Genomic DNA, 113455 nt, shown 5'->3' with positions numbered 1-113455 from the left:
GCCGTCGCACTGCGAGGCGCCGCAGACGGCCGGCTACGTGGCCTACAAGGCCGGCATCGACCGCTCGACGCTGTGGTGCTTCACGCCCTGAGCCGCGCGTGAGGGCCCGCGACGCGGCGGCGATCGAGCGGACGATCGCCGTCGCGTCGTCCTCGTCCCGCGGGCATCATGCGGCGCAGGAGACGACATGGCCAGACCGAAGGCTCCCGAGGGCGACCTGAACACGTACGGCTGCGAGGCGTTCGCCCACGCCGGGGTGACGCACCCGGTGTATCGCAAGGGCGCGGGCCCGGCGGTCCTCGTGATCACCGAGATGCCGGGCATCTCGCCGCAGGTGCTCGGGTTCGCCGACCGGCTGGTGGGGCTCGGCCTGTCGGTGGCGCTGCCGCAGCTGTTCGGGACGCCGGGCTTCGACGCCGCGAGGGCGCGGCCGCTGGCCCGGCTGCGCGGCGCGGTCAAGGTGCTGGCCGAGGTGTGCGTCAGCCGCGAGTTCACGATGCTGGCGACCGGCCGCAGCTCGCCGGTGGTCGACTGGCTGCGCGCGCTCGCGGTCCACGAGCACGCGCGCTGCGGCGGGCCGGGCGTCGGCGCGGTCGGGATGTGCTTCACGGGCGGCTTCGCGCTGGCCATGGCGACCGAGCCGCGCGTGCTGGTGCCGGTGCTGTCGCAGCCGTCGCTGCCGCTCGGGCTGACCGCGCGCCAGCGGCGGAGCATCGACTGCGGGCCCGAGGAGCTGGCCGCGGTCGCCGGCCGGTGCGCGCGCGAGGGCCTGCAGGTGCTCGGCCTGCGCTTCCACGGCGACCCGCTGGTGCCGCCGGAGCGGTTCGGATTCCTGCGCGAGCGCCTCGGCGACGGCTTCGTCGCGGTCGAGCTCGCGCAGCGCGACGGCCACCCGGAGGAGCTCCTGCAAAAGCACCACTCGGTGCTGACGGGCGGCCTCGTCGACGCGCCCGGCGAGCCGACGCACGCGGCGCTGCAGCAGGTGCTCGACCTGCTGCGGCGCAAGCTGCTGCCGGCGGCGTGACGGGCTGTTCGAGGGGCATGTCCCGAAGGGCATGCGTCGGAGAACATGTTTTTAGGACATGCTCTGGAGGGCATGTCCCGGGCGCCAGCCGCGGCGGACGGCCGCCCGTGAGGCGATGGCGGCCGCCTGACCGGGCTCAGTGGAGGTCGGCGACCTCGAGCGGCCAGCCGCGACCTACGGCCACCAGCGAGTGGGTGGCGGCCAGGGCGGCCGGGTGGGCGAGCGGGGCCGGATCGCCCTTGGCGCCGAGGGCGAAGGCGCCCAGCGGGGTGACGGCGAGGACCACGAGCTTGCCCCCGAGGGCGAGGAGGCGCGTGACCGGCGGCGTGACCCGCTCCTTGCCCGGGAGGGCGACCTCGGCGAGCGGCTGGCCGTCGGCGTCGAACCAGTGGAGCCGGCCCTGGCTCTTCAAGACCAGGCGGCCGGCGCCGTCGAACTCGCCGAGCCAGGCGTCCTTCAGCGGGATGCGGGCGAGCTCGCGGCCGTCGTGCGTGTCGTGGACGAGCCAGGCGTCGCCCGACTGCCAGGCGGCGCGCCGACCGTCGGGCGAGATGCAGGGCCAGTCGTGGCCGGTCCAGGGGGCCGGGGAGGCGCGGAAGGTCGCGCCCTCGCGCAGCCAGCAGCGCGGGACGTGCTCGCCGCGGGTGGAGTCGTAGACCGAGGCCTTGAACAGCGAGCCGTCCTCGCTGACGAACAGGCCGCTGGTGCTGCCGACGTCGTCGGCGGCGATCGTGGCGATCTCGGCGACCTCGCGGCCCGCGGCGTCGAGCTCGATCAGGCGCCCGGTGTCGTCCTCGGTGCGGACCAGGACGAAGGCGCCGCCGGTGCGCTCGATCGGCGCGGCGTCGAGGACCTTCAGCGGCAGCGGCTCGCTGCCGGCGGCGGTGAAGCGGAACGCGTCGCCGCGGAACCACACCAGCGCGGCGTCCTGCCCGAGGGCGAGGGCGCCGGCGAAGTAGCCGGAAAAGTTGTCGGCGCGCGCCAGCACGGCGCCGGTGGTCGAGCGCAGCTCGGCGGCCCGCTGATCGGAGAGGCCGAGGATCAGCGCGCTGCCGTCGCGGGTGACCCGCGGCTCGTACGACGGCGGGGACATGTGCGCGGCCCGGACGGCGCCCTTCGGCAGCTCCTGGGTGAAGCGCACCGCGGCGTCCTGGCCGAGGTACATCAGCTGGTTGTCGTTGACGCGCGCGACCAGGCCGTCCGTGGCGGGGGCCGAGCTGAAGTCGTCGACCTCGGCGGCCGGACCGGCGAAGCGCAGGCCGGTCGGCTCGAGCGTGGTGACGAACAGCTGCTTGCCGCGACGCGCGAGGGAGAGGAGGTTGCCGCGGCCGTCGCGGTGCAGCAGGCCGAGGTGCGAGTCCTGCTGGACCTGCAGCTGTTGCTTGCGCGTGACCTCGCCGCTCGCGTCGGCCCAGACGACGGCGCCGGCGGCGGTGCCCCACACGAACGCGCCGGCGGAAGTGCCCCGGGCGAGGGCGGTGATCGGGCCATCGGTCGACGGGAGGGTCCTGGCGATCACGCCGCCGCGCAGCACCGCGGCAGCGCCCGCGGTGGCCGCCGCGACGGTGTCCCTGGCGATCGCGGCGAGGCCGACGATCGGGCCGTCGAGGCCGCCGAGGCGGACCAGGGCGCCGCCCGGTTGCCAGGCGGCGACGCTGCCGTCGGCGAAGCCGATCAGGGCGCGCGTGCCGTCGGCCGCGAGCGCGGTCACCCTCGCATCTGTCTCGAGAGACACCTCGCCGACCGGCTCGCCGTCGCGATGGGCGCGCAGCTCGGTGCGTCCGGCCGTGACGAGCACGTCCTCGGCGAGCAGGGTGAAGCTCAGGAGACCGAGGTGCTGGGCGGCCCACACGGGCTTGCCCAGGGCGGTCCGGCCGCGCTTCTGCGTCACCTCGTGGGCCTCGACCGCGCCGCTGTCCCAGCCGACCACGACCCGGGCGCCGTCGGCGGTGAAGGCCGCGCCGAGCCGCCGCGCGGGGGCGGCGTAGGCGGCGGTGTCGGTGCTGTCGCCCTTCTTGATGCCCTTCAGCCAGGCGGCGTCGCGCACCGCGAGGGTGAAGGTGACGCTGGCCTTGGGCACGCTGCTGCGCGCCGACTCGAGGCACTCGGCGACGAATTCGTGGAGCTCGCCGGGGCTGGCGTGGGCGTCGACGAAGTCGGCGCGATCGAGGGGGCGCCGGCGCCGAGAGCGGACAGCAGGCGCAGGGCGAGGATCGGGCAGAACGAGACGGTGACGCCCTTCGCGAGCGAGCGCACGGTCAGCTTGATCTCGGCGCCCTTGAGCGCGGCGACCTTGACGGAATGAATGGCGGTGGACATGGGGGGACGCCGACCATCTTATTGTTGCAGTCGCTTGGCCATCGGGCGATCACCTCAGGTGACGGGCCCGGGCGCGGGGTGCAGGGCGAGTCGGTCGGTCGCATCGACCCGCGCCCGGTTCGGCCGCATCCTCGAGCCGCTGCCGCAGGCGGACCGGGCCCGAGGGGCCGCTGCGGGCGGCGGGCAGCACGGCTTGCCTGCAGTTCGTGTGCGCGGCCGGGTCCTTCGCGCTATCCTCGCGTGTATGAAGTATTTGGCTTGTTCGATCCTCTTCGTGGCGCTCCCGGGGTGTACCGACAAGGGCAGCGACCCGGGCACCGAGAGCGAGACCGCGGACACCTCGAGCACCACCGCGCCGGACAGCGCGACCACCGGTGACGACTCGACGACGACGACGACGACGAGCGCGACGGAGCCCACCTCCACCGGCGAGCCGGACGAGACGACCGGGACCGCGAGCGGCAGCACGACGGCGCCGCTCGACGAGGCCTGCGCGTTCGTGATCGGCAAGGAGTTCGTGTCGAAGAAGCAGTACCCGTGCGGGCCGCAGCCCGACGACGTGCCGGTCGAGACCTGCCCCGACCGCGTCCGGTTCCAGAGCGCGGACGAGTTCGCGTACCAGAGCGGCGACTACGGGATCGGCGGGGCCTACACCTGCGAGGCCGGGGCGATCGTCGCCGAGGCCGAGGGCGAGTCGTTCCACGGCACCGTCGACGCGGTCAAGGCCGAGCTGGTGTGGAACGACGAGCTCTTCGAGGTCGAGTGAGGGCCGGCTGTCCCTCGGGACATGGACGGGGGGCGGCAATCGTTCTACGATCGCGGGCCGTCATGCGCCGCCTCGCCGCCCTCGCCGTCCTCGCGCTCGCAGTCACATGTCTCTGGGGACAGCCCGACCTCGCCGCGGCCGCGCCGCCGCCGGCGCCGGCGCCCGCCAAGGCGTACCTGCTGCGCCCGGCGCGGGTGTTCGAGGGCGCGAGCGAGCAGCCGCGCGAGGGCTGGGTGGTGCTGGTCCGCGGCGAGCGCATCGCCGCGGTCGGGCCGGCGGCGCAGGTCGGCGCGCCGGCCGACGCCGAGGTGGTCGAGCTGCCGAACACGACGCTGCTGCCGGGGCTCATCGAGGGGCACTCGCACCTGCTGCTGCACCCCTACGACGAGACGACGTGGAACGACCAGGTGCTGCGCGAGCCGCTGACGGTGCGCGTGGCGAGGGCGACGAACCACGCCCGCGAGACGCTGCTGGCCGGCTTCACGACGGTGCGCGACCTCGGCACGGAGGGCGCGGCCGAGGCCGACGTCGGCCTCAAGCAGGCGATCCAGCAGGGCATCATCCCGGGGCCGCGGGTGCTGACGACGACGCGGGCGATCGTCGCCACCGGGACGTACGCGCCGAAGGGCTTCGCGCCGGAGTGGCACGTGCCGCAGGGCGCGGAGGAGGCCGACGGCGAGGATCTGATCCGGGTGGTGCGCGGCCAGATCGCCCGCGGGGCCGACTGGATCAAGGTGTACGGCGATTACTCGTGGGGCCCGAGAGGCCAGGCGCTGCCGACGTTCTCGCAGGCGGAGATGGAGCGGATCGTGGCGACCGCGCGCGACGGTCGACGGCCGGTGGTGGTCCACGCGAGCACGCCCGAGGGGATGCGCCGCGCGGTGCTGGCCGGGGCCGAGACGATCGAGCACGGCGACGGCGGGACGCCCGAAATTCTCAAACTGATGGCCAAGCGCGGGGTGTACTACTGCCCGACGCTGGCGGCGACCGACGCGATCCAGCAGTACGCCGGGTGGAAGAAGGGCGCGGCCCCGGAGCCGCAGGCGATCCGCGACAAGCGAGCCACCTTCCGCGCGGCCCTCAAGGCGGGGGTGCCGATCTGCAACGGCAGCGACGTCGGGGTGTTCAGCCACGGCGACAACGTCCGCGAGCTCGAGCTGATGGTCGACTACGGGATGAAGCCGGTCCAGGCGCTGCGCGCGGCCACGGCGGTGAACGCGAAGATGCTGCACCTGGCCGACAGCATCGGCCAGGTCAAGGTCGGGCTGCTCGCCGACCTGGTCGCCGTCGAGGGCGACCCGACGCGCTCGATCGGGGCGCTGCGGCAGGTCCGCTTCGTGATGAAGGGCGGGGCGATCCACCGTCGGTGACGGCGGGCCACGGGCTGGCCCTCGGAGCATGTCCTTGAGGACATGCTCGTGCGGACATGGCGACGAGGCTCGAGGACGGCGGCCGCAGGGGGCCGCATGGCCTTTGGGACATGCTCGCTCCTTGGTTCAGGGCGCCCCGGCGCCGGCGATGGCTGAACGGGCATGTCCCATGAGGCATGTTCTCGAGGTTACGGGTCGAGGACGACGACGAAGCCGTCGCGGCCGCCCTGGCTGGTCTGGGCGCCCTCGCCGAGGTCGATGGCATTGTAGAATTGCCGACGGCGGCCACGGAGCCGGCGGCGGACGCGGTGACGTGGGCCCCGTACTGCTCCTGCGGGCCGCCGAGGCGCTTGCTCCACCCGGGCTGGCCGCCGGGGCTGAACTTGGCGACGAACACGTCGCGGTACTCGACGGCGGTGAGGGGGCCGCTGCCGAGGTCGCAGGTGTTGCGGAAGGTGCCGATGGTGACGAGGTTGTCGAGGCCGTCGACGGCGACGTTCTCGGCGATCGATCCGCCCTCGCACAGCTCGCGGCTCCACAGGTGGTCGCCGTTGCCGTCGAGCTGGGCGAGGTAGCTGACGACGATGTTGCCCTGGAGCGGGCCGCCGCCGAAGTCGAGGACGCCGCTGGTGCCGCCGGCGAGGGCGACGCGGCCCTTGCTGTCGACCGCGAGGCTGCCGACGTTCTGGCTGCCGGCGTCGCCCCAGCGCTTGCCCCACAGGGTGGCGCCGGCCGGGTCGAACTTGATGAGGAAGATGTCCTCGGAGCCGGCGCTGGTGAGCGGGCCCGTGCCGGGGTCGAAGCTGCCGCGCAGGCCGCCGCTGACGAAGATGTTGCCCGCGGGGTCGGGGGCGATGCCCATGCCGACCTGCCACTCGGGGTCGCCGAAGCCGCGGCTCCACAGGTGGGCGCCGGCGCCGGTGAACTTGGCGACGAAGAGGTCGTTGCCGCCGGCGCTGACGAGCGGCGCGCCGCCGAGCGGGAGCGTGCCGTAGAAGGCGCCGGTGAGCAGGATGTTGCCGCCGGCGTCGAGCGCCAGATCGAGGGGGGTCACGTCCTCGCCGGCGATGAAGGACTTGCTCCACACGTGCTGGCCGTCGCCGTCGAGGCGCGCGAGGAAGAGGCCGGTCTTGAGCGTGGGGTTTTGCAGCGGGCCGCCGCCGAAGTCGATGTCGCCGTTGAAGATGCCGCTGAGCACGATGTCGCCGTCGTCGGCGATGGCGAGGCCGTATTCCGGGCCGCCCTGGTAGTCGCCGTCGCCGAAGCGCTGGCTCCACAGGATGGCGCCGTCGGGCGCGAACTTGGCGAGGAAGACGTCGTAGCCGGCGTGGACGAGCGGGCCGTCGCCGAAGTCGATGTCGCCGTTGCCCCACGCGGCGACGACGACGTTGCCGGCGCCGTCGAAGACGACCCGCGCGCCCTCGTCGTCGCCGGCCTCGCCGAAGGTGAGCCCCCAGGCGAACTCGCCGTCGCCCTGGCACGGGTCGAGGCCGTCGCAGCTCTCGTCGCCCGGCTCGTCGCAGGTGTCGGGCGCGGGCACGACCTCGCCGAGGCAGGGGCCCCAGGTCTCGTCGCGGCCGCACTCCTGCTGCCCGGCGACGCACTCGCCGACGTCGAGGGTGCCGTCGGGCCCGCCGTAACAGCTCTGGATGTCCCCGGGGACACATTCGCCGACGACGCCGGTGTCGGTGCCATCGGTGGTGTCGGTGGTGGACGTGGTGGACGTGGTGGACGTGGTGGACGTGGTTTCGGTGGTGGTGTCGAGCGTGGTGGTGTCGAGGGTCGTGGGATCGATGGTGGGATCGCCGGTGGTGGGATCGACCGCGGTGGTGTTTTCGCCCGTCGTCGTGGTGGTGGGATCGGGGCCGGTCTCGGTGGCCGGGCCGGTGGTCGTGGGCGGGGGCGACGGATCGGTGGCGACAGTCGTGGTCGTCGGACCGCTGGTGTCGGCCGGATCGGTGTCGGTCGACGCCACCGACCCGCCTGGACAGGCAGCGAGCACGACAGGGGAGAGGAGCAGCAGAGGAGTCCAGTTCATGACGAGGCGTATAACCCGCCGCGATCGACGATGTTGCTAGGTCAAATATGCGACCGATCCGTCGATCGTCCGCGCGCATTTTGGAGCGCCGGTCTCGGCCCATTCGCGGGTAGCGACGATCGAGGGCACCGCATGCAATGCGGTGGTGCGGTGATTCGTGGTCTTGCCGCGGTCAGGCGGGCGAGAGGCGCCCGACGATCCGCCGCGCCGGCTCGAGATCGAACTCGTGCCGGGCGGGGTCGACGTCGGACCAGCGCGAGCAGGACACCGTCATCAGCATGACGGGCAGGGTATCACGCTCGGGCCCTGGCGCGGCTCCACGGACGAGACGGCACCGTGACGAGGACGCGAGCTGGTGCGTCGCGGCCGAGTGGCGTGCGCACCACCAGGCCGCGGCGGCGCAGTGCTAGACTGGACGCCCATGGCTCGTCCGCGCGCCCGCAAGCTCGTGATCGCCATCGTCGTCGGGCTCGTGGCGGGGGCGTACTTCGTCTACCCGTACGCGGTGGTGGCTCTGCTGGCGCGCTCGATCGCGGCGGCCAGCACGGCGACGGAAGAGACGGAGGCGCTGTGCCGGGCGAATCACTGGTTCCATTCCGGCTGGGCGCCGACGTACTCGGTGGAGACGCGCGACCGCGACGGAGCCGATCTGCGGCCGTGGCAGGACGGGTCGTACGAGCGCGTGGCCGCGGTCACGCTGACGTGGATGACCGGTCAATCGGTGTCGCGCGAGCTGCTGTCGCGCGACGGGCTGTCGTGCGTGTTCGGGGAGTGAGCAACCGGGGTCCGCGTGGTCGCGGACTGTCGTCAATGGCTTTGGGGACAGGTTCACCCCGCCGAGGACTCGCCCGGCAGGGCTCGGCGGGCTCGTGGCGAGGGCCCGCGCGGGAGTCGGGCGAGCGCGGTCAAGCGCTCGCGGTCATGCGGCGCCGCGCTCTTCCTCCCCTTCGACTTCTTCGACTTCTTCGGCCTCTTCGAACTCGCCGATCATGGCTTGCATGGCCTCGTCGCGGGCTTGCTCGTACTCCGCGGCGATCTGGGCGGCCTCGCGGGCGGAGAGCACTGCGCGAGCCATCGGGAACAGCTCGCCCTCCTCCTCGTCGACGTGGTGGCCGACCATGTCGGCGAGCACGTGGACCTTCGCCGACCACTCCTCGTCGCGCGGGGACATGTCGGCCAGCTCCTCGAGCAGGACGTCGACCTGCCGGTGCTCCTCGATGCTGACGCGGATCTTCTCCGAGGCGCTCTTCTCGTTCAGCAGCCGCGAATAGACGGTCGACTCCTCGCCGCGCGAGTGCGGCACGAGCTTGAGCTGGACCTCGGCGAACAGCTCTGGGCGGCGTTGCCCTTGGCCTCCTTGAGCTGGTGCAGCAGCTCGCTCACTTCCTCGTGTTCGCGCTTCAGGATGGCGTAGATCTCGGGCTGGGTCTCGGGCTGGGTCCCGGATTTGGTCTTGGGCATGGTCGTGTTCCTCGGGGCTGGGGTCATTGGATCGGCAGTCGTCCGGTCCCGGTCGCGGATGCGAGGGGCTCGGAGGGGCCGCCGGTCAGGTTGCTGAGATCGCCGTGCAAGCGGGCGCGCTCGGCCGCGAAGCAGGCGCCGAGGCCGGTGGCCTCGCGATCGCTGAGCGCGACCCTCGCCGTCGAGAAGAGGCTGCGCTCCTCGTCGTGCAGGTGCCGGGCCAGCTCCTCGCACAGCGAGGCGATCGTGGGGCGCCAATGGTCGTCGTCGGCGAGGGCGCGCTCGGCGTCGAGGAGGCGCACTTCGAGGCGCTTGTGCTCTTCGAGGCCCTGGAGGGCCCGCTGCTGGGTGGTCTTGACGTGGATCAGGTAGCTGTAGAGGACGCCGGCGGCGGCGCGCGTAGGCGACGTACTGGCGGCGCAGCTGGTTGAAGGGCTGCAGTCGGTCCGCCCCGGGCTCGACGCCGCGGAGGCGGACGATCGAGCGCCGGAGCCGCTCGTGCTCCTCGCGCAGGTGCTGGAAGATCGAGGCCATGATGACGCTCCTCCGGCCGCCCCGAGCTCGGCGATGCCGACCCGGCGGCCTGGAACGAGGGTGCGCGGATTTGTTGCATGGGCAAGAGACGGCGACCGAACGACGACGCGGTCGCGCGCAGCGGCGGTCGATCGCTCGATGGGACCAAGCCGCGGCGAAGCGAGCCGGAAGAGCCCGCCGCTGCGAGCGCGACGACGAAGGTCACTGCGAGCACGGTCGAGCTTCGCGCGCAGGACGCGACCTCGGACAATCCATTGGCTTTTAAGATAGAGACGACGGAGACGAATGGCCGCTGCCGCGTCGGCTCCTCGCGGTGGTCCACTGCAGCGATCGCCGGAGGTGCGCCGAAGGTCGCGCGCGGCCAAGGAGGGGCGCGAGGCGAGGGGGCAAAGCGTCGGGCTGCAGCCTCCGGGCGGTGATTCGGCTGCCGGTGATATGAATGCGCGTCCCGCCAAACTCGAAGCGGAGACCGGCGATTCGTCCGATCGCGGGGGTGGCGTGGGGACGGTGACGAGAATACGCGTCTCACCCGAAGTGCGGGGTGGAGACCGGCGATTCGTCCGATCGCGGGGGTGGCGTGGGGACGGTGACGAGAATGCGCGTCTCACCCGAAGTGCGGGGTGGAGACCGGCGATTCGTCCGATCGCGGGGGTGGCGTGGGGACGGTGACGAGAATGCGCGTCCCACCCGAAGTGCGGGGTGGAGACCGGCGATTCGTCCGATCGCGGGGGCGGCGTGGGGGCGGTGACGAGAATGCGCGTCCCACCGAAGTGCGGGGCGGAGACCGGTGATACGTCCGAGCCCGGCATCAGGGGCGGCGATGAGAATGCGGGGGCCGCCGGGCCGTGATTCGTCGCAGACGGCGAGGCCGCGCGGCGTGCCGACGAGGGTGCTCGCGCTGCGGCGCTCGCGTGTCGCGACTCGGCCGGCCGACGCGCTCAGGCGTGGGCCGGCCGCGTGGGCCCGCGAACGGCGGGCTGCTAATGGGGCTGGCTCGGGGTCGGGGCGGGCTCGCCGGCGGGCTTGTCGGGCGAGGCGGCGCCCGGGCCCCGCCGGGCGGCTCGTGGCCGGGATCGGGGGTGTGGACGTTGCTCGGGTTGGCGGCGCCGGCGGAGGGCCCGGGGGTGCCGCTGTTCGCGGGCTGGGCCGTGGGATGAGGGTTGGTGCGGGTGTCGGTCGGCGCCGGGCCCCCGGCGGTTGATTGCGGCTGGCCGGCGGAGGCTCTTTGGTGCGGTCGCCGCAGGCCGCGAGCGCGATCAGGCTGGCGAGGCCGAGCCGGAGGGGGAGGTTCGAAGGGAGCGCATGGTCGGTTCCTTTCTCGTGCGCGTCCCGATGGCACGACCGGTGGCGGCGTCATGGGGGCGCGGGGTCGATGTCTCTGTCGCGGGCGTAGCGATGGTGCGAGTCGAGCGCCCGGGCAAGGCGGACCTGCTCCAGCGGTTCGCCCGTCAATGCCATCAGTTCCTCCTCGGTCGGGGGCCGTCCGTGGAGGGTGGTGAATTGCGCGCAGGTGCTGCGGAGTTCGGCTCGCGGGCGAGGGCCGGGCGCCGGCGGCGGCGCGAGGTGGCGGCGGATCATGTGCCGGATCCACCACTCGGCGAAGCGGTCGAAGCGGACGCCGCGGCGGGGATCGTAGCGCCCCACGGCCCACTGCAGCCCCTGGCTAGCGGCGACGACCAGCTCGGCGCAGCCGCGCCCGGGCGGCCGCAGGGCGCGGACGAGGCGGCCGATCTGCTCGTCGCGGGCGCGCAGGAGGTTCAGGGCGGCGTCCAGGGCCGCCTGGCGCCGCTCCAGGATGTCGCACCAGCGGCCGAGGGTGGGCTCGGCGACAGGGACCGAGCGACGGGCGAGGATGTCGCCGACGAGGCGGCGGACCACACAGCGGTCGGGATCGGCGGGCCCCAGCGCCTCGGAGGCGGCCCGACGCGCGGCTTCGTAGGCCAGGCGCGCGCCGAGGTCGTCGTTGCGGCCGAGGTCCCGGGCGGCGGCTTCGAGGCGCCGCAGGGGGCCGTCGGGGCGCAGTTCGGGGTGCAGGGCCCGGTGCGCGAGCTCGGCGATCGAGGCGAGCGCTGCGGGCTGACCGAGCAGCGCGCGCCACAGGTCGGCGCGCAGCTCGAAGCAGCGGACGGCCGGGCTGGTGGACGGGAGGCGCGAGACGGGCAGCGCGTCGAGGGGACGGTCCCGTCCCGCCGGTGCCAGCGCGCGCGGAGAAACAGCCGGGGAGCGGGCGGGGGTCATGACGGCGCTGAAGACCAGCGTGTCCGGGAGCGCGGGAGGTCGCAAGTCGCGGGTCGGACGAATCATTGTTCGTCTGCGGCGAGATTGCGGCGAGACGCATGTGCGAGCGCCGGCGGAATGGCTCTTCGGGTCGCGGCCGTCGGTGATGCGCGAGGCGCGATCGAGGAGCGCCTGTACTTTGGGACAGTTTGATAATGGGTCCGATGGGCGGTGGGGGGAGCCGGGGACTGGGGGTTTTCCGGGCTCGGCTCGGCGCTTCGCGGCGGCGAGGAGGAGCGCAGGGGTGCTCGGATCTCGGCGGACGGCGATCGAAGTTCCGCGTTTTTCATGGCGGCGCGTCGGGAGCGGTGGGCTCTCACCTGGTCTTTCGAGCAGGTCGAGGTCGGCCGGCCGCGGCGACTCGTCGCTCGCAATCGTCGGTCGTCGGCCGCTCGCTCGCAGCGGGTCCGTGCACGATCGCGTGAGGCGTGAGAATCGTGCTGCCGCGTCGGGGGACGGCTCCTTGCCGGCAGTCGTCGGCCTGCGGCGGCTCGCTCTGCAGCGGTGCGCGTGGTTCCGTCGCAGCGGGGGCTCGCGGGCCTTCGCCGGCTCGCTCCGCAGGAAATATGGGCATCGCCTCGCGGCCGAGGTCTGCGGTGGACTCGCGGGCCGGCCTTCGCCGGCTCGCTCCGCAGGGGATGTGGGCATCGCCTCGCGGCCGAGGTCTGCGGTGGACTCGCGGGCGGGCCGTCGCCGGCTCGCTCCGCAGGGGATGTGGGCCCCGGGTAGCCGTCGCTATTCCGGTGTGACTTCCATGAAGCGACTGCATCGTCTCGCGGCCGAGGTCTGCGGTGGGCTCGCGGCGGTTCGTCGCTCGCAGTCGTCGGCCTGTGCCTGCCTGCTCCGCAGCGGGTATGCATAGTCCCGAGAGCTCGCGAGGCCGACGACTGCGGCGGAATCTTGGGAGAGGGCGCGCGGGATGCAAGGCGGCGTGATTTCATCGACGCGGGCCGGCGAGGCACTCGGGGCAATGGGTCCGCGGCGCGCTCGAGCGGCGGGCGTCGGTGCGCTCGCCTCGCCAGCCGCGAATCGCGCCCCGTCTGGGAAGAACCCCGGAAAACGAGGGCTGTGATGAATTGCTCAAGGTCGGCCTCCGCCGGGGAAGGCGCCGCCCATTCCCCTTTCGCACGGCACCGAGCGGTTGCCGCCCCGACCGATCCGACCAAGGTAGGCCGGACGACGATGCGCGAATTCGCTACTGCCCTACAGGCCCCGAGTCCGCAGGAAGCGAGCACGAGCCGGGAAAATCGGCGCAAGGCCCGCGGGGGGCTCGCGGCGCGAATGTCCATTCGGCCCGCGCGCCGCAGCGCTCCCTGTCGAGTCCGCACGGCAGGGTCCCCCTGGAAAATCCCTCGGGGGCGCGGTCGTCGCGGCGGGCGATCGCGAGTCCCGCGATTCGGGCGCCTCCTCCATGGATGGGCCGAGATCGTCGAGCGCGAGCGTGGGCGGCGACATCACCTTTGTGCTCACTCCAGGCGGCGCTTGCGGCGGGGCGCGCATTTGCGGCGTCGACGAGTTCGGGGGCGGCTCGAAGTCGGACGAGGCGGGTGAGTTCGTCGACGTCGAGCACACCGGGGACCGGGTCGGCGTCGCGAGCGTCGCGACGTTCGGCGGCTATCATCGCCCCGGTGCATGCGGACTCCTCGAACGATCGAGGGTCGTCCGCGCCGAGTCCGACGGCGAGGACGCGTCGGATCCTGCCAGGAACTGCAGTGCGTCCCTCGTCTGCCGGGCGGGCGATCCGCGCGACGAGCGGCGCCACTGAGCCAGTCCACGAAGCGAGCTCGATGTCAGGGGTTTTTCCGTGCTGAACGAGATCGAGGTGTTTGTTAACGTCCGGGCCAGCGACGCCTTCGGAGCTGGGGTGAACGAGGACGCATCCAGTCAGGCGGAGGTCGGCGCGGACATATCGCCCTCACGGGCGCGTCCGCGGGTGTTGTTGGCCGACGACCACACCCTGGTCCGCGAGGGCCTGATGCGCTTGCTGGCGGCCGAGCTCGAGATCGTGGGGGCGGTGGCCGACGGCCGCGCGCTCGTCACCGCGGCCGAACAATGTCAACCCGACGTGGTGCTCGTCGACGTGACGATGCCGCTGCTCAACGGCTTCGACGCGGCGCGTCAGCTGCAGCGAGTGTGTCCGCGGGGGCGGATCATCTTCGTCACCGTCCACGCCGAGCCGGATTACGTGCAGGAGGCGTTTCGCGCCGGGGCCCACGGCTACGTGGTGAAGACGGCCGCGTCGTCGGAGCTGGTGCTGGCAGTGCGTCGGGTGCTGGCCGGCGGCACGTTCGTGTCGCCGGGGCTGGTCTACGACCCGCGGCCCGGCGCGCTCGAAGAGGGGCTGGCGGGGGGCGAGTTGTCGACGCGCCAGCGCGAGGTGCTGCAGCTGGTCGCGGAGGGCCGACCGGCTCGCGAGATCGGCGACATCCTCGGCATCTCGCGCAAGACGGTCGAGTTTCACAAGGCGCGACTCATGCGAGTGCTGGGCCTGCGCACCGTCGCCGAGCTGACGCGCTACGCGGTCGAACACGGGTTGCTTCCGGGTCGCTGAGGCCCCATGTCTCACGAGGAGCGGGCACGTGCTTGAACTTCATGATCGATCGGGTACGGTGTTCAAGGATGGTTGCATGCGACCGCGAGTGATTCTCGTCGACGACCAGGCGATGGTGCTCGAGTGCCTGAGCGTCCTGCTCGGCGGCGAGTTCGAGGTGGTCGGGGCGTTCACCGACGGCGCCACGGCGCTGGCGGCCGCGCGCGAGCTGCAGCCCGACGTGGTGGCGCTCGAGCTCGAGCTGCCGACGCTGGGGGGCTCGAGCTGCTGCGCGCGCTGCAGACGAGCTCGGCGAGCCGCGCGCTGGTCGTCACTCGCCACGCCGACCCGCAGTGGGCCCACTCGGCCCTGGCGGCGGGGGCCCGCGGGTACGTGCTCAAGGACGCGTCGCCCGAGGAGCTGGTCGCCGGGGTGCGCACGGTCGCCGCGGGCGGCAGCCACGTCAGCCCGGCGATCGAGGCGCTGCTGAAGGGGACGAGCGAGACGGCGCCGCGCCGCCGCGGGGGGCAACCTGCTCACCACGCGTCAGCGCGAGATCCTGGTCCGCGTCGCCTCCGGCATGGCGGGCAAGGAGATCGCCGGCGACCTGGGCATCGCGCTCAAGACGGTCGAATTCCACAAGGCGCGGATCTCCCAGCAGCTCGGCCTGCGCTCGCGGGCGGCGATGACCCGCTACGCGCTCGAGCACGGGCTCGCGCCGCTGCGCAAGCGCGACTGACGAGCCGACGGCGGCGAGCGGGATGGGCAGCTCGCCGCCGTCGTGACGAGCGGCGGTCGGCGAACAGGACGCGCAGCGCGAGGCGGCCTTGACGATCAGCTGTCGGCGAGCGGGACGTGCAGCTCGACGCGGGTGCCCTGGCCGGGGGCGCTGTCGATGTGTACGTGGCCGCCGAGGCCCATGATTCGCTCGCGCACGCTGAGGAGGCCGAAGCTGCGGCTCTCCGGGCGGTCGGCGGCGAGGCGCGGCGGGTCGAAGCCCTTGCCGTCGTCGCTGACGCGGATCACGAGGGTGTCGTCCTCGTCGCCGCCGACCTCGACGCGGGCCGCGGTGGCCTCGGCGTGCTTGACGACGTTGAGCAGCAGCTCGCGGACGCAGCGGAACAGCAGGTACTCGGGATCGCCGGCGAGGCGCGGCAGGGTGTCCTCGGCGATCACGGCGATCGGCAGCTTGAACTGCGCCGAGGTCTCGCGGGCCAGCCAGCGCAGGCCGGCGACCAGGCCGAGGTCCTGCAAGATCGGCGGGCGCAGCTGGAAGGTGACCGAGCGGACCGCCTGGTGGGCGTCGTCGAGGAGGGCGACGACCTCGCGCACGGTGTCGGCGTCGCCTGCGGTCGGCCTCAGCGCGCCGAGCTGCAGGCGGGCGGCGACGAGCTGCTGGCCGAGGACGTCGTGCAGCAGGGTGGCGAGCTCGCGCCGCTCGTTCTCCTCGACGCGGAACAGCGCCGCGGAGAGGTCGCGCAGCAGCGCGGTCTGGTGGGCGGCGGCCTCGATGCGCTGCTTCTCGGCGGAGATGTCCATCAGCACGCCGACGACGTGGTGCGCCTGGCCGTCGGGGCTGCGCTCGGCGGCGCGGCTCAGCTCGCGCAGCCACACGGGGGGCCGGTCGTGGCGCAGGAGGCGGAATTCGGCGGCGTAGGCGGTCGATTCGCCGGCGACGAAGCGGGCGTGGGCGTCGTCGCGGGCGGCCCGATCTTCGGGGACGATCCGGGCCTGGAACCACTGCCACAGCGCGGCGCCCTGGGGCGGCTCGCCGGGCGGGCGACCCACGAGCTGCCACCAGCGCTCGCTCGGGGTCAGCTCGGCCGCCGGCCACGAGTAGTCGTAGAGGCCGGCGCCGCAGGCGACCAGCGCCAGGCCGAGGCGCTCGTGCTCGAGGCGCAGGGCCGAGTCGGCGCGTCGGCGCTCGGTCAGGTCGAACACGGCGGTGCGGAAGTAGGTGCCGGCCTCGCCGGCGACGGCCGAGCGGCGGCTGATCAGCTGGACCGGGACGACGCGGCGCCGGGCCTCGATCTCGAGCTCGGTGACGACGGGCTCGGTCTCCCGGCGGCAGCGCAGCATGTGATCGAGGAACTTCCGGCGGTCGCGCAGGACGACGTGCAGGCGCAGCGGGCGGCCGATCAGGCGCAGGCGTTCGATGCCGAGCAGCGTGGCGCCGGTGAGGTTGACCTCGCGCACCACGCCGTTGCCGTCGAGGGCGAGGTAGGCGATCGGGGCGTGCTCGTAGAGGTCGGCGTACCAGTCGAGCAGGGACTCGAGGGCCTGGACATGGCCCTCGAGCGTCTCGCTGCGGACGATGAGGGCGTCGCGCAGGCGGTGGTGGTGCTCGTCGGTGTCGGCGAGCAGCGCGGTGAGCCGCACGACCTCGGCGCGGAGGAGGGCGCCGTCGTCGAGGGGAGCGCGGTCGGTCACGCCGGGGCGGTGGCGAGGGGCGCCGGGCTCGCGTCGAGCCGGGTGAGGTCGTGGATGGCGAGCACGACGAGGGTGGTGCCGGGGTCGCCGCCGTCGATGCGGGAGGCGTCGACGCCGAGCTGCATCGGCTGGCCGCGCACGAATTCGTGCTCGACGCGGAAGCCGGCGCAGCGGCCCTGGCGGGGCAGGACGTCGTCGAGCAGGCGGTGCAGCGGCGGGGCGTCCCAGGCGCCGCCGGCGAGGTCGTAGACGTGGCGGTGGAGGACCTCGTCGGCGGACAGGCCGAACAGCTCGGTGAAGGCGCGGTTGATGGCCTGGACGCGCAGGTGGCCGTCGAGGACGACGAGCGGCTGGCGCACGACCTCGACGATGGCGCGGGTGCCGTCGCGGGCCTGGCGGAGCTCGAGCTCGTGGCGGCGGCTGGCGATGTCGAACAGCGCCAGGACGGCGCCGTCGATCCGGTTCTCGACGTTCTTGTAGGGGCGGATCCGCAGCGAGTACCAGTTGCCCTCGCTGTCGCGGACGTTCATCTCCTGGATCGTGACGGTGTCGATGACGCGGACGATCATCTTCTCGAGGCCGGGGCACTCGATGTTGGGCTTGATCTGGCTGATCGGGCGGCCGATGTCGCTCGGGATCAGGTTGAGCACCTTCTCGGCCATCGGCGTGAAGCGGCGGATGCTGAGGTCGGAGCCGACGATGACGATGGCGATCTCGACGCAGCCGAGCAGGTTGACGAGGTCGCTGTTGACGCGCGACAGCTCCTCGTTGCGGCCGTGGAGCTCCTCGTTGACGGTGTTGAGCTCCTCGTTGGTGCTCTGCAGCTCCTCCTTGGCGGTGTCGAGCTCCTCGTTGGTGCTCTGCAGCTCCTCGTTGCTCGACAGGATCTCCTCGTTGGCCGACTGCAGCTCCTCGTTGGCGGCCTCGAGGTCCTGGATGATCGACTGCAGGTACTCGCGGCTGGCCGCGAGCTCCTCTTGCAATTGCTTGACGCGCTCGTCGTCCGACGACGGCGGGGGCGCGGCGGCCTCGGTCGCGGTTTCGCCGTTGGCCCCGGGCTCCTCGAACAGGACGAGGAAGTGGCGCTCTTCGCCGGGCACCGCCAGCGGGATGACGTGGAGGTCGAGCTCGTGGTGGGTGCCGTTGTGGGTGACCCGCAGGCCCTGCTTGTGGACCGGCTTGTCGGACTTGCGGGCGCCGTAGAGCGCGGTCTGCAGGCCGTGCAGGAGGCCCTCGCGGGCCATCTTCAGCAGGTTCAGGCTCTGGGCGGCGTCGCCCGGGGCGGGTTCGAGGTAGAAGCCGGTCTTGCCGCGGAACTGGATGATCTGGAAGTTCTCGTCGACGATCACGCCCGGCGGTCCGTAGCGATCGAGGACCAGGCGGTTGGCCTCGTTCTGGAAAGAAGGGGGCGTGTGCATCTCGGTGGGCAAGCGCGCGCCGCGGTGGGGCGAGCGGCTGGGGGTGTATTCGACGGGGATCTGAAAGTGGGAGGGGGTCTCGATCGGCCGCTTGACGAAGATCCGGTGCTTCTTGTCGATGACGGCGAACAGGTCGGCCTGGGCGCCGACGGTCTCGGCGCCGCCGAGCATGAGGAAGCCGGACGGCTTGAGCGCGTAGTGGAAGACCGTCATCAGCTTGCGCTGCAGCACCGCGCCCATGTAGATGAGCACGTTGCGGCAGAGGATCAGGTCGAGCTTGGAGAACGGCGGGTCGCGGGTGACGTCCTGGCGGGCGAACACGCACAGGTCGCGCACGACCTTGGCGATGCGGTACTTGCCGTCGGTCTTGGTGAAGAACCGGCGCAGCCGCTCGGGCGAGAGGTCGGCGGCGATGCTGTCGGCGTAGAGGCCGTTGCGCGCGTGCTCGATCGCGGTCTCGCTGACGTCGGTGGCGAAGATCTGCACCGGCACCGCGCTCGAGTCCTCGCCGAGGAACTCGAGCAGGGCGATGGCCACCGAGTAGGCCTCCTCGCCGGTCGAGCAGCCCGGCAGCCACAGGCGGATCGGCGACAGGCCGCGCCGCTGCTGCACGATCTGCGGGAACACCTCAGCAGCAAGGGCCCGGAACGAGTCCGGGTCGCGGAAGAACCGGGTCACGTGGATCAGGAGGTCCTGGTAGAGCTTGGCGACCTCCTCCGGGTTCTCGCGCATGTGCTTGATGTACTGCTCCACGCTGTCGAGCTTGTGCAGGACCATGCGCCGCTGCAGCCGGCGCCGGATCGTCGGCGGCTTGTAGTGGGTGAAGTCGACGCCGCTGGCGTTGCGCAGCATCGTGAAGATGCGGTGCAGCTGCTCCTGGTGGACGACGAGCTCGTCGCCGGGGCGCCGCGCGACCGACGAGCGCACGTAGGGGTGCCGGCCGATCCGCTGCAGCTCCTCGGCGATCCGCGCCGGCGTCAGCACGAGGTCGACGCTGCCGGTGGCGATCGCGGCCCGCGGCATGCTGTCGTAGCGGGCGGTCTCCGGGTCCTGGGCGATGGTGATGCCGCCGACGCCCTTGATCTCGCGCAGGCCCGCCGAGCCGTCGACGCCCGAGCCCGACAGGACCACCCCGACGGCGCTGGTCTCGAGCTCCCTGGCGAGCGAGGCCATGAACACGTCGATCGGGGTGTACTGCGTGCGGTCCTCCGGGCGCGGGGCCGGCACCAGGCGCAGCCCGGCGACGGTCAGCTGGACGCCCGGCGGCGCGAGGTAGAGACGGTTGGGCGCGAGCGGGACCTCGTCCCGGACGAGGACGACCGGCATGGTCGTGTGCTCGTGCAAGATGTCGCCCAGGGCGCTGTCGCGGCCGCTGGCCTGGTGGGCCACGTACACGAAGGCGACGCCGAGGTCGGGCGGGAGGGCGTCGAGGATGTCGGTGAAGGCCTCCAGCCCGCCCGCGGACGCGCCGATGGCGACGACCGGCAAGAGCCCGGCGGCGCGGCGGCTGGTGTCCGCCTGCGCCTCGTCCTCGCTGTCGTCGCCGGCCTCGACGGGCTCGACGGTCGCGTTCTCGGGCTGGGGCGGCGAGGTGGGAGCGGAGGGCATGGTGGCGGGGCGCAGCGTAAGCGAGCGGCCGAGTCGGAGACCATCGGGCCGATCAGTCCTCATTTCCTTCCGGTGATTCGGGCGGAGGCGCGGTCGGAGCGGGCGGGGTCAACTGCACGGAGGTCCGGTGCAGCAGCGGCCGCAGGGTGGCGGCGTACTCCTCGATCTCGGCGGCGCTCTCGCCGTACTGCCGCGACAGGGCCAAAAAGCCGGCCGAGCCGGTGCGGGCGGCTTGCTGGCGGTACAGGGCGGCGTTCTCCTCGAGGGCCCGCAGGGCGCCCCACAGCGCGCCCTCGAGCTTGGAGCCTTGCTCGGCCAGCAACACCTCGGCGGTGAAGGCGTGGCCGACGTGACAGCGGAACTTCAGCAGCTTCTCGCCGTCGGCGAGCTCCCACAGGGCGCCGCCGCACTCGGGGCAGGTGTACGGCGAGCGGGCGCCGACCGGCTGGCTCTGCTGCAGGGCGCGCCCGGTCTCGGCGCTGTCCTCGACCTCGGGAGCGCCGAGCGCGTTGGGGTCGGCCACGGACTGCAGGACGAGCTGGCTCAGCAGCCCCGGGATCGCGGCGGCCTGCAGCACGCTGTGGACCTCGACGTTCTGGATGGCGCTGAGCGGCATGCTGGGGATGGTGGCCTCGGCCGGGTCCTGGGCGATCGCCAGGCCGCCCGCCTCGGTGATCCGCAGCAGGCCCTCGGTGCCGTCGTTGAGGCCGCCCGAGAGCACGACGCCGATGACGCGCGCGCCGTAGGCCAGCGCGGCGCTGCGGAACAACGGGTCGACCGCGGGGCGGAAGCCGTTCTCCTTGGGGCCGCGAGTGACCCGCACGTAGGCCCGCTTGACGAGCAGGTGGTGATCGGGGCGGGCGATGTAGATCCGGCCGCGCTCGATCGCCTGACGGTCTTCAGCCAGCGCGGTCGGCAACGCGGCGACGCGCCCCAGCAGATCCGACAGCACGCCCGGATTGTCGGGCGACATGTGCATCGCCACGAACACCGCGGCCGGGAAATCGCGCGGCAGCCCCCGCACGATGTCGAACAACGCGGTGAGGCCGCCGGCGGACGCCCCCATCACGACGATGTCGCGCGAGGCCGTGGGGTCTGCTCTCGTCAAGGTGACGCTTATAGTTCATCCTCGCGGGCCCTGGGCAAGGCAAATCGTGAACCATGAGAATGAGGTGCCGGATTAGTGATCCGGTTTACACATTCGTCAGTCATTGTCGTGTCTGCCATCCGCCGCGAGCGCATCATGCGCTCGAGGAGGAATGGGTGCATGCGGTCCAGTCCGCTGGGGACGAATCCTAGCGGGGGTTCCGCTGGCCGCGTCGCTCGCTCGACTCGCCCTGCATCGACTCGCGGGGGTTCTCGCCCTGGGTCATGCCGCTGCCGCCGGACATGCCGCCCTGGCCGCTCGTCTGGCCCATGCGGCCCTGGCCGCCCTCGCCCTGGTTCATGCCGCCCATGCGGCCCTGACTGGCGGCCTGGCTGGTGCCTGCGCCGCTCCGCTCGCCCTGGCTCATGCCTGCGCGACCGCTCTGGCCGCTCGTCTGGCCCATGCGGCCGGCCTCGCCCTGGCTGGTCTGGCTCTCGCCCTGGGTGCGGCCCATCCGGCCGCTGCGCAGGACCTCGGTGAGGTGGCGGGTGGCCTGCTCGATGTGCCGGGCGTCCTGTTCGTAGATCTGCTGCATGAGCTCGACGCACTCGGGTGAGTTCGCCTGCTGAGCGTCCTGAATGTACTGCTCGTAGGCGCGGAGGGCCTCCGATTTGTGCTGGATGATGGTGACCCAATCGTAGGCGAGGTCGCTCAGGGGCTCTTGATTGCGCTTGTTCTCGTTCATGATGAATCCTCCGGTCGCGCAGGTCTTTGAACGAATCGCCCGCGGGGGCCACCATTCGTGCGACTCGATCGGCGCCGCGGCGCGCGAGCCACAAGCCGCGTGCATGGCCTCGCTGGCGGCGAATGCCTCGGCGTAGGCGGCGCACGAACGCGATGCGAGCAGGCGGAACTGCGATGCGGGCAGGCGGAACTGCGATGCGGGCAGGCGGAACTGCGATGCGAGCAGGCGGAACTGCAATGCGGGCAGGCAGGACTGCGATGCGAGCAGACGGATCTGCGATGCGGGCAGGCGGAACTGCGATGCGAGCAGGCGAACTGCAATGCGGGCAGGCAGGACTGCGATGCGAGCAGACGGAACGGCAATGCGGGCAGGCGGACTGCGATTCGAGCAGGCGGGCCCGGAATGCGAGCAGGAGGGCGTGCCACGCATCGCGGAGGGGCGCTGGCGCAATGCGGGCAGGCGGCCCGGGAATGCGAGCAGGCGGCTGCGCGCTGCGCGGCGTGACGGGCGGCGGTGCGGCGCGAACGAGCGACCGCGCGGGGTTCGGCTCGCCGCGCGGCGATACTGGAGCCGGCGTGGCCGGGGGCGCGCGCAGGCGACGCAGCTCAGGGCGTGGCGACGGGCGGGGCGACGAGGCGCGTCAGCACGGCCTCCATGACGCCCCAGGTGTCGTCCCACGAGCTGCCGCGCAGGCTGGTGTCGACGCGCTGCAGCCAGCGGCGCCGGTCGGCGCGGTGGAGCTCGCACTGGACGGCGATCACGAAGTCCTCGGCGCCCTCGGCGATCGAGACCATGCCCTGGATGGCGTACGGGTTGATGACGTCGCGCAGCGGGGTGGCCACCACCGGCTTGCCGGCGGCCAGGTACTCGAGGGTCTGGGACGGTTTGGCGCGGCGGAGGGCGGCCTCGTGGTTGAAGGGCAGGAGGGCGATGTCCCAGCCGGCGAGGTAGGCCGGCAGCTCGGCGTAGGGCTTGGGCCCGAGCTCGTGGATGTTGGGCCGGGCGGGCAGGCGCGGCCGATCGGGGCCGCCGTCGTGATCGATGAGGACGATGTGGAAGTCGGTCCGCAGGTCGGCGACGGCGACCAGGAGGTCGAGGTCGACGTCGCGGTCGAGGGCGCCGTAGAAGCCGAGGCGGGGGTGGGGGATGTCGCGCTGATCGGCCGGGTCGGGGCCGCCGGCGCGGGCGCGGGCGAAGTGCGCCAGGTCGACCCCGCTCGGCAGGAGGTGAGTGGCCGGGCCGAACTCGGGGCCGAGCGGGTCGTGGCCGGCGTCGACGAACACGGCGTCCGCCCGGCGCAGGGCCTCCTCCCGCAGGGCCTCGTCGCCCTCGAGCGGCGACCGCGGCCCGCCGGGGCAATCGTAGTAGATGGTGGCGACCGGCTTGAGGCGGCAGGCGGCCATGGCCCGCGGCGAATCGTGGCAGAGGACGAAGCCCCCGAGGCCGAGGTCGCGGACGACGCCGTCGAGCAGGCCGCGCAGGAGGCCGGTCGCCTCGTCGCCGGTCAAGCCGCGGGGCACGAAGGGAGTGGCGACCACCAGTCCTTCGCGGTGATCGAAGTCCATCCGCGGCGGGCCGGCGGTCGGCACCACGGCCTCGACGAAGACGACGCGCCGTTGCCGCGCGCCGCGACACAGGAGGTGCCGCAGGCGCCGGGGGATGGCGTCCCAGGCGAGCTGCGAGACCCACAGGATCGGATGGCCGGCGGCGCTGGTCTGCGCCGGCAGAGGCCGATCCATGTCGTTCAACATACCTTCGAGACCGGCTCTCATGTCCCAGGTATGGTCGGGTCCGCACGCTCGGCAACCCTGGGAGTTTCCCTCGGTCATCCGCCCCCGCCGGGGCCGGCGCCTGCGGTCCACCGCCCTCGGCCTCCGCAAATCGGGCGAACTGGGGAGTACTGTCATTCGCCGCGTCCGGCAAATCGTCATAGTCGAGCTTGTCCCGGCGCGGTAGCGCGCCATACTCCGCGCAATGCGGTCGCGCCAGGTCTCCGATGTCCGAGTCCGGCGCGCCGCGCCAGGAAATACGAGGACGTCATGCCTACCAGGGACGACAACCGCAACGAGAACAAGGGCGAGACCAAGGGCCAGCGCGGGGGTGGGCGCGGCTTCGCCGGGATGGACGAGGACAAACAACGCGAGATCGCAAGCAAGGGCGGTCACGCCGCCCACGAGAAGGGCACCGCGCACGAGTTCACGTCCGAGGAGGCGCGCGAGGCCGGCCGCAAGGGCGGCGAGGCGGTCAGCCAGGACCGCGAGCACATGGCCGAGATCGGCGCCAAGGGCGGCCACGCGTCGCACGGCGGCCGCCGCACCGGCGAGGGCCGCGGCGAGGAGAGCCGCAGCTCGGACGAGGAGCGTGAGCGCCGCTCGTCGCAAGCGTCGCAACAGCGCGAGCGCGGCGGGCAGGGCGGCGGGCATCGCCAGCGCTGAGTGCGTCGGCGGACCTCCATCGCGCGAGCACCGGCTTCTCCTCGCGCGGTGCCGGGGCCGCCTGCTTGCACGGCAGCACGGGGCCGGCCGCGCGGGCGGCCGGCCGCGAGGCGATGCATCGCGGCGTCGTCGGGAGCGGCGAATCGGCGGCAGGCGAGCGGAGACGCCGCAATGGGCGCGAGCAATCGTCGCCTGGACGAGCGGCGAATCGGCGTGGATGCACGCGGAACGCCGCATCTTCAGGTGCGCGGGCTCGTCGCCGCGAGGTGGCGCAGGCAAATAGCAGCGAGGCGCATCCGACGCGTGGACTTGGGTGTCGAATCGACGTAAGCGTGCGGCGAACCGCGTCGTGACGGGCTCGGCCTCGAGGCGCTACCAAGCGCCTCGGAGGTTCGAAGATGGACGACGACGAGGATCTGATGCGTGAACCGGTTGCACGCATTGTGCGCTGGTTGCGCGGCGACGGGCCTGCGGAGAATAGGTGAACCATGAGTGACCAGGCCGCCGGAAAGCAACCGCATCGCTTTGGTGCTGACGCGACGGCCAACTCGGGGCGGCGGGAGCAGGGCGTCGAGCGCGACGAGCAAATTGAGGTCGAGGCCGAGGTCGCCGAGCTGGTGCGGAGGCTGTCGTGGTCGGCGCGCAGGGTCGCGGACCTGCTGCGCAAGCACGCGCAGGCGCTCAAACCCCGGCATCGAACACCTAGGCTCGGACCGGATTTGGCTGTGCATATCTACTCCGTCGCGGGGACGGCGATCCATCGCAGGTCGCTGACACCTTTCTTGGCCCATGATTCCGGCTCAGCCCAGACGCTCGGCTCATTTTTGGGGCCACAACTGATAAATGTTGGCGATCCGTTGAAAGTCGCCAAGGAGATTATATTGAACCATTTCGTTTCCTCGACCGGCACAAGCCCAAAGTTGGCGCGATCCTCGAACGCGGCATTCAAGCCAGAGTGCCCCTTTATTCTATAAAATGGAAAAGCGATATCCTCGGTAGTCGTATCATCCTGGAACGCGAACACAGCGTTGAACCTGCTTACAACTGTCACAGGTTTAAGCCCCGGATAATTAGGGCCCGATGCAGGCCTTGCGCATCGTTGAAGCGCCATTGGAGGCGCTGATCGTCTCTCGCCCATTCACCCGGTTCGGCTCGTATGTTGCAGTAGCCATCACTATAGTCGGCCGGCACTCTCATCGGCCATCCGATAGAACCGCCGTAAAAATTAATCAGATAATAGTTTTGAAATCTTTGCAGTTCATTGACGTGGACTGCCGCCTCGATCATTTGATCAATATTCATCTTATCCTGCTTTCTTCAATGTCTGTTTCGGGGCCGGAACCGGCATGCCCTGTTTATGGGTCACTTGAAGGTGAACCGGTTTGTCTTGTCTTGTGCTTAAGAAGTTTCATGCCGTAATTCCCGCACCGGGTCAAGTGCCTGAGTCGTAGAGGGTCCGCGTGAGAACCTGGAGCGCTCCACCATGAAGTACACCGTCTCGATCGAGATCGCCCTGCCGCGGGAGAGGGCGGCCCAGCTGCTCGCCATCGTCGCCGCCAGACAGTCCCATGGACTCGGTAGTCCCTCGCGCACGTGCGCCCCGACGATCGCCTCGAATTGCCGGCGCTCCTTCTCCACCTCGCCTCGCCCTCCGCGCTTCGTGACCACGCGCGCAACTCGACCACTGCCACGCCGATCTCGAGCGCGGCCTGCTCCAGCGACACCCCGCTCGCCGCCAACAGCCGCCAGCGCGCCTCGACGAGGTCGGCGAGCTGCTCGTGCCAGCCGCAGATCGTCGAGCGCGCGAGCTGGAGGCCGTCGCGGGCGTAGAGCGCCTCGAGGCGGTTCGCGGGCAGGTGGTCTTGCCAGCGATGGACGATCGTGTCGGCGAGGAGGCCGGGGCCGGCGAGGCCGCGCTCGATCGGCAGCTCCAGGCGGCTCGACGGGCCGGTGTGTGACGCACCATCGCTCGTGCTGCACCGCGCGAGCGGCCAGTGGATCGTCAGCTCCGAAGACTGGGAGTCTGGGCCGGGACCAGGAGATTTCGTACACGCGTGGGATACGGCCGAACAGGCCGTCGCAGATATCCTCGATTTCTTCTTCGGGGATCCCGCGCGGATGGCCCGTAAGCAGGGTCGGTGACCACAACGCGAGCCCCAGCCAGCACGGGGCCAGCGGGGTGAAGGCAGATTCGGTGCTCACACATGAGATATAAATCAAGATGCGCCAGCATCACGACGCGGTAGAGCGAACGCTTACGAATCGACGTATCGCGACGCTCGGTGAGGGCGAGCATTCGGCGACGCCGAGCGAGGGGCGCTCCGGGTGGCGTGGAATCACCGCAGCGCGTCGCCGCGAAGAGCGAGAGCGGCGGGCAATCGGCGGTCGCCATGGCTGCGATTCTCGTAGCGCCACGAGCGGCGGCGAGGCGCCGCATCGCTCGGCGAACGTGAGCTCGAGACCGGCCCGCAGCGCCGGCTCGAGCGCCGTCTGCCACAGAGAGTCGAACCTCGCCTCGATCTGCGAGCGCGGCTGCAGCGCCCGATCGATGCCGGCCAGCTCGAGGTCGCCGCGGAGCACCAGGAAGCGCCGGGTTTGATACGTCAAGTTGCAGACGATAGTCTCGTCCCGGAGCGCTGCCGGGTTTGCTCGTTGCGGGGGGACATCACACTGGGCTAATTGGCCCGGGGACAGCGGTCAACCTGGCAAATGCCCGCGCAGGTGGGGGATTTCCGGTCGTGCTCGCAGGACCCGGTAGGATGTAATTGGGGGGCTCCGGCGGCGCGCGGACCGGCGAACCAGCGGGCTCTGCGGAGGTGAATGTGCCGGGAGGCGGCAGCGGCGAATGGGGGGCGAATGCCGGCAAGAGACGCCGGTGACGGGCCCCCGTGCCCGCGCGGCGTGAGATCGCGGAGATTGATGCTGGTGCATGGCCGGGGCGTCGAGGCTGCGACCGATCGTCGCTACTTGCGAGAGGGTCGGCCATTCGCGGACGCAGGGCGATCGGCGGGCGCGCTATGATCATAGTCGCCTTGCGGCGCGGCGCTCGCTCCGCCGGGCGGAGCGGCCGCCGCTGCGATTCACGGCTGGCGGCGGCGGACGGCCGTCTGTTATAGTCAGCCGCCTCTGCTGCTGCGAGCGATCGTCGGAGGACGTCCTCGCTCGCAATCCCTGGACTCCATGCATTTTGATGCCTCCGCACCGACGTTCATTCCTCATGATCACGCCGACGCGCCGTCCCTGCCCGAGAACCTCCTCCATCCGCGCACGAGCGTTCGTTGCGAACCTCGTGGAGCTGCGGGGCTGAGCGCCCCTTCGACCCGGTCCTCCGGCGCCGATTGGTGATCATGCACGCACTCGCTCGTTTCCTCTCGCCGTGGTCGTGGGCCGGGGTCGGGGCCCGCGAAGCCGCCGGGCCGGCGCGGCCGCTGCCACCCGCGCGCGGGCTGGCGCCGCTGCTGCGGGCCGCGTGGGCGGCCGTGGCCCCCAGCCGGTCGCGCTTCTGGGCGTTCGTCGCCCTGTTCATCGCCGCCAACACGGCCGAGCTGCTGGTCCCGTGGGCCATCGGCTACACGGTCGGCGTGTTCGTCGAGCACGGCTTCTCGCAGGTCGCCTACGAGGGCGCGCTGCTCGGGATCGGCGCGTACCTCGGGCTGCGCTTCGCCAACATCCTGCTGCACCACCTGGGGCGCTACCTGCAGAGCGGGGTGGCCTATCAGGCGCGCATGACGACGATGACGGGGGTGTTCCAGGCGCTGCTCGGCTACGGGCTGCACTGGCACGTGGAGCGCCACACGGGCGAGAACCTGGCCAAGCTCAACCGCTCGGCGCTCGCGGTCGGCAACGTGGTCGGCCAGTATTCGTGGCAGGTGCTCGAGGGCAGCGTCAAGGTGGTGCTCGCCAGCGCGGCGCTGTGGGCCCTCGACGTGCGCGTGGCCGCCAACGTGGTGGTCATGGGCGGGGTCACCATCGCGGCGATGCTGTACTTCAACCGCCGCATGGTCGACAACATCCGCCTGGTCAATCAATTCGACAACACGGTCGGCCGGGTGTGCGTCGATTACCTGACGAACGTGGTCACGGTGAAGACGCTGAACCTCGAGGCGCTGGCCTGCGCCGACCTCGGGCGCCAGCGAGCCCAGGGCGGCGAGCTGGTCCGCCGGGTGTCGCGCTTCAGCGAGCTCAAGTGGGGGGCGGTGAGCTGCGGCTACGCGCTGGTGATGGCGACGTCGCTGCTGTGGTACTTCCACGGCGCCGGCCTGCAGGGCACCGCGCTCGACGTGGCGCAGGTCTACGTGCTCATCGCCTACCTCGACAAGATCTTCGGGGCGATCAGCTCCTTCTCGGCCTACTACGGCAACATCGTCGAGGCCTGCACCGCCTACGAAGACGCCAGCGAGCTGCTGCGCGGGTCGCCGGCGGCCATGCCGGCGTCGGTGGCCGGGCCGCGCTGGCGCGAGCTGCGGCTCGACGCGCTGGGGTTCAGCTACGCAGACGATGCGCGGGCGCTCCGCTGCGGGTCGCTGACGATCCGCCGCGGCGAGAAGATCGCGGTGGTCGGCACGAGCGGCGGCGGCAAGTCGACGCTGCTCAAGCTGCTGGCCGGGATGCTGCGCCCGGAGGCGGGCGAGGTGGCGCTCGACGGCCGCCGCAGCTCGTTCGAGGCGCTGGCCCAGCGCACGCTGCTGATCCCGCAGGAGCCGCAGATCTTCTCGGAGACGCTGCGCTACAACGTGACGCTCGGCGAGGCCGTGCCGGAGGAGCTGCTGGCGCAGGTGATCCGCCTGGCGCGCCTGGGACCGGTGATCGCCAAGCTGCCCGCGGGCTGGGACACGCACCTGGCCCAGAGCGGCCTCAACCTGTCCGGCGGCGAGCGCCAGCGGATCGCGCTGGCCCGCGGGCTGCTGCGGGCGCACTCGCGGGACCTGCTGCTGCTCGACGAGCCGACGGCGGCCCTGGACCCGCCGACCGAGCGCGAGGTGCTGGCTGCCATCTTCCAGTCGTCGCCCGAGGCGACGGTGCTGGCGGCGTGCCACCGCTGGAGCTTGCTGTCGCTGTTCGACCGGGTGCTGTTCGTGGAGGACGGCGCCGTGCACGAGCTGTCGCCGTCGCAGCTGCCGCGCGAGCGGCCGCTGTTCGCCATGCCCGACGAGCGCCCGCACATGGCCTGCGAGCTGGCCTGAGCCGGCGAGCTGCGGGCGCGAGAGGGGCGCGTCGCCTGCCGGCGATGCGTCCCTCGCTTCGTCGCCGCTCACAGGGCCGGGAGGAGCTTGTCGGTCAGCAGCTTGGCGGTGAGGCGATGCGGCTGCGGGCGATCGAAGTTGGTGGTGGTGATGACGACGACGACTCTCTCGGTCGGGAACACCTGCACGGTATTGCCGCCGCTGCCGTTCATCGCCCACGACTGCCAGATCCGGTCGCCGACGGGGAACTGCATCAACCACCACAAATAGCCGTACTCGACGCCCTCGTCGACGCGGGCGTGCGGCTGGACGGAGCGCGCGACCCACTCGGCGGGCACGAGCTGCCGGCCGGCGTGGCGGCCGCCGTCGAGGTAGAGCTGGCCGAGCGCCAGGAGGTCGCGGCTGCGCAGGCCGAGGCCGCCGCCGGCCTGCGGCAGACCCAGCGGCGAGTATTGCCATTGGGGGTCGGCGATGCCGAGCGGCGTGAGCAACTTGCGCTGGGCGTAGAGGTCGAGGCGCTCGCCGACCGCGGCCTGCAGCACGGCGCCGAGCGCGGTCACGCCGGCGGTGCAGTAGCGGAAGCTGCGGCCGTGCGGCGAATCGGCCGGCTTCGGCATCCAGGCCGGGAAGCCCTGGATCGGCAGGTCGAGGTAGAACTTGACCCAATCCTCGACGAGGTACATGCGCTCCTCGTGGCCGCGCGAGAACTGGTTCTCGTCGTGGCATTCGAGCAGCGACGACATGGTCAGCAGGTCCTCGACGGTGATCGCGGCCTTGCGCGGATCGGGGTGCTCGGGCGGGCCGTAGGCGGCGAGGTAGTCGAGGATCGGGGCCTGCACGCCGGGCAGCTTGCCGTCGGCGATGGCCTGGCCGACGAGGATGCCGGCGAGGGTCTTGGTGGCGGACCGGGTGTTGCGCGCGGCCTCGGGTCCGCCGTCGTCGAAGTAATGTTCGTAGAGCCGCTGGCCGTCGCGGGCGACGAGGATGCTGGTGATCCGGCCGAACTCGCCGGCCTCGACGGCGCTCGTGAGGTCCTCGAGGCGGGGCGGCGCGGGCGGGGCGAGCGGGGCCGGAGCGTCGGCGGGACAGGACGGCGCGGTGGCGTCGAGGAGCAGCAGGAGGGCGAGGGGGCAGGCGGCGAACAGCTTGAAGGCGGGCATCGGGCCAGGTCGGGAGAGCGCGAGGCTAGCCGCGCGGCGGGGCCCGGTCTTGTACGCGGTGAACGTGTCAGGCGGGCCGCACGAGCCGGCGGAAGGCGGCGGGCGTGAGTCGGTAGGCGCGGCGGAAGGCGCGGCTGAAGTGGCTCTGGTCGACGTAGCCGCACTGGTCGGCGATGTCGGCGAGGGGCGTGCGGAGGTCCCGCAGCAAGGCGCTGGCGCGCTCGAGGCGACAGTGACGCAGGTACTCGCCGGGAGAGCGGCCGTAGCGGGCCCGGAAGGCGCGCGCGAAGTGGACGGGGTGGACGTCGGCGGCGGCGGCGAGCTCGGACAGGCGCGGGGTGACGGCGCAGGTGTCGTGCAAGTGATCGCGGGCGCGCGCCAGCCAGGGCGGTCCGGACGAGCGCCGCTCGCGGGCGTCGAGCGCGGCCTCGGCGAGGAGCAGATGGTACTCGGACTCGACGACGAGCGCGGAGGCGTCGTCCCAGCGGGGCAATTCGTGGCACAGGCGATAGGCCGCGAGCAGGGCTGCCGTGCCCAGCCGCACGGGGTGGTCGGGGAGCGGGCAGGTGGTGGTGACGGCTCGCCAGTTATCGGTGGGGACGGACAGGGTGAAGAAGCGGCCGTCGAGGCCGCGGAAGCGATCGTCGTGGGTGGTGCCCGGCGGGTTGAGGACGAGCGCAGGGTGGTCGCAGACGGCCGGCATGCCGCGCGCGCTGCTGAGATAGCGACCGGCGAGCAAGAGCAGGAAGTGGGCGTCGTCGTGGGTGTGCCGGTGAACCTCGTGCTCGGGCACGGTCGGCCGCAGATCGGCGAGCGCGAGGCCGTGGGCGGTTCGCCGCCGCTCGCAGACGCCGAGGAATTGTCCGGGACCGAACCGCATGGCAACGCCATGATGCCGCAGGACGGGGCGGGTCGGCGAAGCCGCATCTGTCGCGGGCGGGCGCGGCGGTGTCGAAGTGAGAATCTCGACCGGGCGTCCCGCGGCGAGCTGCATCAGGCAGGCGCCGGGGCGCCGCTCGGAGCAGTGGCGCGGGCTTCAGCCCGGGTGGCAATCGCTCCTCTGGGCGAGGGCCATGATTGATATCAGGGGGTCTGCGCGGTGCCCGGCGGTGAGCAAGTCTGGGTGATGTAAGGAGACTATGTAGAGCGGGTGGTCCCGGATGTCGGCCCGGACGGCAGGATCGGCCTACTGATCTTCGGGCAACTCCTCGATGTCGTCCGGGGACAACTCCTCCTCGTCCTCGCCCTCGTACAGGGCTTCGAGGCTGGCCTCGGCCGCGATGAGAAAGTCGTCCTCGTCGAGGTTGCTCCACGGCTCCACGGCGGTGCCGTGGCTCTGCTCCGATCGGGTTTCGACTCGTTCGAGATGCATGGCGAGTGTTCCTCCCGGGTGAGATTTTGTTGGCAGTTGCCTGCGAGGCGGTTCGCACTAATCGCCAGAGGCGCGGCGTAGAGGGGTGTGCGGGCCGCTCTGCTGGGGGTCCCGTTTGCGCTCGATGCCGGGTCTCAGGCAATCGCGCACGGTGCGCGGCGGTCGGATCGATCTGTGCGCCGAGGGATGTGGGACGGTCTCAGCCGCAGCTTCGGGCCTCGATACATCAGGCTGCTGCGGCAGACTCAGGATTTGCGAATGATGTGTGTCCGGGTGCTCGCAGGCGGGGGTCCGTGGCGCGGCCGGGCCCAGGGAAGGCGCGAAATCGGTCGGGGCGGAGGCGCGAGGCCGTAAGAGACCGGCGCCCAGGGCGTGTGGAGCGCTCGTGCGACGTCCTCGGCGCCTGGGCCGAGGCCTGCGAGCTCCTCGCGCGCTCCGAGGTTTGCTGCTGCGCTCCGACCGTGAAAGCTCCGCCGTGTCGTGGCGGTGAAGCGCGATGTCTTCCGCGGGGCGAGCGATTTCGTGGCGCTTCTGTGGTCGGCACCACGATTCGGCCGACCGGGGGTCCGTCTCGAGGCATCGTTTCCTGGAATCGGAGGAGACCATGACGAAAGACGCCTCGAATGGCGCGCCTCACGCCGATCGGCGCGGCGGGTGCCAACATTCCAGAGTCGGCGGGCACGTCGCCGCGGGCTGGGAGTTCTTCATCCCCAATGACTCCGCGGGGGCCCCCGCGCTCCCCGGCCAGAAGGACTGGCGGTTCTGCCGCAAGTGCTTCGGGATGTTTTATGCGCAAAATGGGGAGACCGTGGGCGCTGTGTGCCCGACCGGGGGGGAACACGCTCTCCAGGGGCTGAACTTCTATCTCCCGAACGATCAGATGGGCGCGACCGACAGCACGGGCCAACGAGACTGGCGGTTCTGCGGCAAATGCCACGGCCTATTCTGGGCACCAGGCAATCAGAGCCTCGGATCGGTATGTCCTGCGGGCGGGGAGCACTCCCCGTCGGTTGGGTGTTCTACCTGCCGAATGACCATCAAGGCGGCAACAGCTCGATCGGCCAGGGGCAATGGCGCTACTGTGGCCGTTGCCGCGGGCTGTTCTACGACGGGTACAACGACAAGGGCGTGTGCCCCGCGCCGTAGCGGCGCCGCGCTCGTTGCGAGCTCGGTCGGACGCGCGGCAGGTCGGTCAGCAGCCTGCCGCCGCGGCGGCGCTGCTGCGCTCTCACGTCACGCGCACGAGCGCTCGCCGCTCCGGGCTTCACGCGCACGGCGGTCTCGGCGAGCAGCGAGAGGCCGGCGGCGAGGACCTCGGCGGGGGCCAGGGCGAGGCACTCGTGGCCGGTCGGGCAGGCGAAGCGATAGCAGGGGGTGCAGGCGGTGGGGCGGCGCAGGAGGCGGTGGGGCGAGGTGCGGGGCATCCACTGGCTGTCGCGGTCGGTACCGGCGTAGGTGACGAGCTGGGGCACCGCGAGGGCGTCGGCGAGGTGGAGGGCGGCGGTGTTGTTGGTGAGGACGAGGCGGGCGCCGGCGAGGAGGGCGGCGAACTCGGGCAGATCTGTCTCTCCGACCAGGTCGAGGCCGCGCGGGCCGAGCAGCGGCAGGAGCTCGCGGGCGCGCTCGCGGTCGCGGGCGGCGCCGCAGACGAGCAGGCGCAGGTCGGCGTACTCGGCCAGAGCGCGGGCGGCGAGGGCGTGGCGCAAGGGGTCGTAGGTGCGCGCGGCGCAGCTGGCGAAGGGGTTCCACACGAGGTAGTCGCCGGCGACGCCGTGGGCGGCCAGGCGGGCCTGGGCGGCGGTCCAGGCGGGCCGCGGGAGGCGGATTTCGAGCCGGCGATCGACGACCGGCACGCCGAGGCGCTCGACGAGTTGAAGGTTGCGCTCGCTCTGATGGAGGCCGTCGTCGGCGTGCGGGAGGGCGACGGTGAGGGCCCGCCCGCGCTCGCGCGACTCGCCGATCCGCACAGGGATGCCGGCCATGGCGCAGACGACGGCGGCCGGGTGCGGGCTCTGGCGGAAGCTGGTGAGGATGAAGGCGAGGTCGTACTCGCCGCGCCGCAGGGTGGCGATGAGCTCGCGCTCGCGCGCGGGATCGAAGGCGAGGCGGCCCAGGTCCTGCCACAGGGCGCGGCAGGGCTCGACGGCGTCGACCCACGGCAGCAGGGCGGCCGCGGCGGCGCCGCCGGGGCTGGCGAGCAGGGTGAGGTGGACGTGCGGGAGATGGGCCTTGAGCGCGCGCAGGGCCGGGCCGGTGAGGATGATGTCGCCGAGGTTGTCGAGCCGGACGACGAGGATCCGCCGCACGCGCGACCCGTCGAGGAGGCGCGCCCGCTCGAGCAGCGCGGCCGGGCCCGGGCCGGTCAGCCGCGAGTAGTCGCGGCCGAGCCGCGGCCGGGGATCGAGGGCGAGCGGGGCGACGTCGGGGAGCAGGTCGTTGCGTGGAGACATGGGACTCATGACATCGAGGAGGCGAGTGATTCGAAGTGGGGTTGCGGTCGAGGCGACGCGTCACGTGAGGGCGAGGGGGACCGGGGCGGCGGTGGGGGCTTCGCGGGGGTCGGGGCGCAGCAGCTCGAGGGCGGCGGCGACGACCGCGGCCGGGGGGACGCCGCGCAGGCACAGGTGATGGCCTTCGGGACAGGTCGAGCGGTAGCAGGGGGCGCACGGGACCGGGTGGTTCAGGACCCGCGCGGGGACGGCCCAGGGGGTGTGCTGCGGGTTGGTGAGGGCGTAGAGGTCGACGACGGGGGTGCCCACGGCGGCGGCGACGTGGGCGGGGCCGGTGTTGTTGCTGATGAGCAGGCCGGCGCGGGCGATCACGGCCGCGAGGGCGCCGAGCGAGAGGCGGCCGGCGAGGGAGTGGGTGGGGACGCCGGCGGCGCCGCGGATCTGCTCGACCAGAGGGACCTCGTCGCCGGCGCCGGTGAACACGAGGCCGACGCCGTGGTCGCGGACGAGGGCGCGGGCGACCACGGCGAAGGCGGCGGGCGGGTAGCGGCGCGAGCTGGCGGTGGCGCCGGGGTGGACGACGGCCCAGCGCCGGCCGAGGCGCAGGGGGCGGAGCTCGGCCTCGGCCGCGAGGTGGTCTTCGGGACATGGCCGGAGGGACAGTCGATGATGCGAGGGGCGCAGGCCGACGGCGGCGACGAGGTCGAGCTGGCGGGTGACCTCGTGCCGCACGCCGCGCTCGGGCTCGGTCTCGGGGATCCAGTCGGTGAGGAGCTGGTAGGGGTTCTCGCGGCAGTGAGCCAGGCGCAGCGGGATGTCGGCGAGCCAGGCGAGGAGGGCGGCGGGCAGCGGGTTCTGGCTGTAGACGGTGAAGACGACGGCGGCGTCGAAGCGGCCGGCGCGGAGGCGGTCGATCACGCCGCGGTCGAGGCTGGCGTCGCGGCGCGCGGGGCCGGCCTTGAGCCAGGCGGCGTCGTAGGTCCAGACGTCGTCGACCTCGGGCACGAGGCGGCCGACGAGGGCGCCGGGGCTCGAGGTGAGGAGGGTGAGGTGGCGCTGCGGGTGACCCTCCTTGAGCGCGCGCAGGGCCGGGGTGGTCATGAGCACGTCGCCGACGGTGTCGAGGCGGACGCACAGGACGCGGCGGGCGGACGACCAGGTCATCCCGGGCCTCGTTCGCCGATCCGCGCGAGGATCCCGGTGGTGCTGACATCGTCGAGGTAGGGCATGAAGCAGACCTCGCCGCCGAGGCGCGACACGAGCGGGGCCTCGGGCAGCTTGTCGAGGCTGTAGTCGCCGCCCTTGACGTAGACGTCGGGCCGCGCGAGCTCGATGAGGCGGGTCGGGGTGTCGTCGGCGAACTCGACGATGTGGTCGACGCACGAGAGGGCGGCCAGCACCTGGGCCCGATCGGCGGCGCAGTTGATCGGGCGAGCGGCGCCCTTGAGCCGGCGGACGCTGGCGTCGGCGTTGAGGCCGACGATCAGGACGTCGCCCAGCGCCTTGGCGCGGCTGAGGCAGGTGATGTGGCCGCGGTGGAGGATGTCGAAGCAGCCGTTGGTGAACACGAGCCGCTTGCCGGCGCGGTGCAGGCAGTCGGCGAGCAGGGCGAGGTCGTCGTGGCCGAGCAGCTTGTCCTGCGAGGCGAGGTGGACGCGCAGCTCGGCGGCGCTGCAGGCGGTGGTGCCGTCGCGCGCGACCACGAGGCTGGCGGCGCTCGAGGCCAGGTCGGCGCAGGCGTGGGTCGGGGCGCCGGCGGCGAGGGCGAGGGCGAGGGCGCCGACGAAGGTGTCGCCGGCGCCGGTGGCGTTGGCGTCGGAGGAGGGCCGGGCGTAGGTGCGGTAGGCGGGCTGACCTGTCTCGAAGACCAGGGCGCCGGCGCAGTCGAGGGTGACGGCGGCGATCCGCGCGCCGGTGATCTGCAGGAACTCGGCCTCGTGGGCGGCGATCTGCTCGACGCGGCCGTCGCCGTGGCCATTGGCGAGGCCGAGCAGGCGCGCGGCCTCGCAGTAGTTGGGCTTGACGGCGGTGGGCCGGGCGCGCGCTAGCCGGCGCAGGTCCTTGGCGTCGGCGACGAGGACGCGCGGGTGGGCGGCCTGCAGTGCGGCGAGCTCGTCGATCACGCCGCCCGTGAGGAGGCCGTAGCCGTAGTCGGAGACGATGACGGCGTCGACGTCGCTCCAGGCGGCCCGCAGGCGCTCGCACAGGCGGGCCTCGGTGACGGGGTCGAGGTCGTCGCGGCTGCCGGCGTCGAGGCGCAGGAGGATCTGGCCGCCGGCGAGGACGCGCTGCTTGACGAGGGTGCGGCGCCCGCCGGCGCGCACGAGGCCGTGGGCGGGGACGCCGAGGGCGGCCAGCGAGCGCGCCAGGCGGTCGGCCTCGTCGTCGCCGCCGACGACGGAGAGGAAGGTGACCCGGGCCTCGAGCGCGGCCGCGTTGACGGCCGTGTTGGCGCCGCCGCCGGGGACGTCGCGGCGCGCGTCGACGTCGACGACGGGCACCGGGGCCTCGCGGCACAGCCGCTCGCTGTGGCCGTCGAGGTAGGCGTCGAGCATGGCCTCGCCGATCACGAGGGTCCGCAGGTCGGCGAAGGCGTCGAGCACGGGGAGCAGGACGTGGGTCATCGCGGGCGCTCCGGGTGATGGTGTGTTCTAAACCATGCCTTTGAGAACATGTCCGTTCGGACATTCGTTTTTGGACATGTCATGGAGGACATGTCTTTAAGGACCGGCGAGCGTGAGCTGCGAGAGAGCATCGCGGGCGCTCAGGCGGGGGCGCGGGGTGCTCGTCGTGGTCGCTGCGGGCGGCGTCGCCGACGATCCGGCGGGCGGCCTCGGCGAGGTCGGCGGCGACGAGGGTGGGCGCGGGGCGCAGGGCCGGGGGCGGCGAGGCGGCGAGCAGGGCGGTGCGGCAGCCGGCGCGGCGGCCGGCCTCGATGTCGCTGGCGATGTCGCCGATCATCCACGAGCGCGCGAGGTCGAGGCCGAGCTCGGCGGCGGCGCGGGTGAGCAGGCCGGGGGCGGGCTTGCGGCAGGCGCAGACGATCGCGTACTCGGCGACGACGCCGGCGGGCAGGTGCGGGCACCAGTAGAAGCCGTCGAGCTCGAGGCCGAGGAGGTCCTCGACGCGGGCCTGGACGCCGAGCAGGTCGTGGGCGCCGAACAGGCCGCGGGCGACGCCGGACTGGTTGGTGACGACGACGAGGGCGTAGCCGGCGGCCCGCAGCGACCAGGCGCCGTCGCGGGCGCCGCGGGTGAGGCGGACGTGGGCGGGGTCGACGTTGTAGGGGACGTCGTCGATGAGGGTGCCGTCCTTGTCGAGGAAGGCGGCGGGGCGGAGGCGGGTCATGGCCAGCTCGTCTCGCGCATCGGCACGACCATCAGCTCGGGGATGACCGACTCGCCGGGCATGGCGAGGAGGAAGCGGATGGTCTCGGCGACGTTGCGCGGGTCCTGAAGGTTGGTGATCGGGGTGTCGGGGAAGCGGTCGAGGATGAAGGGGGTGCGCATGCCGCCGGCCAGCAGGGCGGTGACCTTGATGCCGAATGGGCGGCCCTCGACGTGCAGGGCGTGCGAGAGGCCCAAAAGGCCCCACTTGCTGGCGTGGTAGGCGCTGGCGTTCTGCCAGGCCCGCTTGGCGGCGGTCGAGACGATGTTGACGATGTAGCCGCCCCCCTGGGCGCGCAGGCGCGGGAAGGCGGCGCGGCTGAGGACGAACGGGCCGCGCAGGTTGACGGCGAGGACGCGGTCGATGTCGTCGACGCTGAGCTCGTCGACCGCCAAGGTCTTGTCGGTGCCGGCGTTGTTGACGAGGACGTCGAGCCGGCCGTGGCGGGCGACGATGCCGTCGACCAAGGCCTGGCCGGCGTCGGCGTCGCGGACGTCGAGCTCCGCCGCCTCGATGCGGCCGCCGAGGTCGCGCACCTCGGCGACGAGGCGGGCGAGCGGGCCGGTCTGAATGTCGGCGGCGATCACGTGGGCGCCGGCGGCCGCGAGGGTGCGACCGATCTCGGCGCCGAGGCCCGAGCCGCCGCCGGTGACGAGGACGATCTTGTCCGCGAGGGGTGATTCGATCACGAGGGTCATCGGTCCTCCGATGGCGATGATTCGATGCAGGGGCCGGAGCCGCCGCGGGTGACGAGAGATGCGATCACGCGGGTCATCGGTCCTCCGATGGCGATGATTCGATGCAGGGGCCGGAGCCGCCGCGGGTGACGAGAGATGCGATCACGCGGGTCATCGGTCCTCCGATGGCGATGATTCGATGCAGAGGTCCGAGCGGTCGGTCGTGGCGAGGGATGATGCGAACACGCGGGTCATCGGTCCTCCGGGGGCCATGATTCAGGACGACGGGGCCACCCGCGCCTCGACCAATTCGCAGATCAGGTGGAGGGCCAATGTGTGGACCTCCTGAATGCGCTGCGTGTCGGGGGAGGGGACGATGAGGGCGCAGTCGGCGAGATCGCCGGCCTCGCCGCCGGTGCCGCCGAGCAAGGCGAAGGTGCGCAGGCCGCAGTCGCGCGCGGTCTTGAGGGCGGCGACGACGTTGGCCGAGCGCCCGCTGGTCGAGATGCCGAACACCACGTCGCCGGGGCGGCCGTAGGCGCGGACCTGGCGGGCGAACACGTCGGCGTAGCCGACGTCGTTGGCCCACGCGGTCAGGACCGCGGTGTCGGCGTTGAGGGCGATGACCGGCAAGGCGGCGCGGTCGGGGGCGAGGAAGCGGCCGACGAGCTCGGCGGCGAAGTGCTGGGCGTCGGTGGCGCTGCCGCCGTTGCCGCACACGAGCACCTTGGCGCCGCGGGCAAAGGCGCCGCTGACGAGGTCGGCGGCGCGGACGATGTCGTCGCGCAGGCAGGTCTTGGCGCGCGAGAGCACCGCGAGGAGGTCGTCGAAGCCGCGATCGACCGCGGCGAAGGCGGCGGTGGGGGCCTGGGCGGGGCGCCGGCCCGCGGCCGCGGCGAAGGCGTCGGCCAGGCGGGCGGCGACCTTCTCCCAGGTGAACAACGCGTGGACGCGCTGCAGGCCGAGCTGGGCCAGGCGCCGGGCCAGGCGCGGCTGCGACAGCACGAGGGCGAGCTTGTCGGCCAGGGCGTCGGGGTCGCTCGGCGGGACGAGGTAGCCGGTCTCGCCGTGGGCGACGGTGTGGGCGATGCCGCCGACGTTGGCGCCGACGACCGGGACGCCGCAGGCCATGGCCTCGAGCGGGGTGATGCCGAACGGCTCGTACCAGGGGGTGCTGACGAATACGTCGGCGGCGACGTAGTAGTCGCGCAGCTCGCCGCGGCCGCGGCTGCCGACGAAGGTGACGCGATCGGCGACGCCCTCGTCGCGGGCGACCGCCATCAATCGGCCGATCTCGGGGGTGAGGGCCGGGTCGGGCCGGCGCGACTCGCCGCCGACGACGACGAGCCGCGCGCGCAGCTCGCCCGGCAGCCGCGCGAGCGCGCGGATGACGTTGTCGACGCCCTTGCGCGGGACCATGCGCCCGAGCTGCAAGACGACGCGGTCGCCGTCGGCGAGGCCGAGCGCGGCGCGGGCCTCGGCGCGACCGCCGGGCCAGAACTCCTCGGGGTCGAAGCCGCACGGGATCATGACCAGCTTCTCGGGGTCGGCCGCGTAGAGGGTCATGAGGTCGACCTCGTCCTGCGGACACTCGGCGACGATCAGGTCGGCCTCGCCGACGACCCGCGCCTCGATGGCGAAGCGCTCGTCGGGGAAGCCGTCGGCCTGGCCCTGGTGCTGCCGCCGGACCTTGCCGAGCGCGTGGAAGGTGACCGCGAACGGGACGCCGAGCTCGCGCTTGAGCTCGGCGGCGACGAGGCCGCTCATGAAGAAGTTGGCGTGCGCGAGGTCGTAGCGCTCGCGCCGGGCGTGGGCCGCGACCTCGCGGGTGAAGGCAGGCATGAGCGGCAGCAGCGACTCCTTGGCCAGCGGCGCGGGCGGGCCGGCGTCGACCGGGATCACGCGCACGCCGTCGGCCAGCTCGACGACCGCCGGCAAGGTCGGGCTGTCGCGGCGGGTGAACACGTCGACGCGGTGGCCGAGGCGGCCGAGGTGGCGCGCGACCTGGGCGACGTAGACGTTCTGGCCGCCGCTGTCGCGCCCGCCGAGCGGGGCGAGCGGCGAGGCGTGCTCGCTGATCATGGCGATCCGCAGCGGGCTCTGCGAATGGCCGACGCCGGCGCCGGTCTCGAACGGCAGCGGCTTCACGCGGTCCTCCGGGGGGCTCCGGGGCCTGTCCCGCGGGACAGGCGGTGATCCCGGCCAGGGGGCCGACCTGGTCTCCGGGACATGCCGGGGAGCCGGGTGGGGCGATAGCCTGTCCATCGGGACATCCGGGGAGGTCGGTCGGGGCTCCGACCTGGCTCTCGGGACATTCCGTGGCGCCGGTGGTGGCTAGTCCATCGGGACATCCGGGGATATCGGCCGGGGCTCCGACCTGGCTTTCGGGGCATCCCGTGGCGTGGGCGATGGCAGGTCCATCGGCACATCCTTGGAGAGCGGCCGGGGCTCCGACCTGGCTCTCGGGACATCCCGTGGCGTGGGCGGTGGCATGTCCATCCGGACACCCGGTGACCTCGGCCGGGGCTCCGACCTGGCTCTCGGGACATCCGCGAGCGTGGGTTATTAGATGTCCTTCGGGACAGCCTGTGACCTCGCCCAGGATCCGCGACCAGTCGGCGGCGAAGCGGGCGATGCCGAACCGCTGGCGGGCGATCCGCCGCGCGCCGGCGGCCAGCTCGGCGGCCTCGGCCGGATCGGCGAGCAGGCGCCGCATGTGCGCGAGCAGGCGGTCGAGGTCGGTCTCGACGTAGCCGTTGACGCCGCGCTGCACGGCGGTGCTCATCTCGGTGGTGGCGAGGCCGAGGATCGGCAGGCCGATCATCATCGCCTCGCACACGGCCAGGCCGAGGCTGGTGTAGCGGATCGGGTTGAAGAAGAAGCGGTAGCGGCCGAGCCGGGCGTGGAGCTCGCCCAGCGGCAGGTCGCCGAGGCCGCCGAGCGCGGCCGAGTCCATGCCGGCGAGGTCGAGCGGGACGTGGGCGCGCACGCGGTCGAACACGTCGCGGCCGAGCCGTCGCCCGCGCCGCGCGAGGTCGTTGACGACGACGACGCCGCGCGCGAGCTCGCCGCTGTAGACGGCGTCGTCGGGGACGACGACGCCGTGCTCGACGACCCGCACGGGGGTGCGCCCGGCGTCCCACATCAGGGCGTTGAACGGGGTGACGTGGACGAGCAAGACGTCGGGGTCGTCGACGGGGTGGCGGGTGTCGGTCGGCGACTCGCGCGGCGGATCGTGCTCGAGGTAGACGCGCGGCAGGCGGCGCTGGGCGGCGCCGAGGACCTCGAATTGATCGCACTCGTAGTTGCGGCGCGACTGGAACAGGACGACGTCGAATGGCTGCTGGGCGACGGCTTCGACCGGGACCTCGTGGACGTTGGCGCCCCAGGGGAAGCTGCCGCTGCGCCCGCCGTAGCCCTCGGGACGACCTGGCTTTACGGGCAGGTAGAACTCGTGCGGGGCCTGGGTGAGGTAGTAGAGGTAGCTGCCGTGAACGTGCCAGGTCAGGACGCGGAGTCGTCGCACGAGGGCCTCGCTTTCGCGCTCGCGGGGGCGAGAGCCGCGCTCAGGTCGAGCGCGTCGAGCAGGGAGAGGTGACGCCCCGGACCGATGACGCGGGCCGACGGGGGCGGGACGGCCGGCGCCAGCACGCCGCCGCCGAACTCGCCGGCGAAGCCGGCGCGCACCGGGATGCCGGCGAGATAGGCGAGGTAGGCGACCTCGAAGGCGGTCTCGCCGGCGGCCGTGAACACCAGGGCGGCGTCGAGGCGCGCTGCGGCCAGCCGCTCGACCAGGGTCGAGAGGTGCGGGGCGTCGAACCGCGTCAGGGCGCCGGCCGGCACGACCTGGTCGACGAAGGCGGCGACGCGCCCGGCCGCGCGCGCGTCGGCCAGCAGGACCACCTTCGCCTGCGGCACCGCGACGCGCAGGCGCACGAGCGCCGGCCCGAGCTCGTCGCAGCCGGCCGCGGGCGGGACGACGAGCAGCCGGCGAGCGCGGCGGAGGGCGACCCGCGGGTCAAGCACGATCCACCCCCGCGAGGAACAGGGCGGCGTCGGCCTCGGCGAGGATCGCCGCGGCCGTCGGCGCGACCACGCGGGCGTCGACGACGCGGTGACGCACGCGATCGAGGGGCGCCCAGCGGCCCGGGGCGGTGCTGCGGAAGACGACGACGCTCGGGGTACACAGCGCGCTGGCGAGGTGCGAGACGCCGGTGTCGCCGGCGACGACGAGGCGAGCGCGCGCGACCAGGGCGCCGAGCGAGCCGAGGCCGGTGCGGCCGACCCGATCGACGAGGTCGCGCTGGGCGTGGCGGCGGACCGCGGCGGCGAGGTCGGCCTCGTCGGCGGCGCCGGTGAGGACGACCGCGAGGCCGCGGGTCACGAGGCCGTCGGCGACCTGCGCGAGGACGCCGGGGTCGACGCGGCGGTGCGGCTCGGCGGCGCCGGGGTGGACGATCGCGAACGCGGCGTCGGGCGCGAGGCCGGCGGCCTGCAGCAATGCGTCGCACTGGTGCGCGTCGTCCGGCGCGAGCGGGAACTCGAGCCGCTCGCCGCGCGCCTCGATGCCGAGCGCGGCGAGCAAGGCGAGGAGGATCCGCGGCTCCGCGAAGTCGCCGGGGTAGAGCACGAAGGTCGCGGGATCGGGGCACGGCTGCGGCGGGGCGTAGAAGCCGGCGCTCGCGCGCGCCCAGCAGCTGGACGAAGATGTTGCTGACGAGGCCGTCGCCGTGCATCTGCAGGGCGAGGTCGAAGCGGCCCTGGACCGCGCGCAGGAAGTCGGGCAGGGCGCGCACGTCGGCGGGGGTCTCGGGCAGGCCGGGGAAGCCGGGGAACTCGAGCAGGTCGTCGACGAGGTGCGGGTAGCGGGCGACGAGCTCGCGGGCCCCGGCGAGGCCCAGGAGGGTGATCCTGGCCCGCGGCAGCGCGGCTCGCAGGGCCCGCAGCGCCGGGGTGGCGCACAGGAAGTCGCCGAGGCCCGGCAAGGCGCGCATGACCACGACCTCGCGCGGCGAGCGGACCTGGCCGCCGATCCGCGCACGCAGGTCCGGCTCCCGCGAGGCGAGCACGAACTCCGGTGATACGACTCCGCTCATCGGCGACCTCTGCCCGGCGAACCGCGAATCATCACAGTCGGACGATCACGCGGCGGCCTCGGGCTCGACCCGTGATTCGAGCGCCTCGAAGGTCTCGGCGAGGGTGCGCGCCTGATCGTCGTCGAGGATGGCCTCGACCGCGGCGAAGATCGTGCTCTCCTCGAACGCGACGTGATCGGTGACGCTGCGGGTGAGCGCCTCGACCTTCGTCGCCCATTTGGCGTCGTCGGCCCGCATCGCCTCGAGCTCGGCGAGCTGCTGCCGGACCTGCGCGTGGTCCCGCTCGGCGTCCTTGACCAGCGCCTTGCCCTGCGCGTCCTGCTGGGCGAGGATGTCGTCGAACACGGCCTCCTCGGCCCGCGCGTGGCGCTCGAGCGCGTCGCGGACCTGGCCGAACAGCTGCTGCCCCCGCGCGACGTCCCGCTCGCGCGACAGCTCGGCGAGCAGCTCCGCGACGGCGCGGTGCTGCTCGCGGATCACCTGGTAGATGGTGGGGTCTTGAGCGGTTTCGATCATCGGGCCGTTCATGACACGGTCGATCGGAGGGGGCCAGTCGAATCCCGCCCGGTCGATGCATATCGCGGGGTCCTGTGATTGTCGCCGACTGCGCCGATTGCGGTCAGCGGGGCGCGGGCTGGCGGAAACCCTGGTCCGTCGATTCCATGACGTCGGCTCGCTCGTCGCCGCTTGCGAGCCGCGCGAGCAGGCCGGCGTGATCGGAGGCCCGTCGCTCGCCCGGACCGTCGAGGACGAGCGAGACGTCGCAGAGCCGCGCGGCGAGCTGACGATCGAGCAGCAGATAATCGATGCGTTTGCGCAGGGCGCCGCGCTCGTAAAAGGTGTGACCCGGGAGGTCGGGGCACCGCGCAGCCCAGGCGTCGACGAGGCCGGCTTCCAGCAGGCGGGCGAGCGCGTCGCTGGTGGGCGTCTGGTTGAAGTCGCCGAGGAGGAGCCTGGGGCCGGGGACCGCGGCGAGGTACCCGAGGACCTCGCCGACGTTGTCGCGGGCCTGCGCCTCGGTCCACGACAGGTGGGCGCACAGGACGTGCAGCGGGCCGCGCGGCCACGGGAAGACGCCGTGCAGCAGGACGCGGTCGAAGGGATCGTCGGCGTCGCGGCGGCGCGTCAGCGGGCGGACGTGCACGGCCAGCGCGGGCGCCCGCGACAGCAAGGCGAGGCCGAGCTCACGGCCGTCGGTGTCCGCCGCGGCGGGGCGCCAGACGACCTCGTAGCCGCCGACGTCGCGCGCGAGCTGGCTCGCCTGGTCGCTGCCGCCTTCGATCGCCGGGTCGCGCGCGACCGCCTGCAAGGCGACGAGGTCGGGCCGCTGCTCGGCGAGCATGGCGGCGACGAGCGGCCGGCGAGCGCTCCACGGGCCGTGCCGATCGCCGTAGCCGCCGAGGTTGAGGGACAGGATCCGGGTCATGCCCGACAGGGTGATCGATCACGCGAACACCCGCGCGAGCACGCTGCGCGCGCAGCCGTGGCCGCACATCCCGTGGACGCCGCCGCCGGGTGGCGTCGACGACGAGCAGAGGAAGATGTCGGGTGCGGGGGTGGTGTACGGATCGGCGCGGACGAGCGGGCGAAAGAACAGCTGGCGCAGGTCCGCGAGGCCGCCGTTGATGTCGCCGCCGACGTAGTTGGGGTTGTAGCGGGCGATGTCGACGGCGGTGCGGGCCGAGCGGGCGAGGACGACGTCGCGGAAGCCGGGGGCGAAGCGCTCGATGTGGGCCTCGATCCGCGCGCCGACGTCGATGGCCGAGCCGTGCGGCACGTGACAGTAAGCCCAGGCGGTGTGCATGCCCGGCGGTGCGCGGCCGGCGTCGAACAGGCTCGGCTGCGCGAGCAACACGAACGGCTCGGCCGCGACGGCGCCGCGATGGACCTGGACGAGGGTGTCGGCGACGGCCGCGAGGGAGCCCGAGAGGTGGAGGGTGCCGGCGCGCGCACAGGCCGGATCGCGCCAGGGGATCGGCGCCCGCAAGGCCCAGTCGAGCTTGTAGACGCCGGGGCCGTAGCGGAAGCGGCCGAGCCGGCGCAGGTAGGCCGAGGGCAGGCGGCCGGCGGTGATGGTGGCCAGGCGCCGCGGCGAGACGTCGAACAAATAAGCGCGGGCCGGCGGCAGCTCGGAGATGTGGGCGACCTCGTGGTTCAGCTCGAGCTCGCCGCCGAGCTCGCGCAGGTGCGCGACGAGGGCGTCGACGATCGCCTGCGAGCCGCCGCGGGCGAGCGGCCAGCCCACCGCGTGCGCGGCCACCGTCAGCACCAGGGCGAAGGCGGCGGTGGCAGGGGCGTCCAGCGGGACCATCGCGTGGGCGGCGATGCCGGCCAGCAAGGCGCGCGCGGGCTCGCCGGTGAACCGCCGCGCGAGGCCCTGCATCGACCGCAGGCCGTACGCGCCGAAGCGGGCCAGGAGCAGCGGTTCGGCGGGCCAGCGCAGCGGGCCGAGGAGCATCGGCAGCAGGGCGTCGAAGCGCTCGGCGAACGGAGCGACGAGGTCGCACCAGGCCTGAGCGTCGGCGCCGAACTGCTGCGCGGTGGCGGTGATCGATCGCTCGAGGCGCACGGCCCGGCCGTCGGCCAGCAGGTGCACGAGCGGGGTCGGCGGCTCGATCCACGAGAGGCCGTGACGCGCCAGCGGCAGGGTGCGGAAGTACGGCGAGGCCAGGCCGAGCGGGTGGATCGCGGCGCACGGATCGTGGACGAAGCCGGGCAGGGTGAGCTCGGCCGAGCGACAGCCGCCGCCCGGGGTCGCGCCGGCCTCGACCACCCGCGTCGAGCGGCCCGCGCTGGCCAGGGTGACGGCGGCGGCCAGGCCGTTGGGCCCGGCGCCCACGATCACCGCGTCGTACGCGTCACGTGCCATTTGTGAAGGCGGTGGCGGGCGGCGTCGAGTTCGATGCGCAGCAGCTCGCGCGCGGTCCAGGCGAGGAACGCCGGGGTGCCGAGCCGCGGCGGGCGATGACCGCGGACCGCCGCGTGCTCGCCGGTGGGGCGGAACAGGTTGCCCTCGACGGGGGGCTCGGGCGCGCCGAGGTGAAACTTGCCGAGCGCGCGGTAGAGCAGCCGCTCCATGGTGCGCGGGAAGACGCGGTGGATCACGAGGCCGAGCTCGGCGATCCGCGGGACGAAGCGCTGGCGTCGGGGGTGCTCGACGAGGTCGACCACCACGCCCGCGACCTGCGCGGGCGACTGCACCGGCGGCATGGCGTTGACGTGGCGACCGAGGTCGTTGGCCGCGACCTGGAAGTGCGGCGTGTCGATCGCGTAGGGGAAGACGGTGCACACGTGGATGTCGGGGCACTCGGCCAGCTCGACGCGCAGGGCCTCGGACAGGCCGTGCAGCGCGAACTTGCTGATCACGTAGGACGGCACGAAGGCGTGGCCGATCTTGCTGAGCACCGAGCCGATGTTGATGAGGGTGCCGCGGCCCTGGCGGCGAAACACCGGGACAACCGCGCGCGCGCCGTGCAGGGCGCCGTGCAGGTTGGTCTCGATCACCTGCCGGTGATCCGCGAGCGAGCCGCCCTCGAGCGGGGCGAACAGGGTGACGCCGGCGTTGTTGATCCACGCGTCGATGCGGCCCCAGGTCGACAGGGCCGCCTCCGCCAGGTGCATCACCGCGTCCTCGTGGGTGACGTCGGTCGGCACCACCAGCGCCTGGCCGCCGCGCTCGCGGCAGCCCGCGGCGGTGCGCTCGAGCTCGGCCTCGCGGCGCGCCGCCAGTGCGACCTGCCAGCCGCGCTCGGCCAGGCCGTAGGCGGTCGCCCGCCCGAGCCCGCTCGACGCGCCGGTGACGACCGCGACCCTCGATTCGCCTGCGCGCCCCATTCCGCGCAGTATGCGGGCGATTCGCCGGGGCGCCAGCGAGGGCCGGCGGGCTCGGCCGTTCATAGTATGGCCGATCGGACATGTCCTTCAGGCAATCACAGCAGGGCGCCGCGGCGGCCGGGCGGCACGGGGGCTTCGAGCGGGCCTCGGAGCCTTCGCGCGCCGCGGAGGCGGCTCGCGGGGGTTTTCCCGACTTCGGGGCAAGCGACCGACGGTGCGTTTCCTGCGCCCGGGCGCGCCGCATCCGGCGACGATGCGGCGGGCGAAGTTGCTCCCTGCGCCGCCGCCCGCCGGAGAGCGCGGGCTCGCCCATCGCCGGAGTCGGGTCCATAGGGTCCGGGCCTGCACGTCCGTGTGCCCATGGTCGATCTGCCCGAAACCCCAGCCGGCGAGCGCACGCCCGACTCCCCACTGTTCGTGGCGCTGACGCGGCTGCTGGCGACGCCGGTCACGTCGGTCCGCGAGACCCTCGATGCGGCCTGCGAGGTCGTGGCCTCGGTGGTCGAGACCGACAAGGTGGACGCGTTCCTGCACGACGCCGCCCGCGATTCGCTGGTGGCGATCGGGACCAGTGATTCGCCGATGTCCCGCCTCCAGCGCGCGCTCGGCCTCGATCGCCTGCCGCTGAGCAACGGGGGCCGCGCGGTCGAGGTGTTCCAGACCGGCAAGCGCTACCTGTGCGACGACGTGCAAGCCGACGCCGGCGAACTGCAGGGGATCCGTGAGGGGCTCAAGGTGCAGTCGACGATGGCGGTGCCGATCGAGGTGCAAGGCAAGCGCCGCGGGGTGCTGATGGTGACGGCCGCGAGCAGGAACAAGTACCGCTGGAGCGACCTCGAGTTCCTGACCGCCGTGGCCCAGTGGATCGGAGTCGTCACCCACCGCGCCGAGCTGGTCGAGGAGGCCACCCGCGTGGCGGCCGAGCGCGCGCGCCAGCGGACGGCCGAGGAGCTGATTTCGGTCGTGGCGCACGACCTGCGCAACCTGATCGCGCCGCTGGCCGCGCGGCTGGACGTGCTGACGGTGCGGGCGGAGGCGGAGCGCGCGCGGCGGACCTCGACGAGCTGAGCAAGGCGAGCAGCGGGGTCGAGCGGCTGGGGCGGGTGCTGTCCAACCTGCTCAGCGTGGAGCGGATCGAGCGCGGCCTGTTCGACCTCCGGCTGCAGGTGGTCGACCTGGTCGAGCTGACCCGCAGCACCGCCGCGCTGTTCGCCACCAGCGGGCAGGCGCTCGAGATCGAGGCGCCGCCGCAGGTGCTGGCGTGGGCCGACCCCGAGGCGCTGCGGCAGGCGCTGGAGAACCTGATCCACAACGCGAGCACCCACTCCCCGGAGGGGACGGCGTTGTCGCTGACGATCCGCCGCGAACGGTTCGACGGCGCCAACTGGAGCCTCGTCCGCGTCCGCGACTTCGGCCCCGGCATCCCCGCCGAGCTCTTGCCGACGCTGTTCGACCGCTTCGCCCTCGGGCCGACGTCGTCCGGCCTCGGCCTCGGCCTCTACCTGGCGCGCAGCATCGTCCAGGCGCACGGCGGCTCGCTCGTGGTCGAGGACGCGGACGGGCCCGGCGCCTGCTTCCGCCTGGCGCTGCCGATGTACGAGCCGCCCGCCGGCGCGGCGAGGTGCAGCGGGAGCGAGGGCGACGGCGGGCCCGGGTCGCGTCCCTGAGGGGCATGTCGATGAGGACATGCCCTGAAAGACATGGTAGAAGAGACATGCCCCAAGGGGCACGCGAGACTCACGGCCGCAGCACGACCTTGATGCAGCCTTCCTTCTTGTGCTGGAAGATGTCGTAGCCCTTCGGCGCCTCCTCGAGGTGGAGGCGGTGGGTGATGATGAAGGACGGATCGATCTCGCCGGCGGCGATCCGCTGCAGCAGGGCCGGGGCGTAGCGGTGGGTGTGGGTCTGGCCCATCTTGAGCGTCAGCCCCTTGTTGAAGGCGGCGCCGAACGGGAAGTGGTCGATGGGGCCGCCGTAGACCCCGGGGACCGAGACGGTGCCGCCCTTGCGGCAGGCCATGACCGCCTGGCGCAGCGCGGTCGGGCGGTCCGCCTGCAGGCCGACGGCCTGCTTGACCCGGTCGTACCAGAACTCGAGGCCGTGGCCGTGCGCCTCCATGCCGACGGCGTCGATGCAGATGTCCGGCCCGCGCCCGCTGGTCAGCTCCTTGAGGACCTCGATGACGTCGGACTTCTCGTAGTCGATCGGGGTGGCGTCGCACTTCGTCCGCGCCAGCTCGAGGCGCTCGGGGAAGCGGTCGATGGCGATCACCCGCTTGGCGCCCAGCATGTGGGCGCTCTTCAGCGCGAACAGGCCGACCGGCCCGCAGCCCCACACGGCCACGACGTCGCCCTCCTGGACGTCGCACACGTCGACCGCCATGAAGCCGGTGGCGAAGATGTCGCCGATGAACAGCACCTGCTCGTCGCTGAGGTCGGTCTCGACCTTGAAGTGGTTGATGTCGGCGAACGGCACCCGCACGTACTCGGCCTGGCCGCCCGGATAGCCGCCGAACATGTGCGAATAGCCGAACAGGCCGGCCGGCGCGGCGCCGAACTGCTTGGTCGCCAGGGCGGCGTTGGGGTTGCTGCGATCGCACAGCGACCACAGCTGGCGCTTGCAGAAGAAGCAGTCGCCGCAGCCGATGTTGAACGGCACGACCACGCGGTCGCCCTTCTGCACGTCGCGCACCTCGCGGCCGACCTCGAGCACCTCGCCCATGAACTCGTGGCCGAGGACGTCGCCCTTCTGCAGCGTGGGGATCAGGCCGTCATAGAGATGGAGGTCCGAGCCGCAGATGGCGCAAGCCGTGACCTTGACGATCATGTCCCTGGCGTCGGCGAGCTGCGGATCGGGGACGGTCTCGACCCGCACGTCGCGGGCCCCGTGGTAGCGCAGTGCTTTCATGGGCCGAAGGCATGACTCGAGCGCGGCCTGGACGGTAGGACGTCCGGGATTATCCCCGTGCGGACTCGGCAGTGAACGCGCACCTGTAGGGCAACAAGGATGAGTCCGGCGATTCGACGGCGTGCGCGCGGGTGCTATGAGGCGAGCATGTCGCGCGACAAATCGCAAGGATCCCGGCGTTCGTCGAAGGCGACGTCCACGCCGTGATCGAGTCGCCGGCCGGCAGTCGCAGCAAATTCAAGTGGGACCCGGCGCTGGAGAGCTTCACCCTGCACAAGGTGCTGCCGGCCGGGATGGCGTTCCCGCTCGAGTTCGGGTTCATCCCCGGCACCAGGGGCGGCGACGGCGACCCGCTCGACGCGCTCGTGCTCACCGACGAGCCGACGTTCGCCGGCTGCCTGCTGCGGGCGCGATTGCTCGGGGTGATGACGGCCGAGCAATCGACCGCGGGCGAGGAGCCGGTCCGCAACGACCGCTTCCTCGCGGTCAGCGTCGTGTCGCGTACGTACGAGCAGCTGCAGCGCGTGCAGGACATCAGCCCGCGCGCGCTGGCCGACCTCGAGCAATTCTTCGTCCACTACAACGAGCTCGAGGAGGCGCTTCCGCGTGCTCGGGATGCTCGGGCCCGAGGCGGCCCGCTCGCTGATCGAGGCGGGCCAGAGTAGCGCTCACGGCGAGCGGACGAGCCGCGCGGCGGTGTCGAGCAGGCGGCCGAGCTTGACCGGCTTGGGGATCAGGATCGTGCCGGCGGGGGCGCGGGCCGGATCGGAGGTCGACACGATGACGGGGATCCGCGCCAGCTCGGGGACGGCCTGCATGGCCTGATAGACCTGCCCGCCCTCGAGCAGCGGCATCACGAGGTCGAGGATCACGAGGTCGGGCTTGACCCGCGCGTGCAGCAATTGGTCGAGGGCGTCGCGCCCGTTGGTCGCGGTCATGGTCGCGTAACCCTCGCCGGCGAAGGCCTCGCGCAGGCTCTCGCGGGTCGCCTCGTCGTCGTCGGCGATCAGCACGGTGTGGCCGCGCGCCGGGCGATCGGCGCGCGTGGGCTCGGGCGAGACGCGCGGCAGGCGGAGCGTGAACACGGTGTCGGTCTCGTCGCTCGAGAGCACCGAGACGGTGCCGCCGTGGGCCTGGGCGATCTGCTGGGCGATGTAGAGGCCGAGGCCGAGGCCGCGGGCGTTGGTGCGCGAGGGCGAGTGGTCGCGGCCGCGGAACGGGTCGAACAGCACCGGCACGAGCTCGGGCGGGATGACGCCGCGGTTGCGGATCTCGACCGCGATCTGGTGGCCGTCGTCGAACACGCGGATGCCGATCGGGCCGTCCGCGTGGCCGTGCTGGATCGCGTTGCCGATCAGGTTCGACAGCGCCTGGACCAGGCGGTCGGGATCGCCGGCGGTGACGGTGTCGCCGAGGGTCTCGACCCGGACCTCGCGCTGCGAATGCGTGGTGCGCAGCTCGTCGACGGCGCGCTGCACCAGCTCGAAGAGGTCGACCCGTTGGCGCGCGCGCGAAGCCGAGGCCGCCGGCCAGCCGCGCGCGTGAGGTCGAGCAGCTGCTCGATCATCTCGTTCATGCGGTGGCTCGAGACGAACATGCGCCGCAAGATGCCGCGCTGGTCGTCGCCTTCCACCAGCTGCTCGAGGATCTCGGTGCCGGTCTGGATCGCCGACAGCGGGGTGCGCAGGTCGTGGCCGAGGATGCCGACGAACATCTCGTTGAGGCGCAGGGCGTGGGTGCAGTCGCGCCGCTGCCGCGACAGCTCGAAGAACACGTCGGCCTTGCTCCGCAGCACCCGCGGGTCGATCGGCTTGTGCAGGAAATCGACCGCGCCGGACTCGTAGCCCTGGAACACCCGCTCGCTGTCGCGCGCGCCGGCGGTGATGAAGATGATCGGCACGTTCTTGGTGCGCTCGGTGCCTCGCATCAGTTCGGCCAGCTCGAAGCCGTCCATCCCCGGCATCTGCACGTCGAGGAAGGCGAGGGCGACGTCGTGGACGAGCAGCAGCTCGAGCGCCTCGAAGCCGCTGCGCGCGGTGAGGATGTTGAGGCCGTCGCGCCGCAGGAGCGCCTCGAGGGCGATGAGGTTCTGCTCGGTGTCGTCGACGAGGAGGAAGTTGATCGGTTCGAGGTTCATGTCGCCTCCCCGGAGCGCGTGGGCGCGGCGAGCCGCGCGAGCAAGGTGCCGATGACGGCCGCCGGCACGGCGTGGTCGACGGCGACGCGCCGCAGCGCGGCCGCCGGCATGGTCGGGACCGCGGCGGTGGTCGGCGACTCGACGATGGTGAGGCCGCCGGCCGCGGCGATGTGGCCGAGGCCGCGGGCGCCGTCCTCGTTGGCGCCGCTGAGCAGGACGCCGGCGACGTGCGGCCCGAAGGCGTCGGCGGCCGACTCGAACAGCACGTCGATCGAGGGCCGCGAGAACAGCTCGGGGCGGTCGACCGAGAGGGCGAAGCTGCGCCCGCGCTCGACGAGCAGGTGGTAGTTCGGCGGGGCGACGTAGAGCGTGCCGGGCACGATGGGCTCCTTGTCGTCGGGCTCCCGCGTCGGCAGCGAGGTCCTCGTGCGCAGGACCTCGACGAGGTGGCTGGGCTGGGTCGGCGGCAGGTGCAGGACCACGGCCAGCGCCAGCGGATAGCCCGCGGGCAGCGCGGGCAGCAGGGCGGCGAGGCGTCGAGCGCCCCCGACGAGCCGCCGATCACGATCAGGTGAATGTCGCGCGTCGCCATGGTCTACCGCCGTTGATAGATCCGGTCCTCGGGGACGAGCTCGGTGAACGCCTCGGCGTGCGCCGAGAACCGCAGGGTCTCCTTGGCGCCCAGGCCGAGGAAGCCCTTGCGCCGCACCGAGTCGCGCAGGACGCCGATCGCCCGGTCCTGCAGCGGGCGGTCGAAGTAGATCAGGACGTTGCGACACGACACCAGCTCGACCTCGGCGAAGGCGACGTCGGTGGCGAGGCTGTGGTCGGAGAACAGGATCGCCTGCTTGAGCCGCCGGTCGAGGATCGCCGAGGCGTACTGCGCGGTGTAGAAGTCGGACAGGGAGCCGCGGCCGCCGGCCTGGCGGTAGCTGTCGGAGAAGCGGGCGAAGCGCTCGAGGTCGTAGACGCCGGCCTCGGCGGCCCGCAGGCTCTCGGGGTGGATGTCGGTGGCGTAGATGAGGGTGCGGTCGAGCAGGCCCTCCTCGGCGAACACGATGGCGAGCGAGTAGGCCTCCTCGCCGGTGGCGCAGCCGGCGACCCACACCTTGAGCGAGGGATAAGTGCGCAGGTACGGCACGATGCGCTCGCGGAGCGATCGATAATACGAGGGGTCGCGGAACAGGTCGCTGACCTGGACGGTGAGGAAGCGGAGCAGCTCGCTGAAGCCGCGCGGCTCGGCGAGCACGCGCTCGCGCAAATCGTTCACGGTGGGGCAGCGGAGGTGGGTCAGGGCGGCGCCGATCCGGCGGCGCAGCGAGGCCTCGGCGTAGCCGCGGAAGTCGTAGTGATAGCGGTGGTACACCGCGTCGAGCAGCGCGGTCAGCTCGGGGTCGGGCGACGTCGTCATTTGGGCATCCACACCCGCGCCAGCGACAGCAGCTTGTCGACGTCGAGCGGCTTGGCGATGTAGTCGTTGGCGCCGGCGGCGAGGCAGCTGGCGCGATCGTCGGCCATGGCCTTGGCGGTGAGGGCGATGATCGGGATCTTGGCGGTCGCCGGGTCGGCGCGGATCGCCCGCGTGGCGGTGAGGCCGTCCATCTCCGGCATCATCAGGTCCATCAGGATCAGGTCGACGCCCGGCTTGAGCTTCAGGTGCTGCAGCGCCTCCTTGCCGTTGCGCGCGATCTCCACCTTGGCCCCGCGCGGCTCGAGCACGCTGGTCAAGGCGAATACGTTGCGGACGTCGTCCTCGACGACGAGCACGCGCCGGCCCTCGAACACGGCGTCGCGGTGGCGAGCGTCCCGCAGCATGCGCTGTCGCTCGGGCGGAAGGTTGGTCTCGACCTGGTGGAGGAACAGGGTGACCTCGTCGAGCAGCCGCTCCGGCGAGCGCGCGCCCTTGATGATGATGGACTGCGAGAAGCGCCCGAGCTCCTGCTCCTCGGCGCGGCTGATCGCGCGGCCGGTGTAGACGATGACGGGCGGGAACCCGTACTGCTCGCCCTGGGCCATCTCCCGCAACAATTCGGAACCTGACCTGTCGGGCAGGCTGAGGTCGAGGACCATGCAGTCGAAGGTGGTGGTGCGCAACGCGCGGAGCGCGTCGGCGGCGGTGCCCACCGGGACGGTCTCGACGTCGTCGGCCGCGAGCAGCTTGCAGGTGCTCTCGCGGTGGACGACGTCGTCCTCGACGACGAGGACGCGCCGCAGCGACTGGGTGGCCTTCGACTCGAGCCGCCGCAAGGCCGTGACCAGCTGATCGCGGACGACGGGCTTGATGGCGTAGGCGACCGCGCCCATCTCGAGCGCGGTGCGGGTGTGGTCGCTGGCGGAGATGACGTGGACCGGGATGTGCCGGGTCGCAGGGTCATGCTTGAGCGCGTCGAGGACGCTGAGGCCGGAGCGGTCGGGCAGAGAGACGTCGAGGACGATGGCGCTCGGCCGCTGCTGCCGCGCGAGCGCAAGGCCCTCCTCGGCGGTGTCGGCGTGGAGGGGTGGAAGTCGAGCTCGCGCGCGAGGCCGGCGAGGACGCCGGCGAACGCGGGGTCGTCCTCGACGAGGAGGATCGAGCGCGCGGCGGTCGGCGTCTGGGGCAGAGGCGGGGGCGCGGGGAGGCGACGCAGGGGAGGAAGCGGCGGCGGAGGCGGCAAGGGCGCGAGGCTCGGCGCCGCGGCCGAGCCATGGACGACGAGCTGCGCGGGGATGGTGAGGGTGAAGGTGCTGCCGCGGCCGACGACGCTGGCGACGGTGAGCTCGCCGCCGAGCAGGCGCGCGAGGTCGCGTGAGATCGACAGACCAAGGCCGGTGCCGCCGTACTTGCGGTTGGTCGTGCCGTCGGCCTGGCGGAACGCTTCGAAGATCAGCTCCTGCTGATCGGGCGGGATGCCGATGCCGGTGTCGGTGACGTCGAAGGCGACCCTGCCGGCCCCGGCGGCGCGCACCGTGAGCTTGACGCCGCCCTGCTCGGTGAACTTGAGCGCGTTCGACAGCAGGTTGCGCAGGATCTGCGACAGCCGCGTCGGATCGGTGACGAGCGCGCCCGGGACGTCGCGCTGGACGTCGAGGTCGAGGGCGAGCCGCCGGTCGCGGGCGACCGGGCGGAAGGTCGTCATCATCTGATCGGTGAGCCGCGCCAGCGAGATGGTCTCGGGCCGGACGTCGAGCATGCCGGCCTCGATCTTCGACAGGTCGAGGATGTCGTTGATGAGGGTGAGGAGGTCGTTGCCGGCGGAGTAGATGGTCTCGGCGAACTTGACCTGCTCGGCGTCGAGGTTGCCCTGGCGGTTGTCGGCCAGCAGGCGGGCCAAGATCAGCGAGCTGTTGAGCGGGGTGCGCAGCTCGTGCGACATGTTGGCGAGGAACTCGGACTTGAAGGCCGAGGTCCGCTTGAGCTGGATCTGCGCCTGCGTGAGGGTGTCGCGCTCGGCCTGCAGCGCCTGCGTCTGCTCCTCGAGGTGGGCGTTGATCTGCTCGAGCTCGGCCTGCTGATTGCCGAGGCGCGCCCGCGACTCCTCGAGCGCGCGGGTCTGCTGCTCGAGCTCCTCGTTCTGCACCCGCAGCTCTTCTTGCTGGGTCTGCAGCTCCTCGGCCTGGCGCTGGGTCTCCTCGAGCAGGGCGGCGAGCCGCTCCTTCTGCTCGGAGCTGCGGACCGCGAGCGCGACGGTCTCGCCGATCCGCTCGAGCAGCGGCGCACGCGCGGCTCGGCCGGGCGCAAAAAGCCGAGCTCGAGCACGGCGACGGTGACGCCGTCGACCCGCGCGGGCAGGACGAGCACGTGGGCGGGGAAGCGCTCGCTGGTGCCGGTGCGCAGGGGCAGCTCGGCGGCGTCGCGCAGCTCGACGACCTGGCCGCCGGCGGCGGCGCGGCCGATGACGCCCTCACCGGCGGCGAAGGTCTCGGGCCCGGCGACCCGCGAGTCGAGCGCGAGGCCGATCCGCCGCACCCAGTCGCCGCCGTCGCGCACGAAGAAGGCGCCGACGTCGGCGCCGGCGTGAGCGGCGAGCGCGGCCAGGCAGTCGTGGCCGACCTGCACGGTGCTCTTCTCGCCCTGCACGACCTCGGCGACGCGCGTGTGACCCTCGCGGATCCACGCCTCGGCCTCGAGCGCGGCGCGGGCCTGCTGCTCGGCGTCGAGGGCGGTGCCGAAGGTGCTGGCGATCGCGGCGAGCTGACGGCGCGAGAGGAAGGCGAGCAGGAGGGCGACGCCGGCGAGCAGCGCGACGAAGGCGGTCCGCGCGACCGCGGTCGAGCGCTCCGAGGCGACGGCGCGCGCGCAGCAGGTCCTTCTCGATGTCGGTGGCCACGGCCATGGCTTCGCGGATGTCGTCCATCCGGGCCTTGCGCGCGAGCATGGCGGCGGGGCTGCGCGCCTGGTCGAGGTCGTGACCGTTCAGGGCGGCCTCGCAGGTGGCGTACCACTCGCGGTAGTGCTGGTGGGCCTGATCGAACTGAGCCTGCTGCGAGGGGCTGTCGGCGACGATCTCGTGCAGGCGCTCGAACTTGCCGTCAGGGTGCGCCCGCTCGAACGGGCCCAGATACTGGCGATCGCCGGTCAACAGGAAGCCGCGCAGGGCGGTCTCCTGATCGACGATCTCGAGCATCGTCGCGTTGGCCTGCGAGAGGACTTCATTGCTGTGGTTGACCCAGGCGGCGTCGTCCGCCATCAGGAGGATCTGCCGGCCGAGGACGACGCCGAGCAGCAACAGGAGGGCGATCGGCGTGGCGATCGCTACGGTGAGCCGCTTGGTGAGCGACGTGCGCTGCTCGTCCCTGGTGAGGTTCACCCGATGCTCCTTGTGTCCGCGGTGTCCGAGGCGCCCCGCCGGCCGCTGGCCGCGGCGCGGTGAACTCCGACGAGCGGGTGGCCGCGCCCGGCCGCCGCAGCCCGTGAGGGCCCATGATTCGCACGAATGGTGATTCGTGGCGGGGCGCGCAGGGGGCCGAGCGCGGCCGGGCAGGTGATCTTTCGCATGACGCCTATGCAAGAGTCGCTGCGAGGATCGGGTCTCGGGTGCGGGCCAGGTGATACCCCCGTCTCCACGCCCGCGTCCCCGCAGAAAGGCGCCGAGGTCGAGGGGGAGGCGGGTTCATACGGCCGAGCCCGCTGCGGCGTGATTCGTACGATCGGGCGGCGTCATGCGCGCGAACGGTGGGAATGGCGAACGGGCCGCCGAAATCGACGGTCCGACAAGGGCCGTCGGCGAGCGCCTGGCGCCGTTTCGTGGCGCTAGTCGGGCAGGCGCGCCGTGCAACCACGATCAAACTGGTGGGCGGAGAAACCGACCATGAACCGCGATCAAATCCAGGGGAAGTGGGAGCAGCTCAAGGGCAAGGCGAAGCAGTTCTGGGGGAACCTGACCGACGACGATTTCCTCAAGGCCGAAGGCAACGCCGACAAGCTGTGCGGGATCATTCAGGAGCGCTCGGGTGAGCGCCGCGAAGAGATCGAGCGCAAGCTGGGCTACAAGGCCGAGAACAACAGCAACCTGTGACGAATGTCGGCGCTCCGCGCCGCTCTGCGATGCGATTCGGCGCGCCTGCAGGTCCTGCAGGCGCGCCGAATCCTTTTGCGCCGCGAACGATCCCCCGGCGCTGCGGTCGCCCCGCCAGCCGCACGCGTGACCCGCTGCGGGTGACGCGAATGCGCGGGCGCTTCGGGGCGCCGCCCATTCATGATACCGCGCGGAGGTCCTGGCGGTGGTCGAGGTATTTGGGTGTGGCGCGTCACCGGGTGACGGCGCTCGCTCGACCGCGAGCCGAGTACGATGCGCATGTTCGATGGGATATGTCGCGAAGGACAGGCGCCGCAGCGGGCGCGTCATCAGGTGCCCGGCATGCACATCATCGCCGGGTCAAGGTGCTCGGGGCTGTACTCGCCCTGGCAGAACTCGCCGTAGTTCTCCCATTGCATGTTCGCGTCGTCGACGTAGACGGTGTTGACAGGGTCGAACGACCAGGGGCACAGATCGACGACGTCGCCGACGCCGTCGAAGTCCTGGTCCGACTGCGGCATGAGGCAGAAGCTGGCCCACAAGGTGGCGAGGTCGACGGTGCCGTTCAGCGGCTGGCCCTCCTGGGCGCAGCCGGGCGGAGCTGGCCGACGCCTGGTTGGGCGAGGACCTTGGCGGGCAGCGGCACGGTGGCGCCGTCGGGATCGAGGGTGGTGCCGGCGGGGTGGAGGCGGACGCAGCAATAGCCGTTGGCGCTGAGGTCGTAGAAGCCGATCCGGCGCGGGTCGGGGACGAGGTCGGCGTCCGACGTGGACTCGCAGTTGAAGCCGACGAAGTCGCCGTCCTGGTCGCTCTCCTCCGCCATGCCCGGCTGGACCTGCTGCGGGTTGCCGACGAAGGGGCAGGGGGTCGCAGATGTCGCCGACGTCGTCGCCGTCGAGGTCGGCGTGGCCGCACTGGCCCTGGACGCACTTGCTGGCCGTCGGGCAGTCGACGTCGTCGTCGCACGCCTGCAGGGGCACGGGCTGGCGCGGGCAGCCGTCGTCCCCGTTGCGCAGGCCGTCCTGGTCGAAGTCGTCGTCGAGGCCGAAGCCGACCGGGCCGGCGGCGCCCGGGAGCATGGTGCCGGCGCAGGCGTCGCCGACGAGATCGTTGTCGGCGTCGATCTGGCAGTCGGGGCCGTCGAAGGCGATCGGATCGCCGAGCTCGTACGGGTCGAGGCCCTCGCCGTAGCCCTCGCAATTGGGGGTGCGCACGCAGTTGTCGCAGGCGTCGCCGATGCCGTCGCGATCGCTGTCGGCGGTGCTCGGGATGTTGCGCACCTTCAGGCGCTCGGGGATCGGGGCGTCGGGGTCGTTGTAGTGCGCGGCCGCCTTGACGCACAGGTCGCAGGCGTTGCCGATGCCGTCCTTGTCGCTGTCGGCCTTGGGCTCGCCGACTGGGAGAGTGGGGCAGAGGTCGGCGACGTCGCCGAAGCCGTCGCCGTCGACGTCCGACTGGTCAGGGTTGAAGTGATCGGGAGCGTTGTCGCAGTGCCCCATCACGCCGTCGCGGTCCAGGTCCAGCTTGCAGTCGGTGACCGGACCGTCGCAGCTCGGCAGCGGCTCGTCGCCGCCGGTGGTGCCGGTGGTGGTCAGGTCGGCGGTCGTGCTCGCGCCGGAGGTCGATTCGGCGGGGCCGGTGGCGCCGCTCGTGCTGCCGGGGTCGACGGTGGCGCCGGGTTCGGTGGCGCCGTCGGTTTCGAAGGGGTCGAGCACGGCGGGGTTGCAAGCGCCGAGGGCGAGGAGCACGGCGCCGAGCAGCCGGCGCGGTTGGCGGTGGTGAGGGCGAATCATGACGCTGCAGTCGCGCGAGCAGATCGCAGTAGCTCATCGATTTTGCGGCCGTGCGCGCGGACGATCGGACGGACTTCGGACCCGGCAGGGCGAGCGGCGGCGGGGGTCCGGGCGGGCGAGGAGCTCCCGCGGCGCGGCGCGAGGAGGTGCATGGGAAGCGGCGCTCGCGGGTGCGGCCGCTCGCAAACTCACGATCGCTGAACGGCTGAGATGGGGCTTCGAGGACCCGATCGAGTCGCGCCCGCGGCCCGCGGCGTCGCTGCGCGGGGTCCACGATCGGATTGATAGGACATGCCTGAACGGACATGTTCGAAATCGCGGGCGCGAAGACCTCGCGCGGCGTGACTCGGCGCGGAGCTTCGTTGTAGGCTCCGCGGCCTCGCGGCGGGAGACGACCCCGCCCGGGCCGCGGCCTCCCAGGCAGACACGTCCATGCAACCCTCGCATCTCTTCGCCACTCTCCTCTCTCTCCCGTGCTCGTCGCCTGCGACAAGCCGAAGCAGCCGAGCCGGCCAAGGCGGCCGAGCCGGCCAAGCCGAGCGAGCCGGCCAAGCCGAGCGAGCCGGCCAAGCCGAGCGAGCCGGCTGGAGCGGTCAGCAAGAACGATCGCAGCAAGGATCCCGCGTTCGCGCTCAAGACCGAGGGCCACAACTACGTCGGCCTGGTGGTCGATCGTTGCCCCGAGGGCTTCCGGATCGCCAGCTCTCTGCACGAGGCCGAGCCCAAGATCGAGGGCGACAAGCTGCTCCTCAAGCTGCACTACGGCGGGTGCCCGCTGTGGACCGGCTTCGCAGTGGTCCCCGGACAGGGCTCGCCGCTGCCGTTCTACCTGTGCGAGGACATCGAGCACGATCGGTGCGAGCTGGCCGGTCACAAGACGTGGGAGTTCGCGATCGGCGAGGCGCTCAAGCAGAGCGGCGCGACCGCGGTGACCTACGCGACGCCGCCGGCCCACTGAGCGAGTGATGGCGGTCGATTCGGCGTGATGGAGGTGCTCGCGCGGCGCTGGAGTCGGTGAGCGCCCGGCCGTCGCGTCAGGCCTGCGGGTCGAAGTCGGTGCTGCGGGCCAGCGCTTCGGCGTGATCGACGTCGGCGGCGATCCTGGCCAGCTTGGCGCGGATCTGGTCGACCGCGTCGCCGCCGAGCGGGAGGCGCAGCGGGCCGGCGGAGCGGCCGACGACGTCGACGATCGCGCGCGCGGCCTTGGCCGGATCGCCGCCCTGTTCACCGTGGGTCTGCGTCACCCACGAGCGCATGGCCCCGACGGTGGCGGCGTAGGCGTCCATGGCCGGCATGTGGCGGAAGGCCGGGCCGAACAGGGCGGTGCGGAAGGCGCCCGGCTCGACCACGAGGACGCGCACGCCGTGTGGCTCGACCTCGGCGGCGAGGCTCTCGGACGCGGCCTCGAGCGCGTGCTTGGCCGCGCAGTAGGCCCCGAATCCGGGCGCGGTGGTGATGCCGCCGACGCTGGTGATCTGGACGATCGTGCCGCTCCGGCGCGCGCATGTGCGGCAGGACCTCGCGGGTGGTGGCGATCGCGGCGAAGAACATCAGCTCCATGGTCGCCCGCAGGGCGTCGTCGTCGGTCTCCTCGAGCGCGCCGAGGATGCTAAAGCCGGCGTTGTTGACGAGGACGTCGATGCGGCCGAAGCGGGCCAGGGCGGCGGCGACGACGGCGCGCACCTGCTCGGGGCGGGTGACGTCGAGCTCGGCGAGCTGGAAGCGATCGGGGGCGCGGGCGGCCAGGTCGGCGAGGACGTCGGGCCGGCGCGCGGTGGCGACGACGCTGTCGCCGCGGGCGAGGACCTCCTCGACGAGGGCGCGGCCGAAGCCGGAGGACGAGCCGGTGATGAACCAGACCTTGGCGGTCTCGGAAGCGGGGGCGGGGCGGGTGCTCATGGCGGTCTCCTGGCGGGAGAAGCTAGGCGTCCGCGCCCCGGCGGAGAAGCGCGCAATTGCCGCTCGCTTTTCAGTTCTGCTAAAAAATGGCAGCGATGCACGATCTCTCGGGTCTGACGGCGCTGCTGGTGGTGGCGGAGAAGCGCAGCTTCACGGCCGCGGCGGCGGAGCTGCGCGTGACCCCGTCGGCGGTGAGCCAGAGCGTCCGCGCGCTCGAGGAGCGCGTGGGGGTGCGGCTGCTGCAGCGCACGACCCGGAGCGTGGGGCTGACCGAGGCGGGGGAGCGCTTCGTCGGCCAGCTCCGGCCGGCGATGGCCGGGGTCGAGGCCGCGTTCGAAGCGCTCGATCAGGTGCGCGGGCGGCCGACCGGGACGCTGCGCCTGAACGTGCCGCGAGTGGCCAGCCGCTGGGTGCTGGAGCCGATCCTGGCCCCGTTCCTGGCGGCGCACCCGGAGATTCGCCTCGAGATCACGACCGACGACGGGTTCGCCGACATCGTCGCGCAGGGCTTCGACGCGGGCGTCCGGATCGGCGAGATGCTCGACAAGGACGTGGTCGCGGTCCGCCTGACGGGCGACATGCGCTCGGCGGTGGTCGGCTCGCCGGCGTACTTCGCCGCGCACCCGAAGCCGAAGCACCCGCGCGAGCTGCTCGAGCACGAATGCATCAACTACCGCCGGGTCTCCAGCGGAGCGGTGTACCGCTGGGAGTTCACCGAGAAGGGTCGTGACATCAGCCTGGCGGTCGAAGGTCGGCTGGTCACCAACGAGTACGACGTGATGGTGCGCGCGGCCCTCGACGGGGTCGGGCTGGCGTACCTGCTCGAGAACTCGGTGACGGAGGCGCTGGCCGAGAAGCGCCTGGTCCGGGTGCTGACTTCGTACTGCCCGCCGTTCCCTGGCCTGTTTCTGTACTACCCGAGCCGCACGCAGGTGGCGCCGAAGCTGCGCGCGCTGGTCGATTTCCTGCGGGCGCGGCGGCGGGGCCCGGGGCGATGAGGGCATTCGCGGCGAGGTGTGCCGCGCATGAAAACAGCTCCGAGAGCGGGGCGGTCGAGGAAGCGGCCGCTCTCTTTCGAAGAGAAGAGCAGGAGAGGGCGGCTGTCGTGATCAGCGGATGTCCGCGACGGTCACGCCGAACCGCTCCGCGTAGCGCTCGAGCGTCCGCTGCCAGGCGGGGCGCGCCTGCGTCCGCTCGAAATACGCCCGCAGCCGCGGGTAGTCGGCGAGGAGGTCGGTGCGACGGATCTCGCGCAGGACGCTCGTGAGGAGGATGTCGGCGACCGTGAATTCGTCCGCGGCGATCCAGGTCCGCCCGTCGAGCCGGCGCTCGATCCCGTCGAGGACGCGGTGAGACCAGCGGACCAGCGCGGCCCTCTGTTCGCCGTTGCTCGGCAGCCCGCCGGCGTCGGACAGCTGGATCATGGCGACCGGCGGCTCGACCGTGGTGAGCGCGGCGAAGCACCACTGGACGACCGCGGCTCGACCGGGGGCGTCGGTCGGCAGCGTGCCGGCCTTCTCCGCCAGGTAGAGCAGGATGGCGCCCGTCTCGGCGATGACGACGCCGTCGTCGTCGATCACCGGCGCCTGGTGGAACGGGCTTATCGCCGCGAACGCCGGGCTGTCGAACTCGCCGCCGGTGTGGTCGAGCGGATGGACGCGGTACGGCAGCCCGAGCTCCTCGAGCGCCCACTGCACCCGCAGGTCGCGCGTCTCGCCGATGACCTTTGGATGGACTCGGCCGAAGCCGTAGAGCGTGATCATGCGATCCTCCCTGTGACGGCAGTCTGAGCGAGATCGCCCGCCCCGTCAATGCAGCGAAGTTCGCCTGTCAGGGCGCTCCCCGCCTCGAACGGCTCGAGCGAGCAATGGTCCCCGACTGCGCACGAGTCTGACATCCTCGGCGCATGACGCCCGTCGAGTCGGCGATTCACGTGGACCTGCTCGCGCGCGAGCTCGCCGTGTCTCTCGAGCCCGATCGGAGGACGCTCCGTCAGGACGAGCCGCTCTATCTGACCTTCGAGGTGCGGCTCGTCGCGGGCGAGCCGCTCATCCTGATCGAGGGCGGCGACTACCGCAACCGCCTGGGCCGGCCCGAGAGCTACGCGCTGGCGGCGATCGACGTGGAGCGCGGGCGCAGCCTCCCGATCCGCGACGCAGGGCCCCGCTGGGCGGCGTCGTCGGCGGGCGGCGTCTCTCCCCCGACAAGCCGTTCCGGAGGCGGTTGTTGCTCGCGCACTGGGTCCGCTTCGAGGCCGCCGGCGCGCACCGGATCGTGGTCGGCAAGCAGCTGCGATGCGCGGAAGAGCCGTGGTCCGCGGACAGCATGCGACGACCGGCAGCGGAGATCGGCGTCCAGGTCGCGACGACGCTCGAGGTTCAGCCGCCCGACGGCGCGGCGCTGGGCGCGGTCATCGACGCGCTGGGGCGCCGGACGCTGGCCGACGACGACACCGTCTGGCGGGAAGCGGAGCAGGCGCTGGCCACCATCGAAGACAGCCGCGTGGTCTCGCACTACGTGCGGCTGCTGCAACGCCCCGGGGAGCGGCCGTTCGTGGCGCTGAAGCGATTGTGCCGCCACGCGACGGACGAAGCGCTCCATGCTCTCGGCCAGGCGCTCGCCGAACCGGCGTATCGCACGTACGAGGTCGTGCTCGGGCTCGGCGCCGACCCGCACCCGGGCGCCCTGGCGCTCCTCTGGTCGTTTCGCCGCGACGAAGCGGCCAACATCCGCCTCGCGGTGCTTCAGGGCGTGTTCCAGCGGCGCCCTGCCGATTGCATCGAGAGGGCGCGGATGTTCCTCGCCGATCCGGAGCCCAGCGTGCGCGAGGAGGCGAAGCGGATCGTGGAAGAGCTGCAGCGAATGGTGTGACCGCGCGACTGCGGGGATTGTAGGGACCCCGCGGCGAGCGGTGATGATTTTCATAGCGATCGGAGGCGCACACATGATTCGCCCGGGCTCGGTGATTGCGGGGTCGTACTGCGCCGAAAGCTCGCGGCGTCGCTCCGGCCCGGCGAGCGGCGGAGGGTCTGCTGCCATGTCGAGCGCTCGTCCAGCCGCGCCGTGAATCGATGTTGCGGGGTCGGCGTGCCGAGGTCCCCAATGAGCCTCGGGCCGTCCTTCGGTCCGCAAGGCCATCGCGGTCGCCGCGGGCGCGGCGCTACCTGCCGGGAGGTGGCGGGCGATGCCTCGCGGCCGCTGCGAGCGCCAGGGGGCGCGGTGCGGCGCGGCGAGCGACGACCTCGGCGCGTAGAGGTGCCTGTGCTGCCCGTGGCAGCGCGGGCCGAAGATGACAGTCGGGTAATCCAATCCAGCGAGTGTGTCGGGACGGGGCGCGAGGGGCGCTCCGTTCATGGGAGTCGCAAGTCGCTTGCATGCTGAGCCGTGGTGCGGTATCTGCGTAGTACGCGGGTGCGTATCCGCGTAGGGTGTGGCGGGAGGTCCGTCACAGGTTCTGGAGTGGTCGGGCCGCCATTCCGCAGATCGCAGGCGCGATCGCGGAAGACGATCCCGATGCAACTTGACCTGCTGGATTCCCAGTCCGCCACGACCCTCATGCACACTGCGCTGGCGGGAGGTGCGATCGGCCCCTTCATGAAGCAGGCAGTCGTGATCCCGGTCTTCGTCGCCTTCCTGGCGCTGCTCTGGTTCGCGTTGCGAGCGCGGCACCGGGTCCGCCCGCGCTGGCTCGACCAGTTGGCGGTGGCGACGCTGCTCATGTTGGCCCTGCTCACGAAGCCGGACCGGTCGCAGCATTTGACCGCGCTCCGCGCGACCACCTCATTGAGCGATCCGGTGCTCATCCACGGGGATTACCTCCTCGTTTCGGCCACCACCGGCGACACGACCGTCGCCGTCGGCGTCTTCGGCCGGGTGTTCGTGTTTCAACGCGGCCGCAGCCTCCGCGGCGAATCCGTCGAGCGCGGCACGCCACGCCCCCGGCGGAGAGGCGCGAAGGCCGGCGACGACGACGCGCTGCCGGCCGCCTAGGCGGCGCTCGTGGGGCACGGAAGTCCGCGGCGACATCTCAATCGTGACACCAGCGAAGGGGGCGCTCTTCGAGATTGCGTCGGCTTCGAGCGGCCCCGATTTCGCCTGCCACGATTCGATAGTCACGGGCGACGCCACGTCACGTAGGGCCCGAGTCCGCTCTGCGGACGGCGGGCGAGCGAGCTCGACCGCTACCGCGACGTCAACCGCGATCGAACGCCGCCGCGATCGCCTCGTTCTCGAGGCAGCTCGTCGCCACGCGCGACAGGGTCGCGTCGTGCCGGTGCAGGCACGGCCGCTCGCCCGGGAAGTGCAGGTCCGGGTCCTCTGCCGCTTCGACCTCGAGCACGAACAGCGCGTCCCGGGTGACCACGATCGGCGCGTCGGCGGCGAGCGGCGCCCGACGCTTCTCCGTCCCGTCGCGGGCCAGCGCCACCAGCTCGTCCTCGGTGCGAAGCAGCCACCCGTCGTCCCACGCGAACACCTCGTTCGCCCACGCGTCCGGGAGCATCGGGAACGTCAGCACCTGCGCCCCGTCGGCCGCGTGGACGCTCCAGCGCGGCTCGATCCCCGCGTCCTCGTCACCGGGCAGCGACACCAGCAGCTCCCCGTCGTCGGTCACGGCCGCCCGCCTCGCCGATTCGTGCCGCAGCTTGGCCCCGCGGACCTGCACGGGCGCGGCGATCGCCTGACCGGTGCGCGTGTCGAACACGGTCGCTTCGACCAGCTCGTCGAGCCGGGTGCTCGTCGTCGTCCCCGCGGCCGTGCAGTACGCTCCCGCGATGCGCGCGAACACGGCGAAGCGCCCGCTCGGCGCGACCCGCAAGCTCCCGGCGCTCCCCGACGTCAGCCGCTCCGTCCCCAGCGGGCACGCGGTCGGCCAATCCGCCGGAAACCCCGGGGCGAGCGTGAAGCGAGCCCCGACGTCCGGCGACCAGCCGATGACCCGATCCTGCGCCGGCTCCGACGGTCGCAGATGCACCAGCGTCCCGCCCTCGCTCGCCACCAAGGTCTCCACGTAGCCGAGCGGCGGCGCCGAACCAAGCGCCGGTTCCCAGGCCATCGGCGACGCTTCGAGCACGTCCCCCTCGTGCTTCTGCAGCAGCGCCACGAGCCCCGTGGCGGCTCCGTCGGCTCTCCTCGTCTCCGCCACCGCCCGCAGCAGCGGCAGGCTGGGCGGCGCGGCCGTGTGCCCCTTGCGCGGCCCCGAGGCGCGCAGGTGCAGCTTCGCCCCGGGCGCCAGCTCGGCCCCGCGAAACGTCAGCACCGCGCCCGCGCCGTACTCGACCGAGACCTCGCGGTCGCCTTCTTTCAAATGGAGCTCGAGCCCGATCAACGAGAGCTCCGGCGCCCCGCCCATCATCTGCAGCGTCGTCCCGAAGGCCATGATTTCGCGCGACTGGGGCGCGCACGCGACGAGCCCGAGCGCCAGCGCCAAGCACCCCGACTTGCTCGCGTCCTTTGCGACCATTCGCGCGCCATCGTACCACGAACCCCGGGGCGTCGTCCTCGTGCCGTGGCCCAGACACGGCTCGAACAGCGTAGCGGTTCGTCCTCGGATGTCGCGCCGCGGTCGACCGGCCGGCGGCGCGCGTGGGGCAGCTCGACTGGCCCGCGTATCGCGGTCGCGCGCCCGACGTCCTCCGCGCGTCTGGCCGGCGATGCGCGGGTCTCCGTGGCGATCGGCGCCCCGATTCGCTAGGGTCGGCGCGGTGAGCTCCGTCGAGTTGTCCGAGGCCCTGATCGAGGCGCTGACGCGGGCGGCCGCGCTGCCGCGAGACCTGCCCGTCGCCTGGCCGCCGGCGAACGTGCCGACGCTCGACCGCGACGCGCTCGCCGAGGAGCTTCGACGCACGCAGTGCCTCGGTCGCGGCCCCGAGCTGGCGATCGTCGCGCTCGCCGAGGCGGGCGACGCGGCCGACCCGGCGCTGCGGGCCGAGCTCGCGGCGCTCGTCGGCGACGAGTTCGTCGAGCTGTCCGAACGGCCAGGTAGCGTCGCCGCGGCCCTGAAGACCCACGTGTTCGACGGGCTGCGCGTCGTCGACGGGGCGCGGGCGCTGCAGGTCGACTGGCTGCGGCCGCACCTGCGCGGCAGCGAGGGCGCGGTGCACATCGCGGTGCGCTGGAGCGACGGCGACGTCCAGCAGCGGGCGCGCGGCTGGGTCCGCATGCCGTCGTACATCGCCGACGACCTCCCGCTCGCGCCGAACTGGCGCGCGCGGGCCGAGGCGACGCTGCGCTCGGCGCTCGCCGCTCCGCGCCCGGGCTATCCGGAGTCGATCGCGGGCGCGCTGCTGCAGGCGCTGATCCCCGAGGCCGTCGGCGGGCGAGCCGGGTGGCTGCTCTCCCGCGGGATCAAGCTGCTCGGCGCCGGCGGCGATCGTCCGCTCGTCGAGGCGGTCGCCGGCGAGAGGCGCCACGCGCTGCACGTGATGTCGGTCCGGCACGAGGACGAGGCGCCCCAGTACGGCCTCTTGCGCTGGCTGGTACGCGTCGTCACGCACGAGGGCGACGAGTTGGTCGACATCCACGAGCGCGAGGTGTTCGTCCGCTCGCTGGCGGTGGAGGACTACCTGGACCCCGCGCCGACCGACGAATCGGTCGCGCGCGCGGCCGTCGAGGCGTGGCGGGCGGCGGCCCAGGAGTACCTCGCCCGCGGGGACGTGGCGGCCGACGTCGAGTTCCTGTGCCACGGGTTCCTGAGGGCGTCGCAACCGCTGGCCCTGCTGGCGACGTGGGTCGCCGAGGGCCCGCCCGGCGCGGCGCCGGCTCCGTCGCCGCGGGCGAGGCTGAGCGAGGAGCGCCTGGCCGCGGCCGCGCGGCGCGTCCGCCTGCTCGACGAGGCCGAGACCGACGCGCTGCGCGAGAGCGTCGACGACCAACTGCTGGCGGCGCTCGAGCTCGACGGCTGGACCGTGCTGTTCTGCCCGTGCCACCGCCCTGCGCCCGGGACGTTCCAGGAGGACCGGATCGCGCTGTGCCCGCCCGGCGGCGAGTTCGAGACGATCCTGATGAGCGACCCGTGGAACGGCCACGTGATGCCGATCGACGGCGACGCGGCGCTGTTCCGGATCGTCGCCCGGTTCTGGCGCGAGCTGCTGGACCGCAACGGCCTCGGCGTCGTGTTCACCGACCCGCGCGCCGCGGACGACGAGGACGACGAGGACGACGAGGACGACGACGAGGAGGCGAGCGCCGGGAGCACCAGCCTGCGCGCGTGGCTCGAGTTCCCGCCGTCCGACTATCTCCCGCCGTTCCCCGCGATCGACTGGCGCGTCTACGACCGCTCCGAGGACGACTTCATCGCCGACTTCAGCTTCTGGGCCGACGGACCGTTCGGGATGTCGCCTGAACTTCAGGCCAGGTTCGAGGCGGCGATCGCCACGCACTACCACGCCTACGTGCGCGCGCTGATCGACCCCGAGCTCGCACCGCGCCCCGAGTGAAGCCGACGACTCATCGGCGTGCGGCGGTGAGGGTGACGCTGCCTCCACGCACGAGCTCGAGGCGGAGCTCGGTTCCCACGGGCACACGTGTCAGGGCATCGAAGCGCTGCACGTGGTCGCCGGTGACGTCATGTCCGTCGACCGCGACGATCGCGTCGCCGGGCCGCAGCCCGGCGTGCGCCGCCGGGCCGCCAGGCTGCACGAACGCGACTGTCGGCCGCCGCGCTTCCGCTCCCTCCGTCGGGTCGTCGCGCCGCATCCTCATGCCGAGCTCGCCGGCCTCGTCGCCGGGGTGAAGCCGTCGTCGCGGCACCTGGAGCGGCGCCAGTTCGACCACGCCACCGCTCGAGATCATCGCCCGCGTCCAGATGGTCTCGTGGTCGCTCGTCGCTCCGAAGCTCCGGGCCGTGACGACCACCGTCGCGTGGCCGACAGGCACGTCGGCGACCTCGAACCGGCCCTCCGCGTCGGACACCGAGCGCTCGTCGACATGATCCGCCGAGCTGATGAACGCCTCTGTCCCTTCCGCGCCGAACTTCACGCGCATCCCCGGCACCGGCTCGCCGGTGTCGAGGTCGAGCACGCGGCCACGGACGGTCACGCGGCCCGCCAGCACGACCTCGACCTGTCCGCGCTCGCCCGTCACCAGCGCGACCTCGGCCTTGCCCGAGCCTTCGGGTGCCTCGACCGCGACCACGAACTTCCCTGCGGGGACCTGCGGGAACGCGAACGTTCCGTCGGTGCGGAAGAAGCTGTCGCGTACCTGGTAGCCGGTCGCCACATCGCGGAGCTCCACCGAGAATCGCTCCGGTCCGCCGCCGACGGGCGAGCGCACCCTTCCGACCAGCGAGCCCGGTGCGGCGATCTGGACGACGACCTCGCTGCCGAGCGCCACGCGTTCGACGATCCCCTCGCCGCCGCCACGCCGGTGGGCTACGAGCGTATATGTCCCTTCAGGCAGGTCGCCAAACTCGAATCTTCCGTCGACGTCGGTCATCCGTGGCCGCAGGCCGCGGTCCATGCTCCACCGCATGTCGCGCAAGGCGGCCCCGGGTGAGCCGCTCTCGGGCTCGTGCAAGACCTCGACGAAGACGTCGTCTTGCGCGGCCTCGTCGCCATCCACGACCCGTCCGGTGATCCTCCCGCCCGGGGCCTCGACGACGAGGTCGAGGACCGCGGCCTCGCCGGTCTCGACCTGCACGCGCGGCGCATCACCGTCCTCGGCGTCGTGCATGCGCATCGGCTGGTAGCTCTTGCTCACGCTCGCCTGGTACGCGCCGGCAGCGAGGCCGGAGAGGCGGAAGCTCCCGTCGTCGAGGCTGGTCGTCTGCGCGTAGTTCGGCCCGCGAAGCAAGACTCGCGCGCCGGGGATGGCTCGGCCGTGGACGTCGCGGACCTCGCCACGAACCTCGCCGGCCGCCGGAAGCTCGATGCGGAGGCCGTCGAGGTCATGTCCTTCACGAACCTCGATTTCGGGCCCTGGGAGGAGCTGCGGCGGATCTCCGGCGAACACGCGCAATGCATAGCGCCCCGGCAGCAGGCCCGTGACTTCGAACCGTCCGTTGTCGTCGGCCTCTGCGCGGCCGCTGGTCGACTGCGCATTCGAACGGCTCGGATCGACCTGCGGGCTCACCGTCACCGTCGTCGCAGTGCCGGGCTCCCTGGTCTTAGCGACGACCGTGCCGCGGATCGCCTGACCCGGTCGGACCTCCCACCGTAGCTCGCGGAGGCTGCGGTCGGCGATCGCCAGGGGCGGGTAGCTCGGCGCCGACACGAACCCTTCGCACCGGACATCCACTTTGTAACTCCCGGGCAGCAGCCGGGATCCGCACCCTGCCGTCGGGGGCGATAGCCGCATGACGCTGACCTTGGGGATCCGAGAGGATGATCGAGCCACGATCGCACGTGCCCCCGCCGGCGATCACGACTGTCCCTTCGACCAGGAAAGCCGGGTGCATGCGAACCTCCACCGGCGCGGAGGTTTCACCGAGGCCGAGCACCACCAGCGCCGCCGCAGCACCATGACCCTCGTCATGCAGCGCCCGCGCCTTGTAGGCACCGGGTCGCAGCGCGTCGATCCTGAAGTTTCCGGAGGCGTCGGTGAAGGCCGGTCCCTGGCGACCCCAGCCGCCGCCGTCGAGCGCGCTCACCTCGGCGCCCGCGACCGGCGATCCGTCGTCGGCGCGCACCACCCGGCCGAGCAGCACCGACTCGGGAGTCATGAGGACCTCGAGCGTCAATCCCGGTGCGCGCCCGGAGGCCTGCGTGTCCGCGTAGCCCTCCGCCGTCGCCCTCACCAGCACCTCGCCCGGGCGGACCCTCAGCGAGAAGCTCCCGTCCGCGCCCGAGCGCCCGGCCGCGTCGCCCGCTTCGACGATCGCCCCATCGACCTCTCCGCCGCCGAGGTCGCGCACGATCCCGACGAGGTTGACCCCGCCGGGCAGCAGCGTGATGTCGATGCCGCGCTGTTCCTGCCCGGAGCGCAGAGGCACCAGCTCGCGCGCCAGGGCCCCGGAGCCGCTCCGGTGCGCCTGCGGGATGAAATGCGGCGCGCTGGCGGTGACGCGATGCGGCGCTGCCAGCAGGCCGTCGAGGCGATACCAGCCGTCCGCCGCTGCGATCGTGCAAGGCCTCGCGCGCCGCTCCGACGCGCCGAGCGCCTCCGACGACGACGCCGCGCACACCGTCGCGGCCGGAACCGGTCGCTTCGCGGCGTCGCGCACGTAGCCGGAAATGGCCGCCCGATCTGCACGGCGCGGATCGTTCGGCGTCCTCGCCGGTCCCTCGACCGGAGACTGCGAGACGGTTCGCGAGTTAGTCGGTCCCGCGGAGGGAGGGCCCGCCGGGGAGGGCTCCGTGAGTGCGAGCCAGCCGGCCACACCGACGATGCTCGTCACGAGGATGACTTTCGCAGCGATGCTCGTGGAGCTGTTCGGGCTCGCAGATGAGAGCGACGCGCCGGAAGGCACGGGCAGGACCACGACACACCAGGCCGAACGCCCCCGAACTGCTCGTCCATGCGAGCGCGCAGGCGCTGGAGCGAGCGGTGGAGGCGCGAGCGGACGGTCGCCGCAGGGATGGCGAGCCCGCGGGCAATCTCGGCGGCGCTCTCGCCCTCGAAGAACCTCCGGACGAGGATCTTCTGGTCCTCGGGCGCGAGCCGCTCGAGCTCGGCGAGGAGGACACGGAGCAGCTCAGGCGCAGCAACTCTCGGTCGGGCTCGGAGACGGTCGCCCCCGTCGACGCCCCGGCCTGCTCGCGCCGCTCACGGCGCGCCTGCGTGCGCAGCTGCATGCGGAAACGGTTGCGAAGGACCGTCGCCAGCCACGGGCGCAACGGCTGGCCGTCGTCGGCCGGCGGGTGGGACCATGCGGTCACGAGGGTGTCCTGCACGAGGTCGGCGGCGTCGTCGGCGTCTCGTGCGAGGACGACGGCGAGGCGTTGCAGCCACTTGATGTCCGCGAGGGCGGTGGTCGCTCCGGAGTGGTTCATCGTTCTCCGCCGGTATGCCGCCGCGCGGGCGAGTGTTGCGAAGGCGAGGGTAGATTTTTTCGGCGGCCTCGAGCGCGACCGCCGGATGCACGACGGTCGTGCGCGGTTCGGGCGCGGCTTACCTTGGTGTGCGAGCCGGAGCTGGAGCGCTTCGACCCGGAGCCGCCCATTCCCGTCTTGCGCGAGGCGCCCACGCTGCTCCGTGCGAGAGCTTCAGGAGATCGCGGCGTCGCGGGTCGGGGTCCTCGGGCCAGCGCAGGCATCGACACGGTGTATTTCGAGCTGCAGACCGAGTCGGGCAGCGCCGCCGGGGCGCAGATCAAGGAGGTCGGCGGCAGCTCGCGGTAAGATCTCTGGGTGGCGAGGACTCCGGCCCATCGCAAGGTGCTGCGCCTGCTCAGGGCGATCAAAGCCGGGGACCTCGCGGCCGTATGTGCGGAGATCGACGCGGGGGCCGATCCGAACGGCGTCGGCCGATACGAGACCGCGCCGATCCGGGCCGCGACGATGCGGCCCGACGCGCCTGTGCGCGAGGCGATGACCGAGCTGTTGCTGGCCGCCGGGGCCGATCCGAATCGTCACCTGCTCGGCTACAGCCGCCCGTTGTACGCCTTCACGTCCGCTCCGCACGCGAGCGCCGCCCGCAAGGTCGCCATGTCGACGTGGCGGTGATCGAGCTGCTGCTCGCGGCGGGGGCCGACCCGACCGCGCGCGACCGCAATGGCATGACCGCGCACGCGTGGGCCGTCGAGCGGCTGGCCAGGTCGCAGCTTCCGGCGCCTCAGCCGACGCCGCGACAGGCACAGGTGCTCGCGGCGCTACAACAGGGCGCCGCGGGCTGAGCGGATCGTCCGGGTTCGACGGCAGCTCAGGGCGGCGGGGGGATGCAGGCGTCGGTGATGCACTCGAGGCCGCTGGCCTGGAAGCTGACACCGGTGGCGTCGCACATGGCGGGGAGCTGCTGCTTGGCCGCGGCGGACAGCGGATTGCCAGTCAGCAGGAGCATGGCGCACGTATTCTCGGGGGCGACCCAGTCGACGCCGGCGAGGGCGTCGACCTCGACGATTGCGTTGTCCCTGAGGTCGATCACTTCCGGGAGCGGGAAGCTGGCGATCGGGCTCAGGTCGCTGATCGCACACGACGGGGCGTACAGGTAGAGGATCGGGAGGCCCGTCAGAGGGGACAGGTCGGCGACCTCGGTGTCGGCGATGAACAGACGCTCGAGCTTGGGCAGGCTGGCGAGCGGCCCGAGGTCGATGACCGCGGAGTGGGTCAGGTCGAGCTGGACGAGCGCCGGCAGGCCGGCGAGCGGCGCGAGGTCGGTGACCCCGGAGAGGGCGAGGTCGAGGTTCTCGAGGGTAACGAGGCCGGTGAGCGGGGAGAGGTCGGGGGGAGGGTATTGCCGAGGTCGAGCCGCCTGAGCGCCGTGAGGCCCTGCAAGGGCGAGAGGTCGGTGGTCGGCGAGGATCTCAGGCTCAGAGATTCGAGGGCGGACAGACCGGCGAGCGGGCTGATGTCGGTCGCCGGGATGCTGCCGAGGTAGAGATTCTTCAGGGCCGTCAGTTCTGCCAGCGGCGAGAGGTCGGTGACCGCGGTCTCCGAGAGCTCGAGCCACTCGAGCTTGGTCAGCCCCGCGATCCGGGAGATGTCGGTCAAGGCCTCGTGGCCGACCAGGGTCAGACTCACGACCCCGGTCGCACACTCCAGCCCGGTGAGGTCGGCGATCGGGCCATGCTGGAGCTCGGTGACGGCGATCCCCCCGGGCCGGTCAGCGCGTCGCCGGCGATCGGCCCGGGCGGTAGACCGTAGGCTAGGCGCACGGCGGCCTCGAGCGTGGGCTCGGCGAACTCGACGATGGTGCAGTCGTCGTCGGCGGTGGTCGTGCTGTCGCTGGTCGTGGTGGTGTCACTCGTGGTGCCCGGGTCCACGCCGGTCGTCGTCGGGCCGACGGTCGTGGCGGCGGCCGTGTCGCCGTCGGGGCTGGTCGTCGGTGTGCCGGTCATCGTCGTGCCGGTCGTCGTCGTGCCGGTCGTCGTCGTGCCGACGGTCGGCTCCGAGGAACTCGTGGCGGTCGTCGTGCTCGTGTCGGTGGTCGTGTCGCTGCCGGGGGTCGGGCCGCAGGCGAACAGGGCCAGCGCGGCGAGCCTGCAGGGGTCCGGACAGCGGGAAGGCGACATCCGGGCAGCCTATCATCTTCGGACGCGCGGCGGGCAGGGGCGCGGCGGGGCTCACGGGTTGATGCAAGCGTCGTTGCCCCGGGGTCGTCGAGGTATCGTGGGGACGTCGCAGAGACGCTCCTGGTCAGCCCTGATTGAGTGGGCGGGCAGGTTCGTACGATTGGAGGCGTGCTGACGCTGCAGTGCTCGAACCCTGGGGCCGGGCCTCCGCTCGGCGCCTCACCGGTGGGCGCCGGGGTGGGTGCGCGGGCTGGACGGTTCGGCGAGCGCCGGGCCGCCCTGGGCGCGAGCTTCGAGCTGCGAGAGGCGAGGCGAGACGGCCCAGACGCTGACGAGGACCACCACCAGACCCAGCGCGGTCCAGAGCGCCGGCCCCACGCCCCAGGCCGCAGCGACCGCGAGGGTGCTTGCGAGGGCCCCGAGGCCGGCCAACAGGATGAACGCGAGCTCGCTCGACCGCAGCGGCTCCGCGGGTAACGGCGCGAGCGCGTGAAGATTCGCGTCGAGCGCTCGACGACGGAGCTCGCCACGAATGCGCCGTTCGACGAGGCCGCACACCAGTTGCGGCCACACGGTTCCCGCGAGGAGCAGGGTCCACATGGGTAACTGCAACCACACCATGAGGAAAAAGAGGAGAGGCGTCAGCGGCAGCGCGATCATGACGATGAGCGGCATCAGGAGGCGCTGTCGCTCGCGATCGTTCCAGAACCAAAGGGTCGGCAGGAAGCCGAGGCGCTGCGGGCGGTCCAGGAGGGTGCGGCGAGCGGGGAGAGCGGGCACGACGGGAGCTCCGATCAGTCGGCGCAGGATGTGATGGCGCAGCCGATCGACAGGGCGCAGATCGAGCTCTGTCCGACGCACGAACCCCCGGCCGGGGGGAACCACGTCACGGCGGCCGTGCACGTGAGGGCCGCCGCGCCGCAGGCCAGCGCCTGGCCGATGATGCTCTTCTTGATGCCGTACGCGCGAGGATTGGGGACCGCGACCGCGAGCGCCGCGTCCCCGGGCTGACCTGCTCCGGCGTCCCATGAGCCCGCGAGCGCGAGCTTCAGGGCGTGGGCATCCTTCCACGTCGCGGACGTGCTCAACGTCGTTCCCAGCCCCTGGTTCACTGCCGCCGGCTCCCCGCCCTCCGCCAAGACCTCGCCCGCCAGGTCGAACTCGACGAACGCCCACCCCCAGGTGTGTCGGCAGAGAAGGCGAGATATCCACTCGACGCGGCTGCTGTGATGTCTCCGAGGACCGCAGTGTGCGAGACGTTACCCGCGCCCGGGAATCGGCCGATGAGCTCCAGCGTGAATGGCGGGTCGAGCTCGCGGCCGAGGTGGATGCTCACCAAGGAGCCGGATTCTTCCGTGAGCTCGATCGTGACCCGCTCCGCGGAGCACGTCGCTTGAAGACGGCTCGGCCCTCTGCTCCCCGCCAGCCCGAACGCTTCGGCGCTGATGCCGTAACCGAGATTCGCTGCGGCGTGCGAGAGGCGCGACAGGATCGGGGCGCACTCTGGAGTCGCAGTCGCCTCGGCGTGCGGCGCAGCGCCCGTGGCGACATGGGAGGCCATGGCGACCAGACAGGCCGCCGCGAGCGCCAGAGGCGTCGCGGTCGAACGGAGAGGAGGTAAGGCGGGGAGGGACATCGCGGCGAGCCTGGACGGAAGTCGCCCCGAGGCAAGGTCATCGCAAATCGGACGGGGGGCGGTCGTGTCGCCCTCCAGCCAGCTCAGCGTGCAATGAAGCGGGCTCGGCGCAAGCGAGCGAACGGGCCCGGGATGCGTGCCGATTGCGCCCCCGACGCGGAGCCGAAATTTCCTGGTGAGAGTCACGGGATGGCCTCGGCGCTCATGGATCTCGCGCGCCAGTTCGTTCGTGCTGCTTCGGCTCGAAGCCGCGGACGCAGGTCGAAGCCCGCGAGTCCGCGGGCTCTCGTGCATCGGCCGAATCCTCTGGCCCTGGACGGAGGCTCGGGGCGGCTTGCGAGCGCGATCGAGGGATCGGCGGCTATTGCATGAAGCAGTAACTACGCGGATTTCTCAACCCGTTGATCGCACTCGCAAATCGCCGAAACCCGCGTATCTGTTCACGAATTCGCTCACCTTCTGAACGCCCGCGAGTCCCCATGGATCGCGGGCGTCGACCTGTGTCGTGGAGAGATGGTGGAGACGCTCCAGGTTCAGGAGCACCATGCACACGTCGGCGCCGGCACACCCACCACCGTGTCACGCACGATCCCAGCGCGCAGCAGGCCGACCGCTGCCCACGTGTGCCGGTCGTCCCGCCGCGCCCGTCCGCCCACGACTGCAAGCCGAGTTCTGCGGCGAGCAGGCGGTGGAACTCCTCACGAGCGACCGGCTGGGCGTTGCAAGGCCGTCGCCGCGAAGCCGTCGGGCGCCAGGTGTCGGCCTCAACAGAGCCTCGCGGAATCCGGCGGTACCACACCCGCGGTGCCGGGTTGGGCGGCGGCGAGGTTCGTGAGCAGCTGCAGCAGCGCTGCGTGCGTGCCTTCAGGGTTGGCGTAGGTGATGAGCTCGATGCCGGCCTCGGCGAGTCGGCGGCGCTCGTACGGGCCGAACTTGCCCTCCGGCATCAGCGCGAAGTGCTGCGGCGCCTGGCCGCGGGCGAACACTCGAGCTGCCCGCACAGATGGTCGAAGTCGGGGTCGCGCAGACCGTAGCCGACGAACAGCAGCGGATGGAAGCGAAACAGCCCCTCGACGAAGCGCCGCAGTTCGGGACGGCCGTGCAGCAAATCCTCGTACTCGCGCTCGCCGAGCACCCACGAGCTGCGGTCTGTGCGGGTGCCGTGGAGTTGAAGGATGTAATGCCGTTGCTGGCCAAGATTGAGGTGTGGCAGGGAGAAGCTCGGCCACTCGCCGGCGAAGGCGCGATCGAGAAGCGATCGAGGTTGGTGGTGACGACCGCGTGCAGCATCGGCGCGAGCCCGGCGAGCGCCCGAGCGAGCGGCGGGGCGGGGAGGCGGCTGTCGTCGAGGGCGCGGGAGACGGCACGGCCGTAAGCAGCGCTGGTCATCGTCGTCTGGACAACGCTCAGGGCGCGGATCAAATCCTCGCGGGCGAGCGCAGCGTCAGCCTCGCCGAGTGCGTGCGCCTCCGTGGGCGAGGCCAGGGCGCGCGCCTCGGCGAGGAGGTACCGGATCAGGCCGGCCCAGGAGGGGAGGCCGCCCGCGTGCGAGACACCGGCTCCAGCGAACACGACGAGACGGCCTTCGAGGTAACGGGCGCGGAGGTCGGCGAGCAGCGAGGACATCGGGGGCTCATCTTTGGGGTTTGAGAGGGCCGTCGAGTTCGGCTTGTAGATTCTGGAGGAGTGTACGAAGCTGCTCGCGCTGGGCAAAGCCTGCGACCTGGCCGCGGCGGTCCATCTCGGCGAGCAGTGTTTTTGCGGTCTGGAGGTGTGTTCGAAGGGACGCCGGGTTTTGTTCGCGTAGGGTGATCTCCATGAAGCGGAGATGCAAGAGAACAACATCAAACACGGCCTGGGCGCTGGTCGGGTCGGCGGCGGCCAGCGCTTCGGCGATCTTGAGGGAACGGTCGAAGTGGCCGCGGGCGGCGGCGAGGTTGCCTGCCTGTACCTCCACGTCCCCGAGCTTTTCTAGGGGGACGGAGAGGTCGCGCTGGGCCTGGGCACTGTTCGGATCGGCGGCAGCCAGCGCTTCGGCTCCCTTGAGGGAGCGGTCGAAGTGGCCGCGGGCGGCAGCGAGGTTGCCCGCCTGCATTTCCACGTCCCCGAGCTTCATCAGGGAGACGGAGATGGCGCGCTGGGCCTGGGTGCTGGTCGGGTCCACGGCGGCCAGCGCTTCGCGGGCCTTGAGGGAGCGGTCGAAGTGGCCGCGGGCGGCAGCGAGATTGCCCGCCTGCACTTCCACGTCCCCGAGCCACTCCAGGGAGACGGAGAGGTCGCGCTGGGCCTGGGTGCTGGTCGGGTCCACGGCGGCCAGCGCTTCGTAGACTTGAGGGAGCGGTCGAAGTGGCCGCGGGCGGCAGCGAGGTTGCCCGCCTTCTCTTCCACGTCCCCGAGCCTCGTCAAGGAGACGGAGAGGTCGCGCTGGGCCTTGGTGCTGGTCGGGTCGACGGCGGCCAGCACTTCGTCGATCTTGAGGGAGCGGTCGAAGTGGCCGCGAGCGGCAGCGAGGTTGCCCGCCTGCACTTCCACATCCCCGAGCTCGATCAGAGAGACGGAGAGGTCGCGCTGGGCCTGGCTGCTGGTCGGGTTGGCGGCGGCCAGCGCTTCGGCGATCTGGAAAAAACGGTCGAAGTGGCCGCGGGCGGCAGCGAGGTTGCCCGCCTGCACTTCCACCTTCCCGAGCTTGATCAGAGAGACGGAGAGGTCGCGCTGGGCCTGGGTGCTGGTCGGGTCGGCGACGGCCAGCGCTTCGCCGATCTTGAGAGAGCGGTCGACGTGGCCGCGAGCGGCGGCGAGGTTGCCCGCCTGTACCTCCAGGTTCCCAAGCCTCTCCAGGGCAACGGAGAGGTCGCGTTGGGGCTGGGTGCTGGTCGGGTCGGCGGCAGCCAGCGCTTCGGCGATCTTGAGGAGACGGTCGAAGTGGCCACGGGCGGCAGCGAGGTTGCCCGCCTGCACTTCCACGTCCCCGAGCTTATCCAGAGAGATGAAGAGGTCGCGCTGCGCCTCGGTGCTGGTCGGGTCGGCGGCGGCCAGCGCATCGCTGATCTTGAGGGAGCGGTCGAAGTGACCGCGAGCGGCGGCCAGGTTTCCACCTGTACCTCCAGGTTTCCAAGCCTCTCCAGGGCAACGGAGAGGTCGCGCTGGGCGGCCGACTGGCCCAGGATCGGGTCGGCGGCGGCCACCGCTTCGGCGATCTTGAGGGAACGGTCGAAGTGGCCGCGGGCGGCGACGAGGTTGCCCGCCTGTACCTCCACCTCCCCGAGCTTGAGCAGGGAGATGGAGAGGCCGCCCAAGGCCCACTGGAACTCGAACTGGTCCTGGATACCGGTCAGATCGGCAGCCTGCATCTCGCGGGCCTTGACGGACCGTTCGAAGAGGCCGCGTGCGGCGATAAGGTTGCCCGCCTGCACCTCCACGTCCCCGAGCCTCTCCAGAGATTCAGAGAGGTCGCTCTGAACCCGATTGCTGGTCGGGTCGGTGGTGGCCAGCACTTCGCGGGCCTTGACGGAACGCTCGAAGTAGCCGCGGGCGGCTACGAGGTTGCCCGCCTGCACTTCCAGGTTCCCAAGCCTCTCCAGGGCGATGGAGAGAGCGCGCTGGGCCTGGGCGCCGGTCGGGTCGGCGGCAGCCAGCAGTTCGCGTGCCTTGACGGAACGTTCGAAGTGGCCGCGGGCGGCGGCGAGGTTGCCCGCGCTCTCCTCCATGCTCCCGCGCTCCTCCAGGGAGATGGAGTTCGCTGCGTCGAGCCACTCCTCGGCGAGCTGTGTCTTCGCCAGTGTCTCGCCGCGCTGCTTCCACGCGTAGACGCTGACCCCGGCCAACGTCAACACGCCGCTTGCCAGCACGGCGATGACCGCAAGACCAGCGCGACGGCGCCGTCGCATGTGCGCGCGCAGGGCGTCTTGATATGCCCTCGGCAGCGAACCGGCAACGGTGCTAGCGCGCAGGAAATACTTTGCCTCGGCGCCGCTCGGCAGGCCGTCGCGGGGGCGGCCGAGTCGGTCCCAACGCGCGGCAGCCTGCGCGAGCTCCGACTCCCGCAGCACCTCAACACGGTCGCGGTCGATGTGGTCGCGCAGCCATTTCCAATTCCGTAAGAGCGCGTCATGGGCGAGGTCGACGCGCCGGCCGTCGCCCTCGGCGCGGACGATGATTAGCCGCATCGACCGCGCGCTGCCGGTCAGGTGGGCGAGCAGGTTCTCGGCAGCCAGGCCACCACCGAGCGGGGTCAGGGCGTCGGTCCGCGGCACCGAGCGCCGGGTCATACGTCCCTGCGAGTCGGCCGCAACGAATTGGCGGAAGAAGGTCCACAGCTCGGCCTCGGCAACCCTCGAGCGCAGCGGTACGAGGGCCTCGTCGGCACGCCCGGTCAGTGCGCCGGCGACGCCGCCAAGCGCCTCGTATTGCGCGTGGGTCAGGTGCCGTCCGGCGCGCTGGTCGTACAGGCTCGTCATTACCGCGGCGACCAGCGGCAGGGCCGTCTCGGGCGTCGCGTCTTCACCTCCGCCGCGCTCGATGTTTCCGGCGTCGGCGAGGACGCGCGCGGCGAGGCCCGGCTCGAGCTCAGCGCGCGCCTTGCGGGCTGGGTGCTCGATCGCCGCGGCGAGCTGCGCCGACCTCAATGTCGCCAGGGTGTAGCGAGCCGGCGGGCTCGTGCTCGTTATGCGCTCGTACAGGGCCGGCAGGCGCGGCAGGTCGCCCAAGAAGTCGCTGCGCAGCGCGGTGATGAGCAGCAGCGGTCGGGGCGAGCGCATGAGCAACTCGGCAAGCGCCGCGGCGAAGCCCTCGCGTGCGCCGGCGTCGGGTACGAGCAGGGCCTCCTCAAGCTGGTCGACGAGCAGCACGAGGCCGTCGCTCGCGGGCAGGCACGCCGCGACGAACTCAACGAGCGCCGCGGCCCGGTGCTGGACCGCGGCCCCGAGCGCGCTTGCCGTCAGGTCGCATAGGCCGTCGCCGATGAGCGCGCGATGGAACTGGTTGGCGAGCTCGACCACCGGTGCGGGGCCGGGTCGCAGGGTGACGGTTCGCCAGGCCCGCGGCACGGCCAGGATTTGCAGCTCGCCTTGCTCCAGCGCCGGCAACAGGCCCGCCTGCAGCAGCGATGACTTGCCGACCCCACTCGGTCCGTCGACCAGCAGCCACGAGTGCGAGGTCCTGCCGGTCTGCCCGAGTTGGGCAACCACGCGCGACAGGTCCTCCTCGCGGCCGAAGAAGTAGCGGCGGTTTCTGGCGGTGAAGGGTTGAAGGCCGGGGTACGGGTTCTCCTCGTCCGGCTCGGCCGCGTCGACTTCGGCCGCCACGGTCGGTACGGGCCGATGGGTGCGGCGCCCGAGTTCGTCGGCGAGCGTCTGCAGGTAGGCCGCGGCCGCGGCGTCGTACTCGCCGGCGAGGGGCACCACCTCGACGCCGCGAGCGCCGAGCGCGGCCCGCTCGCGCAGGGTCGCTGCGGGCACCAGCGCGACGTCGGGGTGCGAGGTCTCAGTCGCTCGACGGCGCTCGTCGGCGACCGGATGCCCGCGGACGTCGAGTAACTCTGAGAGTGCCTCGTCGTCCGGCGCGAAGCCGACAAACAGCACGACATGGTTCCGCAGCAGCGCCGCCAACGCGTGCCGGCGCGGAGCGTCGGCGAGGTGGTCGTTGGCTTGCTGCCGAGCCGTCAGCCTCCACGTGGTCGACTGGCCGACTGTCCCGCGGACCTTGAAGATCACACGTGTCCGTTTGGCCAGGTCCGGAGTGAACTCCTCGATGGTGTGCCAGCGGCCCTCGAAGGCACGCTCGAGCAGTCGGTCGAGGTTGGTGGTGACGAGCGCGTTCAGGCCTGTCGACAACCCGACCAACGCCTGCGCCGACGCCGGCACCGGTACCGGCACCACGGGCTCCCAGGCCGCACGCACGAGGCTCGTGAACGGGGCGCTGCCGATTAGACGCTCAGCGTGCTCGAGCGCGTCCGCGAAGGACCCCGATAGGTCCGGCTCGTGGTGCCCGAGCTCCACGAGCCGCAGTCGACAGCGCTCGATCAGATCGCGGAGTCCCGGCAGCCCGGCCGCCATCGGCACGAGCGGCCCGACGCACACGAGCAGCTTGTGGCGCTCGAGCGCATCGACAAGGGCGAGCTGCTGCTCTGTGGCCATGGACGCGGGCGCATCATCATAACGCCACGGCGAGTGTGCCGCATCTCACAAGTGGATGGGCCTTCCTTCTCCTCTTCAGATGAGGATGCCAACGTGTGTGGCGTGGATGTCCGGCCTATCTGCATCGCCGCGGGGGACGGCGAGCACATTGGCGCGCCCGAGCTCACCCCGAGCAGCCGATTCAAGCGACGGACTCGGGCGGCGCCACGGCGGGTCGAAGAAGCTGGCGACCGCGCCCAGCGAGACACCGATCGCACCGAGCATTTTAACGCTGTAGAAGCCGCCAGGGCCCGTCCCGCGGAGAATGCGGTCGTTGTGCACCTCGTCGCAGGCCGCGCGGTCCAGCCCCGCCAAGCAGCCGTGAGCCACCGCCTGGTAGAGCGGCTGCAGCCCCTTGAGGGTCGCCGGTTGGTGCCACCGAGGCACGCAGATACTCGAAGAGCCGGCGGTGCCCCGCCCGCCACGCCTCGCCGCGGGTCTCCTGAAGCCGCTGGGCGAAGTATTCGCGCACCAGCGGGTGGGCGTCGTAGGCGACTTGCGTCTGGCCCTCGCGCTCCACAGTCAGCAACTGCACGGCCTTCAAGCGCTTGAGCGCCACGTTGCGCTGCACCTCGCTCAGGCCGGCCGCTGCCTCGGTCCACCCTACGATAACAGGCTCCGCCAGCAGCGATGTGAAGACAGGGTCGGCCGCCGGCCGATCGAAGAGGCCCATCAGACGGAGCAGCGCCATCGCCTGCCGGCCCGCCTCGTCGGCCTCGAACCATGCCACGTAGCGGTCCATTACCAGGAACGCATGCCCGCCCTGCTCCTCAACGTCCGCCTCCTCAAAGCGCACTTGGTCGTGCCGTCTTACCTTCGCCGCCGAGCGCGACGAAGGATACGACGCGAGGCCGGCCCGGGCTCGACGCGCTACGGTCCCACCTCTTCGTCGACGCTGTGTGCCGGTCAGAAGCTGGGTTAGCATGTGGGCCGGTGAGAGGACTTCGTTTTTCAATAGCCTTGATGGCGTCCACTTCGCTCGTTTCCTGCCGCGAGCCGCAGAAAGCACCCGTGCAACCCCAGGCTTCAACGTCTCAGCCGGACGTGGGGTCAGACAAGGCAGAAGTGCGGGCGTCCGAGGCTGAGCCGGCCAAGGCTGGCGAGCCGTGTGCATCCGGCATGGCATTGGTCGAGGGGGACAGCCGACTGACAAGCAGGTCAAGCGCTGGAAAGAGCTCTACCCCGCGGTGTCGCCACCCTCTGAGTTTCCACCGGCTGGCGCCGACCCGCGGGGATGAAACGGCCCTGGGCCCCCCGGAGGGGCCTTGGCGGGCATTGCGCGGTTTCGCGCGGCGGAGTATTTCGCCGCGAATGCCGGCGAAGAGGTCGTTCACGCACTGGTGCAGGGTGAGCCCGTTTCTGAGTTGGACCGGAGGGCCCGTGAGCACCCTTGGTTGCGAGCAGGAGGTCCTTGGACCTGCTGGAGCGCGTTTGAGAGACTTCGAGTTAGGGGCCCTCATGCCGGCGTTCTTCACGGAGGATCGCCATGGAAGTGATGTACGGGACTTGTGCAGGCATGGATGTCCACAAGGACAGCATCGTTGTCTGCGTGCGACGCATGAAGGGCAACAAGGTCGACCGGGAGGTCCGGACCTTCGGCACGATGACCTCGGAGTTGATTCGGCTCGGGGACTGGCTCGAGGACAGCGGCTGTACGATCGCAGTCATCGAAGCGACCGGCGTGTACTGGAAGCCCGTCTGGCAACTCCTCGCGGGTCGTGTCGAACTGGTGCTGGCGAACGCGCACGAGGTTCGCAACGTGCCTGGTCGCAAGACCGACATGAACGACGCGATGTGGCTCGCGGACTTGATCGCGCACGGGCTCGTGCGCGCGAGCTTCGTGCCCCCCGAGCCGATCGCAGATCTGCGGGATCTGACCCGGACGCGCAAGCAGCTCTCGCGCGAGGTCGTCGAGCATACACAGCGGATCCAGAAGGTGCTGGAGACCTGCAACATCAAGCTCGCCTCGGTCGCCTCCAACATTCTCGGCAAGAGCGGGCGGGCGATGCTCGAGGCGATGGTTGCGGGCGAGTCCGATCCCGTGAAGCTCGCCGGCCTCGCTCGCGGGACGCTGAAGGGCAAGCGCGGCAAGCTCATGGAAGCGCTCCGCGGCCGCGTGCGCGATCATCACCGCATGCTCATCTCGACCCACCTCCGGCTCATCGACTCGCTGCAGGCATCGATCGCTGAACTCGAGAAGCGGATCGAGGAAGAGCTGCGCCCTTTTGCTAAGGCCGTCGAGCTACTCCAGACGATCCCTGGAGTCGGACCGACGGCCGCGCAGACCATCATCGCCGAGGTCGGCGTCGATATGAGCCGCTTCCGTTCCGCAGGCCATCTGCGCTCGTGGGCAGGCCTGTGCCCCCGCATGGACGAGAGCGCCGGCAAGCGCCGCTCCAACCGCATGCGCAAGGGCAATGCGTGGCTCAAGACGATCCTCATCCAAAGCGCATGGTCCGGCATCCGCAAGGAAGGCTACCTCTGCGCGCTCTTTCATCGCGTCCGAGCGCGACAGGGCAAGAAGAAGGCGATCGCCGCCGTCGCCGCCGCGATCCTCACCGCGGTCCACGGGATGCTCCGTGACGGGGAACCTTACCGCGACCTCGGCGCCGAACATTTCAACCGCCACGACCGCGAGCGCGCTGCGTCCCGCCTCGTTCGCCGCATCCGCGACCTCGGCTACGAGGTCGAGATGCGCCCGGCGGCCTGACAACCCCGCCCCCGCAAAGCCCGGGCCGCGCGACGAACAGACGTCCCGTGAACCCAGGCCCAGGCCGCGCGGAGAGGGCCGTTTCTTGAGAGAGTGCGCCGCCCAGCCGTCGATGTCGCCGGAGAGGTAGAACCAGACGTTCTTGGCCCGGTCCTCGGACAGCGTCTTGTTGTCCTTCTTGGAGCCGACAGTGTCGGTGTGCCCCACGACGAGCAGCTTCTTGTCCTGGTGCTCGTAGAGAAACCGCAGAGCTGCGGCGGCGACCTCGATGCCCGGGACCCGATCAGGACCGGGCTCGTCGGGTGCCAGGCGCTCGACGTCCGGCAGCAAGATCTCGCGGTCCTCGAAGAACGAGAACCGCGCGACCTCGAGGATGTGCAGTTGGGGCGCTGCACGACGATCCGAGTCTCGGCGCCGGTGTCGAGAGGGAACAAGTCGAGCGAACCGTCGAGGCGCGCCCGGACTTTGATCGTGCGCGCGGTCATCGTGTGAAGCCTCGCCGAATGTCCTTGAGCTCGACCCAGCACCGACCCGGGTCGATGTCCTCGACAAGGACGTAGCCTTGCCCATCGAGTGCACCGGTCCGAGTAGAACCGTCCGGCAAGCGCATCTGGAAGCGCAGCTTTGGCAGCGGCCGCGCAGGTTCTTCGTCGTCCACGACGCTCAACGCGACCCAAGTCAGCGGCTTCATGCGGATCTCGGGCTCTGCTTCCTGCCGCCGCGTCTGAACCGCAGGACCCCCCATCGCCCGCGCTCGTCCTCGAGCTCGATCATCAGGAAGGAGCTAGTCAGGAGATGCTCGAGACCCTGCTGCCGTCGATCGAAGCCGTACCGCATGGTCAGGTCCCCCAAGAAACCCGTGCCGAAGCCCATCACGTCGGGGCGCAGCAGTTCTCGGGCGAGCGACACAGCCAGGGTCGGCGTGATCGCATGCACCCGATGCGACGCCACAGAGATCACCTCTCGGTTGCGGCGGATTTCAACCGAACCGTTCGAGGAGGGCCGATGGAGCGCCGTGCGCCGCACCAGCAGCACGCGTTGTCCCAAGCCGAGTCGTACTTCAGCCTCCTCGTCGAACATCCGGCCGGCGATGATAGGGATTTCCCCCTCGGATGTGGGGGGCTGTCTGCAGATGAGAGACCTCTCGTTCTGGCGGCGATGCTCGATGCCGCCCGAGTTCGTGAGCGTTCGCGCGCCGCTCACCCGAATCGGTCGGCTTGCTCAAGAGTCTTGGTTTGCATGACCGAGAAGCTGCTGACCCCGATCGTCCTCGAGAGCTTTGACCTCCACGCCGCCGAGCGACTCCTCTGCGAGAGGGCGCTCCAAGACGGCGGGACGGAGCCTGTCAATGACTTTGAGACACGGTGCTGATCAGGTTTAGTGAATGTGAGATTTCACCGGAGAGGTGCTCCGAAGGTGGATCCATCGCGATGCACCTGTCCGTAAGGACATGGACTTCGTACTCGCGAGGGCCGCGCTCGGGGCGGCCCGGAGGGTTGATGTAGACCGCGGCGGCAGGCCGGTGCGGCGTGGGTCTTCCATGGACGAAGCGCTCCGGGTGGGCGGCGTAGGCGGCGTGGAGGGCGGCAGTCCGGACGGACAGGACGGCCTCGGTGCGGCCGTAATGCACGTCCGCGGGGGCGAGGAAGGCGATGCCGGAGTGACGGTGGTGGTGGTTGTAGCCGTCGATGAAGCGGGCGCAGAAGGTGTGTGCTTCGTCGTAGGAGGCGAAGCGGTCGGGGTAGTCGTGGGTGTACTTGAGGGTCTTGAAGTGGGCCTCGGAGTAGGGATTGTCGTCGCTGACGTGGGGCCGGCTGTGCGAGCGGCGGGCGCCCAGGGCTTGGTAGAGGTCGGCGAGCTCGCGGGACGTCTGGACGGCGCCGCGATCGGCGTGAATGGTCAATTGATCAGGTCTAATTGTTGTTTGTCGTAGGTGGTGCGGAGCAGGCGCGCGGCGAGGTCGGCGCTCTCGCGGTGCGCCAGGGTCCAGCCGACGACGCAGCGGCTGTAGATGTCGAGCAGGACGTACAGGTAGTAGTATTGGCCCCGGGTCGGTCCTCGCAGCCAGGTGACGTCCCACGACCACACCTGGTTCGGCGCGGTCGCCAGCAGCTCGGGGCGCTTGTACTCGGTGTGCCGCCGCTGCTGCCGGCGCTCCCGGACCTCGCCATCCTGCGCGAGCAGGCGATACATCGTCCGCGCGCTGCACACCCAGCGCCCCTCGTCGAGCAGGAGCGCCACGATGACCTCGGGCGCCTTGTCGACGAAGCGCTCGCTGTGCAGCATCTCCAGCACCTCCTGGCGCTCTCCAGGGCTCAGCGCTCGCGGCGTCCTCCGCGGTCTCGGCGACTTCACCGGCGCGGGGCGGCGACGGCGGTACACGGTGGCGCGCGAGACGCCCAGCGCCTCGCACGCCTGCCGCAGACCTGTCCTCTCAGACAGCTCGCCCGCCTGCGCGATCAGGTCTTCTCGGACGGCTCGATCGTCGCGAGCGGGATCCCGAGCAATTGCGAGACTTTTTTGGACGTCGATGATCAGCTCCGCCGTCTCGAGCTTGTGCTCGAGCTGCGCCACCCGGCGGCGCAGGCGCTCCAGTTCTTTCTGCTCGGGGTCCTGCTTCGGCTTCGGTCCACGCTTCTTCGGCTTCAACGCCCCCAGGGTACCCTCGTCCCGCTGGCGCCTCCAGGTCGACAACAGCGAGCTGTACAGGCCCTCCTTGCGCAGGATGGCGCCGATCTGTCCCTCGCTCGCGTGGTCGGTCTGCGCGAGGATCTTCAACTTGTACGCGGGCGTGAAGCGGCGTCGCGGCGTCTTCTCGGCGGTCTCGGGGTTAGGCTCTCGTGCTTGAGTCGCCATCAGGTCCATGCCTCCGTTGCATCGCCCGATTCCAGGTAGAACTCCACCCTCAGGTGCTCTTCGCGGGGCATCGAACCCGGCGAAGCAAGGATTTCGATCGGGCTACACCGTTGCTGACTCGTCGCATCGCCGGCCGACGATCTCGACCCGCTCTCATCCCGCCTACTCGACGGCTCCTCGTTGCTCCTCGTTTCGAAGGCGCGCCTGATGTTCGTGGTCGCCGCAGGCACAGCAAGACTTTCGACCGGACTACACCGTTGCTGATTCGTCGCATCGATGGCCGACGACCTCGTCCTGCTCACACCCTGCCTACGCGATTGCTCCGGGCTGCCGCTCTCTTGGAAAACCCTCCTGGTGCTCGATGCCGCCGCAGGCGCAGCAAGACTTTCGACCAGACTACGCCGTTGCTGACTCGTTGCATCGGCGGCCAACGACCTCGTCCTGCTCACACAACGCCTACTCGATTGCTCCGGGTTGCCGCTTCTCTGGATGGTTGGTTTGCTCATGCTCTGGATTCACGGACTCGCCCTGCTCTCTAAACTTCGCGGGGACCGTGTCTCACAAGACATTGTCAGGTAGGGGCGCAGCGATGGACGAGATCCTGCGCATGGCTGGGACGGTTGAGAACGTCTACGTGGTGACGGTTCAGCCCTGGACGCTCACGGCGACCCTGCACCCGCGTGCGCGGTGGGCCGGCATCGCTGACACGCACACCTGCTCGATGGGGCCGATCACGGCGTTGCACCGCGGGTTCGCGGCGAGCGTCCTCGTCGGTCTCGCCGCGGTGTCGGCAACGGCGGAACGCGCAGCGGACGACGCCTAGGGCGACGACGACGACGAGACGATCGACGCCCACGCGATCGTGCAGGTCGACGAGGACTTCAAGTAGGGGGTGGATGATGAAGCGCATGGTTGTTGGCGGGCTCGCCGCGGCGGGCGTGGTCGGTGCAGGGGTCTGGCTCAAGCGACAGGTCACGCAACAGTCGCAGCTTCTCCCCCCGAGCCCGACACGCAGGTTCCGCTCGTGATCCCCGGTCGCGTCGCGGTCGAGCGCCTCTTCGGAGGTGGCGATGCTCGGACGAAGGCTCCGCTCGTGCTGTTTTTGCATGGCGTCGGCGCAGACGAGACGCAGCTCGCGCCGTACGTGCTCTCCAACCGGCCCATGCGGCTCGTGTTTCTGCGTGGTGGTCTCAAGAGCGGTAGCGGGTTTCAGTGGTTCCGCGCGCGCTACAAGGACAACGCAGCGGCATTCATCTCCGATGTCTCACGCGCCGCGTCCGAGATCGTGACGGTGCTGGACCAGATCGCCACTCAGCGGCTCTACACGGAGCGGATCGTCGTCGGATACAGCCAGGGCGCGCACATCGCCTGGTGGTTGGCGACCAGCGGCCGCGTCGATCGTGTGGTCGCCATGTCGGGTGCGTTACCGGAGAGCTTCAAGCCGCCGCGTCCGTCCCGACAGGTGCGGATCGAAGCGGTCCACGGCATGCGTGACCCCGTGGTCCCCTACAGCGCTGGTCAGGCGACGGCGCGGACCTTCCAGGCAATGGGCTATCCAGTCCGTCTAACGACGCTGCGCCTTGCGGGACATGGCCTTTCGAGCATGGGCGCGGCGCTCGCTCCGGCGCTCGAGCGAGCGGCGGGCGGCCTCGCCAGCGTTTCCAGCTTCGTTCGGACTTCTTGACGAGCGACCCTCTTGAGGGCGGATGAGGTGGACAGTGAATGCGAGAGCTCTTCCTTATAATATAGGGGGTCGTCGGGCTCTCTCGGTCACCGCGAACATTCCCGAGGGGATCTGCCCCGAACAACGTTTCGACGGAGTGAGCTCTCGCCAAACTCAAAACCTCCCGCCGCCTCTCATGACCGTTGAGGAGCTCGCTGTACTGCTCCGCACGAGCAAAGGAGCCGTCTACGCCAGGGTCTCCCGCGGCGGCGTACCTGGGGTAGTGCGGCTCGGCCGAACCATTCGCTTCGACCCTCGGATCATCGCACAATGGCTCTCGGCGAAAAGTGCGAGCGCGGGAGGTCAACCATGATCACGCTGCGCCCGTGGAAGGGATCGAAGAATGAATTCGAAGTTGACGTTCGCGTCGAAAACGCAGTGGGGCGCAAGCTCCGCCAACGAGTCAAGGCGCCGGTCACCGGCAGGTCCGCTGCCGAACGGTGGGCCAAGGCGCTCGAGCAGGAGCTCCTCGCTCAACTCCTCGCGCCCGAGCCCGAGCCCGAGAAGCCGCCACCCCCGACGTTCGAGGAGTTTGCCAAGACCTTCCTCGACCTGTGCCAGGCCGACCGACTCGGGACCAACACGCTCGTGAACTACGACGTCCATCTGCGCGTGTACCTGCTCCCGGTACTGGCTCGGCGGCGCCTCGACGAGGTGACGCCCAAGGACATCACCGCGATCAAGAAGTCTCTGGTGAGCAAGTCGCACAACACGATGTGCGAGGTGCTCAAGACTCTCCGCCGGCTGTTCAACCGGGCCATCGCAGAGAAGGAGATCCAGTGCGCTCCGGTGGATTTCGAGATTCCTCGTCGGAAGCGCAAGCCCGCGGTCGCGTACGACGACCAGGAGCAGGCGGCGCTGCTTGCCGCGGCCCAAGCGCTCGGGCCGAGGTTCGTCGTCATCGTCTTGTTGGGGCTCGACGGTGGTCTTCGCCGTGGAGAAATCCTCGCTCTCAAATAGACGGACATCAATCTCAAGCGAGGGCTGATGACCATCCGTCACAACCTCGTCCGGGGTAAGCTGGACCTCCCGAAGGGCAGGACCGAGGACGAGGTCGGCCTCACGGCGCGCCTCGCTGAGGTCTTGCGCGGGTTCCCGGCCCTCGGCCCGTTCGTGCTGGACAACAACGGGAGCCATTTCAAGGAGAACAACATGAACAAATGGATGAGGGCGCTCGTGAAGGGCGCGGGCTTGCCCTGGCGTGGCACTCATGTGCTCCGCAAGTCGTGCGGCACCCGGATCGCGGAGGGCGGTGGGGGCGTGGCAGCCGTCGCTAGCCACCTCCGCCACAAGAGTCTGCAGACCGCGAGCGACTATGTTGACCGCCGTGGCGGCAGCTCTGGCGCGATTCGCGCGTTGGAGACGTCGGGGAGACGCACTCCCGAGCACGCCTAAGTGCTCGGAACTTTAGAAAGAATTCGGCTTACGCCTACTGCATGAAGCAATAGATCGGCTTCTTCCAGGCGCACGATTGCTGGCAGACGAATTGCGTCCACAGGCCGTCGGCCTTGTTCCACTGGCCGCCGCCGGTGAAGCCGGGGGCGTTGCTGGTCCAGTTCTGGCAATCGGTGAAGTCGGCGAACATGGTGCCGTTGGTGATGGTATTGGTGAAGGTGAGCTGGGAGACGCCGCTGCAGACGTTGGCGTCGGAGCCGGGCGGGGTCTTGAGCTCGGAGAGGTTGATGGCGGCGGCGATGGTGCCGTCGATGAGGTCGGCCCAGTTGTTGGCGACGAGGACGCCGTCGCGGCGGGCGTAGGGGATGGCCGACTTGGTGAAGCGGGTGACGGGGGTGCCGGTGTCGTCGCTCAGCCAGGCGCGGTAGGTGCCGGGGAGGCCGGCGGCCTGGGCGGCGGCCTGGCACTTCATGTCGGCGCCGGCGAGGCCGCCGAGGTTGCCGTCGAAGCCCTGGCTGGTGGCGAACACGACCTTGTGCGCCTTGCACTTCGAGCTGCAACCGTCACCCTCGGCGAGGTTGCCGTCCTCGCAGTTCTCGCCGGCGGCGCTGTTGATGACGCCGTCGTTGCAGGCGGCGAAGGTGCAGTCGAGGTCGCAGGTGGAGGTCTGGCCGCCGTGATCGCAGGCCTCGCCGGCGCTCTCGTTGAGGACCTCGTCGCCGCAGACGACGGCGGTGCAGTCGTCGTCGCAGGTGGCGGTCTCGGTGCCGGCGTCGCAGGTCTCCCCGGCGGCGCCGTTGACGGTCTGGTCGCCGCACACCGCGAGGGTGCAGTCGCTGTCGCAGGTGGGGCTGTCGCCGCCGGTGTCGCAGGCCTCGCCGCTGGCCGGGTTGTGGTGGGCGTCGCCGCACTGCGGGAGGGTGCAGTCGCTGTCGCAGGCGGGGCTGTCGCCGGCGTCGTCGCACTCCTCGGTGCCGGCGAGGACGAAGCCGTCGCCGCACACCGCGAGCTTGCACAGGGTGGTGCAGGCGTCGTCGTCGAGGGCGTTGCCGTCGTCGCACGCCTCGTCCATCTGCAAGATGCCGTCGCCGCAGGTGGCGAGGGCGCACGCGTTGGTGCAGGCGTCGTCGTTGACGTCGTTGCCGTCGTCGCAGGCCTCGAGCAGCTCGTGGACGATGCCGTCGCCGCACTCGGCGAGGACGCAGCCGACCAGACAGTCGTCGTTGTCGAGGTCGTTGCCGTCGTCGCACGGCTCGACGCCGACCTGGATGACGCCGTCGCCGCACACGGCGGTGGTGCAGGCGTTGGTGCAATCGTCGCCGTCGTCGAGGTTGCCGTCGTCGCAATCCTCGGTGAGCTGGACGATGCCGTCGCCGCACACGGGGAGGCGACAGCCGGTCGAACAGCCGTCGCCCTCGATGTCGTTGCCGTCGTCACACTCCTCGCCGACGAGCTCCTGGACGATGCCGTCGCCGCACACGGCGGCGATGCAGGCGTTGGAGCAGGCGTTGAGATCGACGAGGTCGCCGTCGTCGCACTCCTCGCCCGGATCGATCTGACCGTCGCCGCAGATCGGCGGCGGACCGGTGGTGCTGTCGGTCTCGCCGGTGGTGGTGGTGGTCGAGGTCGAAGTGGTGGTCGAGGTGGCGGTGCCGTCGGTGATGGTGCCGTCGGTGACGGTGCCGTCGGTGCTCGTGATCGCGGTGTCGGTGGCAGGCTCGGTGGTCGGCTCCAGGGTGGTGCCGGTCTCGGTGCCGCTCATGGTGCCGGTCTCGGTGGTCGGCGCAGTCGTGGTCGGCAGATCGGGGCCGGTGGTGCTGCCCGCCGTGGTGGTGCCGTCGGTGTCGGTGGTGCCGGTGCCGGAGTCCGTGAGCACTGCGGTGTCGGTGCGACCACAGGCGAGGGCCGAGGCGAGCATCACGAGACCCAGCGAACGACAAGCGAAGCTGTAAGCGAGCATGTCGCGAGGGTACGAGAGTCGAACGAAGGCCGGCAACTCGCGCCGCCGCAGCCGACGTCCGCGGGCAGGTGCGCCCTGGGCCCACCCATCCGGCCGAAGCCGCGCCCGCGGAGCGGCGACGGAGGAAGATGCAGCGCGTCCGTGCGCGGACCGTTACGCGGGCGTCAGGTCGGCGCAGGCCGCCGCGCGATAGCGACGTGAAGGCGGCAGGCGCGGCGGGTCCTCACGCCGAACGACGCGAGGACCACGAAGGTGGAGCGCGGCGATCGCTTCCGCGGCGAGGACGGGTCGAGAGGAGGCGCGCCGCTCGATGGCGAGACTTCGCCCTCCGCGGCTGCGGGGCGAGCCGTTCGACGATGCGAACAGGGCGCGACCTCCTGGCTGAACCTCGGGCCGCGAGGGAGAGCATCGACGATGCGAACAGGTCAGGCGGGCTCGTCGCGCCCAGTCGAGGTCGATGCTCTCGCCGCCTCGGGCAGCGAGGGGAGAGCATCGGTGGTGCGAACAGGTCAGGCGAGATCGTGGCGCCACTCGATGTCGATGCCCTCGCCCTCCTCGGGCACGTGCTTGCGCAGCAGGGCGAGCAGCTCGGCGTCGACCTGGTTCTCCTCGAGGTAATCGAGGGTGTCGCGGTCGATGTAGTAGTCGCGGTCGTCGGCGCTCTCCTCGACGAGGAGATCGATGAGGTCGCGCAGCTGGTCGTCGGTGATAGGTCCGATCAGGGCGCCGGTCTGCTTGTTGTAGAGGCGAGTCACGCGGGGATGGTAGCCGGTCCGGGGCGGCGGCGCGACGCATGGCCGCACTGGGGGCGTTTGGACCGCCGGCGGCCGCGCGGGGGCGGCTCGGTTCGCTCGCGGCGCGGTCGTCCGCCCGGCCCGGCAGGACCTGGTCGATGGGGCAGGTGCTGGGCGCGGGGGACGTTCGCGGGGACGCGGTCGTCGGCGCGGCGCGGAAGACCTGGCTGATGGGACATGTCCCGGCCGCGGAGATGTTCGCGCGGACGCGGTCGCCGCGGTTCAGGAAGACCTGGCCGATGGGGCAGGTCTCATCCGCGGAGACGTTCGCGCGGGCGCGGTCGTCCGCGCGATCCAGGAACCTGGCCGAGGGGACAGGCCTGCTCGCGCGGGCGGACCTGGCCTGCGGGACAGGTCAGACGGGACAGCCGGGCTCGCCCATGTCGCAGCAGAGGCAGGCGGAGGTGCCCATGTCTTCGCCGCAGAAGCCGTGGTCGTACAGGGTCATCATGGCGTCGCCGACCTCGGTGCACTGGACGAAGCAGTCGAACTGCGACAGCTTGCCGTAGATGCAGGTGTTGAGGTTGGTGTCGTCCTCGCAGCTGGCGGGGTCGCTGTTCTCGCAGGGGGTGCCGGGGCCGTCGCCGCAGATGAACTCGACGGTCTTGCCGGTGTCGACGCAGCCGTAGGCGAAGTCGTAGCCGTCGAAGCTGCAGCTGTCCTTGGCGAGGTTGGGCTCGAGCACCCAGGTGGCGCCGTCGCAGCGGTAGACCTGGCTGCCCTCGGGGCCGCAGGCCTCGGTCATCGTGCACCAGAACTGGCCGTTCTGGCAGTCCTCCGGCGGGGGCTGCTCGCCCTGGCACTCGACGCCGCCGGTGGTGGTGCCCTCGCTGGTCTCGGTGGTCTCGGTGGTGCTCGCCGTCGCCTCGGTGGTGGTCGTGGTCGAGCTGGTCTCGGGCAGCGTGGTCGACTCGGTGGTGCCGGGGCCGGTGGTGGTGGTCGGCTCGCTGGTCGAGGTCGGCTCGACGGTGGTGGTGCCGACGCTCGAGACGGTGGTGGTGTCCTCGACCGGACAGCAGGACAGGTCGTCCAGGTCGTCGCTGCAGTACTCGAAGCCCTCGTTGCAGTAGCAGGTCTCGCCGTCGAGGTACGAGTTGGGGTCGTCGCACACGAACTCGCCGGTGTCGGAGTCGGAGGTGTTCGTGGTGTTGCCGCCGCCGATGATGCAGGCCGACGCGAGCCCCAGGAGGGCCAGGAGCGCGATTTTGCGAGGTAAGCGAGCCATGGCGAAAAAATGACACAAACCCGCCGCGCGCGTCAGGGCAGTTATCGCCCGTGTCGCACAGGAAGCGGAAGCTGTAGCCGCCCGGCTGGGGCAGGGCCTTGTAGCTCTTCACGCTGCCGTCCTGGTTCCACTGGTAGAGCATCGAGCAGCCGTCGCACGCCCCGAGCTCGTCGGGCTCGCCGCTGCCGACGGCGACGTCGCTGACGAACCACGCCTGGTCGTCGCCGGCGCGCCACTCGGGACAGTCGAGCCCGTTGAGCGGCGCGTCGACGCAGCTCTCGCCCGCGGTGACCGGATAAATCCCGAGGATCTGCAGGTAGTCGGCGCCGCTCTTCACGGTGCCGCCCCCGACCGGCTCGAGGTTGTCGCCGGTGGCGACCTGGAAGGCGGCCCCCAGGTGCGCCGCGCTGCGCGGGATGAACAGCTGCATGCCCCAGTCGGCGCAGGCGGCCTCGGCGGTGGCGGCGGTGGCCGGGCTCGGGTTCATGCCGGCGGCGACGTCGACCTTGAGGAAGGTGTAGCCGCCGCCGTCGACGGCCGGATCGAGGGCGCACCAGACGTCGATCGGGTCCATGATGCCCTCGCGGCGGACGCTGAAGACGCCGCTGACGGCCTCGGGGGCGGCCTCCTGCCACTCGAGGCAGCTGTGGGCGTACCGGCAGGTGGGCAGGCAGTCGGGGCCGTCCTCGCAGTCCTCGTTCTCGGGGTCGACCTGGCCGTCGCCGCAGCCGGGGGCGGCGGCGCTGCAGTCGGCGAGGCAACTGCCGTAGGTGCCGTCGTTGGTGCCGTCGTCGCAGACCTCGTCGCCGTTGAGGACGCCGTCGCCGCAGGCGGGCAGGAGGCAGGCGGTGGTGCAGGCGCCGTCGTCGGCGTTGTCGGGGCCGAGGTCGCACTCCTCGGCGTCCTTGGCGACGAGGCCGTCGCCGCAGGTGGCGTTGCGACAGTCGCTCGTGCAGGCGCCGTCGTCGGCGTTGTCGGGGCCGAGGTCGCACTGCTCGTCGGCGTCGACGAAGCCGTCGCCGCACACGGGCTCGCCCGTGGTGCCGGGCTCGCTCGTGGTCGGCTCGCCGGTGGTCGGCTCGGTCGCGGAGGGGCCGGTGGTGTCGACGCCGGTGGTGGTGCCGGGGCCGGTGCTCGCGGTCGACTCGGTCTCGGTGTTGGCGTTGGGGTCGAGGCAGGCCTGCAGGGCCAGGGCCGTGACGCTCAGTTGCAGCGAGATCCAGAGGCGCGGCGCGGTGGGCATGTTCGAGGGATTTGTCCACGATTCAGCCGGGGCCGCAAGGGGCGCGAGGCGAGGCGAGCTGAATCAAAAGACAGGGGGCGCGGCGTCGAGGTCGTGAGAGGTGGCGCGGTGCGACGCCGGGCGTGGCTCGCGGTCTCGTGAGGCGGGCGCGGGCGAGGCGACCCGCGGGGCCGACTTCGAGGTCGTGAGCGGCGCGGTGGACGAGGTAGAGGTCGCGTGACGCGGACTCGGGGACGGTGAGGGCGAGGTCGTGAGACGAGACAGAGGTCGCGTGACTCGGACTCGGGGGACCTCGAGGGCGAGGTCGTGAGACGAGGCAGAGGTCGGCGTGACGAGGACTCGGGGACGGTGAGGGCGAGGTCGTGAGATGCGAGGCAGAGGTCGGCGTGACGCGGATCCGGGGACGGTGAAGGTCGTGAGATGCGAGGCAGAGGTCGGCGTGACGCAGACTCGGGGACGGTGAGGGCGAGGTCTTGAGCTGCGAGGCAGAGGTCGGCGTGACGCGGACCCGGGGACGGTGAAGGTCGTGAGATGCGGTCGTGCCGCTTCGACGCGGCCTTGCAGCCGCGACCTGGCGGACGGGCGCTGCGACACGGCTGCGGGCGTCGGACGGGGGACGTGAAGAGGCCGCGGACCCTGACGGGCTCGCGGCCTCGTGGACGGCCGGGGGGCGTGTCAGCGGGACTTGACCTCGAAGCCGAGGGCGCGGCGGGCTCCGACGTAGGCGGGGCTGACCGCGAACACCAGGAGGTCGCGCAGGTCGGCGTCGAAGGCCGCGCGGGCCTTGAGGGCGGCGCTGCGTTCGCCTGGCTCTTGGGGCAGGCCGAGGATGTCGAGGGCGGCGCCGAGGTTGCGCGACAGGCACAGGCCGACGCGGTCGCCGGAGCGCTGGACCCACGCCCGCCAGTCGCGGCTGTCGAAGCCCTCCTGCTCGCGCTCCTTGAAGCCGGTGCTGAGCTGACGGGCCAGGCGGATCGGCAGCTTGCGCGCGAGGGTCTGGCCGAGCCGTGTGGCCAGGTCGGCCTCGTCGCGGGCGCGCACCCGCCGGGTGTGGCGCGGGTGGAAGGCCTGCAGCGCGGCCGCGAGGACGCCGGCGAACAGCGGCTTCGGCAGGCCGGAGACGAGGATCGCGGCGGGGCGGGTGAAGAACAGCGCGCGCCCGAGGGCGAAGCGCAGCCGCGGGGCGGTGGTCTCGGCGCGGGCGGCCGGGCCGACGACGATCACCGGCGGATGCACGCACGAGACGCTGGTCCAGCCGCCCTCGACGCGCATGTCGGGGAGCAGCTCGACGTCGGCGAGGCGCACGCCCTGGGCCGGCATCTGGGTGCCGAGCTCGGTCCAGACCTTCCACAGGAGGGTGTCCTTGTCGGTCTCGGCCTCGATCCAGGCGGCCTCGCTGAACTGCGGGCGCGGCAGCTCCTCCGCCAACAGCTCGGCGGCGCCCTCCCACAGGGCGGTGAGGGCCGGGACCACGCCGGCGTCGGCGGGGGCCGGGTCGATGACCATGGTGGGGTCGAGCTTGCCGCCGCGCACCGACAGCAGCTCGTGGCTGGTGAGGAAGGCGCCGGCCTCGGCGTGGCCGGGGCTGACGATCCGCAAGAGCTGGTGGATGGCGTGGGCGCGGCCCTCCTCGCCGTTCTCGGCGCAGTGGCGGGCGAGCGCGGCCAGGCTGGCCTCGTCGAGCGGGTCGAGGTGGAGCAGGGCGTCGGAGTTGCTGCGCACCTGCGGGCCCTGGATCTTCTCGTCGGCGTAGAGCCGGGCGAGCTGGCGCCGCGGGGCCAGGCCGAGGCCGGTGGGGTCGAGCTCGGCGGCCCGCTCGAGCAGCCGGATCGCCTGCGCGGGCCGGCTGTCCTTCGGGTCAGGCGGGGGCTCGGCCTGGACCACGAGGTCGGCCAGGCGGACCAGCAGGCGCTGGCGATCGCGGGCCTCGCTCAGGTCACCAGGCGGCTTCTGGACGCTGTCGCGCGCCAGGTAGGCGCCCACCGCCGGCTCGATCTGTTCGACGGTGCCACAGGCCCGCAGGGCGTCGACGAGGCCGTGGATCGGGGCGGCGGCGTCGGGCAGCAGCTCGACGGCGGCGCGGGCGTAGGCGAGCGCGCGCTCGGGGTCGCCGGGCTCGCCGCGCTGGAGGGCGATCTTGACGCCCTCGAGCAGGAAGCCGGCCCGCTTGGCCTCGCGCAGGTCGGGGTGGTGCAGCAGGCGGTCGAGGCAGCCGAGGGCGATGCCGGCGTTGCGCGAGACGGCGGTCCAGAAGGCGGCCTCGAGCTGGCGGCGGTCGAGAACCGGGTGCGGGATGTGCTGGATCAGGGCGAGGCCGGCCTGGACGGCGTCGAAGGCGGCGCCGAGGATCTTCTGCGCGGAGGCGCTGACGACGGTCTCTTCGCCGGTCTCGGCGGCGGCCCCGGCCGCCTCGTGGAACAGCATGCCGGCGGCGAGCAGGGCCCGGCCGCGGGCCTCGGGGTCCTGCTCGAGGTCGGCGAGGGCGAGGGTGTGCTCGGCGGCGTCGACCAGTCTGCCTGACTCTTGGGCCAGCTGAGCCAGCGCGGCGCGGGCCTTGCGGTGGCGCGGGGCCAGCTCGAGGGCGCGGGCGTAGCGGGCGGCGAGGCGCTCGGCGGGGGCGTTCTGCTTGGCGTCGCACTCGGCGGCGAGGATCAGCAGGTCGGCGACCACGGGGGCGCGCTCGGGCGGGACCGGGGTGCCGGCGGCGAGGCGCTGCTCGACCGGCTCGAGGGCGGCGACGGCGTCGCGGTGGCGGCCGGCGGCGGCGCGGTTGTGGGCCATGGCGGCGCGGATCTCGAGGTCGTCGGGGACGTGGCGCAGGGCCATCGAGAGGCGGCGGTAGGCCTCGTTGGCGCGGTCGGTCTGTTCGAACAGGTGGGCCAGCATCAAGAGGCCCTCGACCAGGCGCGGCTGGTCGCGGGTGAGGCCGAACGCCTCGACCGCGGCCTCGAGGATGGCCTCGGCCTCGGCGTGCAGGCCGGCGTCGATGAGGGCCGCGCCGAGGGCCAGGCGCGCGGGCGCGTGGTCGGGGTCGGCGGCGAGGGCGGCCTCGAAGCGCTGGCGGGCGCGCGCGAGCTCCTGGCCGCCGCGCAGCAGGGCGCGGCCGCTCTCGGTGAGGATCCGGGCGCGGATCTCGGGGTCGTCGATCTGGGCCAGCTGGGCGTCGAGCAGGGCGTCGGCGCCGTCGAGGTCGCCGGCGGCCAGGCGCAGGCCGACCAGGCCCTCGATCGCCTGCGACAGCCGGCGGCTGCGCTGCGGGGCGCCGGGGGCCAGCTCGGCGAGGACGCGGGTGTACATGGGCGGCCAGCTCGGGCTCGTGCAGGCGGTCGCGGGCGATCGCGGCGGCCTCGAGGATGCCGTCGGGCTCGCCGACGGCGGCGAGGCTGACGGTGAGGGCCCGGTCGTCGCCGAGGGTCCGCGCGAGGGCGACGCGGCGCCGCTGCAGGCCGAGCGCGGCGTCGGGCGGGGCGGCGGCGAGCGCCTCGTCGAGGGTCTCGAGCGCGCCGCGGGGGTCACCTGCCTCTTCGGCCAGGGCGGTCGCCAGGGCCTCGGCGATCCGCACGCGGCGGGCCGCCAGCGCCGGCGAGACCGGCTCGGGGATGTCGAACGGCAGCGGCTCCTCGTCGAGCGGCTCGACGCGGACCTCCATGTCGCTGACGATCTCGGCCAGGCGCCGGCGCAGCATCTCGACGCCGTCGTCCATGCGCCCGCCCTTGCGGTAGAGGCGGGACAGGCCGAGCACGACGTCGTCGTTCTCGGGGGCCTCGGCGGCGAGGGTCTCGAGGGTCTCGAGCGCGGCGGCCTCGTCGCCCTGGCCCTCTTGCAGGGCGCGGGCCTTGACGACGAGGAGGGCGATGCGGGCGTCGCGGTCGCCGGGCGCGACCTGGGCCAGGCGGCGGTCGAGGATCGGCAGCAGCTTGGCGTACTGCTCGGTGCGCAGGTAGAGGCTCTGCAGGCGCACCAGGGCGTCGGGGTCGCCGGGGTTGTGGTCGAGGACCTCGGACCAGCCGGCGATCGCGGCGTCGGGCTGGCCGAGGCGCTCCTCGGTGAGGGTGGCGGCGCGGGCCAGGCAGCGCACGCGGGCGTCGGGGTTGGGCACGACCTCGGCGGCGGCGCGCAGGGCCTCGACGGCGCGGACCCACAGGCCCTCGCGCTGGAGGATCTCGATCAGCTCGGCGTGGACGTCGGCGGTCTCGGGGGTCTCCTTGACCAGCGCCTCGAGGCGGCGGATGGCCTCGAGCGAGCGGTCGGCGCGGTAGGCGAGGTCGCGCGCGAGCTGCAGGACGCGGGGGATCCGCTCCTCCAGCGGGAGGCCGTCGGCCTCGACGTCGTAGAGGCGCGCCGAGGCCTCGGCGGCCTCGCGCTCGCGGCCGGTCTTGGCGTGCAGCGCGGCCAGGCTGCGCAGCGCGCCCAGGTGCTTCGGCGAGACGGCGAGCACGCCGCGGTACTGCTCCTCGGCGCGCTCGGGCTGAGCTGTCTGTTCGTACAGGTCGGCGAGGCGCAGGTGATAGGCGACGATGTGCTCGGGCAGGGTGAGGTCGGACAGCAGGCGCGACAGCGCGGCGATCAGGCGCTCGGGGTCGGCTGTCCTTTCGGCCATGTGGACGAGGCCCGAGAGGGCGACCGCGTCGTCGGGCACCAGGGCGAGGGCCTCCTCGTAGCGCTCGAGGGCGGCGTCGGGCATGCCGGCGCCCTCGTCCCACAGGCGGGCGAGCAGGCGCTGCAGGCCGGCGCGCTCGGACTTGCTGGCGGGGACCACCGAGGCGTAGGCATGGGCCAGCTCGTGCCAGGCAGAGCTGGCGGACGGGCGGCCGGGCAGGACCGGGGCGTCGAGCTCGGGCAGGGCCGGCAGGCCGGCGGTGACGGCGTCGATGAGCTCGCGGCTGGCGACCGGGGGCGGCGGCGGCACGCTGGCCGCGGGGACAGGCTCGGGCGGGCGCGAGGGCGGCGGCGGAGCGGCAGGGCGGCGCGCCGGCGGCGGGGCCTTGGCGACCGGCTTGCCGCCCGGCGGGCGCGGCGGGGCCGGCTTGAGCGGCGGGTTCGGCCCCCGCGGCTTGGCGGCGGGCCGCGGCAGCGAGCGCTTGTGCGAGGTGGGCCGCGGGGCGTCGTCGTCGAGCTCGAGCATCTCGTCGAGGTCGAGCACGCCCGAGACCTCGGCGCTCGGGCGCTTCGGCGCCGGGCCGACCAGGCTGTCCTCGATCGGCTCGAGGTCGGCGAGGTCGAATACGCCGGACTCCTGACGGGGGAGGCCGGCCGCGCGCACGCTGACGGAGCCCGAGGCCTCGACGGCCTCGAGGTCGGCGATGTCGACGATGTCGGTCTCGCCGCGGGCCGGCCGCGGGGCGCGGATCTTGACCGCCGTGGCCGACAGCTCGACGGGCTCGAGGTCGGCGAGGTCGACGATGTTGGTGTGCGTCTCGCTGCGGACGGTCTTGCCCGGGCGGGCGACGACCTCCTTGCCGCCGCCGCGCCGCAGCTCCTCGAGCGGCTCGAGCTCGGACAGCTGGATCTCGGCGGTCGGGCGCGACACCTCCTCGAGGTCGTCGAGCTCCATCACGCTCGACTCCTCCTTGTTGGTGGCGCGCGGCTTGACGGGCATGCGCGGGGCCAGGGTGTCGGGGTCGAGGCCGAGCTTGCGCCACTGGTCGCGGTCGGCCAGCTCGGGCGGGACGATCTGCGGCCACAGCAGCGGGTCGCGGGCCGGCGGCGGGGCGGTGTAGGTGCCGGTCAGGCTGGCGAGGTGCCACATCTTGCTGTGGACGGGCCCGAGGTCACCTGTCTCGGGGGGCAGGTCGCCCTGCAGCTTCCAGGCGGCGATCCGGGCCCTGAGCGCGTACTCGGGCCGGCCGAGGCAGTTCTCGTAGAGCTCGGCGATCTGGGTCAGGAGCTTGCCCTGCTGGGCCTTGCCTGTCCCGAAGTGCAGCTCGCTCGCGGGCGCGAGCAGGAGCAGGTGCCACAGGTTGTCGCGCTCGGCCAGGCGGTCGAGCTCGAAGCGGGCCTCCTCGCTGCCGGGGTGGAGCGAGAGGGCGCGCAGCCACTCGGCGATCGCGCCGGCGGTGTCGCCGAGGCCGGCGCGCAGCTCGGCGCGGCGCTTGAGCAGCGACAGCTTGACCGCGGGGTCGACGGTCTGGCCGATGATCTGCTGGGTGACCGAGAGCAGGGTGAGCGCGCCGGTCGGCGGGGTGTCGGGGCTGCGCTTCTCGTCGACCTTGGCGGCCATCGCCTCGATCGCGGGCATCAGCGCGGTGCCGTCGCGGTCGTAGGCGACGCCGAGCCGGAGGGTGCGCAGGGACGCGAGCGGGTCCTGGCGCTTCTCGTAGTCGATGCGCGCCGAGTCCTTGAGCTGATTGAGGCCGCCGCGCTCGTTGCGCTGCAGCTTGGCGAGGGCGAGGCCGCGGTGGTGATCGGCGAGCTCGGGCCACAGTTGATGGCGCTGGGCCAGCTCGGTCATCAGGCCGGCGGCCTCCTCGGCGAGCGAGGGGTCGGCGGGGCGCAGGTCGGTCTCGGCCCGGCGCAGCCACTGGAAGGCGCGCTTCGGGTCGCTCAGGTGGCGCTCGTAGATCTTGGCGATGGCGACGCAGGCGTCGAAGCGGCCGAGGCCGGTCTTGGCGCGGCCGAGCCGCAGCTCCTGCAGGTCGATCAGCGCCTGCCACATCTGGTGGGCCTCGCCGAGGGCCTCGATCTGGCGCCCGAGGTCGTCGTCGTCGGGGCGCAGCTTGTAGGCGCGCTGCAGGTAGCCGATCGCGCGCGCGGGGTCGCCGAGGCGCTCGCGGGCGATCTCGGCGGCCGACATCAACAGGGCGATGGTGCCGTAGTCGCCGTAGTTGGGGGTCTTCTCCTGGAAGGCGAGCTCCTGCTCGCTGACGTCGAGCATCTGCGGCCACAGGCCGTGGGCCTGGGCCAGGCCCTCGAGGCGGCCTTGCACCGGGCCGGCGTCGAGGCCGGCGCGCAGGGCCACGAAGTAGGCCTTGCGCGCCCAGGCGAAGGCGAGGTCGGGGTCGCCGATCTTCTTCTCGGCGGTGGCCGAGGCGCCGAGGCACAGGTCGATCTGGCCGCGGCTCTCGGCCCGGCCGCTCATCTCGGTGAAGCGCTCGCCGTAGACGACGAGCAGGTCCTTGTACATGCCGTGGCGCTCGGCGAACGCCTCGATCTTCTGCTTGAGGTCGCGGCTGCCGGGGGCGATGCCGAGGGCCCGCCCGAGCAGCGCGAGCGCCCGTTTGGCGTGGCCGAGCCCGAACTCGCACACCTCGGCCATCTGCTCGAGGGTGACGACCTGCTGGGCGGCGTCGGTGAGGCTCTCGAGGCGCTTGCCGAGGGTGTCGAGGGTGGCCTGGTGATCGCCGGCCAGGGCCTGCAGCTCGCCGAGGATCTTGAGGCCCTCGCCGTCGTCGGGCTCCTCGCGCATGAACCGCTGGAAGGCGGCGATGGCCTTCTGCGGGGCGCTGAGGTTGACGACGTAGGTGCGGGCGACCAGCGAGAACAGCTCGCGCCGCTCGTCGGTCTCGAGCGCGGAGAGCAGGAGGATCTCGGCGTGGCGGATCAGGCGGTCGAACTGGCCGGCGCGCTCGTACAGCTCGAGCAGCTTGAGGGCGACGTCGCGGTTGCCGACGGCGGCGTTCGAGCTCAGCTGCTCGAGCACGCGGATGGCGGCGGCCGGGTTGTCGAGCCGGTCGGCGAGGACCTCGGCGCGCTCCCAGCCGATGTTGAGGGCCTCCTCGTCGCTGTCGGCCATCTCCTGCAGGGTGCCGAGCGAGGCGGCCAGGCCGTGCCAGCTGCCGAGGTTGCGGTAGAGGCGGGTCAGCGCCTCGGTGGCGCCGCGGTGGTCGCGGTGGATCCGCAGCGCGCGCTCGAAGGCCGAGCAGGCCAGGTCGGCGTCGCCGAGCGACGACTCGGCGACGTGGCCCAAACGCATGAGGTAGTCGAGCTGGCGGATCGGCGGGGTGCGGGCCGAACTGGCGGCCTTGCCGAGCAGGTTGGCGAGCTCCTCGCGGTTGCCGAGCGCCTCGTAGGCGGCGATGAGCTTGTCGGTGACCTCGAGGTTGTGCGGGTCGCCGGCCTGCAGCTGCGTCCACGCCTGGGCCGAGCGCTGCGGGTCCTGCAGCTTGCGGTCGGCGACGTCGGCCATGCGGCGGATGATGCGGGTGCGCTGGGCCGGGTCGCCGACGAGGCCGAGCTCGCGCGACAGCGCCTCGTACTCGCCGCCGGCGTCGCCGAGCTCGGCGCACAGGCCCTGCATGCGGTGGACGGCGTCCATGTCGGAGGGGCTGTAGCCGAGGATCTGCTCGCAGGCCCACAGCGCCTCGCGCGGGCTGTGCAGCTCGTACTGCCACAGCTCGGCCATGCGCCGCAGCAGGACCACGCGCTGCGAGATGCTGCGGGTGACGTCGTGCTGGCGCCGCAGCAGGTCGATGACCTGGTCGTAAGCACCTGTCCGTTCGTACATCTCGGCGAGCGCGCGCAGGGCCCCCTCGTGGCCGGGCGCGAGCGCCAGCATCTCCTGCAAGAGGACGATGGTGCGCTGCGGGTCGGTCATGCGCTCGCGGTGGGCCTGCGACAGCCGGCGCAGGACCTCGAAGCGGCGCTGCGGGTCGATGGTGCGCTGCAGCTCGGCCTCGAGGGTGGCGAGGTTGGCGTCGAGCATGCGCGCGCGCTTGTCGATGCGGGCGATCTGGTCGCGCGGGCGCCAGTCGTTGGGATAGGCGAGGGCGAGCCGGTTCCAGGCGTCGAGGGCCCCGGCGAGGTCGCCGAGGCGGCGCTCGTAGATCTCGGCCAGCTCGACGAAGTGCTCGGCGAACTCGGAGCGGGCGAGCGGGCTGTCGGGTCCGCCGCCCATCTGCAGCGCCTGGTCGCCCTGGTAGAGGATGAGGCCGGCCAGGTGCGACCAGTTGTTCTTGCGCCGCCAGTGCTCCTTGTAGCCCTCGAAGGCCTCGTGGTTGAAGGGCTCGCGCTCGAGCACGCGGTAGAAGCTGACGGCGGCCCGCTCCTCGTCGCCGAGGTCCTCGCGGGCGACGCGGGCGGCCCACAGCAGCTTGTCGGTCGGCAGGCCGCCGGGGTCCTGCTCGGACCAGCGCTCGTAGAGGCTGACGAGGCCATGGTTGTCGCCGAGCTCGACGAGCAGGGCCTCGAGCCGCAGCCAGGCGTCGCCGCCGGGCCGCTCGAGCCGCGAGGCCTGCTCGTAGCAGGCGCGGGCCTCCTCGCGGCGGGCGAGGCGGGTCTCCAGCAGCTCGCCGCGCGACAGCCACAGGCCGTAGCTGTCGGCCTCGGTGACGTAGCCGATCCACGCCCCGTAGAGGTCGTCGAGCTCCATCCACTTCTCCTGCGCCATCAGGAGCTCGGCGAGGGCGTTGCCGGCCTCGTGATGGTTGGGACGCAGGCTCATGGCCCGGCGCAGGAGGCTGTAGGCGATCTTGTCGTCGCCCTGGCTGCGCGCGAGCTTGGCGGCGCGGAAGAACACGTCGGCCGCTTTTTGCAAGCCCTCGTCGCTGGCCTTGCCGCTGCCGAGGTAGAGGGCGCCGAAGCCCGCAGGGCGGCGACGTCGTCAGGGTTGGCCTTGAGCGCGGCCTGCAGGTGGAGCGCGGCGGAGGGGATGTTCTCGAGCTGCTCGGCCTCGATCCGCGCGAGGCGGAGGTGGAGGGCGGCGAAGCGCTCGCGCTCGCGGACGCTGTCGGTGCGCGCGAGCTCGGCGTTGATCAGATCGATGACGCGCAGCCAGGCGCCGGCCTGAAGATGGAGACGGATGAGCTGATCGCTGGCGTCGCGCTCCTGGGGGTTGATCTCGAGGGCGGCCCTGTAGCAAGCGATCGCCTCGTCGACCTGACAGCGCTGCTCGTCGACCTTGCCGAGCTCGACGAGCGCACCAGGGACGGCAGTCCGGTCGTGCCGCCGCAAATGGTCGAGGCGGAACTTGAGCAAGGTGGCGAGCTCGTCGAGGCTGCCGAGCTCGCCGTAGACCTTGCGCAGCTGCTCGAAGGCGCGGCTGTTGTGCGGCTCGGCCTGAAGCGCACGCACGAGGGCGTAGGCGGCCTGGGGCTTGTCCTTGACGCGGTCGTACCAGAGCTCGTAGGCCTGGACGCACAGCTCGGCGACCTTGGGCGGGCCGCTGATCGCCGCAGCGTGCACGACGAGCAAGGTGGCGAGGGCGCTCCAGTTCTCGGCCTCGCGGAAGGCCCGCCGCAGCTTCAAGAAGGCGTCGTCGCTGGGCTTGGCGCGAAACGCCCCGAGCTCGGGCGGCTCTCCAGGAGCCACGGGCGGCAGCGGGCAAGGCAGATCGTGAGGCGAGGGCTGGCGCTTGGGCGCGACGGCGGTTTCGGGCATGGGCGTGGGCCGCGAGCGGGGCCGCCCAAGGTACCACGGCCGCCCGGGCGTGTGGTTTGTGGGCGGACAGGTGACCGTGGGCAAGATCGCGCGGGACGGGGCGACGGAGGGTCGGCGATTGGGGGCGGGAGGCCCGAGCTTCGGGGCGCTGGCGCGCTCGTCTGGATGGGCGGGGGGCCGGGCTTCTGCGCGGAGGCTCGGTGGTTCTGGCAGTCCGCATATTGCCGACTGCGCCTCGCGGGGGGTCCGGGGAAGCGACGGCCGCGAGTTAACCGGCGAGATGGACACTCGTTCCTCGCGCCCATCTCACCTCCAATCGCGGCCGCCGCTTCCCCGGACCCCTGGCACGGCTGCAGCCGTGAGAGGCCCGCACGCCGTCGTGGGCTTCGATGCGAAGGCTGCTCCGGCGGAGAGCGAGAGGCGTCTGTTCGACGGCCAGGGCTGGCCGCCGAACAGACGCCATTTCACGAGCCGGGCGGCGTGCGTTCGTCGGAGACGATCGTGCGGGCTCGGGGGGCTCGGGGGCGCGATGACGATTGCGGTGAGGGGGCCCGCGTCGGTGCCGTGATTGTCGTGTTGAGCGAGCAGGGCGACCTTCTCGAGTTCAAGGTCGGGCGAGAGTTTTTCTTGCGGAAGTACTCGAGCGCCTCGTTCGGCCCGATGCCGACGGGCCGCTTCAGAGTTTCTTCAGCTGGCCCCGCCCCAGGGCGCGATACCTATCCACAGCTTCCTTCGTCCGCTTCCTTGTACGCTTCGAGGGCCTCGTCCGGTGTCAATGTCCAATCCCATTTTTCTAGGAGCGCGTCGGCGACCCGCAAGACTCGTGCCCAGTTCACTTTGACCAATTCAAGGGCGGATTCGAAGTGAGCTTCCAATAGCCGCTCGCTGAAACCCTCAATAGAGCTCTCGCCAGGGCAGTCGTCAGCACTCCAAAGCCGCTCCTTGAAGTGCTCATAGATCATTTCAATATCATATCGTCCGGATTTTCGACCAACATCCTTTGCGATCAGGATGCAGTCAGCGAGTCCGCCGACGTGCCGCGCGTGCACTTGAGCTGCGATTCCGGCCAACAAGACCAGAACGGCGCTTTGAGGCAGCGGCAGAGAGTCTTCGTATTTGCAATAAAGCTCGCCGTCAGAGCCATCTCCAGGGCAAATGGATATGTGTACTATTCTGAAATTGAGCTCTTTCGGGAACGTATCTGCAAGGATGGTAAATGCCACAAAATGGGCGGCTTCGTGGAGCGCGTGCTCGCGTCGGGTCTCGGGGCTTCGCGGATCCATCGTTTCACGGAGTTGACGAAGCGCAGCCTTCCATGGACTCATGGATGTCATGCTACCAGCGCTCGCTACAGAAGGCGAGCGCGGCGTTGTCCCAGGAGCACGCATTCTCACGCAGGGTGCGGTCGTCTAGTAGCCGCTGCAGGGGCCGCCCTGGGCGACCCAGCCGTCCTGGTCGCAGACGTAGTACTGGAAATTCTCGCCGCAGACCTGGTGGCCGCATTCGGTCGCATACACGGTGTTGCCGAGGTAGTCCTTGCCGCCGGGGCAGTCGCAGCCGTCGTCGCCGCCGCAGACGCCGCCCTTGGCGACCCAGCCGTTCGGCTCGCAGGCGTAGTACTGGAAGTTTTCGCCGCAGATCTGCTGGCCGCAGGCGGTCGCGTGCACGGGGTTGCCGAGGTTGTCGGTGCCGTCGGGGCAATCGCATTCGTCGCCGTCGTCGTCGCCGTCGCCGCAGACGCCGCCCTGGGAGACCCAGCCGTTTTGCCCGCAGACGTAGTAATGGAAGTCCTCGCCGCAGACCTGATGGCCGCATTCGGTGGCGTTCACGGTGTTTCCGAGGTAGTCCTTGCCACCAGGGCAATGGCAGCCGTCGTCGCCGCCGCAGACGCCGCCCTGGGCGACCCAGCCGTCCTGGCCGCAGACGTAGTACTGGAAGTCTTCGCCGCAGACCTGATAGCCGCAGACGTCGGTGTCCACGGGGTTGCCGAGGTGATCGGTGCCGCCGTCGCACGGACACCCGCCGCCGTCGCGCAGGTCGACCGCGGACGCGTCGGCGCGCGCCGCTGGTGGGTCGTCGCAGGCCAGCGGGGCGAGCACGGAGGCGCTCAGCAGCAGGGCGGCGCCGAGGCGCGAGGCGGAGAGGAGACGGCGCGAGAGCGAGGCGTGAGGGCGCGTGAAGGTGATGAACATGGACGAATTCCTTGGTGGCCGCGCAGGCTCGCGGCGGGGCGCAGGCAGAGGCCGCCGCCGAGCACGACGCTGGCGTGATCCGGCCTCCTGCGGGCATGACAGGCGGACGGATCCGTTGTCGCAGCGCGCGGACAAAAAAATTCGATCGCGCGTCGGCGCGTGGATCCGGGGCGTGACGGCGACAGGACGTCTTGCGACGGCCAGGGCTGGCCGCCGACCGACGCGATTCACGATCCGGGCTGCGTGCGTCTGTCGGAGACGAGCGTGTGAGGCTTCATCGCGCGAGGAGGCAGGACGGCGACGGAGGTTCGCGTCGGCTGTGCAGTGATTCCGGCGATCGAAGCTCGGCGGCGGGAGCCGGTCCGGTGGCGGTGCGGTGATGCCGGCGATTCGGAGCTCAGGGGCGGGAGCCGGTCAGGCGGCGGTGCGGTGATTCCGGCGAGCGGAGCTCGGCGGCGGGAGCCGGTCAGGCGGCGGTGCGGTGATTCCGGCGATCGGAGCTCGGCGGCGCGAGCCGGGCAGGCGGCGGTGCGGTGATTCCGGCGATTCGGAGCTCGGCGGCGTTCAGGCGGCTGAGGACCAGAGCTCGCGCCCCAGGGCCTCCCAGAGGCGGCGCGCGAGGTCGGGTGTGGGCAGGCCGGCGCGCCGTTCGAGGGTCTCGTCGAGGATGGGAGGATCGCGGAGAGCGAGGACGGCGCGTGAGCGGGCCGCGAGAACTCGAGTTCGTTCGTCGGCGCTCAGGCGGGGGGCGATCCAGGCGTCGACGGCCCAGGCGAGGTCGGCGTGGGCGGCCTCGTCGGCGGCGACCTCGGCCATGCAGGCGCGGATCTCGGGATCCTCGGCGACTCGCGCCTGGTGGGCGGCGAGCAAGGCGGCCCAGGTCTCGCCGACGCAGCCCTCGACGGCGTTCTCGAGCGCGAGCTCGACGAGCGAGCGGCTGCGGGCGGGCGCGAGCTCGACGGGGCTGGGGCGGCCGCCGAGGCGCTTGGCGATCGCGCCGAGGAGGTCGGCGTGGCGGGCCTCGTCGACCGTTGCGCGGAGAGCCGCGGTGATCAGCTCGGCGGGGGCGTGGTGTTCGCGGAGTTCGGCGGCGAGGCGCTCGAAGGCGGGGACGCTGGCGGCCTCGAGGTGGGCGACTTCGGCGAACCACCGCGCGACGGGATCGTCGCCGCCGCCGCGGCCCTCGGAGCGCAGGCCGGCGGGTCGCCGGCCGCCCTTGCAGTCGGTCTCGTACTGGCAGCGGATGTCGCTCTTGCTGGCGGGAATAGCGGCGCAACCGAGCACGGTGGTCATTCGCGGGGCGTGATCGTCGTCGACGGCGCCGGTGGTCGTCGAGGTGGTGTCGCCGGTGGTGGGGTCAGTGGTCGAGGTGCTCGAGCTCGGGCTGCTCGGCTCGTCGGGGACGGCCGGCGAAGCCATCATGGGGCACAGGACCTGGCACTCGGCGAGGGTGAGGTTGCCGTCCTCGATGTAGGGCGCGAGCCGGTTGGCGCCGATGGCAGTGACTTGTTCGTAACTACAGGGGTCGTCGGCCCCGCACCCGGACGCGGCGACCTCGGCGAGGATCGAGGCGAAGAGGAGGGGGAGCCGACGAGCGCCGAGCATGGGTGAGGAGTTTAGCACGTGGCCGATCCTCCACCGTGCGTGCGAATGCGGGCAGTCGACGCGCGAGTGGGGTGATTGTGCGGCAGAGCCCGCCTGGCAGGCGGGCGCTGTCAGAAGCGGCCGGTGAGGCTGACGAGGGCGCCGCGCGGGGTGGGGCTCATGCCGGCGGAGAAGCGGCGGCCGCGATCGTTGCGGTGGAGCAGCGGAACGAGGACGCCGATGGCGGTGCCGGCGACGGAGCCGAACAGGACGTCGGTCCAGAAGTGCTTGCCGGCCTCGACGCGCAGGACGCCGGTGGTGGCGCCGAGGCCGACGGCGAGCAGCCAGGCCGGGACGGCGGCGCGGGCCCGCGGGTGACGCAGGGTGAAGAGGGTGGCCCAGGCGCTCATCATGGCGAAAGCGGTCGAGGTGTGACCTGAATAAAGGACAGGCGCGACTCCTCGGCCTGGACGTCGCCGAGCTCGCTCTCGGGCTCGTAGCTGTAGGGCCGCGGGCGGCGCACGGCGTACTTGACGAGGTTGTTGAGGCCGACGTTGACGGCGAGGACCTCGAACAGGACGACCACGTCGCGGGCCCAGCCGCCGGCGGCGTGACGGTAGGAGCCGGGGCGCGGCGGCCGGCGAGGAGGGTGTCGGCGAGGTCGGCGACGATCGGAGCGGCGATCGCGGTGTAGAGCAGGGCGTCGGAGGCGTGGGCGGCCGCGAGGCTCTCGTTGCCGAGGACGCGCCGATCGAGGCCGTTGATGTGGCTGCGATCACAGGCCTGACAGCCGGACCACCGCATGTCGCGGGCCGCGAGATCGGTGCCTAGCCACATGACGAGGCCGAGGGCGATGACGGGGACGTCGACGGCCGGCCGCAGGCGCATGAGGTGCGGCGGGAGGGCCGGCGGGGCGGGCGGGAGCGGCGGATCGGCGGCGGGAGCGAGGCGAACGGGCTCGGTGGGGGAGATGTCCCGGAAGACATGTCTCCCGGGACACTTGAGGTGGGGCGAGGCGGGGCAGGGGCGGGCGTCCCCGGGGACAGGTTGTCGGTGGCGGCCGGGTCGGCTGTCCCCGAGGGTGTTTCGTCGAGAGGGGACGGCGGGGTAGGCGAGGGCGGATCGGCTGCCCGTAGGGACAGGTTGACGGGCGCGGCCGTGGTCATGCGGACTGACCCTGGGGACGCGGCCAGGGGGGATGTTCTTGGGGACAGGTTGGCGGAGGCGGACGCCGGAGCAGCCGGCGGGAGGGTCCGTGAGGGTGTCCTCTCGGGCATGTCATCCGAGACATGTCCCGAGGGTCCGGCGGGCTGCCAGGCGCCCGGGTCGGGGGTGCGCGCCAGCGGGTGGGCGGCCGCGGGCGGGGCGGCGAGGGCGAAGACCAGGGCCAGAGACAGGCAGCGCGACATGCTCGGTCGGACGAGTATGCCCAATCGCAGGCCGGCGGCGCCGAAGGAGGTGGCTTTGGGGACAGGTGATTCGCAGGCTCGGAGGTGCGTTGATCGCGCTTCGCTGGTAGAGGATGTCCGGGTCGAGCCCGATGGACGCCCTGCTGGCAGAGGACGTCCGGGTCGGGCTACATTGGGCGTCCAGCGATGCAGACCGGGACGTACGCGGAGCTCGAGGCGCGATTGACGGGGTTGGCGACGGGGGCCGCCGGCGGGGACGCAGAGGCGGCGCGATCGCTGGCGCGCGAGCTGGAGGCGCTGGCCGAGGCGCCGGCGTGCCGCGAGGGCTGGCCGCGGCCCGGGAGCGTGGCGTTCAAGGCGTTCGACGTGTTCCTCGAGGCCGAGGGGGCCGATCGATCGGCGACGCTGGGCCAGCTCGCGGGGCCGTTCCTGCGGGCGATCGCGGCCCATCCGGAGACCCTCGGGGTGCCGTACGGCTTCCGGCCGGCGGCGACGCTGGGGCCGTCGGCGATCCCGCTGCTGGTGGCGCTGCTGGACGGCGGGCTGCGACGGACGACGCGAGCGGCGATCGAGGCGCTCGGCGAGTACAACCCGAACAACGAGGTCGGCTTCAAGCTGGCGGGCGAGGCGGTGAGCCGCTTGCTGGCGTACGCGGACGGCGAGGCGGTCGCGGCCGGGCTGATGAAGATCGAGTGGAACGACGAGCGGCTGTGGCTGCTGTTCCGCGTGCTGGCAGACGGGAACTCGCTGGACCCGGCGAACCGCGGACCGGCGGCCGCAATGGCGCTGGGGCGGCTGGTGGCGGCGACTGCGACGATCGCGGGTTCGGGGGCGGACAGACTGCGCGCGCTGCTGCTGCGGGCGAAGATCATCCCGAAGGCGATGGCGCCGGGGATCGTGCTGGCGAAGTTGCCGAAGCAGCTGCCGCACACGGTGGCGGAGGCGCTGGCGTTGATGACCGCGTGGGAGCTGAGGCCCGCCGAGGTGGAGGCGAAGGGGCCGGCGCGGGCGCGCGAGATCGAGGCGCTGGCGAAGCACGTGAGCGCCCGGCTGCCGCAGGAATTGAGGCAATTGCTGGCGACGCACGCGGCGCTCGGGTCGCGCGACTTCGGGCCGCCGGCGCGCATGCGCCAGCTGGTCCGCGAAATGGTGGGGACGATCGAGGACGACGAGGAGGAGGCCGACGACCCGCCGAGCGGCCGCGGGCGCTACGACGTGCGTGGCTTCGATCCGGCGAAGAAGGCGATCCCGCTGGGCAGCGATCCGTCCGGCGACCTGTTCTTCCTGGCGACGGGGGCGAAGTCGGAGGCGAACGCGGCGCCGGTGATCCGCTATCGCCACGATCAGGCGCTGGTGGCGACGATCGCGGCCGACTCGCTCGGCGAGTACGTGGCGCTGATCCTGGCCCGCGCGTACGCCCGCCGCGAGGGGCTCGAGGCGCAGCTCGACAAGCTCGAGGGGCGCAAGCGGACGATCGTGTCGGGCTACAAGCCGCCGAAGCGATAGCGGCGAACCGGCCGCGAGGGCTCCTGCCCGAGCACGAACGATGACTCCTCTCATTCGGGCCCCTCGTCTCGTGGCCGTTTTCATGGGTGCTCAGGCGTGCGTTATCAGCGGCGATCCATCCTCGGCAAAGCTCTGGCAAAGGGTGACGGGCGGCACGAGGAGGCGCACCCACGGCATCGTGTCGCGGCCGCTTCATCG

98 protein-coding genes and 9 pseudogenes (2 of these 107 only partly in view) are annotated in these 113455 nt (G+C 71.8%); 35 read left to right on the top strand and 72 right to left on the bottom strand.

Annotated elements, in window-relative coordinates; all coding sequences use genetic code 11:
• Together OV079_RS16570 and OV079_RS16565 are read left to right on the top strand one after the other, a co-directional pair.
• Positions 1–91, top strand: partial view of a hypothetical protein gene (locus OV079_RS16570; protein ID WP_267769723.1) — the final stretch only. It extends 1415 nt beyond the left edge of the window; only the last 91 of its 1506 coding nucleotides appear in the window; the start codon falls outside the window, past its left edge; the stop codon is at positions 89–91.
• Between the two features lie 96 nt (positions 92–187).
• Positions 188–1024, top strand: coding sequence for a dienelactone hydrolase family protein (locus OV079_RS16565; RefSeq protein WP_267769721.1), 837 nt, complete (start codon positions 188–190; stop codon positions 1022–1024).
• Between the two features lie 136 nt (positions 1025–1160).
• On the opposite strand, the gene OV079_RS16560 is transcribed toward OV079_RS16565, so the two are convergent.
• Entirely contained in the window at positions 1161–3104 is a 1944-nt protein-coding gene (locus tag OV079_RS16560; protein ID WP_267769720.1) for a hypothetical protein, read from the bottom strand.
• On the bottom strand, positions 3050–3343 hold the full coding sequence (locus OV079_RS16555; protein WP_267769719.1) for a hypothetical protein: 294 nt from the start codon (positions 3341–3343) through the stop codon (positions 3050–3052). Before OV079_RS16555 ends, OV079_RS16560 begins: the two co-directional genes overlap by 55 nt.
• Before the next feature lie 244 nt (positions 3344–3587).
• On the opposite strand from OV079_RS16555, the gene OV079_RS16550 reads away from it, so the two are divergent.
• Both OV079_RS16550 and OV079_RS16545 read left to right on the top strand, forming a co-directional pair.
• Positions 3588–4109, top strand: a complete 522-nt coding sequence (locus tag OV079_RS16550) for a hypothetical protein (RefSeq protein WP_267769718.1) — start codon at positions 3588–3590, stop codon at positions 4107–4109.
• Between the two features lie 62 nt (positions 4110–4171).
• The gene (locus OV079_RS16545) at positions 4172–5479 is read left to right on the top strand and encodes an amidohydrolase family protein (RefSeq protein ID WP_267769717.1); all 1308 of its coding nucleotides are present in this window, start codon (positions 4172–4174) and stop codon (positions 5477–5479) included.
• On the opposite strand, the gene OV079_RS16540 is transcribed toward OV079_RS16545, so the two are convergent.
• The gene (locus OV079_RS16540; protein WP_267769715.1) at positions 5364–7517 is read right to left on the bottom strand and encodes an NHL repeat-containing protein; all 2154 of its coding nucleotides are present in this window, start codon (positions 7515–7517) and stop codon (positions 5364–5366) included. The genes OV079_RS16545 and OV079_RS16540 overlap by 116 nt on opposite strands.
• A 421-nt stretch (positions 7518–7938) precedes the next feature.
• On the opposite strand from OV079_RS16540, the gene OV079_RS16535 reads away from it, so the two are divergent.
• Positions 7939–8292, top strand: coding sequence for a hypothetical protein (locus OV079_RS16535; protein WP_267769714.1), 354 nt, complete (start codon positions 7939–7941; stop codon positions 8290–8292).
• A gap of 144 nt (positions 8293–8436) precedes the next feature.
• On the opposite strand, the gene OV079_RS16530 is transcribed toward OV079_RS16535, so the two are convergent.
• The 4 genes from OV079_RS16530 to OV079_RS16515 all read right to left on the bottom strand — a co-directional run bounded on the left by OV079_RS16530 (position 8437) and on the right by OV079_RS16515 (position 11750).
• A complete protein-coding gene (locus tag OV079_RS16530; protein ID WP_338088906.1) occupies positions 8437–8820 on the bottom strand; it encodes a hemerythrin domain-containing protein in 384 nt (127 codons plus the stop codon).
• Complete coding sequence (locus OV079_RS16525; protein ID WP_267769713.1) at positions 8772–8978, bottom strand: hypothetical protein; 207 nt, start codon at positions 8976–8978, stop codon at positions 8772–8774. Before OV079_RS16525 ends, OV079_RS16530 begins: the two co-directional genes overlap by 49 nt.
• A 23-nt stretch (positions 8979–9001) precedes the next feature.
• Positions 9002–9280: a sensor histidine kinase family protein gene (locus tag OV079_RS16520; RefSeq protein WP_267769712.1), complete on the bottom strand. Its 279-nt coding sequence runs from the start codon at positions 9278–9280 to the stop codon at positions 9002–9004.
• Between the two features lie 1585 nt (positions 9281–10865).
• Positions 10866–11750 carry a sigma-70 family RNA polymerase sigma factor gene (locus tag OV079_RS16515; RefSeq protein WP_267769711.1) on the bottom strand — a complete coding sequence of 295 codons (885 nt, stop codon included), beginning with the start codon at positions 11748–11750 and terminating at the stop codon, positions 10866–10868.
• A 1480-nt stretch (positions 11751–13230) separates the two neighbouring features.
• On the opposite strand from OV079_RS16515, the gene OV079_RS16510 reads away from it, so the two are divergent.
• From OV079_RS16510 to OV079_RS16495, 4 genes are all read left to right on the top strand, one after another.
• On the top strand, positions 13231–13554 hold the full coding sequence (locus tag OV079_RS16510; RefSeq protein ID WP_267769709.1) for a hypothetical protein: 324 nt from the start codon (positions 13231–13233) through the stop codon (positions 13552–13554).
• A 39-nt stretch (positions 13555–13593) separates the two neighbouring features.
• A complete protein-coding gene (locus tag OV079_RS16505) occupies positions 13594–14340 on the top strand; it encodes a response regulator (protein ID WP_267769707.1) in 747 nt (248 codons plus the stop codon).
• Between the two features lie 76 nt (positions 14341–14416).
• Positions 14417–14809 (top strand): response regulator transcription factor, encoded by a 393-nt coding sequence (locus tag OV079_RS16500; protein WP_267769706.1) that lies wholly within the window; start codon positions 14417–14419, stop codon positions 14807–14809.
• A gap of 42 nt (positions 14810–14851) precedes the next feature.
• On the top strand, positions 14852–15058 hold the full coding sequence (locus OV079_RS16495; RefSeq protein ID WP_267778558.1) for a response regulator transcription factor: 207 nt from the start codon (positions 14852–14854) through the stop codon (positions 15056–15058).
• A gap of 95 nt (positions 15059–15153) precedes the next feature.
• On the opposite strand, the gene OV079_RS16490 is transcribed toward OV079_RS16495, so the two are convergent.
• The 5 genes from OV079_RS16490 to OV079_RS16470 all read right to left on the bottom strand — a co-directional run bounded on the left by OV079_RS16490 (position 15154) and on the right by OV079_RS16470 (position 23346).
• Positions 15154–16749, bottom strand: a complete 1596-nt coding sequence (locus OV079_RS16490; RefSeq protein WP_267769704.1) for a PAS domain-containing sensor histidine kinase — start codon at positions 16747–16749, stop codon at positions 15154–15156.
• Complete coding sequence (locus OV079_RS16485) at positions 16746–19775, bottom strand: chemotaxis protein CheB (RefSeq protein ID WP_267769702.1); 3030 nt, start codon at positions 19773–19775, stop codon at positions 16746–16748. Before OV079_RS16485 ends, OV079_RS16490 begins: the two co-directional genes overlap by 4 nt.
• A 52-nt stretch (positions 19776–19827) precedes the next feature.
• Complete coding sequence (locus OV079_RS16480; protein ID WP_267769699.1) at positions 19828–20883, bottom strand: chemotaxis protein CheB; 1056 nt, start codon at positions 20881–20883, stop codon at positions 19828–19830.
• Between the two features lie 187 nt (positions 20884–21070).
• Positions 21071–22057 (bottom strand): hypothetical protein, encoded by a 987-nt coding sequence (locus OV079_RS16475; RefSeq protein ID WP_267769697.1) that lies wholly within the window; start codon positions 22055–22057, stop codon positions 21071–21073.
• A 155-nt stretch (positions 22058–22212) separates the two neighbouring features.
• The gene (locus tag OV079_RS16470) at positions 22213–23346 is read right to left on the bottom strand and encodes a glycosyltransferase (protein WP_267769695.1); all 1134 of its coding nucleotides are present in this window, start codon (positions 23344–23346) and stop codon (positions 22213–22215) included.
• A gap of 381 nt (positions 23347–23727) precedes the next feature.
• On the opposite strand from OV079_RS16470, the gene OV079_RS16465 reads away from it, so the two are divergent.
• Both OV079_RS16465 and OV079_RS16460 read left to right on the top strand, forming a co-directional pair.
• Positions 23728–24042: a KGG domain-containing protein gene (locus OV079_RS16465; protein WP_420829525.1), complete on the top strand. Its 315-nt coding sequence runs from the start codon at positions 23728–23730 to the stop codon at positions 24040–24042.
• Positions 24043–24530: 488 nt separating this feature from the next.
• Positions 24531–25016: a hypothetical protein gene (locus OV079_RS16460; protein WP_267769691.1), complete on the top strand. Its 486-nt coding sequence runs from the start codon at positions 24531–24533 to the stop codon at positions 25014–25016.
• Positions 25017–25089: 73 nt separating this feature from the next.
• Here OV079_RS16460 and OV079_RS16455 read toward each other — a convergent pair whose 3' ends face one another.
• Positions 25090–25344 (bottom strand): hypothetical protein, encoded by a 255-nt coding sequence (locus OV079_RS16455; protein ID WP_267769689.1) that lies wholly within the window; start codon positions 25342–25344, stop codon positions 25090–25092.
• Positions 25345–25397: 53 nt separating this feature from the next.
• Positions 25398–25898, bottom strand: coding sequence for a hypothetical protein (locus OV079_RS58035; RefSeq protein WP_420829524.1), 501 nt, complete (start codon positions 25896–25898; stop codon positions 25398–25400).
• Between the two features lie 1491 nt (positions 25899–27389).
• Between OV079_RS58035 and OV079_RS16440 the strand changes: the two genes are divergently transcribed.
• Positions 27390–29225, top strand: a complete 1836-nt coding sequence (locus OV079_RS16440) for an ABC transporter ATP-binding protein (RefSeq protein ID WP_267769685.1) — start codon at positions 27390–27392, stop codon at positions 29223–29225.
• Positions 29226–29293: 68 nt separating this feature from the next.
• On the opposite strand, the gene OV079_RS16435 is transcribed toward OV079_RS16440, so the two are convergent.
• The 12 genes and pseudogenes from OV079_RS16435 to OV079_RS16380 form a co-directional block, all read right to left on the bottom strand.
• A complete protein-coding gene (locus tag OV079_RS16435) occupies positions 29294–30385 on the bottom strand; it encodes a serine hydrolase domain-containing protein (RefSeq protein WP_267769682.1) in 1092 nt (363 codons plus the stop codon).
• 67 nt (positions 30386–30452) lie between these two features.
• Positions 30453–31265, bottom strand: a complete 813-nt coding sequence (locus OV079_RS16430; protein ID WP_267769679.1) for a helix-turn-helix transcriptional regulator — start codon at positions 31263–31265, stop codon at positions 30453–30455.
• Positions 31266–31571: 306 nt separating this feature from the next.
• Positions 31572–31757, bottom strand: coding sequence for a hypothetical protein (locus OV079_RS16425; RefSeq protein WP_267769677.1), 186 nt, complete (start codon positions 31755–31757; stop codon positions 31572–31574).
• Positions 31758–32860: 1103 nt separating this feature from the next.
• Positions 32861–34207 carry a glycosyltransferase family 9 protein gene (locus tag OV079_RS16420; RefSeq protein ID WP_267769675.1) on the bottom strand — a complete coding sequence of 449 codons (1347 nt, stop codon included), beginning with the start codon at positions 34205–34207 and terminating at the stop codon, positions 32861–32863.
• A 60-nt stretch (positions 34208–34267) separates the two neighbouring features.
• Positions 34268–35371, bottom strand: coding sequence for a glycosyltransferase family 9 protein (locus tag OV079_RS16415; RefSeq protein WP_267769672.1), 1104 nt, complete (start codon positions 35369–35371; stop codon positions 34268–34270).
• Positions 35368–36831, bottom strand: a complete 1464-nt coding sequence (gene rfaE2, locus OV079_RS16410) for a D-glycero-beta-D-manno-heptose 1-phosphate adenylyltransferase (RefSeq protein WP_267769669.1) — start codon at positions 36829–36831, stop codon at positions 35368–35370. The genes OV079_RS16415 and rfaE2 overlap by 4 nt, the downstream gene beginning before the upstream one ends.
• A gap of 79 nt (positions 36832–36910) precedes the next feature.
• Positions 36911–37555, bottom strand: coding sequence for a D-glycero-alpha-D-manno-heptose-1,7-bisphosphate 7-phosphatase (locus OV079_RS16405; RefSeq protein WP_267769667.1), 645 nt, complete (start codon positions 37553–37555; stop codon positions 36911–36913).
• The gene (locus tag OV079_RS16400) at positions 37552–38292 is read right to left on the bottom strand and encodes an SDR family oxidoreductase (RefSeq protein WP_267769664.1); all 741 of its coding nucleotides are present in this window, start codon (positions 38290–38292) and stop codon (positions 37552–37554) included. The genes OV079_RS16405 and OV079_RS16400 overlap by 4 nt, the downstream gene beginning before the upstream one ends.
• A 255-nt stretch (positions 38293–38547) precedes the next feature.
• A complete protein-coding gene (locus tag OV079_RS16395) occupies positions 38548–40419 on the bottom strand; it encodes a glycosyltransferase (protein WP_267769658.1) in 1872 nt (623 codons plus the stop codon).
• Between the two features lie 607 nt (positions 40420–41026).
• Positions 41027–41227, bottom strand: a pseudogene (locus tag OV079_RS58030) (glycosyltransferase); the annotation flags it as partial.
• A 548-nt stretch (positions 41228–41775) separates the two neighbouring features.
• Positions 41776–42297 (bottom strand): hypothetical protein, encoded by a 522-nt coding sequence (locus OV079_RS16385; RefSeq protein WP_267769653.1) that lies wholly within the window; start codon positions 42295–42297, stop codon positions 41776–41778.
• Complete coding sequence (locus OV079_RS16380; RefSeq protein WP_267769651.1) at positions 42290–42901, bottom strand: glycosyltransferase family 9 protein; 612 nt, start codon at positions 42899–42901, stop codon at positions 42290–42292. The genes OV079_RS16385 and OV079_RS16380 overlap by 8 nt, the downstream gene beginning before the upstream one ends.
• A 100-nt stretch (positions 42902–43001) precedes the next feature.
• Here OV079_RS16380 and OV079_RS16375 point away from each other — a divergent pair, with 100 nt between their 5' ends.
• Complete coding sequence (locus tag OV079_RS16375; RefSeq protein ID WP_267769650.1) at positions 43002–43352, top strand: hypothetical protein; 351 nt, start codon at positions 43002–43004, stop codon at positions 43350–43352.
• A gap of 60 nt (positions 43353–43412) precedes the next feature.
• Here OV079_RS16375 and OV079_RS16370 read toward each other — a convergent pair whose 3' ends face one another.
• The 4 genes from OV079_RS16370 to OV079_RS16355 form a co-directional block, all read right to left on the bottom strand.
• Complete coding sequence (locus tag OV079_RS16370; protein ID WP_267769648.1) at positions 43413–43883, bottom strand: hemerythrin domain-containing protein; 471 nt, start codon at positions 43881–43883, stop codon at positions 43413–43415.
• A 103-nt stretch (positions 43884–43986) separates the two neighbouring features.
• A complete protein-coding gene (locus OV079_RS16365; RefSeq protein ID WP_267769646.1) occupies positions 43987–44793 on the bottom strand; it encodes an endonuclease/exonuclease/phosphatase family protein in 807 nt (268 codons plus the stop codon).
• An 18-nt stretch (positions 44794–44811) separates the two neighbouring features.
• The gene (locus tag OV079_RS16360; protein ID WP_267769643.1) at positions 44812–46236 is read right to left on the bottom strand and encodes a phytoene desaturase family protein; all 1425 of its coding nucleotides are present in this window, start codon (positions 46234–46236) and stop codon (positions 44812–44814) included.
• Complete coding sequence (locus OV079_RS16355) at positions 46209–47201, bottom strand: SDR family NAD(P)-dependent oxidoreductase (protein ID WP_267769640.1); 993 nt, start codon at positions 47199–47201, stop codon at positions 46209–46211. Before OV079_RS16355 ends, OV079_RS16360 begins: the two co-directional genes overlap by 28 nt.
• Before the next feature lie 360 nt (positions 47202–47561).
• Between OV079_RS16355 and OV079_RS16350 the strand changes: the two genes are divergently transcribed.
• Both OV079_RS16350 and OV079_RS16345 read left to right on the top strand, forming a co-directional pair.
• Positions 47562–48269 carry a GAF domain-containing protein gene (locus tag OV079_RS16350; protein ID WP_267769639.1) on the top strand — a complete coding sequence of 236 codons (708 nt, stop codon included), beginning with the start codon at positions 47562–47564 and terminating at the stop codon, positions 48267–48269.
• Between the two features lie 35 nt (positions 48270–48304).
• A complete protein-coding gene (locus tag OV079_RS16345) occupies positions 48305–48868 on the top strand; it encodes a sensor histidine kinase (RefSeq protein ID WP_267769638.1) in 564 nt (187 codons plus the stop codon).
• 70 nt (positions 48869–48938) lie between these two features.
• Here the strand turns inward: OV079_RS16345 and OV079_RS16340 are convergent, their stop codons facing one another.
• Complete coding sequence (locus OV079_RS16340; RefSeq protein ID WP_267769637.1) at positions 48939–50108, bottom strand: zinc-dependent alcohol dehydrogenase; 1170 nt, start codon at positions 50106–50108, stop codon at positions 48939–48941.
• Between the two features lie 203 nt (positions 50109–50311).
• Here OV079_RS16340 and OV079_RS16335 point away from each other — a divergent pair, with 203 nt between their 5' ends.
• Positions 50312–50773 carry an inorganic diphosphatase gene (locus tag OV079_RS16335; RefSeq protein ID WP_267769635.1) on the top strand — a complete coding sequence of 154 codons (462 nt, stop codon included), beginning with the start codon at positions 50312–50314 and terminating at the stop codon, positions 50771–50773.
• A 3-nt stretch (positions 50774–50776) separates the two neighbouring features.
• On the opposite strand, the gene OV079_RS16330 is transcribed toward OV079_RS16335, so the two are convergent.
• From OV079_RS16330 to OV079_RS58025, 5 genes and pseudogenes are all read right to left on the bottom strand, one after another.
• Positions 50777–51451, bottom strand: coding sequence for a hybrid sensor histidine kinase/response regulator (locus tag OV079_RS16330; protein WP_267778556.1), 675 nt, complete (start codon positions 51449–51451; stop codon positions 50777–50779).
• A gap of 11 nt (positions 51452–51462) precedes the next feature.
• Positions 51463–52245, bottom strand: a complete 783-nt coding sequence (locus OV079_RS16325; RefSeq protein ID WP_267769633.1) for an ATP-binding response regulator — start codon at positions 52243–52245, stop codon at positions 51463–51465.
• Positions 52242–52837 (bottom strand): annotated as a pseudogene (locus OV079_RS16320) (chemotaxis protein CheB). The gene OV079_RS16325 and the pseudogene OV079_RS16320 overlap by 4 nt, the downstream one beginning before the upstream one ends.
• 3 nt (positions 52838–52840) lie before the next feature.
• Entirely contained in the window at positions 52841–53656 is an 816-nt protein-coding gene (locus tag OV079_RS16315) for a CheR family methyltransferase (protein WP_267769632.1), read from the bottom strand.
• Positions 53653–55607, bottom strand: a pseudogene (locus tag OV079_RS58025) (response regulator); the annotation flags it as partial. The pseudogene OV079_RS58025 and the gene OV079_RS16315, both read right to left, overlap by 4 nt.
• 96 nt (positions 55608–55703) lie before the next feature.
• On the opposite strand from OV079_RS58025, the gene OV079_RS60610 reads away from it, so the two are divergent.
• On the top strand, positions 55704–56243 hold the full coding sequence (locus OV079_RS60610) for a hypothetical protein (RefSeq protein ID WP_267778881.1): 540 nt from the start codon (positions 55704–55706) through the stop codon (positions 56241–56243).
• On the opposite strand, the gene OV079_RS58020 is transcribed toward OV079_RS60610, so the two are convergent.
• Complete coding sequence (locus OV079_RS58020; RefSeq protein ID WP_420829523.1) at positions 56127–56849, bottom strand: CHASE3 domain-containing protein; 723 nt, start codon at positions 56847–56849, stop codon at positions 56127–56129. The two genes, OV079_RS60610 and OV079_RS58020, sit on opposite strands and share 117 nt — an antisense overlap.
• 684 nt (positions 56850–57533) lie before the next feature.
• Here OV079_RS58020 and OV079_RS16285 point away from each other — a divergent pair.
• Entirely contained in the window at positions 57534–57740 is a 207-nt protein-coding gene (locus OV079_RS16285; protein ID WP_267708284.1) for a CsbD family protein, read from the top strand.
• A gap of 329 nt (positions 57741–58069) precedes the next feature.
• Here OV079_RS16285 and OV079_RS16280 read toward each other — a convergent pair whose 3' ends face one another.
• Complete coding sequence (locus tag OV079_RS16280; RefSeq protein WP_267769628.1) at positions 58070–59533, bottom strand: thrombospondin type 3 repeat-containing protein; 1464 nt, start codon at positions 59531–59533, stop codon at positions 58070–58072.
• Between the two features lie 664 nt (positions 59534–60197).
• Between OV079_RS16280 and OV079_RS16275 the strand changes: the two genes are divergently transcribed.
• Positions 60198–60491, top strand: coding sequence for a hypothetical protein (locus OV079_RS16275; RefSeq protein WP_267769626.1), 294 nt, complete (start codon positions 60198–60200; stop codon positions 60489–60491).
• Positions 60492–60567: 76 nt separating this feature from the next.
• On the opposite strand, the pseudogene OV079_RS16270 reads toward OV079_RS16275, so the two are convergent.
• Positions 60568–61432: pseudogene (locus tag OV079_RS16270) on the bottom strand (oxidoreductase).
• Positions 61433–61527: 95 nt separating this feature from the next.
• Here OV079_RS16270 and OV079_RS16265 point away from each other — a divergent pair.
• A complete protein-coding gene (locus tag OV079_RS16265; RefSeq protein WP_267769624.1) occupies positions 61528–62430 on the top strand; it encodes a LysR family transcriptional regulator in 903 nt (300 codons plus the stop codon).
• Positions 62431–62541: 111 nt separating this feature from the next.
• Here OV079_RS16265 and OV079_RS16260 read toward each other — a convergent pair whose 3' ends face one another.
• Entirely contained in the window at positions 62542–63195 is a 654-nt protein-coding gene (locus tag OV079_RS16260) for a glutathione S-transferase family protein (RefSeq protein ID WP_267769622.1), read from the bottom strand.
• A gap of 463 nt (positions 63196–63658) precedes the next feature.
• Here OV079_RS16260 and OV079_RS16255 point away from each other — a divergent pair, with 463 nt between their 5' ends.
• Positions 63659–64303, top strand: coding sequence for a HEAT repeat domain-containing protein (locus OV079_RS16255; protein WP_267769621.1), 645 nt, complete (start codon positions 63659–63661; stop codon positions 64301–64303).
• Positions 64304–64945: 642 nt separating this feature from the next.
• The gene (locus OV079_RS16250) at positions 64946–65422 is read left to right on the top strand and encodes a hypothetical protein (protein ID WP_267769618.1); all 477 of its coding nucleotides are present in this window, start codon (positions 64946–64948) and stop codon (positions 65420–65422) included.
• A 202-nt stretch (positions 65423–65624) separates the two neighbouring features.
• On the opposite strand, the gene OV079_RS16245 is transcribed toward OV079_RS16250, so the two are convergent.
• Entirely contained in the window at positions 65625–66893 is a 1269-nt protein-coding gene (locus OV079_RS16245; RefSeq protein WP_267769615.1) for a hypothetical protein, read from the bottom strand.
• 241 nt (positions 66894–67134) lie between these two features.
• Here OV079_RS16245 and OV079_RS16240 point away from each other — a divergent pair, with 241 nt between their 5' ends.
• Positions 67135–68868 (top strand): hypothetical protein, encoded by a 1734-nt coding sequence (locus OV079_RS16240; RefSeq protein ID WP_267769614.1) that lies wholly within the window; start codon positions 67135–67137, stop codon positions 68866–68868.
• 10 nt (positions 68869–68878) lie between these two features.
• Here the strand turns inward: OV079_RS16240 and OV079_RS16235 are convergent, their stop codons facing one another.
• The 4 genes and pseudogenes from OV079_RS16235 to OV079_RS58010 form a co-directional block, all read right to left on the bottom strand.
• Positions 68879–70507: a carboxypeptidase regulatory-like domain-containing protein gene (locus OV079_RS16235; RefSeq protein ID WP_267769613.1), complete on the bottom strand. Its 1629-nt coding sequence runs from the start codon at positions 70505–70507 to the stop codon at positions 68879–68881.
• Between the two features lie 28 nt (positions 70508–70535).
• Positions 70536–71591 (bottom strand): carboxypeptidase-like regulatory domain-containing protein, encoded by a 1056-nt coding sequence (locus tag OV079_RS16230; RefSeq protein WP_267769612.1) that lies wholly within the window; start codon positions 71589–71591, stop codon positions 70536–70538.
• A gap of 170 nt (positions 71592–71761) precedes the next feature.
• Positions 71762–72061 (bottom strand): RNA polymerase sigma factor, encoded by a 300-nt coding sequence (locus OV079_RS58015; RefSeq protein WP_420829522.1) that lies wholly within the window; start codon positions 72059–72061, stop codon positions 71762–71764.
• 86 nt (positions 72062–72147) lie between these two features.
• Positions 72148–72360 (bottom strand): annotated as a pseudogene (locus OV079_RS58010) (sigma factor); the annotation flags it as partial.
• 126 nt (positions 72361–72486) lie between these two features.
• Here OV079_RS58010 and OV079_RS16225 point away from each other — a divergent pair.
• From OV079_RS16225 to OV079_RS16215, 3 genes are read left to right on the top strand one after another with little or no spacing between them, the layout of a single operon-like run.
• The gene (locus OV079_RS16225) at positions 72487–72708 is read left to right on the top strand and encodes a hypothetical protein (RefSeq protein ID WP_267769610.1); all 222 of its coding nucleotides are present in this window, start codon (positions 72487–72489) and stop codon (positions 72706–72708) included.
• A gap of 9 nt (positions 72709–72717) precedes the next feature.
• Complete coding sequence (locus tag OV079_RS16220) at positions 72718–73032, top strand: hypothetical protein (RefSeq protein ID WP_267769609.1); 315 nt, start codon at positions 72718–72720, stop codon at positions 73030–73032.
• Entirely contained in the window at positions 73029–73202 is a 174-nt protein-coding gene (locus OV079_RS16215; RefSeq protein WP_267769608.1) for a hypothetical protein, read from the top strand. Before OV079_RS16220 ends, OV079_RS16215 begins: the two co-directional genes overlap by 4 nt.
• A 26-nt stretch (positions 73203–73228) precedes the next feature.
• On the opposite strand, the gene OV079_RS16210 is transcribed toward OV079_RS16215, so the two are convergent.
• The 11 genes and pseudogenes from OV079_RS16210 to OV079_RS16160 form a co-directional block, all read right to left on the bottom strand.
• On the bottom strand, positions 73229–73450 hold the full coding sequence (locus tag OV079_RS16210) for a hypothetical protein (protein ID WP_267769607.1): 222 nt from the start codon (positions 73448–73450) through the stop codon (positions 73229–73231).
• A 182-nt stretch (positions 73451–73632) separates the two neighbouring features.
• The gene (locus OV079_RS16205) at positions 73633–74046 is read right to left on the bottom strand and encodes a leucine-rich repeat domain-containing protein (protein ID WP_267769606.1); all 414 of its coding nucleotides are present in this window, start codon (positions 74044–74046) and stop codon (positions 73633–73635) included.
• A complete protein-coding gene (locus OV079_RS16200) occupies positions 74043–74537 on the bottom strand; it encodes a hypothetical protein (protein WP_267769605.1) in 495 nt (164 codons plus the stop codon). Before OV079_RS16200 ends, OV079_RS16205 begins: the two co-directional genes overlap by 4 nt.
• Positions 74538–74756: 219 nt before the next feature.
• Positions 74757–75317: a hypothetical protein gene (locus OV079_RS16195; RefSeq protein WP_267769604.1), complete on the bottom strand. Its 561-nt coding sequence runs from the start codon at positions 75315–75317 to the stop codon at positions 74757–74759.
• Between the two features lie 14 nt (positions 75318–75331).
• On the bottom strand, positions 75332–75625 hold the full coding sequence (locus tag OV079_RS16190; RefSeq protein ID WP_267769603.1) for a hypothetical protein: 294 nt from the start codon (positions 75623–75625) through the stop codon (positions 75332–75334).
• Between the two features lie 1312 nt (positions 75626–76937).
• Entirely contained in the window at positions 76938–77120 is a 183-nt protein-coding gene (locus OV079_RS16185; protein WP_267769602.1) for a hypothetical protein, read from the bottom strand.
• Positions 77120–77416: pseudogene (locus tag OV079_RS16180) on the bottom strand (SIR2 family protein); the annotation flags it as partial. The gene OV079_RS16185 and the pseudogene OV079_RS16180, both read right to left, overlap by 1 nt.
• A 390-nt stretch (positions 77417–77806) precedes the next feature.
• Positions 77807–78418 (bottom strand): tetratricopeptide repeat protein, encoded by a 612-nt coding sequence (locus OV079_RS16175; protein WP_267769600.1) that lies wholly within the window; start codon positions 78416–78418, stop codon positions 77807–77809.
• Between the two features lie 445 nt (positions 78419–78863).
• A complete protein-coding gene (locus tag OV079_RS16170) occupies positions 78864–82307 on the bottom strand; it encodes an nSTAND1 domain-containing NTPase (protein WP_267769598.1) in 3444 nt (1147 codons plus the stop codon).
• A gap of 75 nt (positions 82308–82382) precedes the next feature.
• On the bottom strand, positions 82383–82571 hold the full coding sequence (locus OV079_RS16165; protein WP_267769596.1) for a hypothetical protein: 189 nt from the start codon (positions 82569–82571) through the stop codon (positions 82383–82385).
• A 1-nt stretch (position 82572) separates the two neighbouring features.
• Positions 82573–83142, bottom strand: coding sequence for a hypothetical protein (locus OV079_RS16160; protein WP_267769594.1), 570 nt, complete (start codon positions 83140–83142; stop codon positions 82573–82575).
• A 690-nt stretch (positions 83143–83832) separates the two neighbouring features.
• Here OV079_RS16160 and OV079_RS16155 point away from each other — a divergent pair.
• A complete protein-coding gene (locus tag OV079_RS16155; protein WP_267769593.1) occupies positions 83833–85056 on the top strand; it encodes an IS110 family RNA-guided transposase in 1224 nt (407 codons plus the stop codon).
• Positions 85057–85254: 198 nt separating this feature from the next.
• Complete coding sequence (locus tag OV079_RS16150; RefSeq protein WP_267769591.1) at positions 85255–85548, top strand: hypothetical protein; 294 nt, start codon at positions 85255–85257, stop codon at positions 85546–85548.
• Here the strand turns inward: OV079_RS16150 and OV079_RS16145 are convergent.
• The 3 genes and pseudogenes from OV079_RS16145 to OV079_RS16135 all read right to left on the bottom strand — a co-directional run.
• Entirely contained in the window at positions 85538–85747 is a 210-nt protein-coding gene (locus tag OV079_RS16145; protein ID WP_267769588.1) for a hypothetical protein, read from the bottom strand. The genes OV079_RS16150 and OV079_RS16145 overlap by 11 nt on opposite strands.
• On the bottom strand, positions 85744–86136 hold the full coding sequence (locus OV079_RS16140; protein ID WP_267769586.1) for a hypothetical protein: 393 nt from the start codon (positions 86134–86136) through the stop codon (positions 85744–85746). The genes OV079_RS16145 and OV079_RS16140 overlap by 4 nt, the downstream gene beginning before the upstream one ends.
• 409 nt (positions 86137–86545) lie before the next feature.
• Positions 86546–87921, bottom strand: a pseudogene (locus OV079_RS16135) (IS3 family transposase); the annotation flags it as partial.
• A gap of 580 nt (positions 87922–88501) precedes the next feature.
• On the opposite strand from OV079_RS16135, the gene OV079_RS16130 reads away from it, so the two are divergent.
• The 5 genes from OV079_RS16130 (at position 88502) to OV079_RS16110 (ending at position 91030) form a co-directional block, all read left to right on the top strand.
• Positions 88502–88735 carry a hypothetical protein gene (locus OV079_RS16130; RefSeq protein WP_267769585.1) on the top strand — a complete coding sequence of 78 codons (234 nt, stop codon included), beginning with the start codon at positions 88502–88504 and terminating at the stop codon, positions 88733–88735.
• Between the two features lie 201 nt (positions 88736–88936).
• Entirely contained in the window at positions 88937–89596 is a 660-nt protein-coding gene (locus tag OV079_RS16125) for an alpha/beta hydrolase (protein ID WP_267769584.1), read from the top strand.
• A 22-nt stretch (positions 89597–89618) separates the two neighbouring features.
• A complete protein-coding gene (locus OV079_RS55950; protein WP_338088905.1) occupies positions 89619–89948 on the top strand; it encodes a helix-turn-helix domain-containing protein in 330 nt (109 codons plus the stop codon).
• Complete coding sequence (locus tag OV079_RS16115; protein WP_267769582.1) at positions 89945–90595, top strand: tyrosine-type recombinase/integrase; 651 nt, start codon at positions 89945–89947, stop codon at positions 90593–90595. Before OV079_RS55950 ends, OV079_RS16115 begins: the two co-directional genes overlap by 4 nt.
• A 6-nt stretch (positions 90596–90601) precedes the next feature.
• Positions 90602–91030, top strand: coding sequence for a tyrosine-type recombinase/integrase (locus tag OV079_RS16110; protein WP_338089083.1), 429 nt, complete (start codon positions 90602–90604; stop codon positions 91028–91030).
• Between the two features lie 34 nt (positions 91031–91064).
• On the opposite strand, the gene OV079_RS16105 is transcribed toward OV079_RS16110, so the two are convergent.
• The 3 genes from OV079_RS16105 to OV079_RS16095 all read right to left on the bottom strand — a co-directional run bounded on the left by OV079_RS16105 (position 91065) and on the right by OV079_RS16095 (position 95009).
• Positions 91065–92990, bottom strand: a complete 1926-nt coding sequence (locus tag OV079_RS16105) for a DUF4215 domain-containing protein (RefSeq protein WP_267769579.1) — start codon at positions 92988–92990, stop codon at positions 91065–91067.
• 509 nt (positions 92991–93499) lie between these two features.
• Complete coding sequence (locus tag OV079_RS16100) at positions 93500–93745, bottom strand: hypothetical protein (RefSeq protein ID WP_267769578.1); 246 nt, start codon at positions 93743–93745, stop codon at positions 93500–93502.
• Positions 93746–94139: 394 nt separating this feature from the next.
• Positions 94140–95009: a hypothetical protein gene (locus tag OV079_RS16095; RefSeq protein WP_267769577.1), complete on the bottom strand. Its 870-nt coding sequence runs from the start codon at positions 95007–95009 to the stop codon at positions 94140–94142.
• Positions 95010–95380: 371 nt separating this feature from the next.
• On the opposite strand from OV079_RS16095, the gene OV079_RS16090 reads away from it, so the two are divergent.
• Positions 95381–95530, top strand: coding sequence for a hypothetical protein (locus tag OV079_RS16090; RefSeq protein WP_267769575.1), 150 nt, complete (start codon positions 95381–95383; stop codon positions 95528–95530).
• Positions 95531–96927: 1397 nt separating this feature from the next.
• On the opposite strand, the gene OV079_RS58005 is transcribed toward OV079_RS16090, so the two are convergent.
• The 9 genes and pseudogenes from OV079_RS58005 to OV079_RS16055 form a co-directional block, all read right to left on the bottom strand.
• The gene (locus tag OV079_RS58005; RefSeq protein WP_420829622.1) at positions 96928–98676 is read right to left on the bottom strand and encodes a tetratricopeptide repeat protein; all 1749 of its coding nucleotides are present in this window, start codon (positions 98674–98676) and stop codon (positions 96928–96930) included.
• Between the two features lie 567 nt (positions 98677–99243).
• Positions 99244–99549 (bottom strand): annotated as a pseudogene (locus OV079_RS58000) (hypothetical protein); the annotation flags it as partial.
• A 376-nt stretch (positions 99550–99925) separates the two neighbouring features.
• Positions 99926–104746 (bottom strand): annotated as a pseudogene (locus tag OV079_RS57995) (tetratricopeptide repeat protein); the annotation flags it as partial.
• Positions 104747–105627: 881 nt separating this feature from the next.
• A complete protein-coding gene (locus tag OV079_RS16080) occupies positions 105628–106497 on the bottom strand; it encodes a tetratricopeptide repeat protein (RefSeq protein ID WP_267769570.1) in 870 nt (289 codons plus the stop codon).
• A 785-nt stretch (positions 106498–107282) separates the two neighbouring features.
• Complete coding sequence (locus OV079_RS16075) at positions 107283–107891, bottom strand: hypothetical protein (protein WP_267769569.1); 609 nt, start codon at positions 107889–107891, stop codon at positions 107283–107285.
• A gap of 84 nt (positions 107892–107975) precedes the next feature.
• Positions 107976–108758 (bottom strand): hypothetical protein, encoded by a 783-nt coding sequence (locus OV079_RS16070; RefSeq protein WP_267769566.1) that lies wholly within the window; start codon positions 108756–108758, stop codon positions 107976–107978.
• A 564-nt stretch (positions 108759–109322) separates the two neighbouring features.
• Positions 109323–110363, bottom strand: coding sequence for a ferritin-like domain-containing protein (locus OV079_RS16065; protein ID WP_267769564.1), 1041 nt, complete (start codon positions 110361–110363; stop codon positions 109323–109325).
• Positions 110364–110473: 110 nt separating this feature from the next.
• Positions 110474–110755, bottom strand: a complete 282-nt coding sequence (locus OV079_RS16060; RefSeq protein ID WP_267769562.1) for a phosphatase PAP2 family protein — start codon at positions 110753–110755, stop codon at positions 110474–110476.
• Positions 110752–110928: a phosphatase PAP2 family protein gene (locus OV079_RS16055; protein WP_267769560.1), complete on the bottom strand. Its 177-nt coding sequence runs from the start codon at positions 110926–110928 to the stop codon at positions 110752–110754. Before OV079_RS16055 ends, OV079_RS16060 begins: the two co-directional genes overlap by 4 nt.
• Before the next feature lie 1009 nt (positions 110929–111937).
• On the opposite strand from OV079_RS16055, the gene OV079_RS16050 reads away from it, so the two are divergent.
• Entirely contained in the window at positions 111938–113257 is a 1320-nt protein-coding gene (locus OV079_RS16050; protein ID WP_267769559.1) for an SMI1/KNR4 family protein, read from the top strand.
• A gap of 104 nt (positions 113258–113361) precedes the next feature.
• On the opposite strand, the gene OV079_RS16045 is transcribed toward OV079_RS16050, so the two are convergent.
• A protein-coding gene (locus OV079_RS16045) for a hypothetical protein (RefSeq protein ID WP_267769557.1) crosses the window boundary here: on the bottom strand, positions 113362–113455 show its 3' end. Its footprint extends 287 nt past the window's final position; 94 of the gene's 381 nt are visible here — the last part of the coding sequence; its start codon lies beyond the right edge, outside the window; the stop codon is at positions 113362–113364.

The organism is Nannocystis pusilla (assembly GCF_026626665.1).
Lineage (GTDB): Bacteria > Myxococcota_A > Polyangia > Nannocystales > Nannocystaceae > Nannocystis > Nannocystis pusilla.
The sequence above is the reverse complement of the archived record's forward strand: the minus strand, read 5'-3'. Positions and strand labels throughout refer to the sequence as shown.

Bases quoted from the DNA above. Each gene is read 5' to 3' on its own strand.
- OV079_RS16155 (WP_267769593.1), top strand. From the start codon at position 83,833: ATGGAAGTGATGTACGGGACTTGTGCAGGCATGGATGTCCACAAGGAC.
- OV079_RS16355 (WP_267769640.1), bottom strand. From the start codon at position 47,201: ATGGGGCGCGCAGGCGAATCGAGGGTCGCGGTCGTCACCGGCGCGTCG.
- OV079_RS16325 (WP_267769633.1), bottom strand. From the start codon at position 52,245: ATGAACCTCGAACCGATCAACTTCCTCCTCGTCGACGACACCGAGCAG.
- OV079_RS16315 (WP_267769632.1), bottom strand. From the start codon at position 53,656: ATGACGACGTCGCCCGACCCCGAGCTGACCGCGCTGCTCGACGCGGTG.
- OV079_RS16485 (WP_267769702.1), bottom strand. From the start codon at position 19,775: ATGCCCTCCGCTCCCACCTCGCCGCCCCAGCCCGAGAACGCGACCGTC.
- OV079_RS16060 (WP_267769562.1), bottom strand. From the start codon at position 110,755: ATGATGAGCGCCTGGGCCACCCTCTTCACCCTGCGTCACCCGCGGGCC.
- OV079_RS58020 (WP_420829523.1), bottom strand. From the start codon at position 56,849: ATGCTCGAGATCGTCGATCAGGAGACCGCCCTGCGCGGCTTCCTGTTG.
- OV079_RS16095 (WP_267769577.1), bottom strand. From the start codon at position 95,009: ATGGCTCGCTTACCTCGCAAAATCGCGCTCCTGGCCCTCCTGGGGCTC.
- OV079_RS16185 (WP_267769602.1), bottom strand. From the start codon at position 77,120: ATGCCGGAGGGCAAGTTCGGCCCGTACGAGCGCCGCCGACTCGCCGAG.
- OV079_RS16465 (WP_420829525.1), top strand. From the start codon at position 23,728: ATGGACGAGGACAAACAACGCGAGATCGCAAGCAAGGGCGGTCACGCC.
- OV079_RS16140 (WP_267769586.1), bottom strand. From the start codon at position 86,136: ATGTTCGACGAGGAGGCTGAAGTACGACTCGGCTTGGGACAACGCGTG.
- OV079_RS16535 (WP_267769714.1), top strand. From the start codon at position 7,939: ATGGCTCGTCCGCGCGCCCGCAAGCTCGTGATCGCCATCGTCGTCGGG.
- OV079_RS16460 (WP_267769691.1), top strand. From the start codon at position 24,531: ATGAGTGACCAGGCCGCCGGAAAGCAACCGCATCGCTTTGGTGCTGAC.
- OV079_RS55950 (WP_338088905.1), top strand. From the start codon at position 89,619: ATGAGGTGGACAGTGAATGCGAGAGCTCTTCCTTATAATATAGGGGGT.
- OV079_RS16500 (WP_267769706.1), top strand. From the start codon at position 14,417: ATGCGACCGCGAGTGATTCTCGTCGACGACCAGGCGATGGTGCTCGAG.
- OV079_RS16440 (WP_267769685.1), top strand. From the start codon at position 27,390: ATGCACGCACTCGCTCGTTTCCTCTCGCCGTGGTCGTGGGCCGGGGTC.
- OV079_RS16285 (WP_267708284.1), top strand. From the start codon at position 57,534: ATGAACCGCGATCAAATCCAGGGGAAGTGGGAGCAGCTCAAGGGCAAG.
- OV079_RS16405 (WP_267769667.1), bottom strand. From the start codon at position 37,555: ATGACCCGCCTCCGCCCCGCCGCCTTCCTCGACAAGGACGGCACCCTC.
- rfaE2 (WP_267769669.1), bottom strand. From the start codon at position 36,831: ATGACCCACGTCCTGCTCCCCGTGCTCGACGCCTTCGCCGACCTGCGG.
- OV079_RS16245 (WP_267769615.1), bottom strand. From the start codon at position 66,893: ATGGTCGCAAAGGACGCGAGCAAGTCGGGGTGCTTGGCGCTGGCGCTC.
- OV079_RS16370 (WP_267769648.1), bottom strand. From the start codon at position 43,883: ATGATCGAAACCGCTCAAGACCCCACCATCTACCAGGTGATCCGCGAG.
- OV079_RS16470 (WP_267769695.1), bottom strand. From the start codon at position 23,346: ATGGATCGGCCTCTGCCGGCGCAGACCAGCGCCGCCGGCCATCCGATC.
- OV079_RS16430 (WP_267769679.1), bottom strand. From the start codon at position 31,265: ATGCGGTTCGGTCCCGGACAATTCCTCGGCGTCTGCGAGCGGCGGCGA.
- OV079_RS16540 (WP_267769715.1), bottom strand. From the start codon at position 7,517: ATGAACTGGACTCCTCTGCTGCTCCTCTCCCCTGTCGTGCTCGCTGCC.
- OV079_RS16260 (WP_267769622.1), bottom strand. From the start codon at position 63,195: ATGATCACGCTCTACGGCTTCGGCCGAGTCCATCCAAAGGTCATCGGC.
- OV079_RS16545 (WP_267769717.1), top strand. From the start codon at position 4,172: ATGCGCCGCCTCGCCGCCCTCGCCGTCCTCGCGCTCGCAGTCACATGT.
- OV079_RS16050 (WP_267769559.1), top strand. From the start codon at position 111,938: ATGCAGACCGGGACGTACGCGGAGCTCGAGGCGCGATTGACGGGGTTG.
- OV079_RS16340 (WP_267769637.1), bottom strand. From the start codon at position 50,108: ATGAAAGCACTGCGCTACCACGGGGCCCGCGACGTGCGGGTCGAGACC.
- OV079_RS16515 (WP_267769711.1), bottom strand. From the start codon at position 11,750: ATGACCCCCGCCCGCTCCCCGGCTGTTTCTCCGCGCGCGCTGGCACCG.
- OV079_RS16455 (WP_267769689.1), bottom strand. From the start codon at position 25,344: ATGAATATTGATCAAATGATCGAGGCGGCAGTCCACGTCAATGAACTG.
- OV079_RS16400 (WP_267769664.1), bottom strand. From the start codon at position 38,292: ATGACCCTCGTGATCGAATCACCCCTCGCGGACAAGATCGTCCTCGTC.
- OV079_RS16425 (WP_267769677.1), bottom strand. From the start codon at position 31,757: ATGCATCTCGAACGAGTCGAAACCCGATCGGAGCAGAGCCACGGCACC.
- OV079_RS16115 (WP_267769582.1), top strand. From the start codon at position 89,945: ATGATCACGCTGCGCCCGTGGAAGGGATCGAAGAATGAATTCGAAGTT.
- OV079_RS16170 (WP_267769598.1), bottom strand. From the start codon at position 82,307: ATGGCCACAGAGCAGCAGCTCGCCCTTGTCGATGCGCTCGAGCGCCAC.
- OV079_RS16065 (WP_267769564.1), bottom strand. From the start codon at position 110,363: ATGCTCGGCGCTCGTCGGCTCCCCCTCCTCTTCGCCTCGATCCTCGCC.
- OV079_RS16420 (WP_267769675.1), bottom strand. From the start codon at position 34,207: ATGTCTCCACGCAACGACCTGCTCCCCGACGTCGCCCCGCTCGCCCTC.
- OV079_RS16070 (WP_267769566.1), bottom strand. From the start codon at position 108,758: ATGTTCATCACCTTCACGCGCCCTCACGCCTCGCTCTCGCGCCGTCTC.
- OV079_RS16145 (WP_267769588.1), bottom strand. From the start codon at position 85,747: ATGAAGCCGCTGACTTGGGTCGCGTTGAGCGTCGTGGACGACGAAGAA.
- OV079_RS16200 (WP_267769605.1), bottom strand. From the start codon at position 74,537: ATGTCGCCTTCCCGCTGTCCGGACCCCTGCAGGCTCGCCGCGCTGGCC.
- OV079_RS16435 (WP_267769682.1), bottom strand. From the start codon at position 30,385: ATGCCCGCCTTCAAGCTGTTCGCCGCCTGCCCCCTCGCCCTCCTGCTG.
- OV079_RS16555 (WP_267769719.1), bottom strand. From the start codon at position 3,343: ATGTCCACCGCCATTCATTCCGTCAAGGTCGCCGCGCTCAAGGGCGCC.
- OV079_RS16365 (WP_267769646.1), bottom strand. From the start codon at position 44,793: ATGACCCGGATCCTGTCCCTCAACCTCGGCGGCTACGGCGATCGGCAC.
- OV079_RS16105 (WP_267769579.1), bottom strand. From the start codon at position 92,990: ATGCTCGCTTACAGCTTCGCTTGTCGTTCGCTGGGTCTCGTGATGCTC.
- OV079_RS58005 (WP_420829622.1), bottom strand. From the start codon at position 98,676: ATGCTGTTCCACGAGGCGGCCGGGGCCGCCGCCGAGACCGGCGAAGAG.
- OV079_RS16280 (WP_267769628.1), bottom strand. From the start codon at position 59,533: ATGATTCGCCCTCACCACCGCCAACCGCGCCGGCTGCTCGGCGCCGTG.
- OV079_RS16075 (WP_267769569.1), bottom strand. From the start codon at position 107,891: ATGAGTCCATGGAAGGCTGCGCTTCGTCAACTCCGTGAAACGATGGAT.
- OV079_RS16130 (WP_267769585.1), top strand. From the start codon at position 88,502: ATGGACGAGATCCTGCGCATGGCTGGGACGGTTGAGAACGTCTACGTG.
- OV079_RS16350 (WP_267769639.1), top strand. From the start codon at position 47,562: ATGGTCGATCTGCCCGAAACCCCAGCCGGCGAGCGCACGCCCGACTCC.
- OV079_RS16250 (WP_267769618.1), top strand. From the start codon at position 64,946: ATGCAACTTGACCTGCTGGATTCCCAGTCCGCCACGACCCTCATGCAC.
- OV079_RS16265 (WP_267769624.1), top strand. From the start codon at position 61,528: ATGCACGATCTCTCGGGTCTGACGGCGCTGCTGGTGGTGGCGGAGAAG.
- OV079_RS16550 (WP_267769718.1), top strand. From the start codon at position 3,588: ATGAAGTATTTGGCTTGTTCGATCCTCTTCGTGGCGCTCCCGGGGTGT.
- OV079_RS16360 (WP_267769643.1), bottom strand. From the start codon at position 46,236: ATGGCACGTGACGCGTACGACGCGGTGATCGTGGGCGCCGGGCCCAAC.
- OV079_RS16525 (WP_267769713.1), bottom strand. From the start codon at position 8,978: ATGCCCAAGACCAAATCCGGGACCCAGCCCGAGACCCAGCCCGAGATC.
- OV079_RS16415 (WP_267769672.1), bottom strand. From the start codon at position 35,371: ATGACCTGGTCGTCCGCCCGCCGCGTCCTGTGCGTCCGCCTCGACACC.
- OV079_RS16165 (WP_267769596.1), bottom strand. From the start codon at position 82,571: ATGCTCGGTGCGATCGGTGTCTCGCTGGGCGCGGTCGCCAGCTTCTTC.
- OV079_RS16565 (WP_267769721.1), top strand. From the start codon at position 188: ATGGCCAGACCGAAGGCTCCCGAGGGCGACCTGAACACGTACGGCTGC.